This window comes from Naumannella huperziae (assembly GCF_054073625.1).
Window position 1 is genome coordinate 1,356,297 of record NZ_JBSXPH010000001.1, and the last position, 112,905, is coordinate 1,469,201.

The window sequence follows — 112,905 nt, forward strand, 5'->3', positions numbered from 1 at the left end:
GGTAGCAGCTGTAGCCGATCGTCTCGCCCGTCTGCACGAAGGCGTACGCCTGCTGCGCCGCGTCGTAGAACGCGAACCGCTCCAGCGAGCCGATGCGGACCGGCGCGCCGTGTGCCGCATCGGCGAGGTCCTGCAGGGCCGCGGTCGACTCGTTGATCTTCTCCGGGGCGTCGTCGATCTCCATCCGCCGGATCGGCTCGGTCACGAACGAGTCCAAGGGCAACACGCTGAACAGCGCACGCGCCGCCGCAGCGGTGTCGGCCCCGCGCAGGTCGATCACCGGTTTGCCGTAGCGGTGCGCCGGGAAATTGCGGTCCACGAGACCCAGTTGGTCACCGTGTCCCATCTCGTCGAGCAGATGCAGACACGCACCGCTCAGCAGCGGGTCGATCGACTTCAGCATGGGCGCCAGTCTGTCACCCGGGCCGCCGGGGCGACATCACTAGACTGCGCGCCATGCCCACCCCAGCCCCGTCGGCCGAGCACGACCTGGTCCTCGTCGTCGACTACGGCGCCCAGTACGCCCAACTCATCGCCCGCCGGGTTCGCGAGGCCCGGGTCTACTCCGAGATCGTGCCGCACACCATCACCGCCGAGGAGCTACGGGCCCGCAATCCGAAGGCCGTGATCCTCTCCGGCGGCCCGTCCTCGGTCTACGCCGAGGGTGCGCCGCAGGTCGATCCCGCGCTCTTCGGGACCGGTACGCCCGTGCTCGGCATCTGCTACGGCTTCCAGGCGATGGCGGCGGCGCTCGGCGGTGATGTCGCCAGGACCGGCCGGCGCGAGTACGGCCGCACGCCCGTGCGGGTCGCCGGCACCGGGGCGCTGCTGGCCGGCCTGCCCGAGGAGCTGTCGGTGTGGATGAGCCACGGCGACGCGGTCGCCGCGGCACCGGGCGGGTTCGGGGTCCTCGCCGGCACCGCCGACACGCCGGTCGCCGCGTTCGAGGATCCGGCGCGGGGCCTCGCGGGCGTGCAGTGGCACCCGGAGGTGCACCACTCCCAGCTCGGCCAGCGGGTGCTGGAGAACTTCTTGTTCGACATCGCGAAGATGCGCCCGGACTGGACGCCGGCGAACATTGTCGAGGACTCGGTCGCCGCGATCCGCGAGCAGGTCGGCGACGCGCGCGTGCTGTGCGCGCTGTCCGGCGGCGTGGACTCCGCGGTCGCGGCCGCGCTGGTGCAGCGGGCGATCGGTGATCAGCTGACCTGCGTCTTCGTCGATCACGGTCTGCTGCGGGCCGGCGAGGCCGAGCAGGTCGAGCGGGACTTCGTCGCCGCGACCGGCGTGGACCTCAAGATCAGCGATGCCACCGACCGATTCCTGGACGCGCTCGCCGGGGTCAGCGACCCGGAGACGAAGCGCAAGATCATCGGCCGCGAGTTCATCCGCACCTTCGAGGCCGCCGCGCGCGAGGTGGCCGCCGACGGCGGGGTCGACTTCCTCGTCCAGGGCACGCTCTATCCCGACGTCGTCGAGTCCGGCGGCGGCGAGGGCGCGGCCAACATCAAGTCCCACCACAACGTGGGCGGGCTGCCCGACGACCTCGAGTTCACCCTGATCGAACCGCTGCGCACCCTGTTCAAGGACGAGGTGCGTGCCGTCGGCGAGGAGTTGGGGCTGCCCCCGGCCATGGTCTGGCGCCAGCCCTTCCCGGGGCCAGGGCTGGCGATCCGGATCGTCGGCGAGGTCACCCGGGACCGGCTCGAGCTGCTGCGCGCGGCCGACGCGATCGCGCGCGAGGAACTCACCCGGGCCGGCCTGGACCGGGAGGTCTGGCAGTTCCCGGTGGTGCTGCTGGCCGACGTCCGCTCGGTCGGCGTGCAGGGCGACGGGCGCACCTATGGCCACCCGGTCGTGCTGCGCCCGGTCAGCTCCGAGGACGCGATGACGGCCGACTGGTCGCGACTGCCGCACGAACTGCTGGAGCGAATCAGCACCCGGATCACCAACGAGGTGCCCGAGGTCAATCGCGTCGTGCTCGACGTGACGAGCAAGCCCCCGGGCACCATCGAGTGGGAGTGACCAGGGTCGGGATCAGCGCAGGTCGTCGCCCCGGTGCGGCGCGTCAGCGCCCGGCGTACCCACGGTGCCGTTGCTCGCGGCCCGGTCGGAGCCGCCGCGCATCTGCTGGATCGCCCAGTCCAGGCCGGAGCGGCCCTGCTCGTCGGGCAGCAGGAACCAGGCCGCAAGGTAGGCGAACGGCCCGATCCCGGTGAACAGGATGAGCGCGACCGTGACCAGGCGGGTCAGGCCGGCGTCGACGCCCAGATAGCGGGCGATGCCGCCGCACACGCCGCCGAGGATCTTGTCGCTCGAGCTACGGGTCAGTTTCTTCTCCATGATGATCTTCCTTCCGGTGGTGGGGTCTAGGTCTTTCCGCGTGCCGACGCCATGCCGAGCACGCCCACGACGACGAGGGTCAGCGGGGTCGCGATGGCGACCAGGCCCCAGTTGATCGGCCGGTCGTAGGCGAGCAGGAGCGCGCCGCCGGCGGTCGCCAGGCAGGCGAGCCCGAGCAGCAGGGTCAGCACGTGGATCCGGCGCCTCATCGCGCGACCTCGATGCTCCCGGTGTCGACCTGCAGCACGATCACCGTGAGCGGCGCGTCCGGGTCGTTGGCGTAGTTCCAGGTGCCGGTGAGATCGAGGCCGTCCTGTTCGGCCTGCCCGGGCGCCGCCGCGCGACCGACGTCCACGGCATAGCGCACCTGGACGTTCCCCTCGCGCGGCAGCCGCACCCGCAGCGCCCCGACCGCGACCGAGTAGCGGTAGGTGACCGGTCGATCGGCGGCAGCGGCGGACAGGTCGACATCGAGCGTGCCGACGTCCAGGTTCCGCGTGGTGGGTGCCGGGTCGTTCGCCGTGTGCACGATCCGCTCCTGCGGTGCGGAGAGGTCGCCGACGGTGGCCGCCGCCGAGGTACCCAGGGTCGCGATCAACAACAAGGTGGCGACCACGGCGAGGCCGCGGGGCCGGCCGACGAAGGCGCCGACCACGAGCGCGAGCCCCAACGCGGCGGTGGGGACGGCGAGCCAGACGGGCAGCGGCAGGTGGGCCCCGCCGATCCGCGCGATCACCAGTGCGAGCAAGGACAGCGCCACCAGGATCAACCCGGCCCGGCGTACCCACCGCCCGGCGGGGGTGATCCGGCCCGCGGCCGAGCGGACGCGGGAGGCCGGCGGCAACGGGGGGTACGCCGTCGCCGCCGGCGACGCGACGGGGCGTACCGGATCGGAAACCGTCTGATCGAGCCGCCCGGGCCGATAGGTGGGCCACGACCCCGCCGCCGGCGCGCGCGGTGCGGGATCGGCGGGCGGCAGTGGCTCCGGAGCCCGGCCCTGCAGCCCGCGCTGGCGGGGGCGGCGGTAGCCGAAGTACCAGGCGGCGGCCAGCACCAGCGCGGGCATGATCCCGAACGGTGCGATCGGTCCGACGATCCCGCCGACGAACAGACACGCGCCCAGCGCGGTCACCACCCACACCCACAGCGGCCACCGGCTCGCGCCGGGCACGAACCGCTCGATCGGCGGTTGATCCTCGTCGGTGGTCGGCATCAGCAGCCCGGCGATCGCGTACAGCACCAGCCCGATCCCGCCGCTCAGCGCCAGCAGCACGGCGGCGACCCGGACCAGTGTGGGATCGACCTGCCAGCGCTCGGCCACGGCGGCGCAGACACCGGCCACGACCGATCGGTCGCGCCGGCGCCGCGGGACGGGCAACTGGCTCATGCACCCATCCTTGCCGAGGGCCCGGGCCCGGACCATCGGGGCAGACCCCCATCTTCGCGGTCCGGTCCGCGGCGGCGATTCAGGGACCGGTCGGGGCGGCCGGGTGTGGCACGGGCGCTGTTGCCGTGTGAAGCTTGGCAGGTCATGACGAGCGCGGACCTGCACCCCAGCGGCCGGGGCCTGCCGGGCGGACCGGCGGCGCCTGCGGACCGGGGCGCGCCGCCCGCCACCGCGCCGGCGGGTTCGCCCGAGCCCGAGGCGAGCGCGGCACAACGACCCCGCGCCGTGCGGCAGCCCGACGGGGCATGGCTCGCGGGCGTCTGTTCGGGCCTTGCCGAGCACCTCGGCTGGCCGGTGCTGGTGGTCCGGCTGGCCTTCGTCGGGCTGACGCTCGTGCAGTTTCTCGGGCCGATCCTCTACGCGGTCCTCTGGCTGCTGATGCCGCCGCGCGGCGCCCCCGAACAGGCGCCCGGGCTGGCCGCGGCCGACCGCGCCGGGCACCGCACCGTGGTGCGCCCGCGCCGCGGGCGGGACCTGGGCGCCGTCGTGGCCCTTGGGGTGTTCGCGGTGGGGCTGATGTGGCTGTTGCAGCTCGCCGGGTGGGGGTACATGCCCCAGTTCTTCTGGCCGCTCGCCATCGCCACCGCCGGCATCGCGCTGGTCTGGCGCAGCGCCGATCCGGCCGGCCGGTCCGATCGCGACGCGTCGCGCGCGCCGGCATGGCTGCGACCGTTCGTGGCCTCCGGCCGGGCGCTGTCGGTGATTCGCGTGATCCTCGGCGCCGGCCTGGTCGGCTGCGGGATCGTCTGGATCGCCCTCGCCGAACTCGGCCCGCAGGTCTTTCCGGCCGCGCTGGCCGTGACCGGCCTGGTACTGGCGGGGGTGGCGATCGTCGCGGCGCCGTGGGTGCACCGCTCACGGCGCGCGCTGGCCGCGGCCCACGAGGAGAAGGTACGCGCGGAGCTGCGCGCGGACATGGCCGCCCACCTGCACGACTCCGTGCTGCAGACCCTGGCGCTGATCCAGCGCCAGTCGGGCGATCCGCGGGCCGTGCACACGCTGGCGCGCCGTCAGGAGCGGGAGCTGCGGGCCTGGCTGTACGACGAGGAGGCGGGGGAGACCACCCTGCGGGCGGCGCTGCGTCAGGCCGGCTCCGAGGTCGAGCTGGAGCGCGGCGTACCCGTCGAGGTGGTCGTGGTCGGCGATGCGGAGCTCGACGAGGGCGGACAGGCGCTGGTCCGCGCGGCCCGCGAGGCGATGGTGAACGCCGCCAAACACGCGGGCGCGGACAAGATCGACGTCTACGCCGAGGCCCACGACGATGTGGTGGAGGTGTTCGTCCGCGATCGCGGGCGCGGCTTCGACCCTGAGCGCGTCGGCGAGGACCGGCTCGGGATCCGGCAGAGCATCGTGGGCAGGATGGAACGGCACGGTGGGACGGCCCGGATCCGGTCCGCGCCGGGCGAGGGTACCGAGGTGAGACTGGAGATGAGGCAATGACACAACCGGCAGCAACCAACCGGGCCGCCGGCCCCCTGCGCGTGGTCGTGGTCGATGATCACGCGATGTTCCGGTCCGGCGTGCGGAGCGAGATCTCGGCCGGGGTGGAGGTCGTCGCCGAGGCCGCCGACGTGCCGAGCGCGGTCCGGGTGATCACTGCCGAGGTGCCGGACGTGGTGCTCCTCGATGTGCACATGCCGGGCGGCGGCGGGGTCGAGGTGATCAAGCAGGTGCACGCGGTGAACGGGGACCAGCGATTCCTTGCCCTGTCGGTCTCCGATGCCGCCGAGGACGTGATCGGCGTGATCCGCGTCGGGGCTCGCGGCTACGTCACGAAGTCGATCAGCGGCCCCGAGTTGATCGATGCGATCCGCCGGGTGGCCGAGGGCGATGCGGTGTTCTCGCCGCGGTTGGCCGGCTTCGTGCTGGATGCGTTCTCCGGGGCGATCGATGTCGCGAGCGTGGACGAGGATCTGGACCGGTTGTCCCAGCGCGAGCGCGAGGTGATGCGGCTGATCGCCCGCGGCTATGCCTACAAGGAGGTCGCGAAGGAGCTGTTCATCTCGATCAAGACCGTCGAGACCCATGTCAGCAGCGTGCTACGCAAGCTCCAGTTGTCGAACCGGCACCAACTGACGCGCTGGGCCACCGACCGGCGCCTGGTCTGAGCTGCGGTCAAACACAGCAGCGAAGGCCCGGAGCGTTGCGCTCCGGGCCTTCGCTGTTGATCAGCCTGCGCGCTCGGTCAGGCTGCCGAGCGGTTCTTGGTGACGAGGCCGTAGATGAACAGCAGCAGCAGCGCCCCGATGATCGAGGTGATCAGGCCCTGGAAGCTGAAGACATCTGAGTAGTTGACGCCGAGGAGCATGCCGCCGAGGAAGCCCCCGAGCAGCGCGCCGGCGACGCCGAGCAGGATCGTTGCGACCCAACCTCCGCCCTGCCGGCCGGGGAGAATCGCCTTCGCGATCGCCCCACCGATCAAACCGATGACGATGTAGGCAATGATTGTTCCCATGGCAGACATGGTACGCCCAGTTGCCGAGAAATGTCGACACAACTCGGGGTAGCGTCAGGGTCGAGCGCAAACGGCGTGCCGACGCGGCCGTGCGGGTACGCTGCGGCTAGCGTGATGACCATGGAGTGGTTGATCCGCGTCCTGGAGCTGATCCAACTGCTTGGTTGGGCCTCGCTGTTCGGCGGCGCGCTGGTGCAGTTGCGGCTGGCCGAACCGGAGATCAACCGACCGATGTTCGGTGGCGTGCTGGTGCAGTTCGTGGCCGGTGTGGCGGTGGCCGTGATCAGCCTGCTGGGGCCGGGTCCGGTCAATCTCGCCAAGATCATCGTGGTGGGCGTGATCATGTTGGCGACGGTGGTGTTGGTGGTCCTGAACCGGCGGTTCGCGACTATTCCGCGCGGCCTGCTGGCGCTGATCATGGCGGTGACGGTGATCACCGCCGCGCTCGAAGTGCTCTGGGTCTGACCGCTTCCGCGGCGTTCAGAAGAAGGGGCGCAGCGGCGCGAGGATGATCTCGGTCAGCTTCGCCAGCGCCGAGCGCCGGTCCCACTCCTCAAGCGTGATCTCGACGCAGTTCTCCTGATCGGCGAGGAAGATGTCGGCCATCACCCGCGCGGAGTCCGGGCCCAGGATCTCGACATTGATCTCGTAGTTCCCGGCCAGCGACAGCCCGTCCAGGTTGGCCGTACCGATGGTGCACCAGACGTCGTCGATCGTCGCGGTCTTGGCATGCACCATCGCATTCTGGAACAGGAACAGGCGTACCCCGCCGTCCAGCAGCCGCCGGTAGAAGCCGCGGGACAACCAGTCGGCCACGACGTGGTTGGACTCCGCCGGCACGATGATCCGCACGTCGACCCCGCGCCGCGCGGCGGCGATCAGGGTCGCCGTCAGGCCCTCGTCGGGGATCAGATAGGCGTGCGTCATCCAGCAGTAGCGGGTGGCCCGGTCGATGGCCTCCAGGTACATCGCCCGGATCGGGAAGACGAACATCGACGGCACATTGCGGTGCACCCGCACGGGGCTCAGCCAGGTGCGCTCCTGCACGGCCGGCAGCACACGCCGGGTGTTGTCGTTCCAGAAGTCGATGAACGCGTTCTCCAGCTCCGGGACCGGCGAACCGGTGAACCGAACGTGGGTGTCGCGCCAGTCCGTTGCGTACAGGGCGCCGACGTTGTACCCGCCGACGAACGCGACCTGCGAGTCGACGATCAACAGCTTACGGTGATCGCGGGCCCAGTTCGTCGGCAGCCAGAACGCAGCGCCCCCGCGCAACAGCGGATGGGCGTGAACCCGGATCCGGTCGTCGAAGCGGAAGAAACTGCGCGGCACGACGAGATTGGCGAACTTGTCATAGATCACATACACCGAGATCCCGCGCTCGGCGGCCCGCGTCAGCGCCTCCTTGAACCGCTGGCCGGTCGCATCGGACTTCCAGATGAAGGTCTCGAAGAAGATCTCGTGCTCGGCGGCGTCGATGGCGGCGAGCATGTCGTCGTAGAGGTCCTGGCCGTAGGTGTAGATCCGCGCCTGACCGGAGTCGTCGGCGAGCGTCTGCGGCGAGCTGTGGGGGAAGCTTGCCGGTGCGCGGAAGCGTTTGCGGTAGGAATCGATCGCGACGAGCACAGCCATGATCAGTAGCTGTACGCCGAAGATCCCCAGCAGGATGCGGCGGACCCAGACCCCGATCTGCCGTACGCTCACGCCGCCATCATGACAGACGGGCGACGCCGAGCGGCGCCGTCGGTGGCAGCGGGCTGTGGCGCCTGGGCGGTGTCGGCCCGACGAACTAGGCTGGGCCGGCGATGAGCCCAGACCAGTCAGCAGCCGTCCCCGACGCCCCGGTGGAGCGCGCCCGGCGCAAGGAACCGCACGATCTGCTTGCGGGGCTGAACGATCCGCAGCGCCGCGCGGTCACCCACACCGGGGGCCCGGTGCTGGTGGTCGCGGGGGCGGGCTCGGGCAAGACCCGGGTGTTGACCCGCCGGATCGCCTGGCTGGTCGCCGAGCGGGATGTGCACCCGGGCTCGATCCTCGCGATCACCTTCACCAACAAGGCGGCCGCCGAGATGCGCCACCGGGTGGAGGAGCTCGTCGGACCGCGCGCCCGTTACATGTGGGTCTCGACCTTCCACTCCGCCTGCGTGCGGATCCTGCGCGCCGAGATCTCCCGGTTCGGCATGGGGTCATCGTTCTCGATCTACGACGACGGCGACGCCAAACGGCTGATGCAGTTGGTTGCCTCCGACCTCGGTCTCGATCCGAAGAAGTTCGGCGTCCGTTCGCTGCTGAACTGGGTGTCGAAGGCCAAGAACGACCTGGTCGACCACGAGGAGGCGACGCGACGGGCCGCGAGCACCGGCGGCGCGGAGCAGGTCCATGCGGAGGCCTATGCCGAGTACCAGCGGCGCCTGGTCGCCGCGAACGCGCTCGACTTCGACGATCTGATCATGCACACGGTGCACCTGCTGCAAGGGTTCGACGAGGTCAGACACAAGTACCGTCGGCGGTTCCGGCATGTGCTGGTCGATGAGTACCAGGACACCAATGCCGCCCAGTACGCCCTGGTCCGCGAGCTGTGCGGCCCGCCGGACGAGGCGGAGGCCGCGGCGGGGGAGACCGCCCCCGAGCTGATGGTCGTCGGCGACTCCGACCAGTCGATCTATGCCTTCCGGGGCGCGTCGATCCGCAACATCCTCGATTTCGAGAGCGACTTCGGCGGTGCGGAGACGATCTTGTTGGAGCAGAACTACCGCTCCACGCAGAACATCCTGAGCGCGGCGAATGCCGTGATCACCCGCAACGAGGGTCGCCCGGACAAGCGGCTGTGGTCGGAGGCGGGCGACGGCGAGCTGATCACCGGCTATGTCGCCGACACCGAGTACGAGGAGGCCGATTTCGTCGCGCGCGAGATCGGCGCGCTGCGCGATGCGGGCAAGACGACCTGGGGCGAGGTCGCGGTGTTCTTCCGCACCAATGCCCAGTCGCGGCCATTCGAGGAGGTGCTGATCCGGGCCGGCCTGCCCTATCGGGTGGTCGGCGGGGTGCGGTTCTACGAGCGGCGCGAGATCCGCGACGCCATCGCCTACCTGCGGGCCATCGTCAATCCCGCCGACGATGTGTCGGTACGCCGGATCCTGAACGTGCCCAAGCGCGGCATCGGCGAGCGGGCCGAGGCCGTGATCGAGGCGCTGGCAACCCGGGACGGCGTACCGTTCTCCGAAGCGCTCCGGCGCCATGCCGAGGCGCCCGGGCTGGCGACCAGATCGGCCAGGCAGATCGCGGGCTTCGTCGACTTCCTCGACGCCCAGCGCCAGCTCGTCGCCGACGGCGTGCCGGCCGACCAGGTACTGACCAGCGTGCTCGACGGCTCGGGCTACCTCGCCGAGTTGCAGAACAGCAACGACCCGCAGGACGCCGGGCGCGTGGAGAACCTGCTCGAGCTGGTCTCGGTCGCCGGCGAATTCGTGTCCAGCGCCGGGGTGGTCGACATCACCGATGCGGACCTGGCGAGCGCCGACGACGGGGTCGACGGGGAGGGCCCGGCGGCACTGGCCGAGGGTGCCCCCGAGCCGGACTCCTCCCTACCGGCCTTCCTGGAGCGGGTAGCCCTGGTTTCCGACACCGACCAGTTGCCCGATGCCGAGGGCGCCGAGGGCGTGATCACGCTGATGACGCTGCACACGGCCAAGGGCCTGGAGTTCGACACCGTCTTCCTGACGGGCATGGAGGACGGGATCTTCCCGCACCAGCGCGCCCTGGGAGAGCCGGCCGAGCTCGAGGAGGAGCGCCGGTTGGCCTATGTCGGCCTCACCCGGGCGCGGCAGCGGCTCACCCTGACCCGGGCCGAGCGTCGCACGATGTGGGGCGCGCCCCAGCACAACCCCGCCAGCCGCTTCCTCGGCGAGATCCCCGACCGGCTGCTGGACTGGCGGCGGCTGGGCGGTGCGCCGCTGACCTGGGCCGCAGCCGATGCGTCGCGGCGTTCGCGCTCCCTGCGCGAGACCCTGGGCTCGGCGGCCGCGGCCCGCCAGCAGCGGGTGGAGTCGGTCGAGCCGGGCGAGAAGGTGCTGCACTCGGTGTTCGGCCTCGGCACGGTCGTCGCCGTCTCCGGCACGGGGGAGGGCATCCGCGCCGATGTGGACTTCGGCTCCTCGGGCCTGAAGCGGCTCGCGCTGCGGCATGCGCCGCTGGAGAAGATCTGAGGGCACAACCACGACGCAAAGCGGCCCCCGGCATCGTGCCGGGGGCCGCTTCGTGGCTGGTCAGGTCAGAGCTGGACGCCCTTGGACAGCATCCACGCGTACGGGTCGGAGCTGCTGTAGACATCGCCGGGACGGACACCGGCCTTGTAGTACTCGAAGTGCAGGTGCGGGCCGAAGGTGCGGCCGGTCATGCCCACGGCGCCGATCTGCTGGCCGGCCTTGACGGTCTGGCCGGCGCTGACGCTGGTGGTGGACATGTGCGCATACAGCGTGGAGCTGCCGTCGGAGGCGCGGATGATCACGTGGTTGCCGGCCCAGCCGCCACCGGTGGCGGGCATCACCACGCCGTCCACCGCGGCCCGGATCGGCGTACCGATCGGCGCGGGCAGGTCCTGACCGGTGTGGTACCGCGACCACGAGCCGACCGCACCCCAGCGGGCGCCGAGCCGGTAGCTGCCCTTGGCGATCGGAGTGGTGCCGCCGCCACCGCTGACATCGCCGCTGACGGTCGTGTCGACGGGCGGGGCGGCCTGGTCAGCCGGCGGCAGGGTGCCGCCCTGGCGTGCGGCCTCCTCGGCCTTCTTCTTGGCCTCCTGGGCGCGCTTCTCCTCGCGGCGGGCGGCCTCGACCTCGGCCTCCATGGCGTCGTCGCGGGCGGAAGCGACGGCCTTGCGGGACTCGGAATTGGCCTCCTCGCTGGCGTCGGTCAGCGACGCGACGCGCTTGGCGGCGACCCGGTCCTCGACGGCCGCGTCCAGCTCGGCGCGGACGGTGTCGCGGCTCGCGCGGCCCTCACCGTCGCGGGAGAACGCCTCCAGGGTGCCGCCCTTGCGGTCGGCCTGTTCGGCACGCTCCGCGGCGCCCTTGGCGGCCTGGATGTCGGTATTGATCTGGTCGTTGCGGGGGGCGGGTTCGGCGCGGGTCGCATCCGGCTGGGCGGCCGCCGACACCGCGGACGTGCGGTTGGTCGCGCCATTGGCTTGAGCGGTAGCGGTCAGCGCGACCGAGCCGGCCACCGCGAGACCGAGCGCCGAGACCGCCAACGCGGCGATGCCCTGGGTGACGGTGGTGCGAACCGCCGAGGGGTCGCTCGAGGAACGGGTCCGGTCCTTGGTCCGGCCTGCCGCGCGCTTCGTCACTTAAACTCCCTCTTTGGCCGGCGACCTTCACCGGACCAACGTCGACTTTCGAGACCCCGCGTCGACGTCCAACCACGAACATAACGACCGGCCATCCCGAGATCAATCAGAACGTGGAAAAAACCTTAGCAATTCTCAGAATGGGCTGCCAAGTCCGGGGGGTGACGAACGGGGCGATGGGTGCGCCGGGCGCGCGGATGGCCGGCCGGCGAACCGCGGAAAACCCCGCCACGACGGGATCTCCGGCAGATCTTGGGAGCGGCCGAGGCGCGATGTGGTGTCGCTCACAGTTCTGTCAGGTACGCCGATCCGCGTGTCGTGCGACCGTCCGCCGGGTCCGGCGTACCGCCGGAACGACGCCTTCGCACGACCCCTCGCCTCAGCCCTCGTTCAGGAAGCGCCCGGGCCGCTCGTGGGGGCCGAGGGCCCGCGATTCGCCGCTGGGATCACGGGATAGGGTCACGGTGGCAGGGCGAGCGCCCGGGCTCACCGAGACGAAGGATTGGAGCGCTAGTGGATCTCTACGAATACCAGGCGCGCGACATGTTCGAGAAGCATGGCGTGCCGGTGCTCAGGGGGCAGACGGCGACCACCCCGCAGGAGGCGCGGGCGGCTGCGGAGCAGTTGGGCACCCCCGTGGTGGTCGTGAAGGCCCAGGTCAAGACGGGCGGTCGCGGCAAGGCAGGCGGCGTGAAGATCGCCAAGAGCCCCGAAGAGGCCGAGCAGCGCGCCGGCGAGATCCTCGGCATGGACATCAAGGGCCACGAGGTGCGCACGGTGATGATCGCCGAGGGCGCCGACATCGCCGAGGAGTACTACTTCTCGATCTTGCTCGACCGCGCCAACCGCGCCTACCTGGCGATGTGTTCCAAGGAGGGCGGCGTCGAGATCGAGCAGCTCGCCGAGGAGCGCCCCGAGGCGCTGGCCCGGATCGAGATCGACCCGCTGGTCGGGATCGATCAGGCCAAGGGCGCCGAGATCGCGCAGGCCGCGGGCTTCGATGCCGCGGACGTCGACAAGCTGGCCGATGTGTTCGCCAAGCTCTATGAGGTCTATGTCGCCGAGGACGCCAGCCTGGTCGAGGTGAACCCGCTGGTGAAGACCGGTGCGGGGGAGATCATCGCGCTGGACGGCAAGGTCACCCTGGACGACAACGCCGAGTTCCGCCACGAAGACCACAAGGAGCTCGCCGACATCGCCGCCACCGATCCGCTGGAGGTGAAGGCGTCCGAGCTGGGCCTGAACTACGTCAAGCTCGACGGCAGCGTCGGGATCATCGGCAACGGCGCGGGCCTGGTGATGAGCACCCTCGACGTCGTGGCGTATGCGGGTGAGGAGTTCGCGGGCCAGCCCAAGCCGGCCAACTTCCTCGACATCGGCGGCGGCGCCAATGCCCAGGTGATGGCGAACGGGCTCGACGTGATCCTCGGCGACCAGGCCGTGCGCAGCGTCTTCGTCAACGTGTTCGGCGGGATCACCGCCTGCGACGAGGTCGCCAAGGGCATCGTGCAGGCGTTCGGCCTGCTCACCGAGCGCGGTGCGGACATCAAGCCACTGGTGGTACGCCTGGACGGCAACGCCGCCGAGGAGGGCCGCCGCATCCTGACCGAGGCCAACCTGCCGCAGCTCGAGCAGGTCGACACCATGGACGGCGCGGCCAAGCGGGCCGCCGAGCTGGCCGCCAACTGAGGAGCTGGAGAGATGGCTGTATTCCTGAACACCGATTCCAAGATCATCGTCCAGGGCATGACCGGCTCGGAGGGGATGAAGCACACCCAGCGCATGCTGCGCTCGGGGAGCAACGTGGTCGGCGGGGTCAACCCGCGCAAGGCCGGCACCGAAGTCGAGTTCGAGGGCGGGGTGAAGGTGCCCGTCTTCGGCTCCGTCGCCGAGGCGATGCAGGCCACCGATGCGAACGTGTCGGTGATCTTCGTCCCGGCCGCGTTCACCAAGAGCGCGGTCGAGGAGGCGGTCGATGCGGGCATGCCGCTGATCGTCTGCATCACCGAAGGTGTGCCCGTGAAGGACTCCGCCGAGTTCTGGACCAAGGTCAAGAACTCGGACTCGCGCCTGATCGGACCGAACTGTCCCGGCCTGATCTCGCCCGAGCAGTCCAATGCCGGGATCATTCCCGCCGACATCGCGCCGAAGGCCGGCCGGATCGGACTGGTGTCGAAGTCGGGCACGCTGACTTACCAGATGATGTACGAGCTGCGGGACTTCGGCTTCTCCACCGCGGTCGGCATCGGCGGTGACCCGATCATCGGCACGACGCACATCGACTGCCTGCAGGCCTTCCAGGACGACCCCGAGACCGATGCGATCGTGATGATCGGCGAGATCGGCGGCGATGCGGAGGAGCGTGCGGCCGAGTACATCAAGGCCAACGTGACCAAGCCGGTCGTCGGTTATGTCGCAGGCTTCACCGCACCGGAGGGCAAGACGATGGGCCACGCGGGCGCCATCGTGTCCGGCTCGGCCGGCACGGCCGCGGCGAAGAAGGAGGCCCTCGAGGCCGCCGGCGTGAAGGTCGGCAAGACGCCGAGCGAGACCGCCGCCTTGATGCGCGAGATCATGGAGCAGGTGGGCGCGTAGGCCTGATCCGCAGGCGCGACGAGTCGGCGGGCCCCGGGAGACTTCCCGGGGCCCGCCTTCTGCGCTGTGCTGGCCGGGCCGTCAGGTGCTGTGTGCGCCGGGCTCATCACCCTCGGCGCCCGCACCGTTGCGGCTCTCGCGGCGCGGGCCGCTGGCCCGCACCGCGCAGGACGCGGATCGGCTGTCGGGCAACCCTGCGCGAGCGTCGGATCGGTGCGCCCCGCGGCGCGCGATCATCCCGCGCGCCTCCGTGCGGCGCTCAGGCCTGGACGGCGCGCTCCGCGGCGCGGGCGACCACCGCGCGCCACTGGTTGTCGGTGAAGTCGAACTTGGCGGTGGTGTTGGCCTGGACGAAGATCACCTGCTTGCCGACCGACAGCACGCCGAGGCGGAACCGGGACTCGGTGCTCGCGTTCTGCTTCTCCACGGCGGTGAACGCCGCACCCTGCGCGGTCTCCTTGCCCAGCTCCACCTTGATGTCGCCGCCGACCTTGTTGGCCTTCGCCGTCAGCTTGTCGTCGGCGCAGCCGGTGATCCCGTCGATCAACTGCTTGCGCAGGGCGTCGGCGGCCTTGTCGTCCTTCGTGGTGATCACGACCTGGTCCAGGCCGAAGTTCTCCGGCGCCGAACTGTCGTTCGTCAGCAGCATCGTCGACTGTTGGCGCTGGGCGTCGCGGCCCCCCGCGCTGGCCAGATCCTGGCTGACGCACGTGCTGGTGGCCAGGCTGACCCGATCGGCCACCGCCGCCTCGCCCCAGGCGCCGATGCCCTTGGAGATCCGCGGCACGTCCGAACCGAGCAGCAGGCCGGTCGGCTTCGCCGGCTTCGCCGGTGGGCCGTCGGTGACCTCGATCTTGCCCGAGGCGCACAGGCCGCCGGCGACCGAGCACTGGCGGTTCACGGCGGACGCAAGCGCCTGCACCGTCGGCTCCATCTCGACCTGGTTCTTGATCCGGGTGACGTCCAGCACCTGCACCACGCGGCCGGTGCGGGCGATCACCACATTGTGGGTCTCGTTCTCCTCACCCTGGTAGGTCGCCTTCACCGCGGCGGCCTCGTCGCCGACGCCCTTGATCGTCGAACCGCCGGTGATCACGAAGGTGCCACCGCGCGTACAGCCGGCGAGCGCGTCTGCGTAGTTCGCGTACACCTTCTCGGCCTGCGCCGCATCGGGATAGGCATCGGTCAGGTGCACCGCCGCGGTGCCGTCATCGCCGCTGGCCTGCAACTGGCGCCACCAGCTCAACTCCGGTACGGGAAGATTCGGGTCCGTTCCGACACAGACCGGAACCGGGGTGTCGCTCGGGCGGCCCTGCACGGTCCGGGTGGCCTGCCAGCTTCGCGCGTCGTCGATCTTGGAGGCCTCGGAGTCGTTGATCAGCGACTGCTCGCTGAGCACGGGGGCCGCGCTGGGCTCGGTCGGTCCGACCGGCTGTCCGGCCACGGTCTGCCGGTCCGGCCCGAAGGCCGCATAGGCGACCAGGGTCAGCGCGGTGAGCAGGGCGGCGGCCGCGGCCACGCCCAGGGCGAGCATTCGCCGGCGGGCCGAGGTCTCGGGGCTCGCCGGCGCCCAGCCGGCGCTGCGGGAGCGGCGAGGTGGCCGGGCCGCTCCGTCGTCGGAGCCGGAATCCGCGTTGGCCGGAGTGCTCTCGGAGCTGGCGGCCGCGGCGGCCGGGATGACCGTCGCGGCGGTGCCGGCAGCGGCAGCCGCCGCCGAACCCGGCCGGGCCCACGGGCTGCCCGCCGGCGGTGGCGCCGCCGCACCCTCGTCGGTGGCCTTGGGGGCCTCGGGGGTGTCCTCCGGGCGGGCCAGCGGCAGGTTGATCTTGGGCTGGATCCGGGTGTCCTCGTCCTCGCCCGTGCCGGGCGCATCGGCCCGGGTGGCTCCGGCCACGTCGGCGGGCACGCTGGGCAGCAGCACGGTGTCGGCGTCGCGGGAGGCCGCGGTCGCGGTGCTCGGCGTCGCCGCGGCGCGGTGCACCCGCACCGACCGCGCGGGCCGCTGCTCGCCCTGGACGAGCGGGGCCGGGGTCAGCCCGCGCCGGGCCTGGATCACCGGCTGGTCGGCCGCGGTCGCGTCGGTCGCGTTGTCGGCGAGCGCGCGGCGCCCGGGCGTCGCCTCCGGGTGAGGGGTCGCCGGCGTGGGGTCGGTCGCCGAGTCGTCGGCGGCCGCCCGGCGCGGTCGATTCTCGTGCCCTTCGGTCACGTGCGGGTCCTTCCATCTGGGCATGGGACCTACCAACTTTAGCTTGGTCAGCGAGTCCCCGCGATTTCCGACGGGCCGTGCGCGAGCATGGACCGCGTCATGACTTCCCCCATCTCGCGAACGCATTCCCGGGCGTTCAGGTTCCGGATCCGCAGCGATGACGCCCCCGAACCCGAATCCGGTCCGCAACTGCCGTGGTGGGCGGTCGCGGTCGGCGGGGCACTCGCCGCCGCCGCGATCGGCTGGCTGGTGGTGAGCGGAATCACAGTTCTCGGCTGGCTCAGCGCCGGCGCGGGAGACCTCGGCGACGCGATCGCGCTGGGCACCCAGTTCTGGCTGTCCGGCAACCTCGGGTACGCCGGGATCGGTGGCGAGACCTGGACGATGACGCCGCTGGCGATCACCATCGGGGCCGGCGTGCTGATCGCCCGGTTCGCCGCTGCGGCCGCGAACCGCCGGGCGATGACCGGCCGCCACTACCTGGCCGTCAGCCTGCTCACCGGAACGGCCTACGGCGTCGTGGTCGGCGGCGTCGCCCTCGCCGCGCGCGGGGGCGGGGTGGCGGCCGGCACGGCCTGGCTCGGGGCGTGGGCGCTCGGCGTGGTCGCGGCCGCCCTCGGCGCCCTGTCGGCCCTACCGGGCGCATCGCCCGGCCGCTGGCCCGGCTGGACCAGAGCACTGCCGCGCGCCGCCGCAGCCGCCGCGCTGGTGCCGGCGCTGGCCGGGGCGACGCTGCTGGTGATCGCCTTCGCGACCCGGCTGGACCGGGTGGCCGCGCTGGCCGAGGGCATCGGCGGTGGCCCGGGCGCGTCCGTGGTGCTGTTCGCCGCGCAGTTGGCGTACCTGCCGAATCTCGTGGTCTGGGCCGGTGCCTACGCGCTGGGAGCGGGCTTCGGGCTGGGCGAGGGCTCGATCGTCGCGCCGTCGGGGGTCCAACTCGGCCTGCTGCCCGGGCTTCCGGTGTTCGGCGCGGTGCCGGACGAAGGCGTCGGGCCCCTGCCCCCGGCGGCCTGGCTCGCGGTGGGTGTCGCCGCGGGTGCGATGGCCGCCGTCGTCGTGCTGCGCCACCGGCCGCTGGCTCCGGTCGGTGAGGCGGCCGGGGTATCGGCGATCGCCGCCGCAGCCGCCGGCCTGGGGTGGCTGGTGGCCGGGTGGCTGTCGGCCGGCGATCTCGGCACCGGCCGGCTGGTCGGGCTGGGGCCCCGGCCGATCGAGTTGCTGGCCTTCGGGCCGGGGGTGATGGTGCTTGCCGCGGCCCTCGGCGGCGCCGCGTGGGCGCTGCTCCGGCCGCGCCTGGCCGCTCGCCGGAACGGCTAGGCTGCGCGGGTGGCGTATCGCGTTGTCGTCCTGGTCTCGGGATCGGGGACCCTGCTGCAGAGCCTGATCGACGCCACCGGCACCGCCCACCCCGCGGTCGAGGAGACTCCCGCCGAGCTGCCCGGAGTGGAGATCGTCGGCGTGATCAGCGATCGTGCCGACGCCGCCGCGCTGACCCGCGCCGCCGACGCGGGCGTACCCACCGAGGTCGTCGCCCTCGCTTCCGCCGCCGACCGCGATGTCTGGAATCTCCGGCTGCGCGACGCGGTCGCGCGGCACGATCCGGACCTGGTGATCAGCGCGGGATTCATGCGCATCGTCGGGCCGCCCTTCCTGGAACGCTACGCCGGGTCCATGATCAATACGCACCCGTCGTTGCTGCCGGCCTTTCCCGGCCGGCACGCGGTACGCGATGCGCTGGCCCACGGCGTCCGGGTGAGCGGCGCCACCATCTTCATGGTCGACGAGGGCGTCGACACCGGGCGGATCATCGCCCAGCATCCGGTTTTCATACATCCGAGCGATGACTCCGAGACGCTGCACGAGCGGATCAAGGTCGTCGAGCGGCAACTCCTGATCGACACCGTTCGGCACTTCGCCGAGGAGGGACGCCATGTCCGCGACTGACCAGTCCGCCGAGCCCGACCAGCTTGATCAACAGCGCCAGCCGATCCGGCGGGCCCTGGTGTCGGTCTACGACAAGACCGGCCTCGCGGAGCTGGGCCGGGCGCTGGCCGATGCCGGGGTCGAGGTGGTCTCCACCGGCTCCACCGCCCGGGCGCTGGCCGATGCCGGGGTCGCGGTGACGCCGGTCGAGCAGGTGACCGGATTCCCCGAGGTGCTCGACGGCCGGGTGAAGACCCTGCATCCGGCGGTGCACGCGGGCATCCTCGCCGACCGACGCCTGGCCGCACATCGCGATCAGCTCGACGAGCTGGGTATCGCGCCATTCGACCTGGTGGTCAGCAATCTGTATCCCTTCGCCGACACCGTCGCCTCCGGCGCCGCACCCGAGGAGGTGATCGAGCAGATCGACATCGGCGGGCCGGCGATGGTCCGCGCCTCGGCCAAGAACCACGCCTCGGTCGCGATCGTCACCGCGCCCGCGCAGTACCCGGCACTGGTCGAGGCGATCGCCGCGGGCGGCTTCACCCTGGCGCAGCGACGCGAGCTGGCGGCCCGTGCGTACCGGCACACCGCGGCCTACGATGTCGCCGTCGCGAGCTGGCTGGGCGATCAGATCGCCCCCAGCGACACCGACGACACCGCAAGCTTCCCCGAATGGTTCGGCGCCACCTGGACGCGCGCCGAGGTGCTGCGCTACGGGGAGAACTCCCACCAGGGGGCCGCGCTCTACCGTGGCGCCGAGCCCGGGCTGGCATCGGCCGAACAGCTCGGCGGCAAGGCGATGTCCTACAACAACTGGGTCGACACCGATGCCGCGCGGCGCGCCGCCGACGACTTCGCCGAGCCGGCCGTCGCGATCATCAAGCACGCCAACCCGTGCGGCATCGCGGTCGCCGACGACATCGCCGCGGCCCACCGAGCCGCCAATGCGACCGACCCGATGTCGGCCTACGGCGGCGTGATCGCCGCCAACCGCCCGGTCACCGAGGAGATGGCCAGACAGGTTGCCGAGGTGTTCACCGAGGTGATCGTGGCGCCGGACTACGAGCCCGCCGCGTTGGAGGTACTGGCCGCCAGGAAGAACCTGCGGATCCTGCGCCGGGCCGCGGGCGAGCGCGAGGCGCCGACCGAACTGCGCCAGATCAGCGGCGGCCTGCTGCTGCAGACGGTCGATCGCTTCACCGCGCCCGGCGACGACCCCGCTAACTGGCGCCTCGTGGCCGGCCAGGCGGCCGATGCCGACACCCTGGCCGATCTGACGTTCGCCTGGCGTGCGGTCCGCGCGGTCAAGTCCAATGCCATCCTGCTGGCCCGCGACCGGGCCGCGGTCGGGGTCGGAATGGGCCAGGTGAACAGGGTCGATTCCTGCCGGTTGGCGGTACGCCGCGCCGGGGATCGGGCCCCGGGATCGGTGGCGGCCTCCGACGCCTACTTCCCGTTCGCCGACGGCGCCCAGTTGTTGATCGACGGCGGGGTGCGGGCAATCGTCCAGCCGGGCGGGTCGATCCGCGACGACGAGGTGATCGCGGCGGCGCAGGCGGCCGGGGTCACGATGTACCTCACCGGCGCCCGGCACTTCTTCCACTGACCGTCGTGGCGAGACCTCGCGGTTCCGACACCTGGGCGATCATGGTGGTGCTCGCCGGGATCGCTGCCGGGCTGGTGATCATCGCCGTCGGGCCGTGGCGGCTGGGGGTGGCCGTGGTCGGCGCGGCGACGATCCTCGCCGGCGTGCTGCGCCTGGTGCTTCCGGTGGCGTGGGCAGGGCCGCTGCGGGTGCGTTCCCGGGCGGCCGACACCACGGTGCTGCTCCTCGCCGGCGCGCTGATCATCGTCCTCTCGGTGATCATCCCGATGCCGGGCTGATCACCGAGAGTCCGATCCTCAGATCAGGCCGAGCTGCTTGACCGCCTCGGCCTCCTCGCGGAGCTCGGCGACACTGGCGTTGATCCGAGCCCGGGAGAACTCGTTGATCTCCAGGCCTTCCACGATGCTCGCCTCGCCGCCGGCCTCGGTGACGGGGAAGGAGGAGATCACGCCGGGCTCGATGCCGTACGCGCCGGTGGTCGGGATCGCCGCGGACGTCCAGTTCCCCGCCGGGGTGCCGAGCAGCCAGTCGCGGGCATGTTCCAGGGTGGCGTTGGCCGCAGATGCGGCCGAGGAGGCGCCGCGCGCCTCGATGATCGCCGCGCCGCGCTTCTGCACCGTGGGCAGGAAGTAGGACTCGACCCACTCCAGGTCCTTGCCGATCGCGTCGAACGCGGGCTCACCGTTCACCTTCGCGTTGAAGATGTCCGGGTACTGGGTGGCGGAGTGGTTGCCCCAGATGGTCATGTTCGTCACGGCGCTGACGGGTACGCCGGCCTTGTTCGCGACCTGCGCGATGGCCCGGTTGTGGTCCAGCCGGGTCAGCGCGTTGAACCGCTCGGCGGGGATGTCGGGCGCATTGCGCTGCGCGATCAGCGCGTTCGTGTTGGCCGGGTTGCCGGTGACCAGCACCCGGATGTCATCGGCGGCGTGGTCGTTCAGCGCCTTGCCCTGCGCGGTGAAGATGGCGCCGTTGGCCTCCAGCAGGTCGCCGCGCTCCATCCCCTTGGTCCGCGGGCGGGCGCCGACGAGGAGGGCGAGATTCGCGCCGTCGAAGATGGTATTGGGATCGTCGCCGATGTCGATCGACTCCACCAGATCGAAGGCGCAGTCGTCGAGCTCCATCACGACACCCTCCAGGGCCTGCAGGGCGGGGGTGATCTCCAGCAGCTTCAGCCGGACCGGCTGGTCGGCGCCGAGCATGTCGCCCGCGGCGATCCGGAACAACAGGCTGTAACAGATCGCGCCGGCAGCTCCGGTGACGGCGACGGTGACGGGCGGCTTGCTCACTGGCTCTCCTGGCTGGTGGGATGGGTCCTGGTGCCGGTCGATTCCGACGCCACGACGCTAGCACCCGCCCACGGAGCCGGTCAGGCCTGATCGCGCGGGCGGCGCTCCACGTAGGTCTCGGTGACCGACGAGCGGCGGCGCATCGCGGTCATGATCAGGCCGAGGATGATCGACAAGATGCCGGCGCCCAGCAGGATGTAGCCGAGCGTGTCGTCGTCCATCCCCGGGATGTTTCCGTCCCAGGCGAACGCGAGGATCAGTCCGGCGACGAGGAGTACGATGCCGATTCCGATGAGTCCCATGCCGCCATCCCTTCCGCTTGACGCTCGGCCGCCCTCGCGGCCGGTCGATTCGTCACCTTGTCAGGTGCCGGTCGCGCTGGCAAGGTCTCGCCCGCCGGCCCGCCGATGAGTCGCTCGGGCATCGACGCCGAGGCGGCCCTGGTTCGCCTGCGGCCGCGGTTGCGCGAGCTGGCGGACGGGCGTACCCGCCTGATCGGCATCGACGGTTTCGGCGCGACGGGCAAGACCACCTTCGCCGACCGACTCGCGGCGCAATTGCCCGGCGCGGTCGTGGTGCACATCGACGACTTCGCCCATCCGGACCTGCCGGCCTGGGACCGTGCGCGCTTCCTGGCCGAGGTGATCGAGCCGCTGCGGGCGGGCCGGACCGCGCGCTACCGCGTCGGTGCGTGGAACGTCGGAGATCTCACCGGGGCACCTCGGCGCACGATCCCGCCGGGCGTACCGGTCGTCGTGGAAGGTGTCTCCTCGACCGATCAGCGGCTGGGGATCGACTGGGACCTGCGGATCTGGCTGGACGCCGACCGGGAGGTACGCCTGGCGCGGGCCCGCGAGCGGGACGGCGAGGCGATGCTCGACACCTGGCTGGAGCGCTGGATGCCGTCGGAGGAGGCGTACGCGAAGGCCCAGCGCCCGCGGGACCGGGCGGACATGGTGGTACGCACCTGAGCGGGCCGTCCGTGTAGCGTGGCGTCGGCACAACGCGCAGAATCGGAAGGTCACTTCATGGAGAAGATCAAGGTCGCTGGCACCGTCGTCGAGCTCGACGGCGACGAGATGACCCGGATCATCTGGCAGTTCATCAAGGACAAGCTGATCCACCCCTATCTCGACATCAACCTCGACTACTACGACCTGGGCATCGAGAACCGCGATGCGACCGACGACCAGGTGACCGTCGATGCGGCGAACGCGATCAAGAAGCACGGGGTCGGCGTGAAGTGCGCCACCATCACCCCCGACGAGGCTCGGGTCGAGGAGTTCGGCCTGAAGCAGATGTGGAAGAGCCCGAACGGCACCATCCGCAACATCCTCGGTGGCGTGATCTTTCGCGAGCCGATCATCATCTCCAACGTCCCGCGGCTGGTGCCGGGCTGGACCAAGCCGATCATCATCGGTCGTCATGCCCACGGTGACCAGTACAAGGCGCAGAACTTCAAGGTGCCCGGCAAGGGCAAGGTGATGATCACCTGGCAGCCCGAGGACGGCTCCGGCGAGCCGGTGGAGCTCGAGGTCGTGGACATGCCCGAGGACGGCGGCGTCGCGATGGGCATGTTCAACACGAATGCCTCGATCGAGGACTTCGCGCGGGCTTCGCTCAACTACGGCCTGCAGCGCAACTACCCGGTCTATCTGTCCACCAAGAACACGATCCTGAAGGCCTACGACGGGCAGTTCAAGGACATCTTCCAGCGGATCTACGACGAGGAGTTCAAGGCCGAGTTCGAGGCGCGCGGGCTGACCTATGAGCACCGCCTGATCGACGACATGGTCGCCTCGGCGCTGAAGTGGGAGGGCGGCTACGTCTGGGCCTGCAAGAACTACGACGGTGATGTGCAGTCCGACACCGTCGCCCAGGGTTTCGGCTCGCTCGGCCTGATGACCTCGGTGCTGATGACCCCGGACGGTCAGACGGTCGAGGCCGAGGCCGCCCACGGCACGGTCACCCGGCACTTCCGCCAACACCAGCAGGGCAAGCCCACCTCGACCAATCCGATCGCCTCGATCTATGCCTGGACCCGCGGCCTGATGCATCGCGGCAAGCTGGACGACAATCCCGAGCTGATCGAGTTCGCCCAGACGCTGGAGGATGTCGTCGTCAAGACCGTCGAGAGCGGCAAGATGACCAAGGATCTCGCGCTGCTGGTCGGGCCGGATCAGGAGTACCAGACCACCGAGGAGTTCCTCGCCACCCTGGACGAGAATCTGTCCCAGCGACTGAACGCCTGAGGCGACCGGCCGGGCGTTCTCCCATTCGTTGGGGGGTACGCCCGGCCGTGGTCACTTCTTGATCTCGACCCGCCCGGCAACCTGGTCGGTCTCGTCCAGGAACTCCAGCGTGCCGTCGGCGCGGGGCGCATCGAAGACGACCTTCCCGGTCACGTCCTTGCCCTTCTCCAGGGTCCCGGTGCCGAGGATCGGGCCGTAGCCGTCGCGGCCACCGGTGAAGGTGAGGCTCTTGTCGCCCGCGCGAAAGCGGAGCGCTGCCGGGTTGTGGTAGCAGGTGCCGTCTGCGCAGTTGATCTTGACCTCGACCACCAGGTAGTTGTCCTTGGGCGGTACGGATCCCGATTTGGCGCCCTGGCGGTGCCAGGCGTACCCGACGATCTCGAGCGTTCCCTTGCCGGTCTGGGTGACGAACTCGGTGCTGCCGCCGCGGGTCGGCTCGATGGTCTCGGGGGTGAAGGCCGGGGTCGGGGTCGAGTCGGGCAGCGGCGGGGCGGATCCGGTGGGCGGGGCCAGGGTAGGGGAGGCGCTCTCGACGGTGGTGCCGCCGCAGGCGGTGAGACCGCACAGTCCGAGGATGATCATGGCGATGGCGGGTGCGCGCCGCACCCCGCGGCACGACAGGAACCCGGCGAGCTGCATGGGGCCGATGATGCCACGGTTGTCCGGCGTGACCGGTGATGCCGTTCGGGCGGTTCGGGCTCAGATCCAGCCGCGGGCGGCCGCCTTGGCGCCGGCCTCGAAACGGCTGTGCGCCTCCAGCCGCTCGGTCAGCTCGGCGACGATGCGCCGGATGGTGCGCACGGAGACCTGCAGCCGTCGCGCGGCCGACTCGTCGGTGTGTCCCTCGGCGAGAAGCCGCATCAACTGGGCCTCCTGGGGAGTCAGCCCGTGCACATCGCGGGGGGCGCTGTCGCCCAGTTGCACCGCCTGGGCCCATTGGGACTCGAAGAGCCGGACCAGGGCAAGGATCATCCCGGGGCTGCGGATCTCCAGAGCGCCGAGCCGGGCGTTCTCGGGATCGATCGGCAGCAGCGCGACCGACGCGTCGACGACGACCATCTGCAGCGGGACCACCGGGACCGTGCGCAGTTCGCCGCCGTTCTCGGTGAGCCAACGCGCGTACTCCAGCGTCTCGGGGTCGTTGCGCAGGCTGTCGGGATAGATGCAGCGCAGCACCACTCCCTTGCCGAGCGCGAGGGCGTTCAGAGGGCGGCTGGCATCCATCGTGTCGTGGGAGACGGTGCGCTGCGGGGTGAACGACAGGCAACTGTGGATCGCGCCCTCGCTGAGCTCGGTCAACCGCTCCCGGACGGCATCCAGGGAGGTGAGCTCCACGACCGCCTCGTGGGTACGCAGTTCCGAGTACTCGCGGCTCATCTCGACCAGGTGGGTACGCGCGCGGTCCATCGTGCTCCGGCGGGCGCGCAACTCCTCCTCGGCGCCCCCGATCAGTCGGGCGTAGCCGAGCTGCGGGGGAACGGCATGCAGGCCGTTCTCGTCGTCGGTGACCAGTCCGAGAGCCACCAGCCGGCCAACGGACCGGTCCACCGTGGAATCGGAAAGGCCACCGCGGGCACCGATGACCGCGGCTGCGGCACCGGGAGTCTTGAGCAACTCCCGGTACACCAGCCGGTCATCCTCGCTCAGGTCGATCAAGAGGTCCATCCTAGGCAGGTAGCTGTCATGCAGCATCTTGCCAGCCCTCGAAGGGTGACAGCGCGGTGATCAGAACGGCATCGTAGGGCGTAAGCGGCACCCGGGGCCCGGAAAGGCCCGGAAGCACGCAGTACTGTATCCGAGCGACAGGAGCCCCCCAATGTCCGGTGTCCCGGGCCGCGCCCCCCGTATTGTCATCGCCATTGCTTCGCTGGCCGCCGCCGCTGGCATTGGCCTCGGCACGATCGGCAGCCTCGGCGTCGACAGCGCCAAGGGTGGATTCCAGTGGTCGGTCCAGCCGACGCAGACCACGACCAATGCCGGCCCCGCTGCCGGTGGATTCCAGTGGTGAACTGAGCTTTCCTACTCCCATCGCGAGCAGCCCGACCCCGTCCGGGGTCGGGCTGCTCGTCTGTCCGGCCGAGTGTGCGCGGTCAGGGGACGGCCCACAGGGTCAGGTCGGCGGCCGGCCGCCCCGGCCGGGGACCGGCCTCGCGCAGCACTCCGACGCGCCGCCAACCCGCCCGCTCGGCGACCCGGTGACCGGCGGGGTCAGCGGTGTCCACCAGCAGATGGATCGATGTCGTCCACTCGGCGAGGGCGTAGGTCGTGAGGATGCGCAGCGCTTCGGTGGCGACCCCGCGACCGCGCGCGTCCGGATGCACGAAACCGTCGACCGAGAGGCGGCGCGCGGGCTGGTCGAGGTGGTGCAGCGCGACCCAACCGAGACAGGCGTCGGTGCGGGGATCGGCGAGGGCGAAGCGCGCTGCCGACCGGCGGGCCCGCTCCTCGCGCGCCCGCTCCAGCAGGGCGGCGCCGGCTGCGGGTGAGTCCCCGATCCGCCGGGCGTCGGTCTCGCGCGGCTCGCGCAGCACCACGCGCTCGCCGCGCAGGTCCGGCAGGCTGAGCCAGCGCGGCGCGGGCGTGGTCAGGTCGGCCGGGGTGATCGAGGCGATCCAGCCGTCGACATCGCCCGTGCGCAGATGGACGCGATGCCGGCCGATGCCCTCGTGGCGGAAGCCGGCCGCCTCCGCGGCTCGGCGCGAGCCCCAGTTGCCGACCGCGGCGTACCAGCGGATCACATGGAGCCCCTGGGTCGCGAAGGCCCACGGCACGAGCAGCCCGAGCGCCGCCCGCATGACCCCGCGACCGCGCATCGCCGGGTGGGTCACGAAGCCGACCTCGCCGCGGCCCGGTTCGGTGAACCGCAGGTCGAGCTGCCCGGCGTACCTCGGTCGCCCGTCGATCGGAACCTCGACCGCGAACCCGGCCTGGCTGCCGTCGCGCCAGCCCTTGGCCTGGATCTGCTCCAGGAATGCGCGCGCCTCGGCCATCCCGTAGGGCTGCGGGACCGTCGTCCAGCGCGCCGTGTCGGGGTCGTTGGACTGTTCGATCACCGCGGGCAGGTCGTCCTCGGTCAGCGCGCGCAGCCTGAGGCCGGTTGCGGTGTCGATCAGCTCGGGTACGTCCGCGGGGAACGCGACGCCCGGTCGTCGGCCATCCATGGGCGCATGGAAGCCGCTCGGGGGCTCGTCACGCAAGACCATTTTGCGCCCGACCAACCGGTTCGACGCCGATCGCGCGGCGATGGAAGGATGGCGGCCATGTCGGAGTCTCGTCCCCGTGTTCTGTCGCTGTTCCAGCCGACCGCCGATTCGTTCCATCTCGGCAATTTCCTCGGGGCGCTTCGGCAGTGGGTGCCGATGCAGGACGAGTTCGACGCCTATTTCGGCATGGCCGACCTGCACTCGCTGAACGAGCAGCCCGATCCCGAGGTGCTGCGCGAGCGCACCCTGCGCAGCGCCGCGCAGATGATCGCCGGCGGGATCGACCCGAGCCGGGCGACGCTGTTCCTGCAGTCCGAGGTGCCCGAGCATGCCCAGTTGATGTGGGTGTTGTCGTGTTACACCGGTTTCGGCCAGGCGTCGCGGATGACCCAGTTCAAGGACAAGTCGGCCCGGCGCGGATCGGACGCGACCAATGTCGGGCTGTTCACCTACCCGATCCTGATGGCGGCCGACATCCTGCTCTACCAGGCAGATCGCGTGCCGGTGGGGGAGGACCAGCGCCAACACCTCGAACTGACCCGTGATCTTGCGGTGCGGTTCAACGGCCGGTTCGGGCAGACCTTCGTGGTGCCCGAACCGCACATCGTGAAGGCGACGGGCAAGATCCTCGATCTGGCCGACCCGACGATCAAGATGAGCAAGTCCGCATCCTCGCCGACCGGGATCATCGAGCTGATGGACGAACCCCGGGTGAGCGTGAAGAAGGTCCGATCGGCCGTCACCGATTCCGGGCGCGAGATCGCCTTCGACCCCGAGGGCAAGCCCGGGGTGTCGAACCTGTTGACCATCTTGTCCGCGCTGGACGGTCGGGATGTCGACGCGCTGGTCGCCGACTTCGACGGGAGGGGCTACGGCGACCTGAAGGGCGCGGTGGCCGATGCCGTCGAGGCCCTCGTGACCCCGTTCCGGGCGCGCGCCCTGGAGCTGCTGGAGGACCGGGCAGAGTTGCAGCGGATCCTCGATGCCGGCGCCGAACGGGCGCGGGAGGTGGCCGCGCGTACCCTCGCGGACGTGTACGCCAAGGTGGGCCTGCGCGGCTGAGGATCGGCCTGTCGCCTCCGCACCGCCGATCCGACGGCGGTAGGCTGCTGCGGTGGCGCTAGTGCCGGGACTGACCGCGGGTCCGCGAGACGACGGGGCCGACCTGTTGACCTCGCCGCGCGTGGGAGAGTTGCTGGCGGTTGCCGTGGAGCACGCGGGCGGGCGGCTGATCGACTGGCGCATCGACCACGTCGACGCCCAGCCCGAGCACTCCACGACCGCGACCTTCTCCACGATCGTCGACTGGCCCGACGGCCGGCGCAACGAACTGCTCGGAGTGAGCGCGCGCGCCGGGGAGACGACCGATGCCGATGCTCGCGCGGAGATCTTCCACGACGGCGACCGCGAGGTGGCGGTGTGGATACACCCCGCCGATCCCGATCTGCCGGGGCTGGCGCGGTTGGCGTACCCCGCGGAGATGGCGGGCGTGCTCGCCCCGCTGGTGGGTCGGCCCATCGCGACGGACGAGGTCGAGGTCGACCTGCTCGGCTACCGGCCGCGACGGCGCGCGGTGGCGAGAGTGCGGGTACGCGGCGAGGGCACCTGCTATGTGAAGGCCGTCCGGGCCAAGGCGGTCGCGGGGCTGCGCCGGCGGCACCAGTTGTTGTCCGGGGTCGGCGTACCGGCGCCGGAGCTGTTGGCCATCACCGATGATCATCTGCTGCTGTTGCGCGAGCTGCCGGGGCGCCCGCTCGCGACCGCGCTGTTCGATGATCAACCGCCGTGTACCGGCGAGGACCTGATCGGCGTGCTGGACGCAATGCCGCCGGCGATCGGCGCGCTCGGCAGGCGGCCGAGCTGGGTCGCCTCCCTTGATCATTATGTGGAGATGGTGGCGCGGGCGACGCCCGATCAGGAGGGCCGGCTGCGCCGGCTGGCGGCGCTGATCGATGCCGGGCTGGCCGGGGCGACGTCGGACGAGGAACCCGCCCATGGCGATTTCCACGAGGGGCAGGTGCATGTGGACGGCGGCCGCGTCGTCGGGCTGCTGGATGTCGACACCGTCGGGCCCGGTCGGCGAGCCGACGATCTTGCCTGCCTGATCGCTCACCTGTCGACGGTGCAGCGGATGAACGCCGGGCAGGCCGAGCGGGTCGGGCGGTTGCTGGCGAGCTGGGTCCCGGTCTTCGACGAGCGGGTGGACCCGGTCGAGTTGCGGTTGCGGGCGTCCGCGATCGCCATCTCGTTGGCGACCGGCCCCTACCGGGTCCAGGAGGCGGACTGGTACGCCGAGACCGTGGGCATCATCGATGCGGCGGAGACCCTGGCCCATCGGGCGGGCTGAGGCCCCGGCAACCGTGCTCAGTCCGCCGCACCGGCCAGGTCGAGAATTGCGGCGGCCGCCAGGGACGGCGTCAGGGAACCCTCGGCGACGCGGGACTCGATGGCGGCGCGGCCGTCCCGCACCCCCGGGCTGCGCTCGACCCGTTGCCGGAGCCGATCGTGCACGAGCTGCCAGGTCCAGGCGACCAACTGCTCCCGCCGCCGATCGTCGAACCGGCCGGTCTCCCGCATCCGCTCGGCATGCTGAACCACGGCCTCCCAGAACTCCGCCACCCCGACATCTTCCAGCGCGCTCATCGTCAACACCGGCGGCCGCCAGTCCGACTCCGGCGGGTGCAACAGACGCAATGCCCCCGCCAGCTCCCGCGCGGCCCGTAGGGCGTCGTTGCGATGCGGGCCGTCGGCCTTGTTGATCACCACCACATCGGCAAGCTCCAGCACGCCGCGCTTGATCCCCTGGAGTTGATCACCGGTCCGGGCCAGCGACAACAGGGCGAAGGTGTCCACCATCTGCGCGACCGCCACCTCGGACTGGCCGACCCCGACGGTCTCGACCAGCACCACGTCATAGCCGGCCGCCTCGACCAGCACCATGGTCTCCCGGGTCCGCGTCGCGACGCCGCCGAGGGTGCCTGAGGTCGGCGACGGCCGGATGAACGCATCGCGGTGTTGCGACAGCCGTCCCATCCTGGTCTTGTCGCCGAGGATCGACCCGCCCGACCGGGTCGAGGACGGGTCGACCGCGAGCACCGCGACCCGGTGCCCGCGCTCGATCAGATGCATCCCGAGCGCCTCGATGGTCGTCGACTTGCCGACGCCCGGTACGCCCGTGATCCCTACCCGGGCGGCATTCCCGGCCGCCGGCTGCACGGCCAGCAACAGCTCCTGCGCGGCATCGCGATGATCATCACGGGTCGACTCGACGAGCGTGATCGCCCGCCCCAGGCCCGTCCGGTCGCCCGCGCGCACCGCCTCGGCCAGCCGGTCGACTTCCATCAGTTCCCCGGCGCGGGGTGCCCCAGCCGCCGGGCCAGCGCCGCCAACAGCTCGACCGCGGAGTCGGCGATCACCGTGCCGGGGCCGAACACCGCGCTGGCCCCCTCGGCCAGCAGCGTCGACACGTCCGCCGGCGGGATCACCCCGCCGACGACGATCATGATGTCGTCGCGGCCGACCCCGGCCAGCGCGTCGCGCAGGGCCGGCACCAGGGTCAGGTGTCCGGCGGCCAACGAGGACACCCCGATCACGTGCACGTCGTTGTCGGCGGCCGAGCGGGCGACCTCCTCCGGGGTGGCGAACAGCGGACCCACGTCGACATCGAAACCAAGATCGGCAAAGGCCGTGGCGATCACCTTCTGCCCGCGATCGTGGCCGTCCTGGCCCATCTTCGCGACCAGGATCCGCGGGCGTCGGCCCTCGGCGACCGCGAACGCCTCCGCCAGCTCGGCCGCCCGCGCGACATTGCCGCCCTCGCCGGCCTCGTCCCGATACACCCCGCTCAGCGTACGGATCTCAGCGGAGTGCCGGCCGAAGGCCCGCTCCAGCGCATCGGAGATCTCGCCGACCGTCGCATGTTTGCGGGCCGCGTCGATGGCGAGCTCCAACAGGTTCCCCGTGCCGAGCTGTTCCGCGGCGCCGGCGAGCTGCTCCAGGGCGTCCGCGCACGCGGCCTCGTCCCGCTCGGCACGGAGCCGTTCCAGCTTCGCGAGCTGCTCACTGCGTACCCGCGCGTTCTCCACCTTCAACACCTCGACCTCGTCGGGATGCTCGGGGCGGTAGGTGTTCACGCCGATCACCGGTTGCCGGCCCGAATCGATCCTGGCCTGCGTCCGCGCCGCCGCCTCCTCGATCCGCAGCTTCGGGATGCCCTCGTTGATCGCCGCCGCCATCCCGCCGGCGGATTCCACCTCGGCGATGTGTGCCCGCGCCCGCTCGGCCAGCCGTGCGGTCAGCCACTCCACGTAGTAGGACCCGCCCCACGGGTCCGCCGGTGCCGTGGTGCCGGACTCGGCCTGCAGCACGAGCTGGGTGTTCCGGGCGATCCGCGCGGAGAAGTCGGTCGGCAGCGCCAGCGCCTCGTCCAGCGCGTTGGTGTGCAGCGACTGCGTGTGCCCCTGGGTCGCCGCCATCGCCTCGATGCAGGTCCGCGCGACGTTGTTGAACACGTCCTGCGCGGTCAGCGACCAGCCCGAGGTCTGCGAATGGGTACGCAGCGACGACGAGCGCGGGTTGGCCGGCAAGAACTGCGCCATCAGCTCGCTCCACAGCAGCCGGCCGGCCCGCAGCTTCGCGATCTCGGTGAAGAAGTTCATCCCGATGCCCCAGAAGAAGCTCAGCCGGGGCGCGAAGGCGTCCACGTCCAGCCCGGCGGCCAGCCCGGCGCGGACGTACTCGACCCCGTCGGCCAGCGTGTACGCCAGCTCCAGGTCGGCCGTCGCCCCGGCCTCCTGGATGTGATAGCCCGAGATCGAGATCGAGTTGAACCGCGGCATGTGCGCGCTCGTGTAGGCGAAGATGTCGGAGATGATCCGCATCGACGCCTGTGGGGGATAGATGTAGGTGTTGCGGACCATGAACTCCTTGAGGATGTCGTTCTGGATGGTCCCGGCGAGTTGCTCCGGCGCGACGCCCTGCTCCTCGGCCGCGACCACATAGAGGGCCAGCACCGGCAGCACGGCGCCGTTCATGGTCATCGAGACCGAGACCGCACCAAGATCGATTCCGGCGAACAGCTCGCGCATGTCGAGGATCGAGTCGATCGCCACCCCGGCCATCCCGACGTCGCCCGCCACCCGCGGATGATCGGAGTCATAACCGCGGTGGGTGGCAAGATCGAAAGCGACCGACAGGCCCTTCTGTCCGGCGGCGAGATTCCTGCGGTAGAAGGCATTCGACTCCGCCGCGGTGGAGAACCCCGCGTACTGCCGGATCGTCCACGGGCTGGTCACGTACATGGTCGGGTAGGGACCGCGCAGGTACGGCGGCTGGCCGGGCAGCGAGTCCACACCGGAGTCGGGACCGTCCGGTCGATCGGTACGCCGAAATGCCGGCGGCACCTCGATCTCCTCGGGCATCTGCCACGGCTCGCCGGTCGGCATCGGCCCGTCGGCCGGCGCCGGCTCGGACCACGCCAGGGCGGCGAAGTCCGGCAGCTCGCCGGTGCCCGCCCGCTGTTGATCAATGCTCATCGCTGCGCCTCCTCGGCGGTCTCGAAGTCGCCGAGCAGATCGTCCAGCAGGGCGGCCGCGTCGATGTCGGCGCCCCAGTCGGCGACCTCGACCCGCGGCACGCCGGCCGCCTTTGCCGCATCCCGGTGCGCGTCGGCGCCGTCGGCAAGATCATCGGGGCGGCCGGTGATCACCGCGAGCGCGGGAGCGTGCTCGGTGACCACCGCGGCGATCCCGCCCGGCTCGACCGGTCCCGGGTTGATCGCCTCGATGCCGCCGCTGGCCAGCAGGTTCGCCGTCTCGGTGGCCGCGGAGTTGTGCCGGGCGAGCGGACCGATCGGCAGCAGCAGGGCGCGCGGGCGTACCCCCGTCGCGGCCAGCAGCGCGTCCGACCGGTCGCGCAGTCGCTCGAAGACCCGGCCCCAGCGGGCCAGCGCGGGCGATCCGGTCGGCAGGTCGGTCCGGTCGGCGATCGGCCCCGGATCGGTGGTGGGGGACGGCTCGGCCAGGTTGGGATAGTCATTCACCCCGGTCAGCCGGACCGCGCGCCGCGCCACCAGATCGTCGCGGGCGGCCGCCGCCTCCGCCAGCTCCGCGCGTACCTGCGCGGCCGCGTCCGGCAGGCCGCCCGCCGCCTCGATCCGCCGGAACGCGGCCCATCCGTCGGCGGCGAGCTGACGCGTGGCCTGCTCCAGCCACCAGCAACCGGCGCCCGGATCGAGCACCCGGCCGAGCTGGGACTCCTCCAGCAGCAGCGCCTGGGTGTTGCGCCCGATCCGGCGGGCCAGCCCGCGCGCCGCCCCCGGCTGCCCGCCGGGAATCGCCACATCGAAGGGATGCACGGTGACCAGCTCGGCGCCGCCCACCCCCGCGGCGAGGCCGGCGATGGTGCCGCGCAGCACGTTGACATAGGGGTCGCGTTGGCTGGCCATCGCCAGGGACGTGACCGCATGGATCCGCGCGCGGCCGGCCTCCGCCGCGCCCGACGCCTCGGCCACCCGCGCCCAGAGCAGCCGCGCCGCGCGCAGCTTGGCGATGGTGGCGAACTGGTCGTCGCTCGCCGCCAACCGGAAGTCGATCGCGGCGAATGCCTCGGGGAGGGTACGCCCGGAGGCCAGCAACGCCCGCAGGTAGCCGGCCCCGGCGGCGAGTGCGATCCCGAGCTCGAGCGCCTCGCCGGCGCCGGCATTGTGCGCGGCGTAGCCGTCGGCGGTGAAGATCGTGCCCGAGAGTCCGCGAGCAGCCTCGATCGCCCGCTCCGCGCTCACCGTCTCGGCGCCTGTGAGCGCGGCCGTGAGCGGCGCGGCGCCCAGCGAGACCACGTGGCCCGCGGTGGCGGCGAGGGCATCGACCGCCCCGTCGAGCAGCAGCGGCGCGATGCCCGGATGGACCCCGCGCAGCGCGCGTGTCAGCTCATCGGCACCGGGGCTGCCGCCCAGCCAGATCGCCGATGCCCCGTTGCCGAGCGCCTGCAGGATCGCGGTGTTCAACTCGGCCGGGTCGCCGCCCGTCTCGAACCGCTCGGCGACGTGCCAGCCGGTGCGTCCGTCGGGCCAGCCGGCGCCGGAGCCGCGGGTGAAGGGAAAGACGCCGGGCGGCGGATCCTCGGCGCGCTCGTCGGCGGCGGTGTAGAGGGGGCGCACGACGAGGCCTCCGGCGCGGGTGCTGGTCAGCGCCGCGGCGGGGTCGTCCCCGGCTGGCGTACCGGCCTTGGCCAGGACCTTCGCGGCGGCCTCCAGCCATGCGCGGACGGCCGGCCCCGGTGGGGCGGCGGGTGCTTCGTCGGACACCCCGACACGATATCGGTCACAGGTCGGTATCGCCGCCCCCATTGGTGCGCGCGGCCGCGGGCGACTCGGTAGTCTGCCGTCCTGCCCGCCGGGCCACAGACCATTCAGGAGATCGAGATGAAGCAGATGTTCGCCGTGTGCGCCGCAGCCGGCGCGCTCACCCTTGCCCTGGCCGGATGTGCGCAGCCCCCGGGCCAGAACACCGCCGAGCCGGGCGGCCAGGCCTCGCAGCCGTCCGCGGGTGCCGCCGACTTCAAGGCGTGCATGGTGTCGGACTCCGGCGGCTTCGACGACAAGTCGTTCAACCAGACCTCCTACAAGGGCCTGACGGATGCCGCGGCCAAGCTCGGCATCCAGACCGGCGAGGTGGAGTCGACCAATACCGCCGACTTCGCACAGAACATCCAGTCGATGATCGACGCCGACTGCAACATCGTGATCACCGTCGGCTTCCTGCTCTCCGACGACACCCTGGCGGCGGCGAAGGCCAACCCCGATGTCGATTTCGCGATCGTCGACGCCGCGCCGGAGGGCTTCGAGGAGCTGGACAACCTCAAGCCGCTCGAGTTCAACACGGCCGAGTCGAGCTTCCTCGCCGGCTACCTCGCGGCGGGGATGTCGAAGACGGGCAAGGTCGGCACCTTCGGTGGCACCAACATCCCGACGGTGACGATCTTCATGGACGGGTACGCCCAGGGCGTGCAGCACTTCAACACCGCGCGCGGCGCGAAGGTCGAGGTGCTGGGCTGGAACTCCGAGCGCCAGGACGGCCAGTTCGTGCCCGGCGACAACCCCTTCGAGAACGTCCAGGGTGGCCAGCAGACCGCGCAGAACCTGATCGCCCAGGGCGCCGACGTGATCATGCCCGTCGCCGGCCCGGCCGGCGAGGGCGCCCTGCAGGCCGTCCAGGGCAGCGGCGGCAATGCCAGTGCCATCTGGGTGGACACCGACGGGTGCGTGAGCGCGCCGAACTACTGCCCCGTGATCGTCTCCTCGGTCTACAAGGGCATGGATGTCGCGGTGGAGCAGGCGATCACCGACTCCCAGGCCGGCACGTTCAGCAACGAGCCCTACATCGGCACGCTGGAGAACGACGGCACCGGCCTCTCGCCGTTCAACGACTTCGAGAGCAAGGTCCCGGCCGAGCTGAAGACCGAGTTGGACACGCTGCGCGGGCAGATCATCTCCGGCGAGATCAAGATCACCTCGAAGGCACAGCCGAAGGGATGACCGCCCGGGTCGACGCACCTGACGCCGGGCTGAAGCTGCGCGGGATCACCAAGCGCTTCGGCCCGGTCGTCGCCAACTCCGACATCGACCTCGACATCGCACCGGGCGAGATCCACTGCCTCCTCGGTGAGAACGGTGCCGGCAAGTCGACCCTGATGAACGTCCTCTACGGGCTGCTGCAGCCGGACGAGGGCGAGATCTCGATCGACGGTGAACCGGTCAGGATCGCCAATCCGCGTGATGCGATGGCGCGCGGGATCGGCATGGTCCACCAGCACTTCATGCTGGTCGACCCGTTCACGGTCGCCGAGAACCTGATGCTGGGCCGCGAGGAGGGCCCGCTCGGGGTGTTGTCGACCGCCCGCGCGCGGCAGCGGGTCCGGGAGCTGTCCGACCGGTATCGGCTGGCCGTCGACCCCGACGCCGTGGTCGGCGAGCTGCCCGTCGGGGTGCAGCAGCGGGTGGAGATCATCAAGGCGCTGGCCAACGACGCGGACTATCTGATCTTCGACGAGCCGACCGCGGTGCTCACCCCGCAGGAGATCGACGAACTGATCGCGGTGATGAAGGACCTTCGAGGTGAGGGCAAGGCCATCGTCTTCATCACCCACAAGCTCCGCGAGGTACGCGAGGTCGCCGACCGGACCACCGTGATCCGGCGCGGCGCCGTGGTCGGGGAGGCCGAGCCGGGCGCGTCCGAGGCCGAGCTGGCCGAGATGATGGTCGGCCGCGCGATCAGCCTGACCGTCGACCGGGAGCCCGCGCAGCCGACCGGGGTACGCCTGGCCGTGGACAATCTGACCATCACCGCCCCGTCGGGCGTCGTGGTCGTCGACGATGTCAGCCTCGACGTCCAGGGCGGGGAGATCCTCGGCATCGCCGGCGTCCAGGGCAATGGTCAGTCCGAGCTCGCGGAGGCCCTGATCGGCCTGGTCCCGATCACGGCCGGCACGCTCACGCTGGACGACCGCGACATCACCCGGTTCGATCCCAAGCAGGCCATCCGCGCCGGCATCGGCTACGTCCCCGAGGACCGCAAGCACGACGGGTTCGTCGGGTCCTTCTCGGTCGCGGAGAACCTGATCCTGAACCAGTTCGACGAGCGGCCCTATGCGCGCGGGCCCGCGCTGGACGGGCGGGCCATCGCGGCGAACGCGGCCCAGCGGATCGAGGAGTTCGACATTCGCACCGGCTCTGCCGCGACTCCCGTGCAGACCCTGTCCGGCGGCAACCAGCAAAAGGTCGTGCTGGCCCGCGAACTGTCCCGGCCGCTGTCGTTGCTGATCGCCTCCCAGCCGACCCGCGGCGTCGATGTCGGCGCGATCGAGTTCTTGCACAAGCGGATCGTCGCCGAGCGCGACCGCGGCACCGCGGTGGTGATCATCTCCACCGAGCTGGACGAGGTGCTCGCCCTCTCGGACCGGATCGCGGTCATGTATCGCGGCCGGATCGTCGGCATCGTCCCGGGCGGTACGCCGCGCGACGTGCTCGGCCTGATGATGGCCGGCGTCCCCTACGAAGAGGCCACCGCGACCAGGAGTGACGATGCCTGAGGCCGCCACCACGTCCAGCGCCAGCACGCGCTCCCGCCTGTCCGGCACGCTGACCGAGGCGGCGACCACGCTGATCGCCATCGTGCTCGCCTTCGCCGTCGGCGCGGTGTTGATGATCGTCTCCGACCCGGCGGTGATCGGACAGTACGCCTACCTGTTCACCGCGCCGCAACTGCCGCTCGGCGCCTCCTGGGCCAAGGTCTCCGGCGCCTACGCCGCGCTGTTCGCGGGCTCGCTCGGCGGGCTCGGGCCGCTCACCGAGACGACGGCCCAGGCGGCGCCGCTGATCTGTGCAGGACTCGGCGTCGCCATCGCCTTCCGCGCCGGGTTGTTCAACATCGGCGCCCAGGGACAGGCGATCGTCGGCTCCATCGTCGCCGCCTGGGTCGGCTTCTCGATCACCGGGGTGTGGTATCTCTCGCTGCTGCTCGCCATCGTCGGCGGCATCCTCGCCGGTGCCGTCTGGGGCGGCCTGGCCGGCTGGCTGAAGGCCCGCTTCGGCGCGCACGAGGTGATCGTGACGATCATGCTGAACTACATCGCCGCCGGTCTGCTGGCCTGGCTGCTCACCACCACGGCCTTCCAGCGGCCGGGGCGTACCGATCCGATCGCGCCGGTGATCGACTGGTTCGCGACCATGCCGCGAATCGAGGGCACCCGCCTGCACCTGGGCTTCATCCTGGCCCTGATCGCCGCCGCCGCGTGCTGGTGGCTGCTGGACCGATCGACCCTCGGGTACGCCGTCCGAGCCGTCGGCGCCAACCCGAATGCCGCGGCGACCGGAGGAATCTCGGTGCCGCGGGTGATCATCGCCGCGATGGCCATCGCCGGCGGACTGGCCGGGCTGGCCGGGGCGCAGGCCGCGCTGGGCCCGGCCGCCGGCGGCACCGCCGTACCGCTCACCGCCGGCCTGGTCGGATCGATCGGGTTCGACGCCATCACCGTCGCGCTGCTCGGGCGATCGCGGCCGCTCGGGGTGGTGCTCGCCGGACTGCTGTTCGGCGCCCTGAAGGCGGGCGGGCTCGCGATGCAGTCGGTGGCCCAGACCCCGCTGACCCTGACCATCGTGTTGCAGGCGCTGATCGTGTTGTTCGTGGCCGCGCCCGCGCTGGTCCGCAAGATCGCGCCGTTCCTGCGCCGCCGCCCCGTGCGCGCCCCGGCCGGCCCCGCCCAGGGAGGTGCGCTGTCGTGAGCACGTCGTTCCAGTCCTCCGCCGCGGCGCCGGAGCCGTCGGCGCCCCGTCCGGGCGACCTGGCCGCAGAAGACGAGCCGGCCCGCCTGGAGTCGCGCGAGGCGCGCACCCAACGCCGCTCGGTCGGCGTCCTGGTCGGCGTCGTCGGTGCGCTGCTGTTGGTGCTCGCACTGGTCAACACCACCGGTGTCGCGCGATTCGCGCTGTCCAACGCCTTCGACGCGGTCCAGTTGCCGACCGTTGGCCTGCCCGGCCAGCCCGTGGTGATCACCTGCGCGCTGGCGCTGCTGGGAGCGGCCGCCGGCTATCTCGCCGGCGGGCGCATGCGCCGGTGGCTGCCGTTGCTCGGCACGATCGCCGGCATCGCCGTCGTGTTGGGCTTCCTGACCTGGGCCGCCGCCGGACGCGCCCTGCCGTTCCCGGTCAGCAACCAGCTCAACGGCACCCTCACCCTCGCCACCCCGCTCGTCCTCGGCGCCCTCTGTGGCGTGTTGTGCGAGCGCGCCGGGGTGGTCAACGTCTCGATCGAGGGCCAGTTCCTGACCGGCGCCTTCGCCGCCGCGCTGACCGGCTCGATCGCGCGCGGTGCGGGCATGCCCGCTGCCGTCGCGATCATCGTCGCCCTGGTCGCGGCAATCCTCGCCGGCATCGCGATGTCGGCGCTGCTCGCGGTCTTCGCCATCAACTTCAGGGTCGACCAGGTCGTCCTCGGCGTGGTGTTGAACCTGCTGGCGGCCGGCATCACCGGATTCGTCTTCGACCAGCTCGTGCAGGAGAACGCCCGCGCGTTCAACTCACCGCCGATCATGAGCCGCCTGTCCATCCCGCTGCTGTCCGACATCCCGTTCCTCGGGCCGGTCCTGTTCGAGCAGACGCCGCTGGTCTACATCGCCATCGCCGCGGTGATCTTCGTCTGGTTCGTGGTCTTCCGCACCAAGTGGGGGCTGCGGGTGCGGGCGGTCGGCGAGCACCCGCAGGCGGCCGACACGGTCGGGATCAGCGTACCCGCCGTGCGCTGGTCGTCGGTGCTGCTGGCCGGCGTCTTCGGCGGACTCGGCGGCGCCTTCTTCACGATCGGCTCGACCGGGACCTTCGTCAAGGACATGACCGTCGGCAACGGCTTCATCGCGCTCGCGGCGCTGATCATGGGCCGCTGGCACCCGATCTGGGCGGCCGTGATGGCGCTGTTCTTCGGTTTCGTGACCCAGCTCGCGGTGCAGGTGCAGACGCTGGGTACGCCGGTGCCGAGCCAGTTCTTGTTGCTGCTGCCCTATGTAGCGACGATCATCGCCGTCGCCGGCCTGGTCGGCCGGGTACGCGCGCCCGCCGCGGACGGCAAGCCCTACGAGAAGAGCGAGTGAGCGTGGACTTCTCGGCCCTGCGAGAGCGGGCGCGCGAGCTCGCCGGGCGGGCCTATGCGCCCTACTCGGGCTTTCCGGTCGGCGCCGCGGCACTGGTGGACGACGGCCGGGTGGTGGCCGGTTGCAATGTCGAGAACGCCGCCTACGGCGTGGTGCTGTGCGCCGAATGCGGGCTGGTCTCGGAGTTGATCGCCACCGGCGGCGGGCGGCTGGTCGCGTTCGCCTGCGTCAACGGCGACGGTGAGGTGCTGATGCCGTGCGGGCGCTGCCGTCAGTTGTTGTGGGAGCACGGGGGCCCGCAGTTGCTGGTCGACACCGTCGACGGGCCGGTGCCGATGACCGAGATCTTGCCGTACGCCTTCGGCGCGCACGACCTCGAGCGCTGATCCGGCTCAGGCCAGCGCGCGCTCGCTCAGCTCCCACAGCCGGGTCGCGGCATCGGGGTCGGCGGCCCACGACCGGACGCCGCGATAGGGCTGCTCGCCCGCCGGTTCGGCGACCTCGACGTCCTCGCAGTAGGCGCCCGGCCGCTCGCTGAGCCGGGGTTCGACGGCTGCCCAGACGCTCGTCGCGGCACCCTGCTCCGGCGTCTTGAACGACGGGTCGACCACCGCCCCGGACGCGTCGATCCAACCCCGCTCGATCATCTCGGCATCGCTCATGTGCCGCTGCAACGGGGTGCGGATGTTGCCCGGATGCACCGACCAGGCGCCGATCCCGTCCGCTGCGCCGCGCCGGGACAGCTCGAGCGCGAACAGCGCATTCGCCGTCTTGGACTGCCCGTAGGCGAGCCACGGATCGTAGGGTTCGCGTTCGAACGCCGGATCGTCCCAGCGGATCGGCGAGTTGTGGTGACCCGCCGAGGACACCGCGACCACCCGGGCGTCCCCGGCCGCCGCCAGCAGCGGCCAGAGCGCGCCGGTCAGCGCGAAGTGGCCGAGATGGTTCGTCGCGAACTGAGGATCCCAGCGCCCGATCCGGCGCAGGGGTGCGGCCATGATGCCCGCATTGCAGATCAGCAGGTCGACGGGCCGCCCGGCGGCGCGTAGCTCACCGGCCAGCGCCTCGACGGAGGATCGGTCGCCGAGATCCAGCGCCGCCGTCGACGCCCGCGGTACGCCCGCGAGGGCGTCGCGCGCCCGGTCCGGGCGTCGTGCCGGCACCAGCACGTCGGCCCCGGCGCCGGCCAGTGCGGACGTGGTGGCCAGCCCGATCCCGGAGTAGCCGCCGGTGATCACGGCGTACCGTCCGGCCAGGTCGATCCCGGCCAGGACCTCCGCGGCGCCGCTCCGCGCGCCGAATCCGGAACCCAGTGGACGTTGTCGTTCGATCCCTTCGATCATGGTCGCGACGCTACGACCTGGACCGCGGTCCAGGTCAAAGCCATGACCCTCGCGCTGCATAGGGTCCGTGACACCGGGCCGACGGAGGGGGAGATTGATGGCGGACGGGCGGGGGATCTGGTTCACCGACCGCTGGGGCATCGAGTTCGACGACGACACCACGATCGAGCGCTTCGGCGCGCTGCTGGACGAGTTGGCCGACGGCGACGACCCCGAGCATGCCTGCGTGGACATCACCGATGTCGGCGGCTGGAATCTCGAGTTCACCACCGATCGGGCCTGGTTCGAGAATGTCGAGGACGGCGGCGAGCAGGTCGGCCAGCTCCGGATCGACGATCGAGAAGACGCGCTCGCGATCGCGGCCGACTTCCTGAGCGGCGACTTCGCCGCCCTGCGTGCCCGCCCGTGGATCTCGGCCGTCGCCTGAGCCCGGCGGCTAGTCTGGCCGGCGATGAACGATGCGACCCGGGCGATCGGAGAGGTGGCCGAACAGCTCGGCCTGAGCGCCGATGCGCTGCGCTTCTACGAGCGCGAGGGCCTGCTGATCGGCCCGGTCGTCCGCGACGCGGCCGGCCGGCGTCGCTATGCCGAGCGTGACGTGTCGTGGCTGGGCGTGTGCACCCGGCTCCGGGACACGGGGATGCCGATCGAGAAGATCCGGCGCTACGCCGCGCTGGTCCGCGACGGCGGCGACAACCATGCCGAGCGGCTGGCGCTGCTGCGCGAACACGAGGCAGCCGTCAGCCACGACATCGACGAGCTGATCGCCGCCCGCGCCGTGATCCGGTCCAAGATCGACAGCTACGCCGAGCAGCTCGCGCACGGCGCCGCCGATCGGCTCTGGGACAACCCCCGCTGACGCCGGCGCACGGCCTTGCGGGCGGAGCGCCCGGTCAGGGCAGGAACAGCCGGGCGGCCGTGATCAGGGTCTGGGACACGCCGTAGCCGAGCAGGATGATCGCCAGGCCCCAGCCGATGACCAGCGACACGGTGCCGCCGCCAGTCCCCGCGGCGGCGGGTGCGCCCGCTGCCTGCGGCCCGGCCGACGCCCCGGCCGCCGCGCCCGCTGTCTGCGGCGCCGCCTCGGGCTCGTGGAATCGTTCGTTGACCGGGCGGACCAGCAGGTTGGCGATGAACCCGATCGCGAGCAGGCCGACCATCGTCAGCAGGGCCGGGCGGTACGCCGCGGCGGTCAGCTCGCCCGGCGTACCCTGCGCGTCGAGGAAGCCGTTGATGATCAGCGGCCCGACCACGCCGGCGGCGGACCAGGCGGTGAGCAGGCGGCCGTGGATCGCGCCGACCTGGAACACGCCGAACAGGTCACGCAGGTACGCCGGGATGGTCGCGAAACCGCCGCCGTAGAAGGAGATCGCGATGGCGGCGAGCAGCACGAACCAGGCGACGGCGAGATTGCCGGTCATGGCGAGCAGGGCGTACAGCACCATGCCCACGCCGAGATAGATCATGTAGATCGGCTTGCGGCCGATCTTGTCCGAGGCGGTCGACCAGCCGAACCGGCCCGCCATGTTGAACAGCGACAACAGGCCGACAAAGCCGGCGGCCGCGCCCGAGGCGACCAACGAGACACCGGTCGGCTGGCGGAAGAAGTCGGTGATCATCGGGCTGGCCTGCTCCAGGATGCCGATGCCTGCGGTGACATTGCAGAACAGCACGATCCACAGCAGCCAGAACTGCGGTGTCTTGATGGCATTGGTCGCCGACACGTTGCCCCGCGAGACCAGCGGCTTGGCGGCGACGGTCGACGGGTCGAAGCCCGCCGGTGCCCAGCCCGGCGCCGGGACGCGGATCGTCCGGACCCCGAACATCATGATCACGAAGTAGGCGATGCCGAGGGTGACGAAGAGCATCGTCAGGGCGTACCCGTTGGCGATCGAGCCGGACACCGTCGGGTCGTAGTTCGGGTCGTACAGGCTCATCAACTGCCGCTCGGCCGGGCTGGCGACCAGCGCGCCGCCGCCGAAGCCCATGATCGCCATGCCGGTGGCCAGGCCCGGGCGGTCGGGGAACCACTTGATCAGCGTGGACACCGGCGAGATGTAGCCGATACCCAGCCCGATGCCGCCGATCACGCCGTAGCCCAGGTAGAGCAGCCACAACTGCGAGGTCGCGATGCCGAGTGCGCCGACCAGGAAGCCCGCCGACCAACAACAGGCGGCCGCGAACATCGCCGCGCGCGGGCCGACCCGGTCGACCCAGGTGCCCAGCACGGCCGCGGACAGGCCGAGCATCACGATGGCAATCGAGAAGACGATGCCGACCGCGGTCTGGGTCGAGCCGAAGTGTTCGACCAGCGAGGTCTTGTAGACGCTGGTGGCGTACGCCTGGCCGATGCACAGGTGCACGGCGAGCGCCGCCGGGGGAATGAGCCAGCGGTTGTAGCCGGCCGGGGCGATGGTGTGTGCCCGGTCGAGAAAACCCATCATGTGCCTCCTTGCGCCAACTGATCCTCGCGCAGCATACGCACGCTGGGTAGGAATTGCTGGCAACTGGGCAATCTGCGACACCCCCGTGGTCGCCCGGTTGTCGGTTCACCCGCCAAGGCCGCCCCGAGCCGCGGCGCGGCGAGTAGGCTGCCGCTGTGATCGATTCCGTTCTGCGCGCCGCGCCCAAGGTTGCCCTACATGATCATCTCGACGGCGGCCTGCGGCCCGGGACGGTGATCGAGCTCGCGGCCGAGGTCGGTCACGAACTGCCGGTGGGCGGCGACGCGGAGGCGCTCGGCGACTGGTTCTTCGCAGCGGCCGACTCGGGATCGCTGGTGCGCTACCTGGAGACGTTCGAGCACACGGTTGCGGTGACCCAGACCGCGCAGGCCCTGCGGCGCGTCGCCCGGGAGTTCGTGGCCGACCAGGCCGCGGACGGTGTGGTGTATGCCGAGGCGCGCTGGGCGCCGGCCCAGCACACCCGCGGCGCGCTCAGCGAGGAGGACGCGGTGATCGCCGTCCGCGACGGCCTCGCCGAGGGGATGGCGGCCGCGGCCGCCGGGGGTAGCCCGATCATCGCGCGCCAGTTGATCACCGGACTGCGCCACCACGACGACGCGCTCTCCATCGCCGAGCTGGCGGTGGCCTACCGGGACGACTCGGTCGCCGGCTTCGATGTCGCCGGCCCGGAGGACGGTTTCCCGCCGAGTCGGCACAGCGCGGCGTACGAGCTGCTGAACCGGGCACATGCCCGCTACACGATCCACGCCGGCGAGGCCGCCGGGGTGGATTCGATCCGCGAGGCCGTCCGCGAGTGTGGCGCGCAGCGGATCGGCCACGGGGTGCGGATCATCGAGGACATCGAGGTCGACGGCGACGAGCTGCGGCTCGGCGAGGTCGCCAGCCACCTGCGCGACGAACAGATCCTGCTGGAGGTCTGCCCGTCGTCGAATCTGCAGACCGGCATCGCGGCGACCATCGCCGAGCACCCGGTGCGCACCCTCGACCGGGCCGGCCTCAAGATCACCATCAGTTGTGACAACCGACTGATGAGCCGGACCACCCTGAGCCGGGAGTTCGCGCTGTTGGCCGATGCCTTCGGCTACGGGCTCGACGATGTCGAACGGTTCACGATCAACGGCGCGGAGGAGGCCTTCCTGCCCGAGGCGGAGCGGCGTGCCCTGATCGACGACGTGATCATCCCGGGGTACGCCGCCCTGCGCTGACCGCCGCGGCGATCAGTCCAGCAGTCGGCGCAGCGCCGCAAGCTCGCCGGCGCTGACCCCGTTGGCCGTCAGGTACGCCCGCGCGCCGCCGAGCTCGTCGAGGCGGCGCAGCGTACCGATCATCACCGCGGCCGGACTGCCGGCGAGCAGGGCTCGCACCCGCGGCGTGTCGGGCACCCCGAGCGGCGCGAGCCGGCCGAGCGTCGTCTCGGCCCACTCGCCCACCAGACCCTCCTCCGAGCGTGCGTAGTCGGCGGCGATCGCCTCGGTATCGACCCCGAGCGCGGCCAGCACCGTGCCGATCACCAGGCCGGTGCGGTCCTTGCCGGCCGAGCAGTGCACGAGCACGGGGCCGGGCGCCGCGCCGGCGATCAGGCGTACCGCCTGCGCCAGCTCGGCACCGCGCCGTTCCAGCAGCGTGTGGTTGACGTCGAGCAGTTCGATTCCCTCGATGCCGTGCTGCTCCGCGGCCGCGGCCAGTTCGCCGCCGTCGAGGTCGATCGTCTCGGTCCGCGCGGCGAGGCCGTCGATGCTGGGGTCGACGGTGCGCTCCCAGTCGGCACGCAGGTCGATGATCAACTCGAGCCCGAGGCCGCGCACGGCGTCGCCGCCGGACTCGCTCAGGGCGTGCAGGGCATCGGAACGATAGAGCCGGCCCGCCGGCAGATCGCCGCCGTCGGCGTGCTGCGGTCCGACATCGCGAAGGTTGTGGACACCCTGGCCCGGCTCGATCGGAACGTTCATGGGCCCGTGTCTACCAGCCGGCCGGGGCGCGGGTTAGCGTGTTCGGCATGAGCGAGGCGATGCTGCAGGCCGTGGACGAGGACTGGCAACGGGCGCTGGCGGTCGTCGCCCACCCCGACGACATGGAGTACGGCTCGGCGTCGGCGGTGGCGCGCTGGACGGGGCAGGGCAAGGAGATCGCCTACTGCCTGGTGACCAGCGGCGAGGCGGGCATCGACGGGATGGACCCCGACGAGGCGAGGGGGGTCCGGGAGGCCGAGCAGCGCGCCTCCTGTGCGGCAGTCGGGGTGGACGACGTGACCTTCCTCGGGCTGCGGGACGGGGCCTTGGAGTACGGGCTCGCGCTGCGCGGCGCCATCGCCCGGGTGATCCGCGAGAAGCGGCCGGAGATCGTGATCACCAACAGCTTCCGCCTCACCTGGCCCGGCGGGATCACCAACCAGGCCGATCACATTGCCACCGGTCGCGCCGCCCTGGACGCCGGCCGCGATGCGGGCAACCGCTGGATCTTCACCGAGCAACTGACCGACGGCCTGGAGCGCTGGGACGGGGTACGCCAGGTCTGGGCCGCCGGGTCGCCCGAAGCCGGTCACGCGGTCGATGTCACCGAGTCGCTCGACGCGGGCGTGGCCTCGCTGCGGGAGCATCGCGCCTATCTCGACGGGCTCGGCTCGGCCGACTTCGATTCCGATGCCTTCCTGCGCGATCTGGCAGCGGCGGCGGGCGAACGGCTCGGCACCCGGTACGCGGCCACCTTCGAGGTGTTCTCGCTGAAGTGAGTGGGACCGGGAGTTTCGCCGCGGCCGAGGTCCCGCGCGACCTGGCCGGGCATCGCGAGCTGGGGGAGGGCTGGCCGGACTGGCTGGACCGGTTGCCCCGGCTTGCCGCCGACCTGCTGGCCGAGTGGGAGCTGACCCGCGACGGCGCCGAGGTCTGGCACGGCTTCGGCTCGCTGGTCCTTCCGGTGCGCGACCGCGACGGCGTACCCGGCGTGTTCAAGATCGCCTACGACGGCGACGACGAGGGGCTGCACGAGGCGCTCGGCCTGCAGCGTTGGGCCGGCAACGGGGCGGTACGCCTGTTGCGGGCCGACCCACGCCGCCGCGCGCTGCTGCTGGAGCGACTGCACCGACGCGATCTCGGCGAGCTGTGGGACGTCGAGGCGTGCGAGATCGTCGCGGGTCTCTATGCCAGACTGCACATCCCCGCCGGCGCCCCGCTGCAGTTGATCACCGATCACGTCGCCCGCTGGCTGGACGATCTTGCTCGGCTGCCGCGCGATGCGCCGATCCCGCGCCGCCACGTCGAGCAGGCGCTCGCGCTGGGCCGCGAGCTGGTCGCGGACCCGGCGAGCACCGGGGTGATCATCCACGGCGACCTGCACTACGCCAACGTGCTGGCGGCCGACCGGGCGCCCTGGCTGGCGATCGACCCGAAGCCGATGTCCGGCGATCCGCACTACGAGCCGGCGCCGATGCTGTGGAACCGGTTCGACGAGCTGGGCACCGGGGCGGCGCTGCGGTACGGGCTGCGTACCCGGCTGGAGACCTTGGTCGATGCCGCCGGGCTGGACCATGATCGTGCCCGCGACTGGGTGATCGTCAGGATGATCATCAACGCCCACTGGTCGATCCAGGATGCCGAGCGGGCGGGGCGGTCGCTGAACGCCGAGGAGCGGGAATGGATCACCCGGTGCATCACGATCGCCAAGTCGGTGCAGGATTGAGGGCACCTGCGGACCCAGGAGAAATCGTGAAGAAGCTGCTCAACAACCCCGACGACGTGGTGACCGAGGCGCTGGAGGGCACCGCGCTGACCCAACCGTGGCTGGCTTTGCTGGCCGGCCGGACGATCGCGGTCCGCCGCGACCGGCTGGTCACCGACGACAACCGCGCGGAGCTGCCCGTCGCCCTGATCTCCGGTGGCGGCGCGGGCCACGAGCCCGCCCATGCCGGCTATGTGGCGCCGGGCATGCTGACCGCCGCGGTCTCCGGGGCCGTCTTCGCCTCGCCGAGCGTCGACGCGATCTGTGACGGCATCCGGGCCGTCACCGGGGACGCCGGTGCCCTGCTGATCGTGAAGTCCTACACCGGGGACCGGCTGAACTTCGGGCTGGCGGCCGAGCTGGCCCGCGCCGACGGGCTGGCGGTCGAGATGGTGGTGGTCGCCGACGATGTCGCGCTCACCGATGACGACGGCAACGCGGGCCGCCGCGGGCTGGCCGGCACGATCCTGGTGCACAAGATCGCCGGCGCGCTGGCCGAGCGCGGGGCCGGTCTGGCCGAGGTTGCGGCCGCGGCCCGCCGAGTCGCCGAGACGGTCGGCACGATGGGCGTCGGGCTCGGCCCGGCGACGGTGCCCGGAGGGGCGGCGGGATTCGAGCTGGGCGGCGACGAGATCGAGCTCGGGCTGGGCATCCACGGCGAGCCGGGGGTGTCGCGGGAGAAGCTGCCCGCGGCGGACGAGCTGGCGGCGACCATGATCGACCGGATCGTTGCCGATCGCGGCCTGTCGGCCGGTGACCGTGTCGTGTTGCTGGCGGGCAATGCCGGCGCGACGCCGACGATGGAGCTGATGATCATGGTACGCGCGGCGGCACGGGCGCTGCGCGAGCGGGGGATCGAGGTCGCCCGGGTCTGGCAGGGGCCGGTGCTGACCAGCATCGACATGCCCGGTGCCTCGCTGAGCGTGCTGCCGGTCGACGACGAACAGCTCGGGGCGCTGGATGCCCCGACCGCGGCGCCCGCCTGGCCGGGCGGCGGCGGGAGCGAGCCGGCCGGAGCCGACGAGGTGTACGTGCCGGTGCCGCAGGCGGGCGAGTCAGCGGCCGAGCTGGGCGAGCCGGATGCCGGCGTACGCGCCGCCGTCGATCGGGCGACCGAGGCGCTGCTGGCCGCGGAGGCGGAGTTGACCCGGCTGGACGCCGAGGTCGGCGACGGCGACCTCGGCCAGGCGCTCGCCCGCGGCGCGCGGGCGTGGCAGGCGGAGCCGGTGGACGGTTCGGCCGCGGCGATCCTGCGTACCCTCTCCGCGATCGCCCGCCGCGAGATCGGCGGCACGTCGGGGCCGCTGTATGCCGCCGGGTTGTTGCGCGCCGGCGAGGCCCTGGCCGAGGGCGCCGGCTGGCCGGACGCGTTCTCCGCCGGGGTGGACGGCGTGATCGAGCTCGGCGGCGCGCAGGTCGGCGACCGGACCATGGTGGATGCCCTGGTCCCCGCCGCCGAGGCCTCGCGCCGCGGGCTGGACGCGGCGATCGAGGCCGCGCGGACCGGCGCCGCCGGCACCGCCGAGCAGACCGCGCGCCGCGGCCGGTCCAGCTACCTCGGCGAGCGGGTGCACGGGCACCCCGACCCCGGCGCCGTCGCCGTGGTCACCTGGCTGGAGGCCCTGCGGGGCTGAGCTGTGGGATGTGCGGTTTGTCGTCACTTCCGTCGGCCGGAAGACGACAAAGCGCACACAGGCGAACCGGTGTCGGGCTGCGGGCATGAACTTCCTGTGGACAACCTCCGTCCGCGGCCCGTTCGTGCCGCCCGCCGCGCGAGGATCGTTGGGTGGGACACGGCGAGCTGGCCGCGCTGAATCGGCCCTTCACGGTTGCCGAGGCGGCCGCGCATGGCGTCAGCCGGACGATGCTCGATTCCGCGCGGTACGCCGGTGTGCTCCCGGGCGTGCACGTGGCCGTCGGCACGACGGTCGAGGCAACCGGCCTGGCGACTGCGATCCGCGGCCTGCTCCGCCCGCCGGTGCTGTTCGACGGGCTGACCGCCCTGCAGTTGCGGGGACTCGACCTCGGCCGACCCCTGCCCGTCCGGCTCGCGGTGCCACCCGCTCGGGTCATCCGGCGTCGCGGGATCGTCGCGCGTCGCGTGGTCCGGCTGCCCGAGGCCGATGGTGACGTTGCGGTCGTCGCCGATGCGTTCGCCAGGGTCGGGGCCGACCACAGCGCAACGGACACGGTGATCATCGGCGATCGGTTGTTGCACCTCGGCCTCGCCACACCCGAGGAACTGGCCGGCGTGCCGCTGGTGAGCGCCGGTGCGGAATCGCCGCGGGAGACACTGCTCCGGCTCGCCCTGGTGTTGGCCGGGCTGCCGGAACCGCAGTGCAATGTCTGGATCCGCGACGGCGCCACCCGGGTCGCCCGGGTCGATCTGTACTACCCCCGGTGGCGGGTTGCGATCGAGTACGAGGGTGATCATCACCGCACCGAGCGCCGCCAGTGGAACCGCGACATCGAGCGCTACGCCGAGCTCGGCCGGCTCGGCGTACACACTGTTCGGGTCACGGCCAGCCATCTCAGCCGCGCGAACAACGTTGCCGTGGATGTCTATCGGGCCATCGCCGAACGCGGATACGACGGGCCGCCACCCCTGCTCGGCGACGCGTGGGCCGCGACCTTCGCGCGGCCGTCCGGCGCCGCGCTGGCCGAGGTGCCGGTGACAGAGCTGTGAGCGGCAGAATGTGCGGACTGTCGCCGTCTTCGTGGCCCGATCGACGACAAACCGCACATCCTGCCGGCCGTCGCAAGATCGGAGAAGCGCGACGTCGGCGCCCGGGCCTAGCGTGAAGGCATGCGAAACGACAAACCCTGGCCCGCGGGTACGCCCTGCTGGGCAGATTTGACCGCCAGCGACCTCGACCGGTCGATGAAGTTCTATTCCGAGCTGCTCGGCTGGACGTTCGACGCGCCGCAGCCCGAGTTCGGCAACTACACCAATGCCCGCCTCGACGGCCTCACGATGGCCGGGATGTCGCCGCCGATGAGCGACGACGACCAGCACCACTGGGTCCTCTACTTCGCCACCGACGACGCCGCGGCGACGGCCCAGGCCGTGCGCGACGCCGGCGGTCAGGTGATCGTCGAGCCGATGCAGGTCGCCGACTTCGGCACCATGGCGCTCGGCACCGACCCGACCGGCGCGTTCTTCGGCTGGTGGCAGTCCGGCACCCTTACCGGCTTCGGCGTGGTCGGTGAGCCCGGCGGCTTCGCCTGGGACGACGGGATGACCCGCGACCCGGCGGCCAGCCAGGACTTCTACGGCAAGGTGTTCGGCTGGACGTTCCAGCAGTTGCCGATGGGCGACTACGAGTACTACGTCTACACCACCCCCGACGGCACCGAGCCCGCCGGCGGCCTCGGCAAGCTCGGCCCCGAGACGCCGGCCGAGGTGCCCTCGCACTGGCACGTGTACTGGTCGGTCGCCGACACCGACGCCGCCTGCGCGAAGGCGGCCGAGCTGGGCGGCGAGGTGTTCCGCGAGCCGACCGACACCGAGTACGGCCGGATCGCGACCCTGACCGGCCCCGACGGCGAGCGGTTCACCGTCTCCGGCCCGATGGCCGGGGGCGCCTGAGCGGTGCCGATCGCGCGGCGGCTCGCGGCGGGCCGCCGCGCGATCGGTGAGTAGGGTGCGGGGCATGAGTTCTCCCGTGCTGACCGCCGTGGCGTGGCCGTACGCCAACGGCCCGCGCCACATCGGACACGTGTCCGGTTTCGGCGTACCCGCCGACGTCTTCGCCCGCTACCAGCGGATGATCGGCAACGACGTGCTGATGGTCTCCGGCACCGACGAGCACGGCACGCCGATCCAGGTGCAGGCCGAGTCGGAGGGGCTGAGCACGCGGGAGCTCGCGGACAAGTACAACCGGGTGATCGTCGAGGACCTGGCCGGCCTCGGCCTGTCCTATGACCTGTTCACCCGCACCACCACGGCCAACCACTACGCGGTGGTCCAGCAGATCTTCACCGCGCTGCATGACAACGGCTACGTGGTCGCGCGCAAGTCCCTCGGCGCGGTCAGCCCGAGCACCGGGCGTACCCTGCCGGATCGCTTCATCGAGGGCACCTGCCCGATCTGCGGGTACGCCGGCGCGCGCGGCGACCAGTGCGACAACTGCGGCAACCAGCTCGACCCGGCCGACCTGATCGACCCGCGCTCGCGGATCAACGGCGAGACGCCGGAGTTCGTCGAGACCGAGCACTTCTTCCTCGACCTGCCGGCGTTCGCGAATGCGCTGTCGCGGTGGCTGTCCACGCGCACCGACTGGCGCCCGAATGTGCTCAAGTTCTCGCAGAACTTCATCGACGATCTCAAGCCGCGCGCGATCACCCGCGACCTGGACTGGGGCGTACCGGTTCCGCTGGAAGGCTGGCGCGATCAGCCGATGAAGCGGCTCTACGTCTGGTTCGACGCTGTGATCGGCTACCTGTCGGCCTCGATCGAGTGGGCGCGGCGCACCGGCGATCCGGAGGCCTGGCGCAGGTGGTGGACCAATCCCGACGCGCGCGGCTTCTACTTCATGGGCAAGGACAACATCGTCTTCCACTCGGTGATCTGGCCGTCGCTGCTGCTCGGCCAGAATGGGCAGGGCGACCGCGGCGGGCAGCCCGGCCCGTTCGGCGTACTCGATCTTCCCGACGAGGTGGTCTCGAGTGAGTTCCTGACCATGAGCGGCGCGAAGTTCGCGACGTCGCGCGGCATCGTGATCTATGTCCGCGATTTCCTCGCCGAGTTCGGGCCGGATGCGCTGCGCTACTACATCGCCGCCGCCGGTCCGGAGAACGCCGATGCCGACTTCACCTGGGAGGAGTTCGTTCGCCGCAACAACTCCGAGCTGGCCAACGAGTGGGGCAATCTGGTCAACCGGTCGATCTCGATGGCGCACAAGAACAACGGCGCGATCCCGGAGGCCGGCGAGCTGACCGAGCTTGATCAACGACTGCTGGCCGCATCGCGCGACGCCTTCGACACCGTCGGTGACCTGTTGGGCCGGCGCCGGTTCAAGAACGCGCTGGGCGAGGCGATGCGGCTGGTCGGGCAGGCGAACGCGTACCTGTCCGAGACCGAGCCGTGGAAGCTCAAGGACGACCAAGATCACCCGGAGAACGCCGCACGCCGCGACACCGTGCTGCACGTCGCGCTGCAGGTGGTCAGCGACGCGAACGCGCTGCTCACGCCGTTCCTGCCGCACGCCGCGCAGAAGGTGCACGAGGCGCTGGGCGGCGACGGGGTGTGGGCGGCGCAGCCGCAGATCCGCACCGTCGGCGAGGACGGCGGCCCCGACTACCCGGTGCTGATGGGCGACTACGCCGACGAGCAGGCGGTCTGGGAGTCGCGGCCGATCAAGGCGGGTACGCCGTTGGCGAAGCCCGTGCCGCTGTTCGCCAAGCTGGACGCCGAACTCGGCCGCACCGGGCCGGTGTGGGCGCCGATCGCGGGTGCGGACGCATGAGCGTGCAGGTGCTGGTGGTGATGGGGGTCTCCGGCACCGGCAAGACCACCCTTGCGCAGAACCTGTCCCGCACGCTGGGCTGGCCGATGGCGGAGGGAGATGATCTTCACTCCGACGCCAACCGGGCGAAGATGGCCGCCGGAATCCCCTTGACCGACGCCGATCGCTGGCCGTGGCTGCGCCGGATCCGCGCGTGGATCGATTCCCGGCTCGAGTCCGGCGAGCCGGGCGTGATCACCTGTTCGGCGCTGAAGCGCAGCTACCGCGACGTGCTGCGCGCGCCCGGAGTGGTCTTCGTCCACCTCGACGGCGACCGCGCGGTGCTGGCCGACCGACTCGGCCGCCGCCGCGGCCACTACATGCCGCCGTCGCTGCTGGACTCCCAGCTCGCCACCCTGGAGCCGCTCGGCCCGGACGAGGACGGGATCGTCGTGCGGATCGGCGGCACCCCGGAAGAGGAGCTGGACCAAGCGCTCGACGCCCTGCGCGGCCGCCTGGGCTGACGGCCGCGCCGATCCTCCTCAGTGGGCGGCCGCCACGTCGAACAGGTTGCCCTCGGGGTCGCGCAGGGTCACCCAGTTGAAGCCGTGTTCGTCCACCCGGCGGACGAACTCCGCGCCCAGCCCGACGATCCGGTCCACCTCCGCCAGCCAGTCGCCCTCGGCGGAGAGATCGACGTGGATCGGGGTCTTGTCGGCGGTGTGCTCGTCGACCCGGGCGAAGAACCACGCAGGCCCGGCCGAACTGCGGCCCAGGGTGGCGAACCACTCGTTGGCCCCGTCGTCGATGTCGATCTTGGTCACGGCGGACCAGAAGGCGGAGGTGCGGGCCACATCCAGGCAGTCGAAGGTGACGGCGGCGAGTCTGCTGGTCATGATCATTTCCTTTCGTCGGTGCGGGGCCGGACGGGCCAGCACACCTCGGTGATCCATTGGGTGGGGTCGTGGGTCTTGTCCGGCCCGACGAGATAGATCTCGCGGACCGCGCCGGCCGCCGGCTCGACGCCGAGCGGGTGGGAGTCGTCGTGCAGGGCGCGGCCGAGCGCGGCGTACGTCCGGTCGAAGCTGTACGCGCCGCGGTGCACCGCCACGGCGTACCGTCCGCCGGGCAGCTCCTGGGTCGCGGCACGGCCCGCGCGCGTCGGCTCGGCGACCGGCAGCCACGCGGTCACCGCGCCCGCATTGTCGGCGAAGAACGGTTCGGCGTAGTCCGCGCCGGCCGGCCCGGACGGCCACGCGCCGGCGCGCGCGGCCCGCTCCGCCAGCTCCGGATAGGTCGCCGCGCACCAGGCGTCGATGTCGTCGCGCGCGACCCGCGCCCGTGCCGCCAGCACCCGCTGTGCGGGCGCCGCGCGTAACTCGACGGCGGGCGCGGGCGTACCGGCGAGCTCCTCGCGCAGCTCCGCGATCGCCGCCCCGTGATCGCGCACGGTCCGCTCCAGCTCGGCGAGGTGCCGCTCGATGGCCGCCGTCCGATCGCCGTCCAGCGTCTCGGCGACCATCGCCACCGGCATCTCGACCGCGCGCAGCATTCGGATCGTCCGCGCCCGCTCCACCTGGTCCAGCGCATAGCTGCGGTAGCCGGTGACCGGATCGACCGCGGCCGGCTGCAGCAGCCCGGCCTCGTGGTAGTTGCGCAGCTGCCGCACGCTCAGGTGCGTCATCTTGGAGAACTCGCCGATCGGGATCAACACGGTGCCGAGTCTGAACCCTCCCCGCGGGGGAGAGTCAATGCCCGCGCCGTGATCGACGCCTAGGCTGAGCAGGTGAAGAAGCCGGATCCCGCGATCGTCCTGGTCGCCGATACGTCGTCGGAGCCGCTGCGGCAGGCCCTGCAGCGGTACGCCGGGGAGTACCGCGTCGAATCGGCGGACAGTCTCGCCAGCTCGCTGCCGCTGGTGCAACGGCTGCTCGCGGGCGGGGTGCCGATCGCGATGCTGATCGTGGAGAGCACGCTGCCCGACGCCTCCGGGTTGATCACCATGGACTGCCTGCAGGCGCTCAGCCCGACCAGCAAGCGGGTCGTGTTCACCACCGTCGGGGACTATCTGGCCACGATCGGGCAGTTGCGGACGGCGATGTCGGAGGGGCGTCTCGACCTGGCGGGTGTCGCGCCGCGCGGGCCGCGCGATGAGGAGCTGCACGCCGCGTTGACCGATCTGTTGTCGGACTGGGGCTGGAGTTCCGGGCGCCCCGTGGTCGAGGCCCTGCGGGTGGTCGCCCCGGCCAACAACCCCGACGCAGCCCGGATCCACGACTTCCTCGACCGGCTCGGCATGCCGCACGGGATGTGGTCGCCGGAAAGCCCGCCGGGACGCGAGGTGCTGGACGAGCTGGGGGAGGATGGCGGCGGGCCCGATCAGGCGTACCCGGTGGTGCGGATGCATGATGCCCCGCCGATGGTTCGGCCGACGATGGCCGAGATCGGCGCGGCGATCTACAACCCCGAGACGCTCGGCGACCGGGTCTTCGATGTCGCCATTGTCGGCGGCGGTCCCGCCGGGCTCGGTGCGGCGGTCTACGGCGCATCGGAGGGGTTGGAGACGGTCGTGATCGACGCCGATGCGATCGGTGGTCAGGCCGGATCGAGTTCCATGATCAGGAACTATCTCGGCTTCCCGAACGGCATCTCGGGGATGCGGCTGACCCAGCGCGCGAGGTTCCAGGCGCTGCGGTTCGGCGCGAAGCTGCAGGCGGCGCGGCCGGTGCAGGAGCTGCGGCTCGGCGATCCCGCCGGCGACGGGCACGTGCTGCAGACCCCGGCCGGCGAGATCCGCGCGCGCAGCGTGATCATCGCCACCGGGGTGAAGTATCGCCGGCTCGGCGTACCGGCCCTGGAGGACCTGGTCGGCCTCGGCGTGCACTACGGCGCGGCGACCTCGGCGGCGCGCGACCTGGCGGGGCTCGATGTCCATGTCGTCGGTGGTGGCAATTCCGCCGGTCAGGCGGCGATGCACCTGTCGAGGTACGCCCGCTCGGTGACCATCGTGATCCGCCGCCCCGACCTGACGGCCACCATGTCGGACTACCTGATCCGCGAGATCGTGGCGAACGCGCGGATCACCGTGCGCGGCGAGTCCGAGGTGATCGACGGTGGCGGGAACGGCCGGCTGGAGTGGCTGACGATCCGCGACAACGCGGCCGATGCGGTGTCCAAGGTCGCCGCGGGCGGGCTGTTCCTGCTGCTCGGCGCCAACCCGCACTGCGGCTGGCTGCCTCCGGAGATCCTGCTGGACGAGCACGGCTTCGTGCTCACCGGGCGGGACGTGCCGAAGGGCCACTGGCGCGACGGCGTACCGCCCGCGTCGCTGGCCACCACCGCGGCCGGGGTTTTCGCCGTGGGCGACGTGCGCGCCGGCTCGATGAAGCGGGTGGCAGCCGCCAGCGGCGAGGGGTCATCGGTCGTCCCGCTGGTGCACGGTTTCCTCGCGGGCATCGACCGCGGCTGACCCCGGTCGAGCACGCGCGCTCGGGTACGCGGAGCCTCCCGCCGAAAGCGACCGCTCGTCCGGGTTTCGGCCGCCTCGGGGGCGAGATGGTGGCCAGAACCCTGGCGAGTGGTCGATAACGGCGGCACGGCGTGACGGCGCCCGCCGCGGTCAGCGCCGCGCGAGCCCGGCGACCAGGCGGCGCGCCGAGGCCATCCCCACCGGCCGAAAGCCGAGCGCCAGGGCCTCGCGCCGGCGGCGGCCCTCGTCTCGCCACAGCGCGATCCCGCGAAAGATCAACACGTGGGAGGGTTTGCGGCGCTCGGCCAGATCGCGCGCCAACCGGCGTACCCCGTTCAGCGTTCGCGACCGGTCCAGCCACAGGGGAACGACCCGCAGGCCCGCGGCGCGCAGGGGGCCGAGCGCCTGCGGGGCGAAGACCCCCTCCGCGACCACTGCCGAGGCGTCGCCGAGCTCGATCGCGCGCTCACCCACCGCGGCATTGGCGGCCAACCGGTAGACGGGCGCGCGCAGCCCGCCGGTCCTGATCAACTTCTCGATCGCGGCGACCGCCGCCGGGCAGTTCCAACTGCGCGGATCGTCCCAGTCGATCACCCGCTCGCCGCCGAGCTCGGTCACCGGCAGCGCCGGATGATCACCGTCGAGATAGAAGTCGTCCAGGCTGACGTGCGGTACGCCCGACAGGGCCGCGAGCCTGGACTTGCCGCTGCCGGAAGGGCCCGCGACCAGCACGACCGTCGCCGACGCGCTCACAGCCCGAGCGCCGCGGCCATCTCGTCGCGCAGCCGTCGCAGCCGACCGGCGGCGGCACCGGCATCGGCGCCGGGGGCATCCCAGACCTCCAGATAGCACTTCAGCTTCGGCTCGGTGCCGGACGGCCGGACGACCGCTCGCACGCCGTCGCCGGCCAGCAGCACGCCGTCGGTCGGCGGCAGCTCGGGCGTACCCTCCGCCAGATCGGTCACCCGCACCGGCCGGCCCGTCAGCTCCGCGGGCGGCGCGGATCGCAGCCGGGTCATCGCCTCGGCGATGATCGACTGGTCCTCGACGCGGACGGACAACTGGTCGGTCAGGTGCGGGCCGAAGACCCGGTCCAGCTCGGCCAGCCGGCCCGCCAGGGTTTCCCCACGCGACTTCAGCTCCGCGGCCATCGCGAGCACGGTGACGAGTGCGGTGATGCCGTCCTTGTCCGGCACGTGCGCGGGATCGCAGCAGTAGCCGATCGCCTCCTCGTAGCCGAACGCCAGCCCCGGCACCCGGCCGATCCACTTGAAGCCGGTCAGCGTCGGCACGAACGGTTGATCATGGGCCGCGGCCAGCTCGGCCAGCAGCACGCTGGACACCACCGAGCAGGCGTAGGCGCCCTGCACCCCGCGGCGCAGCGCATCGTCGGCGAGCAGCCAGCCCAGCTCGTTGCCGCTCAGCATCCGCCAGCCGCCGGCCGCCTCGGGCGCAGGGATCGCCACCGCGCACCGGTCGGCGTCCGGATCGTTGGCGATCACCAGGTCGACCGGCTCACCGCCACGACCCGCCTCGCGAGCAGCGGCCAGCGCAAGATCGATCGCGCCGGGCTCCTCGGGGTTCGGGAAGGCGACGGTCGGGAAGTCGGGATCCGGGGACGCCTGCTCGGCGACCTCGACCGGCGCCGGGATCCCGGCACGCTCGACGACCGCCCGGACGATCTCGGTGCCGACGCCGTGCAGCGCGGTGTGCACCCAGCGCAGGTCCGCGCCGCGGGCGCGCTCGCCCAGTTCGGCGGCGCGGGCGATGTAGCCGTCGCGCAGCCGCGGATCCCAGGTACCCCAGGAGTCGGCGCGGGGAAGATCGGCCAGCGGCAGGCGCGAGACCTCCTCGATCGCCGCGGCGATCTCGACATCGGCCGGCGGCACGATCTGCGAGCCGTCGCCGAGGTAGACCTTGTAGCCGTTGTCGGCAGGCGGGTTGTGCGAGGCCGTCACCACGACCGCGGCGACGGCGCCGAGCGCCCGGATCCCCCAGGCCGCCAGCGGTGTCGGCACGGGGCCGGGGGAGAGCAGCACCTCGAACCCGGCGCCGGCCATGATCTCTGCGGTGTCGCGGGCGAAGCGGTCCGAATTGTGTCGTGCGTCGTGACCGATGATCACCGGACCGCCGGTCAGGCCGTTGTCGCGCAGATACTTCGCCAGGCCCGCCGCGGCGCGCGTCACGACGACCCGGTTCATCCGGTTCGGCCCGGGGCCGAGGCGCCCGCGCAGGCCGGCCGTGCCGAACTCCAGCGGGCCCGCGAAGGCGTCGGCGAGCTCGGCCACCGCGCCGGCGTCCCCGGCCTGCGCGGCGGTGATCACCTTCGCCAGCTCGGCGGCCGTCGCCGGATCCGGGTCGGCGCGCTGCCAGGCATCGGCCGCGCTCAGCAGCTCGGCGCTCACAGCTTCTCCGCCAGCCCGCGGAGCAGGGCGCGCAGCTTCGGCGCCGCGGCATTGCCGGCCTCGATCACCTCGGCGTGGTCGAGCGGTTCCGGCGAGATGCCCGCCGCCAGATTCGTGACCAGGGAGATGCCGAGCACCTCCAGCCCGGCCTCGCGCGCCGCGATCGTCTCCAGCGCCGTCGACATGCCGACCAGATCGCCACCGATGGTCGCGGCCATCGCCACCTCGGCCGGCGTCTCGTACTGCGGGCCCCGGAACTGCACATAGACGCCGTCCGGCAGGCCCGGGTCGACCTCGCGGGCCAGCTCGCGCAGCCGTGGCGCATAGGCCGCGGTGAGATCGACGAAGGTCGCCCCGCGCAGCGGCGTCGCGCCCGTCAGGTTGATGTGGTCGCTGATCAGCACCGGCGTACCGGGTCCCCAGTCGGCATTGAGGCTGCCGCAACCGTTGGTCAGCACGAGCGTCCGGGCGCCCGCGGCGGCCGCGGTGCGTACCCCGTGCACCACCGGTTCGGCGCCCCGGCCCTCGTAGAAGTGGGTACGCCCGGTGAAGACCCCCGCCACCTTCCCGGCCGGCGTGCGGACGATACGCAACTGTCCGCCGTGGCCCGCGACCACCGGCTTGCTGAACCCGGGCAGCTCGCCGAGGTCGAAGCTGTGCAGTTGCTCGCCAAGATCATCGGCGGCGGCCGACCAGCCCGAGCCGAGCACCAGAGCGAGGTCCAGACCGTCGATGCCGGCCCCGGTCCGGACGGCGTCGGCCGCGGCGTTCGCGAGCGCGGAGGGATCGTCGAATGCGTCGTTCACCCCCGCACTATGGCACGCCCCGACCACCGAGGTTCGGCGTCCGGGGCACGTGCTGGAAGATTGCGCGTGCTGGAAGAATGCAGGCGTGACGCGCGTGGTGATCGTCGGTGGTGGACCGGGTGGGTACGAGGCTGCGCTGGTGGCCAGCCAGCTCGGCGGTGAGGTGACCCTGGTCGAGGAGGTCGCTCCGGGCGGATCCTCGGTGCTGACGGACGCGGTCCCGTCGAAGACGCTGATCGCCACCTCCGATGTGATGGACATGGTGCGCACCGCGGGCACGCTCGGCATCCGGGTCCGCGAGGACGCGGCCGCCGAGGGCGACTCCCCGCTGGAGGCCGTCGAGGTCGACCTGGACCGGGTGAACACCCGCGTCCGCGAGCTGGCCAGGGCCCAGTCCCGCGACATCGCGCGCTCGCTGGGCGCCGCGGGGGTGACGGTGATCGCGGGCCGCGGCCGGCTCGCCGACGCGCACACCGTTCAGGTACGGACCGAGGACGACGAGCTGGAGCTGCCCGCCGACGTGATCCTGATCGCGACGGGTACGCACCCGAGGATCCTGCCGACGGCCCAGCCGGACGGCGAGCGGATCCTGACCTGGACCCAGCTCTACCACCTCGACGAGCTGCCCGAGCGGCTGATCGTGGTGGGATCGGGGGTCACCGGGGCGGAGTTCGCGAGCGCCTACGACGCGCTCGGCAGCGACGTCGTGCTGGTCTCCTCCCGCGACACCGTGCTGCCCGGGGAGGACTCCGATGCCGCCAAGGTGCTGCAGGACGTTTTCGAGCGGCGCGGGATGGAGGTGATGTCGCGTTCGCGTGCCGAGTCGGTCACGCGCGACGGCGACGAGGTCGTGGTGACGCTCACCGACGGCCGCGAGGTCCGCGGCAGCCACTGCCTGATCGCGGTCGGCTCGATCCCGAACACCTCGGGCATCGGGCTCGTCGAGGCCGGTGTGGAGCTCGACGACAACGGCTTCGTCGTCGTGGACAAGGTCTCGCGCACCACCGCGCCCGGGGTGTACGCCGCGGGTGACTGCACCGGCGTGCTGATGCTCGCCTCGGTCGCGGCGATGCAGGGCCGCAAGGCGATGTGGCACGCGCTCGGCGATGCCGTCACCCCGCTCGATCTGGCCAAGGTCGCCTCGAACGTGTTCACCGCACCGGAGATCGCAACGGTCGGCTTCACCCAGAAGCAGTTCGACGAGGGGGCGCTGCCGGCCGAGCGGGTGATCTTGCCGCTGGCCGGGAACCCGCGCGCCAAGATGCAGGCCATCGACGATGGTCTGATCAAGCTCTTCGTGCTGCCGCTGACCGGGATCATCGTGGGCGGCGTCGTGGTCGCGCCGAAGGCCAGCGAGCTGATCCACCCGATCTCGCTCGCGGTGTCGGCGCGGATGACCGTCGACGACTTCATGAGCGCCTTCACCGTCTATCCCTCGCTCACCGGGTCGCTCGCCGAGGCCGCGCGGCAGTTGCACCGGCGGGGCCAGGTCGGTAGTTGATCATGGAGCCCGGTGGCGTCGCCGAGCTCGCGGAGCTGATCGCGGGCCGCCGCTGGGTCGCGCTCACCGGCGCCGGGATGTCCACCGATTCGGGTATTCCGGACTATCGCGGGCCGACGTCGCCGCCGGCCAACCCCATGTTGTACGCCGACTTCGTGCGATCGGCCGACAACCGGCGGCGCTACTGGGCGCGATCCTTCCGTGGCTGGCCGCGGATGCTGCGGGCGCGGCCGAATGCGGGCCACGTCGCGCTCGCCTCGCTCGCGGCGACGGGCCTGGCGGGCGTGCTCACCCAGAACGTCGACGGCCTGCACACCGCCGCCGGCAGCCCGGACGTGATCGATCTGCACGGGAGGCTGGCCGAGGTGATCTGCCTGGCCTGCGGCGAGGTCAGCGACCGCGCCGATCTTCAGGTACGCCTGGCGGCCGCCAATCCCGACGCGGCCGGATTCGACATCGCTCCCGGACAGGCGGAGCTGCGTCCCGACGGCGACCTCGAGGTCGATGATCACCGCTCGTTCGTGGTGCCGGACTGTGAAACCTGCGGTGGCGTACTGAAACCGCATGTGGTCTTCTTCGGCGAGTCCGTGCCGCGGGAGCGAGTGACGCGGGCCTATGCACTGGTCGACGGCGCGGAGGTACTGGTCGTGCTCGGGTCCTCGCTGGCCGTGATGTCCGGCCTGCGGTTTCCGCGGCATCTGGTCCGCACCGGGCGGTCGGTGGCGATCGTCAACCGCGGCGCCACCCGGGGCGACGAGCTGGCGACGGTACGCCTGGCCGCCGGGACCTCGGAGACCCTCGGTGCGCTCGCCGCCGACTTGTCCGCGCCGGCCTGATCTCGTCGAATCGCTTGACGCGCATCTGCGTCGCTGGTGGGCTCGTCCCGAAAGATCCAATCATTCGGACGAACTCGACGGAGAGCAGACATGGATGAGGACCTCGGGACCACGAGCAGGCGGATGGTGCTGGGCGGTGCGCTGGCGGTCGGTGCCGTCGCGGGGCTGGGCGCGCAACGGGCCCAGGCCGCGCCGGTCGAGCGCAGGCGACCGCGCCGCAAGGGACAGAAGTCGATGATCGGCGTCCCGTACGCGCAGCGCGACACCGTGCGGGTGGGCGTGATCGGGCTCGGCAACCGTGGCTCGGGCATGGCGCTGGGCTGGGCATCCATCCCCGGCGCCGAGGTGACCGCGGTCTGCGACATCCGGGCCGATCGCGCGAACCGCGTCGCTGATCGCTTGCAGGCGGCCGGTCACGATCGCCCCGCGACCATCGGCGGCAGCGAGAGCTCCTATCTGGAGCTGTTGCGCCGCGACGACGTCGACTACGTCTACATCGCCACGCCGTGGGAGTTCCACTTCAGCCAGGGCCGCGACGCGCTGCGCCACGACAAGGACGCGGCGGTCGAGCTGCCGATCGCGATGGAGCTGGACGAGCTGTGGGAGCTGGTCGATGCCAGCGAACAGTCCCGCCGCCACCTGATGCTGGCCGAGAACTGCAACTACGGCCGCAACGAACTGGCGATGCTGAAGATGGCCCGCGCCGGGCTGTTCGGCGAGATCACCGACGCCCACGGCGGCTATCTGCACGATCTGCGCGAGCTGTTGTTCAGCGACACCTACTACACCGATGCCTGGCGGCGGAAGTGGCACACCCGCTCCCGGGCCGCCTTCTACACCATGCACGGCCTGGGCCCGATGTCTGCCTGCCTGGACATCAACCGCGGCGAACGCTACGTGTCGCTGGTCGCCATCGACACCCCGGCCGAGGGCCTCGCCGACTACCGCGAGCGGTTCGTCCCGCGCGATCATCCGTCCTGGCAGGAGGAGTACGTGCACGGGGACGTGCAGACGGTGCTGCTGACGACCAATAGCGGCAAGATGTGCCGCGCCATGCACTCGGTGTCCTCGCCGCGCCCCTACAGCCGGATCAACTCGCTCCAGGGCAGTCGCGGGATCGTCGAGGACTATCCGGAGCGGATCTATGTCGAACCCGACCACAAGGGCCACGCCTGGGCCGACTTCGGCCCCTATCGCGACAAGCACGAGCACTGGCTGTGGCGCAAGCTGCGCGAAGACGCCGAGGGCGGCGGGCACGGCGGCATGGACTGGATCATGCAGTGGCGGATCGTGCAGCAGATACGTACCGGCCAGGTGCCCGACATCGATGTCTACGATTCCGCGGTCTGGTGCTCGTCGGTGCCGCTGTCGGCGGAGTCGCTGAAGAAGGAGAGGGCCGTGGCGGTGCCCGACTTCACCCGCTGCGACTGGGACGACTCGTCGCGCGGCGGGCTGGACTCGGCGGAGTCCGACATGCCCGGCTGAGACGCGACGAACGGGCGGCCCCGGGTTCGTCCGGGGCCGCCCGTTCGTCTGTCGCTCCGCCCGTCTGTCGGTACGCCCGGCTGTTCGGTACGCCCGTCTGTTCGTACGCGGCCTCAGTCGCCGAAGATGTCCCCGAACATGTCGCCGATCCCCTCGCCGATGTTGCCGAAGCCCTCGCCGATGCCCTCGAAGCCCTCGCCGATCCCTTCGCCGATGGCGCCGATCCCCTCGCCGATGCCGCCGAAGATGTTGCCGCCGCCACCGAACAGCAGGCTGCCGATCAGCATGCCGGACACCAGATCGGAGCCGCGCCAGGAGTTGTAATACCCCTGTGCCCACGGTGCGTAGGCCTTCCCGCCCTCCCAGTAGGGCACGCGGCGCGAACCGACCGGAACCGTGCGCACGTAGGGATCCGCGCCCGCCTCGACGCGCTCGGCGTCCGCTGCGCAGGCCGGGATGTCGCGGGCGGCGCCGCCGGGCGGGGCCCAGCTCACGTTCTTCACCGACGGACCGTGGGCGGGGTTGAAGAAGCATGGCGGTCGCTTCTGCGGCAGCGGCTCGCCCGCGATCCGGGCCTTCACGCAGGCGATGGCGTACCGCCCGTCCTCGAGGATCTCGGTGACATTGCGGATCTCGTTGGGCTGCTGGACGGCGGCGAGGGAGGTCTTGGCGTCTTCGTAGGCATCGAGCGCGCGCTGGTAGTCCTGCTGCATCGGCTCGTCCAGCGGGTGCCCGGCGACGTCGGTGTCGAGCGTCTGCAGCTCCTCGCCGAAGCGGGTCACGTCCTCGTCCGCGACGCGGCGAGAGGCGGTCAGTTGGGACTCGAGCTCGGCGCGCCGCGCACGGTCCTGTTCGAGGGCCCGTCGGCGCAGGATCACGGCGATCACCGCCGCGACCGCCGCGATCAGGATCACGGGCAAGAGGAATTCCACGTGGTCCATCATGTGCGACGCCGCCCGGCGACAACACACCGGGCAGGCATTTTCAGCACATTCTTTGTGTTCTCGGCCGGATGCTTGTGTGAGACTGAGTGGTTGACGTCACTCGGGGTCGACGATTTCGCACACGACGGCGCCGCTGCTCACGGTCTGGCCGACCTCGGCCGCCAGCTTGCGGATCACGCCATCGCGATGCGCGGCCAGGGGTTGCTCCATCTTCATCGCCTCGAGCACGACCACTGGATCGCCCTGGCTCACCGTGTCGCCGTCGGCGACGTTCACCTTGACGATCGTGCCCTGCATCGGGCTGGCCAGCGCCTCGCTGGAGGACGAGGCGGCCGCCGCCCCGCCACCGCGCCGGCGGGTGGGTCGGCGGGCGGCGGCCCCGCCGCCACCGGCCGGGCCGACGGACAGACCGGCCGGCAGGCGTACCTCGATCCGCTTGCCGTTGACCTCGACCAGCACGGCCGTCTTCTCCTCGGCCTCGGGGGCCTCGCCGCTCGGCCCGGCGTAGGCATCGAGCTGGTTGTCCCACTCCGTCTCGATCCAGCGGGTGTGCACGGCGAAGTCGCCGTCGGCGGCGGTGAACGCCGGGTCGTCGAGGACGGCGCGGTGGAAGGGCACCACCGTGGGCATGCCGGCAACCACAATCTCGTCCAGCGCCCGGCGGGAACGGGCCAGCGCCTGCTCGCGATCGGCGCCCGTGACGATCAGCTTGGCGACCAGCGAGTCGAAGGCGCCGGGCACCGTCATTCCCGCGACATAGCCCTCGTCGACCCGGACCCCGGGCCCGCCGGGGGCGCGCCAGTCGGTCAGGGTGCCGGGCGCGGGCATGAAGTTGTTGGCGGGTTCCTCTGCGTTGATCCGGAACTCGATCGAGTGGCCGGTCGATGCCGGGTCGTCGTAGCCGAGCTCCTCGCCGTCGGCGATCCGGAACATCTCGCGGACCAGATCGAGCCCGGTCACCTGCTCGGAGACGGGATGCTCGACCTGCAGGCGCGTGTTCACCTCCAGGAAGGAGATGGTGCCGTCGGTGCCGACCAGGAACTCGCAGGTGCCGGCGCCGACATAACCGGCCTCGCGCAGGATCGCCTTCGACGAGTCGTAGAGCGTGGCAAGTTGATCATCGCTGAGGAACGGCGCGGGTGCTTCCTCGACCAGCTTCTGGTAGCGGCGTTGCAGCGAGCAGTCGCGGGTGGAGACGACGACCACATTGCCGTGCGAATCGGCCAAACACTGGGTCTCCACGTGCCGGGGCCGGTCGAGATAGCGCTCGACGAAGCACTCGCCGCGCCCGAACGCCGCGGTGGCCTCGCGGGTCGCGGACTCGAACAGCTCGCGGATCTCCCCGGGCCGGCGGGCCACCTTCATGCCGCGGCCGCCACCGCCGTAGGCGGCCTTGATCGCGATCGGCAGACCGTGCTGCTCGGCGAAGGCGACGACCTCGTCGGCATCGGCGACCGGGTCCGGCGTGCCGGGAACCAGGGGCGCGCCGACCTTCTCGGCGATGTGGCGGGCCTTGACCTTGTCGCCGAGGGAGTCGATGGCGGCCGGCGGCGGGCCGATCCAGGTCAGCCCCGCATCGATCACCGCCTGGGCGAAGTCGGCATTCTCGGCGAGGAATCCGTAGCCGGGGTGCACGGCATCGGCGCCGGACTTCTGCGCGGCGTCGAGGATCTTGGCGATGTCGAGGTAGGAGTCGCCGGGGGTCGCACCCCCGAGGGCGTACGCCTCGTCGGCGAGCTGGACGAACAGGCCGTCGGCATCGGGCTCGGCATAGACGGCGACACTGGCCAGTCCGGCATCGCGGGCCGCCCGGATCACCCGGACGGCGATCTCACCCCGGTTGGCGACGAGGACCTTGCTGATGGCCATGTGCACTCCTCCTGTGATCGGGCGTCCGTGCCCAGTGGGGGAGTCTATGGCCGGTCATGGCCCGGGTCACGTCCGGCCGGGCGGGCCCGGCCGGACGCTGCGCATCGGTCAGCGCTGCTCCGCGAACTCCGTCAGCGCGTCAGCGCTGCTCCGCGAACTCCGTCAGCGCGTCAGCGCTGCTCCGCGAACTCCACGTGCCGGCCGGCGACCGGGTCGAACTTGCGGATCCGCAGCCGGTCGGGGTCGTTGCGCCGGTTCTTGCGCGTCACGTAGGTGTAGCCGGTGCCGGCGGTCGAGCGCAGCTTGATCACCGGGCGTAGTTCGTTTCGCTTGGCCATGGTTCCTCCTCGCGGTTCTGAGTTGATCAACGCCGGGCGGGGCGCGGCTATTCCGGTGCGGGTACGCCCGGCGCGCGCAGGCCGACCGCGACGACCGCCGCACCGAGCAGCCACGCGACGATCGCCACGGTGGCGAAGCGGTGCGCGCCCGCGGCGATCGCCCCGGGGGTGTCGGCGGAGGCGACCAGCACGCCCGCGAGCGCCACCCCGAACGAGGTGCCGAGCTGGCGGCAGGTGTTGCCGATGCCGCCGGCCAGGCCGGGGCGCCCAGGCAGCGCGGCGAGCCCGGCGGCGACGATCGCCGGCGTCAGTGCCGCCAGCGCCACGCCCACCCCGAGCAGGGGAGGCATCAGCGCGGGCCAGTCCGCGCCCGGGGTGGCGGCGTACAGGCTGGCCAGCATCGCCGCTCCGGTCACGAATCCGACCATGATCATCACCCGCGGCCCGAACCGGGCGAGCGCCCGGCCGCCGAGCGGGGAGAGCGCCGCGAACGGCACGGTCGCGACGAGCAGCAGCGCGCCGCCGGCCGCGACCGGCAGCCGGTACGCGCGCTGGGCGAGCCAGGTGATCGTCAGCAAGGTGCCGTTGCCGACGGTGTTCATGGCGAACGCGGCAACGCTGGCCGCCGCGAGCCGGCCGGGCAGCACGCGCCGGCCGGCCGGCTCCTCGCCCCCGCGCGGATCGCGGACCAGGACGACCGCACCGACCAGCGCGAGCGCGAGCGGCGCCAGGTTGATCAAGAAGATCATCCGCCAGCCGGCCAGGCCCGTGAGCAGCCCGCCCAGGCCCGGGCCGAGGGCGGTGCCGGCGGCCGAGACGCCCGACCAGATGCCGAGCGCCCGCGCCCGGGCGGGCCCGGCCCAGTCGTGCTGCAGCACCGCGAGCCCGGCGGGCAGCATCGCGGCCGCGCCGAGCCCCTGACCGACGCGCCCCGCCAGCAGCACCGCGGCGCCGGGAGCCAGCGCGCACGCCAGCGACGCCGCGCCGAAGACCGCTAGCCCGGCGACCAGCGGCCGGCGCGGACCCAGCCGGTCGCTGGCCCAGCCGGCCGGCAGCAGGGCCGCGGCGAGCGGCAGGGTGTAGGCGTCGATGGCCAGCGCCGGCTGGGCGAGCGCGAGGTCGGCGCCCAGCTCCGGCAGCGCGACATTGACGATCGTCACGTCGAGCAGCACGAGGAACATCGGTACGCAGATCGTGGCCAGCGTGAGGCCGCGTCGGGCGCCCGGCGGCGCGGTGGTGGGGGACGGCATGTGGCCCAGTTCATCGGGCGGAGTCTTCGCCGGGCGCCGAAGCGTCGGCGCAGCACAATGGCGGGGTGAGTGCACCAGCCCCGGACCCGTTGAGCCCCGACATTGCGCCGATCGCCGCGCTGTTCGCCGACCGCTCCCGGGCCAGGTTGTTGTCGGCGCTGCTCGACGGGCGGCGATTGCCGGCCTCGCGACTGGCCGCCGAGGCCGGGGTGTCGGCCTCCACGGTGAGCGGACATCTGGCCAGGCTGACCGCCGCGGGCGTGGTCGAGGTCGAGGCCTCGGGCCGCTTCCGGTTCTATCGGCTCGCCGGGCCCGAGGTGGCCCGGGTCATCGAGTCGCTCTCGGTGCTCGCCGGCCTGCCGCCCGTGGCCTCGTTGCGCGGTCACACCCGGGCGGCCCGGCTGCGCGCCGCGCGTACCTGCTATGACCATCTCGCGGGACGGCTCGGCACGGCGGTGCTCGCCGCGCTGGTCCGTGACGGCGCCCTGGTTCGCACCGACGGGACCGACGGACTGGAGCGGGCGCCGGGCGAGCGGTTGTCCGCGGTGGTGGCGAAGGCGCCGTGGGCGCTCGGCCCCCGCGCGGAGCAAGGCTTCCGGCGCTGGGGCGTCGATCTTCCCGTGGTCTGCGCGGCCAGGCGGGAGCCGATCCGGAGTTGCCTGGACTGGACCGAACAGCGCCACCACCTCGGCGGCGGCCTCGGTGCCGCGCTGCTGGACGCCGTCCGTGGCCGGGGCTGGATCGCCTCCGGCCCCCGACCCCGGGAGGTCGTGATCACCGAGTCCGGCGAGGGGGCCCTGACCGAGCTGCTGGGCGAACTCTCCTGACCTCGGCGCCGGAGCGACCCAGCTCGGCGAGATCGGCGCGGCAGCGCGCCTCCACCTCGGCCAACTCGGCCAGCGTGGTGTCGATGTCGGCGCGCCGGGACTCCAGCTCGGCGCGCCGCTCGGCGATCTCGGCCAGCAGGTAGCGCAACTGGCCCGCCTCGCCCGGCGCGGAGTCGTACATGTCGACGATCCGGGCGATCTCGTCGAGGGCGAAGCCCAGCCGCTTGCCGCGCAGGACCAGGCGCAGGCGTACCCGCTCCCGCTCGCCGTAGATCCGCCGCTGCCCCTCGCGGCGCGGGGCGAGCAGGCCCTTGTCCTCGTAGAACCGGATGGTCCGCAGCGTCGTGTCGAACTCCTCGGCGAGCTCGGAGATGCTCCAGGTGCGCGCGGCCATGGGCTTACGTTAACGTAAGCGTCACCGAGCAACCGCCGAGCCGGCCCACGAGGAGTGACGATGTCGTCCGACCTGCTGCAATCTGCCGAGCACCGCGAGTTCCGCGCCGCGGTCGCCGCCTTCGCCGACGCCGAGATCGCCCCCCATGCCGAACGCTGGGACCGCGAGCACCACTTCCCGCTGGAGGCCGTGCGCAAGATGGGCGCCATGGGCCTGTTCGGGCTGAACGCGCCCGAGGCCTACGGCGGCTCGGGCGACTTCACCAGCCTGTGCATCGCCATCGAGGAGCTGGGCCGCGCCGACCAATCGGTCGGGATCACCCTGGAGGCGGGCGTCGGCCTGGGCATCAATCCGATCGCGGCCTTCGGCACCGACGAGCAGAAGGCGCGCTGGCTGCCCGACCTGATCGCCGGCCGCGCGCTCGCCGGCTTCGGGCTGACCGAGGCCGAGGCCGGCTCCGATGCCGGCGCCACGCGTACCCGGGCCGAGCTGGTCGACGGCGAATGGGTGATCAACGGCGGCAAACAGTTCATCACCAATTCGGGTACGCCGATCACGTCGGTGGTGACGGTGACCGCGCGTACCGGCACCCGTGAGGACGGCCGGGCGGAGCTGTCGACGATCATGGTCCCGTCGGGTACGCCCGGCTTCACCGTCGAGCCGGCGTACCGCAAGCTGGGGTGGTATGCCTCGGACACCCATCCGCTGACCTTCACCGACGCCCGGGTCAGCGAAGATCATCTGCTCGGCACCCGGGGACGCGGCTTCGCGCAGTTCCTGGCGACGCTCGACGACGGCCGGGTGGCGATCAGCGCGCTGGCGCTCGGCTGCATCCGGGCGTGTCGCGATCTTGCCGTGGCCCATGCGGGGCAGCGCACGACCTTCGGTGTACCGATCGGGGCGAAGCAGGGGGTGGCCTTCCAGCTCGCCGATCTTGACGCGATGGCCCACACCGCGCACACGCTGGTCTATTCCGCGGCCCGGATGAAGGACGCCGGGGCCGACGCCGCGGCATTCAAGCGGGCCGCCGCGATCACCAAGCTGCAGACCACGGAGATGGCCGTCACGGCGACCCGGATCGCGACCCAGGTCTTCGGCGGCTACGGGTTCATGGAGGAGTATCCGGTCGCCCGGTTCTACCGCGATGCCAAGATCCTGGAGATCGGCGAGGGCACGTCGGAGGTGCAGCGGCTGCTGATCGCCCGCGGCCTCGGGCTGCCCGTCGAGTGATGCCGGGTGGAAGGATGAGCGCATGAGTGAGGACAGTCAGTCCCCGGTGATCAGCGACGACGCGATGATCCGGTCGGCGCGGGAGGCCACCCTTGCCCCGTCGGAGAAGGCCGCCGCCAAGCTCGCCGACCAGAACAAGCTCTTCGTCCGCGACCGGCTCGCGCTGTTGTTCGACGACGGAACCTTCGTCGAGGACGGCCAGCTCGCGAACGCGGCGGCGGGCAACCTGCCGGCCGACGGCGTCGTCACCGGCCGCGGCCTGGTCGCCGGACGCCCCGCGCTCGTGGTGGCCAACGACCCGTCGGTGAAGGCGGGCTCGTGGGGTGCCCGGACGGTGGAGAAGATCATCCGGGTGACCGAGACCGCGCTGCGCGACGAACTCCCGGTGTTCTGGTTCATCGATTCCGCGGGTGCCCGGATCACCGATCAGGTGGAGCTGTTCCCGGGCCGCCGCGGTGCGGGCCGGATCTTCCACAACCAGGTCGCCCTGTCCGGCAAGGTGCCACAGATCTGCTGCCTGTTCGGCCCGTCGGCGGCCGGCGGTGCCTACATCCCATCGTTCTGCGATCTGGTGATCATGGTCGAGGGCAATGCGTCGATGTATCTCGGCTCGCCCCGGATGGCCGAGATGGTGGTCGGAGAGAAGGTGACGCTGGAGGAGATGGGCGGCGCGCGGATGCACGCCTCGGTGTCCGGCTGCGGCGACCAGCTCGCCACCGACGACGCCGATGCGATCGAGCAGGCGAAGGCGTACTTCTCCTATCTGCCGGAGAACTGGCGCGCCGAGCCGCCGGTCTATGCGCCCGAGCCGCCGGCGCGGGAGTTCGCCGCCGATCTGGTGCCGGCCGAGGAGTCGGCCGGCTATGACGTGCACACCGTGATCGAGGCGATCGTCGATGCCGACAGCTTCTTCGAGGTGAAGCCGCTGTTCGCGCCCGAGCTGGTGGTCGGATTCGGGCTGCTGGAGGGTCGCGTGATCGGCATCGTCGCCAACCAGCCCGCGGTGAAGGGTGGCGTGCTGTTCGTCGACTCCGCCGACAAGGCCGCGCGGTTCATTCTCGAGTGCGATGCCTTCAACGTCCCGTTGCTCTATCTCGCCGATGTGCCCGGTTTCATGATCGGCTCGGCCGTCGAGCGCCAGGGCATCATCCGGCACGGCGCAAAGATGATCACCGCCGTCTCCGAGGCAACGGTGCCGACCGTCTCGCTGATCGTCCGCAAGGCCTACGGGGCCGGGCTGTACGCCATGAGCGGACCCGGTTTCGGCCCGGATGCCACGCTGGCGCTGCCGACCGCGAAGATCGCCGTGATGGGCCCGGAGGCGGCGATCAATGCCGTTTATGCCAACAAGATCAACGCGATCGCCGACGATGCCGAGCGCGAGGCCTATGTCGAACGGCTGCGCACCGAGTATGAGGCCGATATCGACATCCTCCGGCTGGCCAGCGACCTGGTGATCGACGCGATCATCGAGCCGGCGGAGGTACGCGCCGAGCTGGTTGCGCGGTTCGCCGCCGCGGCCGGCAAGGACCGGCACTTCTCCCAGCGCCGGCACGGCGTACCCCCCGTCTGATCCGGGCGGCCGACCCGGCTCAGCCGGTGTATACAGGGCGGATCGAGACCGACTCGATCATCGCGTCGGGAGAGGCATCGACCGCGGCGCGGACGGCGGCCGCGACGGACTCCGGGCGCAGGTACTCATCGCCCCGGTAGCCGGTATTTCCTCGCTGGTGCTGGATCTCTCGTTGCATGTCGGTGTCGACCCGCCCCGGATGGATGCTCGCCACCCGCACCTCGCCGCGGACCTGTTCGCGCAGCGAGTCGGTCAGTGCCGTCAGCGCGAACTTCGAGGCCGAGTACATCGCCCCGCCGCGGCCGGCCATCAGCCCGGACCCCGAGTTGATCATGATCACCTGGCCGCCCGCGGCCCGCAGGGCCGGCAGCAGGTCGCGGGTCAGGTCGGCGACCGCGATCACGTTCAACTCCATGATCGTTCGCCAGTCCTCGCGGCTGGCGTCCTCGACGATCGCCAGGTTCGAGATTCCGGCCGAGTGCACCAGCACGTCGAGCCGGTCGATCGCGGCAGCAGCTTGCCGCGTGGACTCTTCGTCGGCCAGGTCGGCGACGAAGACGCCGGCATCGGGCAGCTCGGCGGCGACCCGTGCCGCCGCCTCGGGGTCGCGCCCGCCGATCAGCACGTGGTGATCGCGGCCCAGATCGCGGGCAATGGCCAGCCCGATGCCGCGGGTGCCCCCGGTGACGAGCGCGGTGGGTCGAGACGTGTCGCGTGCCGTCGCAGTCATGGTTCCAACCTAACCGGCTGGGTCGTCGGCGCCGTCACGGCCCGCGGGGCGCCAACTGGTGCGATGCCGCTCGGGATCGTGGGTGGGCGCGGTCTCGCCGTCCCCGGCGGGCTCGTCGACGGGCGTTTCCACCAGCTCGAAGCCGGCCCGGGACAGGTCCTCGGCCAGGTCGTCGACGTCCAGCAGATCGTCGCGGAACTGATGCGTGCGGTACGCGGTCCGCCCGACCATGTGCGCCGCCACCGGCGCGGTCGCCAGTTGCAGCAGCATCGCCAGCACCATCACGCCGATCACCCGCGGTTCGCGCAAGGTCAGGCCGAGCCCGGCGAGCACGCACAGTAGGCCGAGAGTCTGGGGCTTGGTGGCCGCGTGCATCCGGGTCAGCACGTCCGGTAGCCGGACCAGCCCGATGGCCGCGGTCAGGCAGAGGAAGGAACCGGCGAGCAACAGCAGGGCGCCGGCGATGTCGAGGACGGCGTTCATCGCTGGTCCTCCCAGCCGCGGCCCTCGTTGCCACCGTCGGGATCGCGCCAGGAGATCGCCTGGTCGCGGTCGGCGGCGAACCGGGCGACGCTCAGCGAGCCGGCGAAGCCGAGCAGCGCGAGCACGAGGATGACGGGCAGCGTGGTGACGTGCCGATTCAGCGCCGCTTCCAGCGCGAGGCCGCAGATCAGGATCGCGATCACCACATCGCCGGCGACCACCCGGTCGAGGGTGCCCGGTCCCCGGGCCAGCCGGAACAGGGTGAGCACGGCGGCGGCGCTCAGCATCGCGGCGGCCACCGCGATGATCACCGTGACGATCATGGGGCCTCCTCCTCGTCGCCGGGCGATTGCCGGATAGCGGCCTGCTCCTCGCGGCTGCCGAATGCCGCCAGCACCGCATCCTCGGCGCGCCGCACCTGGAGCCGCGCCTGTGCCAGGTCGTCTGCCGACGTGGCCTCGAGGACGTGCAGATAGAGGGTGCGGTTCGACCGCCGGGCCTCGATCACCAACGACCCGGGGACCAACGAGGCCAGCTCGCTGACCAGCGCCTCGTACAGGTCGTCATCGACGCGCAGCGGCACCCGGATGATGCCGCTGTGCAACGGGGGTCCGGGTCGCAGGATCGCGCGGATCACGTCGATGCTGGCCACGGTCAGCGATCCGAGCAGCCGCACCAGCAGCCACGCCACCCGCAACGGCCGGAAGCGGCCGGCGAAGCGTACCGGTGGCATCGGGAATGCCAGCGTGATGATCAGGCCGACCAGCAGGCCCATCAGCGCGGCGAAGATCGACAGGTCGCCCCACAGCACCATCCAGACGATCGCCAGCGCCAGAATCGTGCGCCACTGCAATCCGCTGCGCCGCGGCGGCAGCGCCGGGTTCGCCGGGTCGGTGTTCGGCTCCCGTTCGCTCATCAGCGCACCCCCGGGGGGAGGACGGACTCCAGGTACGGCGTGACCGCGAGCAGGTCCTGTGCGGCGCGCTCGGAGTAGCCGTAGAGGGGTCCCGCGATGAAGGTGATCCCGAGGCCGACCAGCACCAGGAAGCCCGCGGTCACCACCATCCCGAGCGGCAGGCGTACCCCGCGGCGCCGGATCGTCAGCGACGCCCCGCCGGTGCGGACCTCCTCGGGCACCTCGCGCCAGAACGCGCGATTCCAGACCTTGGCCATCGCGTACAGGGTGAGCAGGCTGGTCAGGACGCCTCCGGCGACGAGCAGGTACGCCAACGGCGTGCCGTTGGCCACTCCGGCGCCGAGCAGGCCCACCTTGCCGACGAAGCCCGACAGCGGCGGGATGCCGGCGAGGTTCATCGCCGGCACGAAGAACAACACCCCGAGCACCGGCGACAGGGCGGCGAGGCCGCCGAGCCGGTTCAGCGAGGTGCTGCCGCCGCGCCGCTCGATCAGCCCGGTGACCAGGAACAGGGTGGTCTGGATGGTGATGTGATGGGCGGTGTAGAAGATCGCGCCGGCGTACCCGGCCACGGAGGCGAGCGCGACCCCGAAGATCATGTAGCCGATGTGGCTGACCAGGGTGAAGGACAGCATTCGTTTGATCTCGGACTGGGCGACCGCCCCGAGGATGCCGACGATCATCGTCAGCAGCGCAGCCCACATCAGCGGCACGGTCAGCGGCGAGTCGGGGAACAGCGTGGTCTGGGTACGGATGATGGCGTACACGCCGACCTTGGTCAGCAATCCCGCGAAGACGGCGGTGACCGGCGCGGGCGCGGTCGGGTAGGAGTCCGGCAGCCACGCCGAGAGCGGGAAGACCGCGGCCTTGATCGAGAACACCACCAGCAACAGCAACTGCAGGATCAGTTGCAGCGGTCCCGGCAGCTCGGCGAAGCGCAGCGACAACTGCGCGAAGTTGACCGTGCCGGTCGCGGCATAGACGACCGCGATCGCGATCAGGAAGAGCAACGAGGACATCAGGTTGACCACGACATAGGTGCTGCCGGCGCGGACCCGCTCGCCGGTGCCGCCGAGGGTGAGCAGCACATAGGAGGCGAACAGCAAGATCTCGAACCCGACGAACAGGTTGAACAGGTCGCCGGAACTGAACGCGGCCGAGACGCCCGCCGCGAGCACCAGGAAGGTCGGGTGGTAAATCGAGACCGGCGTCTCGCGCTTGCGGGCCTCGAGGTCGGTGCCGATCGAGAACACCAGCACGGTGAACGCGACCAGCGAGGAGACGAACAACATCAGCGCCGAGAAGCGGTCGATCACCAGGGCCAGGCCGAGCGGCTCGGGCCAGGCGCCGATCCACAGCGACATCGGTCCGGTCCGGTCGGTGATCCCGATCAGGAATCCCTCGATGATCAGCACGGCCAGCAGGACCACCACGGAGACGGCGCGCTGGGCCCGCGGCCAGCGGCTCAGCGCCAGCGCCAGGCCGGCGCCCAGCAGCGGCAGCAGGACCGGCAGCGGAAGCAGATTGTTCACCGCTCGTCCTCCTTCGCCGGGTCCTCGTCGTTCTCGGGCTCGTCGTTCTCGGGCTCATCGTCCTCGGGGGGCGGCTCCTCGGAGACGATCACCCGCTCGTCCTCCGAGGGCAGCGAGGAGTCGGGCTCGTCGAAGGACTGGGAAGCAAGATCGGCCCGGGCCAGGCGCCGGATCTGGGCATCCTCGACATCGTCGGGCACCTCGTCATTGCCGTCGAGCTGGAAGCTGCGGTAGGCCAGGGTGAGCACGAACGCGGCCGTACCGAGGGTGATCACGATCGCGGTCAGCACCATCGCCTGCGGCAGCGGATCGCTCATCTCCTCCGCCGGGGTACGCCCGATCAGCGGCGCGCCGCCGCCTCGCCCGGAGGCCACCAGGAACAACAGATTGATCCCGTTGCCGGCAATCAACAGGCCGATCAGGATCCGGGTCAGCGACCGCTCCAGCATCAGATAGGCGCCGGCCGCGAACAGCGCGGCGCCACAGATGACCAGGGTCAGGTTGGGCGCCATGTCGGGATTGATCATCGATCACCCTCCAGGCTGGCCGCATAGGCCCGCGGCCCGGTGGTGCGCGGGCCGGGGGTGTTGTCCTCGGCCTCGTGCTGGTCGATCCCCGAGCCGAGGCTGCGGATCAGATCCAGCATCACGCCGACCACCACCAGGTAGACGCCGATGTCGAAGATCATCGACGTGACCAGATAGGGCTCGCCGAGGATCGGCAACTGCCCGAACGGGGTGGCCACCGAGATCAGCGGCTCGATGGTCAGGTCGATCTTGTAGGACTGGCCGATCCGGCCGCCCCACAGCGCCGGCGCCAACACGCTCGCCCCGGCGAGCAGCAGGCCGCTCCCGAGGACCGTGCCCGCGTTCACCGGCGCGGCCTCGTCCAGCTCGTCGCGGCCGCCCGCCAGGTAGCGGATCGCCAGGGCCAGGCCGGCGACCAGGCCGCCCGCGAACCCGCCGCCGGGGTCGTTGTGGCCCGCGATCAGGAAGTAGATCGAGACGACCATCATCACCCCGAACAGCAGCCGGGTGACGACCTCGAAGACGACCGATCGGTTGGCCGGCGACAAGGCGACGCCGCCGCGCAGCCAGACCGTCGGCCCCTGTGCGGCGCGCCGACGCCGCTCGCGCCGAGTCGCCCGGGTCCGGTCCGGTGTGGTCAGCCGCGCATTGCGGGTACGCAGGAAGATCAGGCTGGCCACGCCCGTGGCGGCCACCGCGAGCACGGCGATCTCGCCGAGGGTGTCCCAGGAGCGGATGTCGACCAGGGTGATGTTGACGATGTTGTCGCCGTAGCCGAACTCGTAGGCATAGGTCGGGTAGGTCTCCGAGACGGGCGCCGCGGTCCTGGAACCGGCGGCATAGAAGGCGATTCCGCCGACCACCACGCCCGCCGTGCCGGCCACCGCGATTCGCCACCAGCGGGCCGAGCTGCGCGGGCGATGGGTGAAGGAGCGGGGCAACTTGCGCATCACCAGGACCAGCACGACGAGCGTCACGGTCTCCACCAGGACCTGGGTCAGCGCCAGATCCGGGGCGCCGTGCAGCAGGAACAGCAACGCCGCCCCGTAGCCGACCACGCCGACCGCGACCACCGCCTTCATCCGGCCGCGCGCATTCGCGGCGATCACCGCGGCCGCGATCGTCAGCACGCCGACCACGACCTGGGCGGCCGAGGTGGCGATCACGAACCGGTCGGGAAAGACCTGGGTGGTGGCCAGCACCAGGCCTGGTCCGGCGATGACCACCACGAGGATCGTGCCGAGGTAGTTGGGCAGCGAGCCGCGCTGGGTGAGCGCGGTCGTCTCGACCGCGATCCGGTCCACGCCGCGCATGATCAGCCGGTAGACGTCGGCGGCCTCCGGCACCCGGGGCAGCGAGCCGTGCATCTGCTCGACGCGTCCCCGGGTCCAGAACAACAGGCCGCCGACCACCAGCACGGCGGCCGACATCGCCAGCGGCGCGCCGAATCCGTGCCAGAGCGCGATCCCGTGGCCCGGCTCGCCGACCCGGCCCAGCGCGACATACGGTTCGAGTGCCGCGGTCAGTTGGGGTCCGAGAAAGCCGCCGACGAGCGACAGGACGGCCAGCAGCAACGGTGCCGCCACGAACCCGCCGGGGCGGGGTGCGCAGGCGGTGGTGCGGCCGTCGGCGGGGGAGTCGTCCTCGCCCGCGCTCTTGGTGGCGAAGGTGCCCCAGAGGAACCGCAGCGTGTACGCCACCGTGAGCGCCGAGCCGAACAGCAGGGCGCCCGTCAGCGCCAGCGCGGGCAGCGGCGGCACCCGCGTACCGTCCGAGCCCGCGACCAGATAGCTCAGCGACTCGAATGCGCTCTCCTTGGTGGTGAAGCCGATCAGCGGCGGTACACCGGCCATCGACGCTCCGGCGAGCACCGACGCCACCAGCACCACGGGCATCGCCCGCCCGACGCCGGACAGCTCGCGGATGTCGCGGCTGCCGGCGCTGCGGTCGACGACCCCGACGATCAGGAACAGCGCCGACTTGAACAAGGCGTGGGAGATGATCATGCCCACGCCGGCCAGCATGGCCGAGCGGGTGCCGAGGCCATTCATGAACATCAGGAAGCCGAGCTGACTGACGGTGCCGTAGGCGAGCAGCACCTTGATGTCGTGTTGCCGCAGGGCGCGCAACGCGCCGAGGACCATGGTCACGGCGCCGAGCGTGAGCAGGATCTCCCGCCAGCCGGGCAGACCCGCGAAGAACGGCGACAACAGCGCCACCAGATAGACGCCGGCCTTGACCATCGCGGCCGCGTGCAGGTACGCGCTGACGGGCGTCGGGGCCGCCATCGCGCCCGGCAGCCAGAAGTGGAAGGGCACCTGCGCGGACTTGGTCAGCGCGCCGAGCAGGAGCAACAACACCGCGATGATCACGATCGGCGAGGCCGTGGCCGGGTCGTCGATGGCCGCGCGGACGACGGGGGATGCGAGCACCCCGGACAGCCGGAACGTGCCGGCGGTGACGCCGAGCATGACGATCCCGACCAGCATCGCCAGCCCACCGAAGGTGGTCACGATCAGCGCGGTCAGGGCGGCCAGCCGGTTCGCGCTGCGGCCGGGATTGTGACCGCCGACCAGCAGGTACGAGAAGACCGTCGTCAACTCCCAGAAGATGTAGAACACGATCAGGTCGTCGGCCAGAACCAGACCCAGCATGGCGCCGGCGAACGCGGTGAGCACGGCACCGGTGCGTGCCGCGGGATCCGCGGTGGTGAAGTACCACCGGCAGTACGCCAGGATCAGCGCGCCGACGCCGGAGACCAGCAGGGCAAGCACCCATTGCAGCGTTCCCATCCGGAACGACAGCTCGATCCCGAGCGCCGGGATCCACGGCAGCGACTCGACGACCGAGCCCCCGGCCAGCACGGTGGGCGCCTGGGCGACCAGCCAGACGAATGCGACGAGCGGGCCGAGCGCGAGCAGCAGGTACGCGCGCCGCCCCAGGACTCGGACGAGGGCGGGGGCGAGCGCGGCCAGCGCCAACTGCACGGCGATGAGCGCTGCCACGGATGCCCTCTCGTCGACGGGTTCTCGGACGCCCCCGGGGATCGCGTGACGACCGGCCTCGGGAGCGCACAGGCTACCGAAGAACGTCCCGCGACCGCGCGGTCGCCGTGCGCTCGACCGCGGGCCTCGTCAGGCGGGCGGCGGATTCGTCAGCGGCGGCGGAAGGTGAGCAGGATGAAGGTGTAGTCGAGGCCGACCCGGGTCCAGTGCACCGGGCGCTCGGGGTGGGTCAGCGAGTCCGGGCTCGACAGGTCGCCCACCAGCTCCAGACCCGCCGCATCGGCCAGCAGGACCAGGTCTGCGATGTCGTCCGGTCCGAAGATCCGGACCTCTGCGCCGTACGCGGTCCGCCCGGTGGTGTCCGGGGGCACCTCGTCGTAGTCGGTGGACACGACGAGGATGCCGCCGGGGCGCAGAACCCGCGCGGACTCGTGGAGGAACGCCTCGAGCGGTACGCCGTGCTCGATCACGGACATGCAGGTGATGGCGTCGAGCGATGCGTCGGGCAGCTCCGTGGCGGTGACGTCACCGTGTCGGAAGGTCACCCCGTCGTGGCGTACCTCGGGGCCGAACTCGAGATTGATCCCGAGCAGCGAGTCCCGCTGGGTCCCGAGTCCGTACAGTCGCAACCAGGGCAGCACCGGCGAGTATCGCGCGCTGCCCGCGTCCATCACCCGCGCCGTGCGCGTGCCGTCGTCGGCGAGCCGGAGCACCGCCGCGACGGCGCCGAGGGCGTCCCAGTTCTTGGGCAGATCGCGGTGCAGCGGCAGCCGGAGCCGCTTGGCCTCCTCGACCGCCCGCTGCCACTCGGCGTCGCTGGGCAGCACACCCGTCGGGCCAACGCTGCGCGGGACCGGTCGGCGCACCGCGGTGCCCTGTCGCGCCTCGGCCCGCCGCTGCAGGGCGACGCGGGCCCAGAGCGCATGCTCCGCAACGCGTTTCGCGATGGCGAGCAGGCGCCCGCCGGGCGGGGCGGCTACCTGAACCGGAGGCTCCTCATCGTCTGCGCTGGCCATTCGGCAAAGGTAACCATCCCGCCCGCGAGCACCAAGGGCGCTGGGCCTTGACCGGTGCCGATCAGTCGCGGCGCCGGCGGATGAGCGCGGTGCCGGTCGCGAGCAGCGCCGTCGCGGCGACGAGCGCGCCCAGGCCGGTGGCAGCGCCGGTGTCGGCGAGCGGGCTGCCGCCCGCGCCGGATCCGGTGCCGTCGCCGCGGGGACCGCCCGGGGACACGCTCGACGTTGGTGCCGACGAGGTGCTCGACGGGCGCGCCGGTCCGGGCGTACCGGACGGCTCGGTGGACGGGCCGGTCGGCTCGGTGGACGGGCCGGTCGGCCCGGGGTTTGCCGCCGTGATCGTGATCGGTGCCCAGCCGATCAGGCTCTCGTCCTCGGCGTACACGGCGATCCGGTGCTCGCCGGTGGTGTTCGCCGGCAGCGTGACCGCGATCGTCGAGTCCGGGCCCACGGTCGCGGTGCCGAGGTAGCTCGGCTGGCTGAACAGCCAGACGCCGACCCGGTCGCCGGGGGTCCCGTTCGTGATGGTGATGGTGATGGTGCTGCCGGCAACCGCGCTGTCCGGAGCGGTGATCCCGCCCTCGGTGTCGTCGGTCAGCTCGTCCGCGCTGGGCGGCGTCGCCGGGATCGTGTCCCCCGGGGTCGTCGTCGGGCTGGGCGTCACTGCCGGGCTGGGCGTCGGTGACGGGGTCGGGCTGGGCGTGGGCGTAGCGGTCGGGCTCGGGGTCGCGGTCGGCGTGGGCGACGGGGTCGGGCTCGCGGTCGGGCTCGGCGTCGGTGTGGGCGACGGGGTCGGTGTGGGCGACGGGGTCGGTGTGGGTGTCGGTGTGGGTGTCGGTGTGGGCGACGGGGTCGGTGTGGGTGTCGGTGTGGGTGTCGGTGTGGGGGTCGGAGTCGGCGTCGGTGTGGGCGTCGGCGTCGGCGTCGGTGTGGGGGTCGGAGTCGGCGTCGGTGTCGGGCTCGGAGTCGGCGTCGGGGTCGGGCTCGGAGTCGGCGTCGGGGTCGGGCTCGGCGTGGGTGTGGGCGTCGGGCTCGGCGTGGGTGTGGGCGTCGGGCTCGGCGTGGGGCTGGGCGTCGGGGTCGGCGTGGGCTGCGCGCTCACCTGTGCGGTCCAGGTGAAGCGGTAACCCTGGCAGCCCAGTTCCGGCATGCTGGCGTACCCTTCGCCGCTGGCGGAACCGTCCGCGTTCAGCAGGAAGTCCATCTCGTAGCGGACGATGGCGCCCGGGTCGCCGAGCTCCCAGATCACCTTCTGCCGCACGCCGGCCTCCATCGTCGTGGGCGGAATCCCCGCCCACTGCATGGCCGTCGGGTACAGGCCGCACTGGATGTAGCTCTCGGTGAAGAAGTCCGTCAGCACGCCCGCGGAGTCGACCTTGAACTCCACCACTGCGCCGTTGTACGCCGAGCTCGGGCCCGTGTAGGTGCCGGCCGGCGGCGCCGCCTTCGCGAATGCCACCGGTTGTGCCAGGACCGTCAGTCCGAGCAGCGCGGTGATGGCTCCGAGGAACAGCAGCCAACTCTTGCGCTGGCGACGCCGATGGGCGCTGGATGACATGGGCGAGGGTCCTTCGCTCGTGCTCGACAGGTGGCGCCGACGGGCGCCCGGCCAACCTATGAGCCAGATGTGTGCCCGGGGTACCCGTGGTACTACGGGTCTTGGCCCGGCGCGAGGTCTCGCCCCGGCTTCGGCCATGATGGGCGCGTTACGGGCGCGCGCCCGTGCCGGACGGAAGCGAGCAGGAAAACGATGGCCAGGCGGCAGGCACAGGCGTCACGGCTGCGGGCCGCGCTGGATGCGACCGGGCGCACGCCCGGGTCGTCACGGGTGTTGCTCGTCGAGGGCGGCATGGGCATCGGCAAGACCTCACTGTTGACCACGGCCGCCGCGGCGGGCTTCGACGTGGTGCTCGCCCGGGCGGATCGACTGACCGGGGGGTCGCCCCTGTCGGTCGCGCGGTCCGTGCTCGAACATCTGGACCCCGACGTGGCGGTCGGGGCCGAGGAATCGGTCCGGGATCTTGCTCGGCGGGCCGCGCGGGTGCTCGACGCGCGACCGGTGCCGATCGTCGTCGATGACGCCCAGTGGCTGGATCCCGCATCGGCGGAGTTTCTGCAGGGCCTGTTGCTCGGCCGGGTCACGACCTGGCGCACCCTGGTTCTGGCCCATCGCACCGGCCGGCCGCCGCTGTCGATCATCGACATCGCCCACCGGGTCGGCGCGGACGTGGAACATCTGCAGCTCGAGCCGTTGCCCGACGAGGACATCGCGGCGATCGCGGCCGATCTGCCGGCGTGGCAGGGCGCCGAGGTGGTCGCGGGCGCGCGCGGCAATCCGCTGTTCGCGAGCGTCCTCAGCGCGCTGTTTCGCCGCCGACCCGAGCTGGCGACCACGGCCGAGGCGCTGCGCGCCGAGCCGGCCGATGCCGGCGCGGCGCTGTACCGGGCGGTGGCGGCCGATCTGGCCCAACTCGACGCCGACGAGACGGCCGCCCTCGAGGCCGTGGCCGTGCTGGACTCGCTGGACGTGGCCGCGCTGGCGGTGATCGCCGATCGCGAGGAGGAGCGGGTGAGCGCCCAGCTCGGCCGGCTGCGTTCGCTCCAGTTGTTGTCCCAGAACCCGGGCGAGGCGATCCATCCGGTGATCAGGTCCAGCGTCTATCACGCCATCCCGCCCGACCGTGCGGTACGCGCACACCGCCGCGCCGCGGCGCTGCCCGGCCTCGCCCCCTACCAGCGGGCAGAACACCTCGCGATGTTGCGCGAACACGCCTCCGCCGCGGAGATCGACCGCCTGGTCGAGCTTGCCGAGCCCGCCATCGGCACCGACCCGGGCGCCGTGCGACGCTGGCTCGAACCCACCCGGCATCACCGGGTCAGCCCGCGACGCGATCTGCTGCTGGCCCGGGCGCTCGTGCTCGACGGGCGCCCCGACGACGCGGCCGGCCTGCTCGAGCCGCTGCTGACCGACAGCGCGGCCGACGCTGCCGAGGCGCGCAGCCTGCTCGCCCAGGCCTGGCGCGCCTCCGGGCGGACCGCCGAGGCACACCGGCTGCTCGCCGAGGCCCCGCTCACCGAACCGGCCACCCTGATCGACGCTGCCGCGCTGGCGGCGCTGGCGGGCGAGATCGACACCGTGCGGGACACCGTCGACCGGCTGGCCGGCTCCCCGCCGCAGTTTCAGCTCGCCGGCCGGGCACTGCGCGCGGTCGCGCTGCTCGGATCCGGCGACATCGCGGCCGCGCGGCGGGCGCTGGCCGGTGTGCCCGACGCGTTGCGTGCGCTGGGCGACGACCGGTTGCGCGACATCCTGGACGCCTGTGCTGCCGCGGTGTGGAGCGCGTACCTGCTGGATGACTTCCCTGCCGCGATCGCTCTCGGTGAACGCGCGCTGTGGGTCGCCCAACGACACGGGCGCGGCCACGTGCTGGCCAATCTCGGCGCCGCGACGGCCCATGCCCTGGCCGGCGTCGGTCGGCTGTCCGAGACCGACGAGCTCGGCGAGCAGGCCGTCGCGGATGCCGAGCGCTACCAGACCCCCGATCCGATCCCGATGGCCCGGCACGCCCAGGTGCTTGCGGCATTCTGGGCCGACGACCCGGCGCTGCTGCGCCGGCGGTTCGATCAGCTCCGGGCGGCACCGTCGCCGGGCGTGGAGTGGTGGCGGCGCGCAACCCGGTCGACCCGCGCGCGCATCGCTGCCGTGCTCGGCGAGCCGGAGCCGTACGCCGTGCTGCTGCCCCCGCCCGATGTGGCCGCCGGACTGCGGCATGCCGACGCCGCCACGGTCGCTGCGCTCGGCGGTGACCAGGCCACCGCCCAACACCTGCTGGCCGCCGGTCTCGACCACGCCGAGCGGCACCGGCTACGCAGCCAGGGTGCGCTGCTGCGCCTGCTGACGGCCATGCTGGTCGCCCGGCCCGCCCGGGACTGGCCACGGGCAGCGGAGCTGGCCGAGCAGGCCGTTGACGAATTCTCGGCTCTCGGCATGTCCTGTCACCTGCGACTTGCCCGGCAGACGGCGGCAGAGATCACGCGCGATGCCGCGGCCTCGCCCGCGGGCACGCTGACCCGCCGCGAGCTGGAGATCGCCCGCCTGGTCGCCGACGGGCTGTCCAATCAGCAGATCGCGGACCGGCTGGTGATCAGTCGACGCACCGTCGAGGAGCACGTCTCGAAGGTGCTGCGCAAGCTCGACGTCTCCTCCCGCGCGGCCGTGCGGCCGGTGCTGCACAGCTAGCTCCGGTCAGTGCGCCGCCAGGTGCAGCAGCACCAGTTGGTCGGGGTGCAGCACCGGTGCCGCGATGCCGACGGCCGTCAGTGCTGCACCGGCGAGCGTGACGCCGTCGCCCGGCCAGCCGGCCGGGTAGCCGGCGAGGTCGGGACCCGGCGGCGGTGTGATGTCGCGGACCAGGTAGCGGCGATCCGGATCCAGGCCGCGCAACCGGATCCGGCCGGCGGGCTCGGTGGCGCGCGATCCGGTGCTGACCACCGCGAACAGCGCCTCCGATCGATCGGGCGCGACAACGCCGTGCACGTCGAGGTTGTCGGTGTGCGGGTCCAGGCGGACGACGCGTCCGCGGTGCAGGAGCGCGCGGTGCTCCTTGTGCAGGGCGACCCACGCGCTCAGTTCGGCCAACTCGCCGTCGGTCGCCCCGGTCAGGTCCCATTCGATGCCGAGGTGCCCCCAGAACGCGGTGCCCGCCCGGAAGTGCAACGTGTGCCGACGCCTCGTGGTGTGCGAGTGCCCCGAGGCGATGTGGGCGCCCATCAGCTCCGGGGTGATCAACTGGGTGGTCCAGCGGTGGATCTGTTGGCGTTCCAGCGGGTCGATGCAGTCGCTGGCCCAGACCCGGTCGGTATGGGCCAGTACGCCCAGATCGACCCGGGCTCCGCCGGAGGAGCAGGACTCGATCTCGAGGCCGGGGAAGCGGTCCTTCAGCTCGGCCATCAACCGGTACGCGGCGAGCGTCTGCTCGTGCACTCCCGGGCGGCCGCTCGGCGCCGTGCCGGCGTCGATCAGGTCGCGATTGTGATCCCACTTCAGATAGGCGATGGGGTACGCCTTGAGCACCGCGACGAGCTGGTCGCGGACGTGGGCGTAGGCCTGGTCGATGCCGAGATTGATCACCTGCTGGTGACGCGACTCCACCGGCAGCCGGTCACCGGTCGCCATGATCCACTCCGGGTGGGCGCGCGCCACGTCGGAATCGGCATTGATCATCTCCGGCTCGACCCAGAGACCGAACTCCATCCCCAGCCCGCGCACATGATCGACCAGCGGTCCGAGCCCGTCGGGCCAGACGTCGGGGGAGACCACCCAGTCGCCCAGCCCGGCGCGATCGTCGCGGCGCGCACCGAACCAGCCGTCGTCCAGCACATAGCGCTCGGCGCCGGCGGCAGCCGCGGCATCGGCGAGCGCGCGCAGCTTCGTCAGGTCATGATCGAAATAGACGGCCTCCCAGACGTTGATCGTCACCGGCCGCGGGCGCCGGGGATGCTCGGCGCGCTCGCGGAGGAAGGCGTGCAGGCGCGCGGCCTGGTCATCGAGCCCGTCGCCGTAGCTGGCGTACAGCCACGGCGTCGCGTAGCTCTCGCCCGGCCCCAGCACCATCTCGCCCGGCAACAGCAGTTCCGCCGCCCCGATCGTGCGGTGCCCGTTGAACAGCCGCTCCGCCCAGTGCCGATGGTTGCCCGACCAGCCGAGGTGAACGCCCCACACCTGCCCGGTGGCGAATCCGAAGCCCGGTTCGCCGGCGCTCAGCAGGTACGCCGCATCGGGGCCGGTCCGGCCCTTGCGGCCCTCCCGCAGATGCACGCCCACCCCCAGCGGCGCGCGCTGGGGCACGCGCTCGTTGCCCCAGTGGCCGGCGAAGTCCAGGACCTCGGCGGCCCGGTCGGGGACCGGCAGGGTGAGGCCGAGCTCGTCGAGGAAGTAGTCGTCGGTGCCGGTATTGGTGAGCCGGGCCGCGGTCCGGAGCAACCCGGACGGGGCAAGTGCGACGGTGAGCGCGAGGGCCAGGCCGGCGCTCTCGTCGCGGGCGTCGACCTCCAGGGTGGTCTTGTCCGGATCCAGCCGGGCGCCGATGATCGCGAATCTGGGCGACCAGTCGCGCCCGCCCGTGCGGTGGCCGACCAGGCCCGGGCGCCCCGTCCAGCCGGTCCAGTGCCCGGGGACCAGCGACGGCGTGACGGGAAGATCGACATTGTTCTGTGCGACCGGCGGCTCGGTGGTCCGGACCAGCTCCGCGGCCTCCGCGGGAGCAAGATCGCCCGGCAGCTCGGCGCCCCAGTGGGTGATCCGGGGCAGGTCGGCGGTCAGGTCCACCAGCACCGAGACGCCGCCCGAGCGCAGGTGGGCGAGATCGGGGTATGAGGCGTTCATCGCAACCGAGCATAGGGCGGATAACCGGTTGCCGCGCGATCGCGCGATGCCGTTGACTCGCGGCATGATTCCGCCCGACTGGATCGCCCATCACCGCGCCGACGACGACGAGCTGCTGGGCTACCTGCGCCCGGAGGATGACGGGTTCGTGCCGGTCACCGTGTTCGGGCATCCGCTGGGCGAGCGGGGCGACCGCGACGGCGCGGCCGAGGCGCTGGATTCGCGCGGCCTGTCCTATCTGGCCGAGCCGTGGTTGCTGCGCGCGGCCGACGGATCCGAGCGCAGGGTCGCGATCATCGAGGCCAGCCCGGAGCGGGTGGTCGTCAGCGGCGCCGACTACGCCTTCGCCCTGGCGGTCGGCGCGAACGTCGGCGAGCCGATCGAGCTGGCGGTGCCGACCGATCGGCTGCGCCCCGCCTGAGTGCCGGCGAGGCTCAGGCGGGTGACTCGATCACCTGGCGCCAGCGCCCGTCCCGGAGCGTGGCGTCCACCCGCCGCGCGACGGACGAGCCGGGCGTGCGGTGTCGTTCGAGGAACAGCACGCGCAGCGAGGCCTCGGCGTCGTCCAGCACCTCGACCTCGGAGATCTCGATCATCAGCTCCGGCGCGACGCCGCCCGCGCGGTCCAGCTCGGCGGCGAGCCCGGCCAGCTCGAGCTCGCGCCCGTCGAGGGTCTGCAGCCGGAAGTCGGGGCTGTGCGCCGCGAGGAACGCCTCCAATGAGGTCCGGTCGGCTCGGGTCAGCCAGGCCTGGAGCAGGCGGTGGTGCTCGATCAACAGGTCTCGCGCCCGCTGGTCGGGTTGCGGCGTCTGCTGGGCATCGGACATGTTCGGCAGCCTAGCGACCACTGCTCGCCGAGCAGGTGCCGTGCGTTTCGCCGGCGCGGCCGGTCAGTCCAGCCGGGCGAGGCCGGTGGCCAGCACGATCGCGGCGCCGGCGGCATCGCTGGCGGCGAGATCGAGGGTCGCGGTGATCGCCCAGTCGTGATCGCCGGCGGGATCGGCCAGTACCTGGCGCAGGTCCCAGCGACCCGGCTGCCGGTCGATCTGCAACATCCCGGGGGCCCGGGCCGCGGCGTCGATGCCGATCTCGTCGTGATCGTCGTAGTAGTCGTCCAGCGCATCGGCCCACGCGTCGGCGTCCATGATCACCGTGCCCGGCGGGTCGGTCAGCGCGGCCACGCGCTCCTCGACCGCGCCGAGCGCGTCCGGGTCGTCGCGCCGGGCGAGCTCGACGCGGTGGAACATGGCATTGCGCACCGCCACGGTGAGGGCGCGCTGGTTCGCCGTGAAGGGGCGCTCGGGCCGCGGCTCGGCGGCATCCGGGCGTACCGGATCGGGATTCGTCAGGGCCTCCCACTCGTCCAGCAGGCTGGAATCGGTCTGCCGGATCACCTCGCCCAACCACTCGACGAGATCGTCGAACTCGTCGTTGCGGGCCTGCTCGGGCACCGTGTGCCGCAGGGTGCGATAGGCATCGGTCAGGTAGCGCAGCAGTACGCCCTCGCTGCGCGCGAGCCCGTAGACGGAGACGTACTCGGCGAAGGTCATCGCGGTCTCATACATCTCGCGGACGATCGATTTCGGCGACAACGCCTCGGGCGCGATCCACGGATGGGTTTCCCGGTACGCCTCGAGCGCCGTCTCCAGCAGGTCGGCAAGCGGCTGCGGCCAGGTGATCTCCTCGGCCAGCTCCATCCGCTCTGTGTAGTCGAGTCCCTCGGCCTTCATGGCGCCGATGGCCTCGCCGCGCGCCCGCCGCTGCTGGGCGAACAACACGGGCTTCGGGTCCTCCAGGATGGATTCGATCACCGAGACCACATCGCGGGCATGATCGGGCGAATCGGCATCGAGGGTGTCGAGGGCCGCCAGCGCGAACGGGGCGAGCGGTTGGTTCACGGCGAAATCGCGTTGCAGGTCCACGGTCAGGGCATAGCGGCGCCCGTCCTCGCGCGCTGTGGGCAGGCGTTCGACCACACCGGAGTTGATCAACTCGCGGGCCAGCACCAGCGCGTGTCTGCGCAGCCGCCGTCGGCCGGCGTCGTCATGATGGTTGTCGGTGATCAGCCGGTACGCCGCGGCCACCGGATTGCCCTGCCGGGCGAGCAGGTTGACCAGCATCGCGTGCGACATCCGCAGGCGCGGCTGCAGCGGCTCTGGCGGCGCCGCGATCAGCCGGGTGAAGGTCTCCTCGGTCCAACTGATCTGTCCCTCGGCGGGCTGCTTGCGCTTGATCTTCTTCTGCTTGGCGCGGTCGTCGCCCGCCTTGGCCAGCGCGCGCTTGTTCTCGATCACGTGCTCCGGTGCCTGGGCCACCACCCAGCCGCGGACATCGAAACCGGCCCGGCCCGCCCGGCCGGCGATCTGGTGGAACTCGCGGGCCCGCAGCAGGCGCATCTTCGTGCCGTCGAACTTGGTCAGCCCGGTCAGCAGCACGGTGCGGATCGGCACGTTGATCCCGACCCCGAGCGTGTCGGTGCCGCAGATGATCTTGAGCAGCCCGGCCTGGGCGAGTTGTTCGACCAGGCGACGGTACTTGGGCAGCATGCCGGCGTGATGCACCCCGATGCCGGCGCGGACGAGGCGGCTCAGGGTCCGGCCGAAGCCGGCGGCGAAGCGGAAGTTGCCGATCTTGTCCGCGATGGCGTCGCGGTCGGCGCGCGAGACCAGGTTCAGGCCGACCAGGGACTGCGCGCCCTCCAGCGCGGCGGCCTGGGAGAAATGGACGACGTAGACGGGTGCGCGGTCGGCGTCCAGCAGCGCGGTGAGCTGCTCGCCGATCGGTTCCTCGGACCATTCGTAGTCCAGCGGCACGGGCCGTTCGGTGCCGGTGATCACCGTGGTCCCGCGGCCGGTACGCCGGTCCAGGTCGGCCGCGAAGCCGTCGACCTCGCCCAGCGTCGCCGACATCAGCACGAACTGAGCCTGGGGAAGCTCCAGCAGCGGGACCTGCCAGGCCCAGCCGCGGTCCGGCTCGGCGTAGAAGTGGAACTCGTCGGCGATCACACAGCCGGCATCGGCCAGCGCGCCCTCGCGCAGCGCGATGTTGGCGAGGATCTCGGCGGTGCAGCAGATGATCGGCGCGTCGGCGTTGACCGAGCCGTCGCCGGTGACCATCCCGACATTGTCGGCGCCGAAGGCGGCCACCAGGTCGAAGAACTTCTCGCTGACCAGCGCTTTGATCGGGGCGGTGTAGAAGCTGACCTCGTCACGGGCCAGGGCGGCGAAGTGCGCGGCGAGGGCGACCATCGACTTCCCCGAGCCGGTGGGCGTGGAGATGATCACGTTCTCGCCCGACACCAGCGCCAGCAGCGCCTCCTCCTGGTGCGGGTAGAGCGGCGTACCCCGCTGCGCCGCCCAGTCCGCGAACGCGTCGTAGAGCGCCTCGGGTGAGGGGTTGTCGGGGATCAGGTCGGTCAGCGTGGCGGCCATGGCGCTGGCCAGCCTCTCACAGGGGTCTCGCGTGGGCGACCGGCCCGCCCGCGCCGCCGTTACCGACCACTCGCCGGGATTCCGGCGGCGGTTCGGTGAGTTCCCGCGCCGTTGGCGACCGCTCGCGCGGGTTTGGTCAGCGCAGCGGGACGGCGCGCGGCGCCTCCAGGTAATCCGGCTCGCGGTCGAGGCCGTCGATCTTGGGCGGCAGGCCGGAACGGCGCGCGGAGATGGTGTCGTCCAGGCCCGCCCAGGAGCGGACCAGCGCCACCGCCCGGTCGCGCTCGGCCGCGGGCAGTTGCTCGATGTTCGAGCCGTGCGTACCGCCGTCGACGAAGAACCGGAAGCACTCGCGGCTCGCGCCGGACGTCCCGCAGGTGAACGGCTCGGCGCTCCACGGGTCGTTGCCGCCGTAGACGTAGAGCATCCGTTCCGAGGAGGTACGCACCCAGCGGTCGATGTCGCGCATCGCCGGCCAGTCGAAGCGGTTCGGGCGTACCGAGCGCGGCACGAAGTTCCGGGCGATGTTGGTGCCGGGGTATTGCAGGAGATCGCCGATCCGGTCCTCGTACGGTTTCGGCGAGCCGAGCTGGTAGGCGGCCTGGAAGTAGTAGGGCACATAGCGCTCGAGGTTCTGGTCGGCGTACCCGGTCAGCGGTGATGTCGCCTCGTAGAAGTCCCACACCTGATCATCGGTGGCGGTGTCCGGATCGGGCACCGAACCGCATTCCGACTGCGGGGTGTACTGCCAGAACGCGAAGTAGAGGTCGATCACGCCCGACTCGATCGCCTGCCAGCGGTTGCCGACGATCCGATAGGTCAGGCCGGCCTGCGCCGACGCGTCGGCCACGCGCGCGTCCCAGGTGTCGCGATCGGACAGGACGCGGCGCTGCAGCCCGACCAGCCGGTCGCGGCAGGCGGGATCGGTGCCGACGCCGGCGAGGAAGCTGTCGTAGGCCTCGTCGCGGCTGTCGAGCACGTCGTTCGGGGCGACATAGGGCACCGAGCCGTCGACATCGTCGGGGAAGAAGCGCCGATGATAGGTGGCCGTCATGCCGCCCTTGGAGCCGCCGGTGGTCAGCCAGTTCTGGTCGTAGAGCTGCTTGAAGGACTCGATGATCACGTGCTGGTCGGTCGCGGCCTGCTTGATGGTCAGCTCGTCCTCCCAGTCCGGGTTGCTCGGGCGGGACGGGGTGAAGAAGCGGTACTCCATGCTGAGCTGGTTGCCGTCCACGATCCGGGCCGGCTCGCTGCGGCCGGGATTGGTGGAGACGTTGTAACCGCTGGTGTACATGATCATCGGGCGGTCCTCCGACCGATGCAGGAGTGTCAGCCGCTGGGTGAACGTGCCCTTGCCCGGGTCGTCATGATCGACGCGCTGGGTGAAGCCGATCACGAAGAACCGGAAGCCCTCGGCCACCGGGCGCTCCTCGACGGAGGCGACCCCCGGCAGCGCGGCGATCCGGTCGGCGAGATCGGTCGGCGCCGAACGCGCGGCCGGGACCAGCGCCAACCAGGTCGTCAGCGCGATGGCGAGCGCGGCGATGCCGCTGAGCAGGCGACGAGGCATGATGGGGGGCCCTTTCGGTCAGACGTCGTCGTCGTGGTCTGCGGACCACTGCCGTTCAACCTAGGCCAATTCGACGGCCGGTACGCCGAATTCGGCTCAACCGGCATCGGCCCGGAAGCCGAGCTCCGGATCCTGGGACTCCTCCACCTCGCGTGGCCGCGGCGTGAACGTGCCGCGGATCATCGAGAATGGTCGCACCATCTGATTGCCGATCCGGTAGCTCCAGGACTCTCGGAGCGCCTCGACCTCGACGGCCAGACGATGGCCGTCGGCGATCAGGTCGGTCTCGCGGGCACGGGCCGAGGACAACTCTGCCTCGAGCCGGGCCGACCGATCGCGCTGCGTCGCCAGCTCCTGGCTGAGCACATGGATCTCGGCGCGGGCCTGATCGCGTTCACCCCAGAACTGGTAGAAGCGTGCGGCAAAACGCTGTGCGCTGCGGGTGGCGAGACCGAACGCGGGCGGCCAGGCGAGTGCCGGGCGATCGGTCCCGGCCTCGCGCAGTACCTGATCAAGTACCGGGCCCAGCGCGTACGCGGAGCGGAACGCGGGTCGGTTCGCCGACTGGAAGTCGCGTGCGGCCGCGTACCCGGTGAGCACGCGCTCGGCGATCGTTCGCGCCGCCAGCCGTTCGCCGCCGCGCCCGGAGAAGTTGCGGTCGGCCGCGGCGGCCAGGTTTGCCTGGTCCAGATAGCCGAATCCGCCGAAATGATCGTAGACGAACACCGGAACGCCGGCGACCAGCGCATACTGCACTGTCTTGCCGATCGTGATCACCACATCGAACTCGGTGATCAACTCGGCAGTGAGCAGGCGGTAGTTGGTCTGGCCCTGGCCGAACACCTCCACCTCGTGGCCGCGCTCGGTGAGTAGCGTCGCCGCGGTCAGAACCTCTGCCGGCGGGTGATTCGAGACGACCAGGATTCGCTCGGGTGAGTCCCGGTCGCGGGGTATCGCTGCGGAGAAACCGTCCGGCACGGGATTGGGGAAGAGCGCGGTTGGGGTCTCCGGATCCAGGAAGGGGGTCAACGTCCGCCGCGCTTCCGCCGAGACGAACAACGAGATGCCGGCCAACCGGTCCTCCAGGCCCGCCATGTAGGGATGCTCGTCGGCGGCAAAGTCCAGCGCGGACATGTGCAGGAAGACGAAGATCGGCAGGTTCGCCCGGTGCCGGGCGTCCTGGCTGTTGAGATCATCGATCAGCGAGGCCGGGAGCACCTGGCTGTGCACCCAGATCACATCGAAATCGTCCAGCGACAACGACTTTGCCGAGACTTCGTCGAGCACCGGGAGACCCCGCGCGGCGAACTCGTCGGCCATGGGTGCTGCGACATGACTGGCATAGACCGTGACGTCCGCGCCGGAGGCGAGAAGATGCTCGGCAAGCTCCAGCGCGACGACGGTGGAACCCATGATGTCTCGGATGATCGAATGGGTGATGAGGAAGCGGCGGCCCCGGATCCGGTCCATGACGCGATCCTGCCAGTCGATCATGGACCGATCCGGTATTGCGCCCGGCGTGGCACTCTGCTTGCTGACCCGCCGATGATCACCTGCTCAACCGGCGCCGCGCTCGGCATCGGAGGCGAGGGCGAAGGTGCCCTGGGCCCGGCGTACCCCCTGGACCCGGTGCCGGGGCAGCAGGTCGGCCAGGAAGGCATAGTCGTCGCGGGTCCGGGCGGCGGCCGGATCCCCGGCGTCGGCGTGCTCGCGGGTCTGTGACCACCAGTCGGAGATGTCGCCCCAGCCGGGCGCCGCCAGCGATCCGCCGAACTGTTGCACCGCGAGTGCGGAGCACAGCGAGGCGAAGCGCAACCGGTCCAGCAGCGGCCAGCCGGCCAGCGCGCCGAGCAGCGACGCGGCGGCGAACACGTCGCCGGCACCGGTCGGGTCGATGGCCTCCACCCGCAGCGCCGGACAGTGGGCCTGTTCCCCGGTGCTGGAGTCGATCGCGTACGCCCCCGCCGCACCGTCGGTGACGATGGCGAGCGGAACCAGTTCGGCGAGCGCCCGCACCGCGTGCTCGGCGGAGTCGGTACGCGTGTAGCCCATCGCCTCGGTCGCATTCGGCACGAAGGCGTAGCAGTGTGCGAGCGGGGCCAGGGTTGCCGGATCCCAACGCCCGGACGGATCGAAGCCGATGTCGGCGAAGATCTTCGTCCCTCGTGCGGCGAGATCGCGCCACCACGCCACCTCACCGGCGAGGTCGACCAACGCGGCCCTGGCCGCCGGTGCGGCCGCGATCTGCGGCCCGAGCGGCTCGGGCAGCGGGTGCCCGTGGGTGATCATCGAGCGGTCGCCGCCGTGCGCGATGGACACCGTCACCGAGGAGTGGAAGTCGGCGAAGCGACGCGAGGCCGACAGATCGATCCGCTCCTGCCCGGACAGGGTGTCCCACATCCAGTCGGCATACGCGTCGTCGCCGAAACCCGCCACCAGCCCGGTGCGCAGGCCGAGCCGGGAGGCCGCCACCGCCAGGTTCGCGATGCCGCCCGGCCCCGACCCCAGACCACTGGTCCACAGCTCCTCGCCGGGCTGGGGCATCCGGGACAGCCCGGTGAAGATCAGGTCGAAGAACACGGTCCCGGACAACAGCACGTCCAGCGGCGGGTCGCTCGGCCGCCGGCCGGCGGCGAGCGGATCCCAGGCCCAGCAGGTCGGGCAGAACTCCTCGGCGTGATCATGCTGCTCGTGGTCGTGAGCGTCGACATCGTCGGGCTGGGGCGTGTTCATTCCTTGCTCGCTCCTTCCAGCATCCCGCGGATGAAGTGGCGCTGGAGAACCAGGAAGACGATCACGATCGGGGCGGCGACGATGATCGCGGCCGCGGCGAGCAGCGCATTCTCGGCCGTGTACTGGCCCTTGAAGATTGCCAGGCTGAGCGGCGCGGTACGCAACTCGCCCGCCGGCGCCATCAGCAGCGGGATCAAGAACTCGTTCCACGTCCACATGAACACCAGCACGGCGAGCGTGGCCAGCGCCGGCAGGGAGGCAGGTAGCAACACCCGCCACAGGGTGCGCAACGGGCCCGCCCCGTCGATCGCCGCCGCCTCGGTGAGCGAACGCGGAAGGGCGCGGAACTGGGTACGCATCCAGAACACGCCGAAGGCCACCGACTGGGCGATCTGCGGCAAGGCGATCGCGGCCAGCGTGTCGGTCAGCCCCAGTGTGCGCAGGTCGAAGAACAGGGGGATGACGATCGCCTCGGTCGGCACCATCAGCCCGAACAGGAACAGGTAGTAGATGACTGTCGCGCCCTTGAACCGCATCGTGCCGAAGGCGTACCCGGCAAGTACCGAGGCGATCAGCGCACACACCACCACGATGACCGCAACCAGCGCCGAGGTCTGCAGATAGCGGGCGAACTCGCCGATCCGCCATGCCTCGACGAAGTTCTCCGGGTGCGGGCCCGGGACCTGACCGGTGCGCGGGGACAGCGCGGTGATCACGATGGAGGCGATCGGTGCGAACGCGAGCACCGCGAAGCCCAGCAGGATCAGATGATTGGCGAGCCGCTCGCCGGCAGAGATCCTCATCGCTCGGCCTCCCCGATCCGGGTGACCAGCAGATTGATGGCGAAGATCAGCAACGCGAGGACCACCGCGACCGCGCACGCCGAGCCCACGTCCTTCAGCTCGATGGCGCGACGGTAGACCTCGAAGCTCGGCACGGTGGTGGCGGTGCCCGGGCCGCCGCTGGTGATCACATAGACCAGATCGAAGGTCTTCAGCGCCGCGATGATCGTCAGCACCAGCGAAACCACGATCTCTCCGCGGACGGCGGGCAGCGTGATCGCGAAGAACTCCTGCACCGGACCCGCGCCGTCCAGGCGGGCGGATTCGTAGAGCTCGTCGGGGATGCGGTTCATCCCGGCGAGCAGCAACAGCATCACCAGACCGGTCTGCAGCCAGGTGCCGATCACCCCGATGGCAACCAGCGCCCAGACGGGCTCGCCGAGCCAGCCCCGCGCCAGCGCGTCCAGCCCGACGGCCCGGAGCAGCGTGTTCAGCGCACCGTCCGGCGCGAAGATCTGGCGCCAGGCCACCGCGACCACCACCAGCGCCACGACCTGGGGCAGGAACAGCAGCGTGCGGAACACCGGTTGGCCGAGGATCGAGCCACGGCGCTGGATCGCAGCCAACAGCAGGCCCAGGACAAGGGGAATGAGCGCATAGAAGATGATCAGCACGAAGGCATGCAGCATCGCCTCGCGGAACCGTTTGTCGCCGGCCAGGTCCACGTAGTTGGCGAGCCCCACGAAGGTCGACGGACCGATCCCGCTCCAGGAGTAGAGCGAGTACTGCGCGGCGCGGAACAGCGGGAACAGGGTGAAGCCCGCGAATACCAGCAGCGCGGGCGCGACCAGGAGATAGGGCACCAGCGGCGAGCGGACCACGGCCGACGGCGCCGAGCGCGGGCGCCGGTCGCCGGGTCCTCGCCGATGCTCGGTCGGGACCCGGTCGGCGACGGCTTGGCGAGCGATCATCGACGACTCAGCCGCCGACGAAGGCGCCGTAGTCGTCGGAGAAGGCGGCCAGCACCTGCTGCGGATCCTCGCGCCCGGCGATCAGCTCCTGCAGGTTGTTGCCCGCGGTGTCGGCGAACGTCGGGGTCGCATAGTCGAGATAGGGCAGCAGGGAGCCCTTGGTCGAGACCTCGTCGAATGCCCGGAAGATCTCCGCGCTCGCACCGGAGGCGGGCGCCAGTTGGGCGGCGTTGCGTACCGGCAGGCCGTCGTTCTCCGCGATCAGGGACATGGCCTCGTCGCTGGTGATGAAATCGATGTACGCCGCCGCGACATCGCGCTGGGCCGCCCGGGCGGGCACGGTGAACGGCAGGCCGGTGCCGCCCGTGCTGACCGGCGCCCCGCCGGCCTCGCGCGGCGGCGGGACCATGAAGTGCAGGTCATCGCCGAGCACCTTGATCATGTCGGCCGCCAGCCAGGAGCCGCCGGGCAGGAAGGCCCCCTTCCCCTTGGTGAAGTCGGTCCAGGCGGCGTCGTAGTCCAGGCCGTTCGGCGAATCGCCGAAGTACTTCTTGGTCGACCAGTCGGCGAATGCCTGCATCGCCTGGGCATTCTCCGGGCTGTTCCAGTCGGCGCCGGCATTGCCCATCCCGAGCGCGATGATCTGATCGGCCGGCACATAGGCGCCCTGCAGGGGACCGAAGACGTGCAGCGCGGGCCACTTCTCGATGTTGCCCAGAATCATCGGCTGGGTGCCCTTGGCCGAGGCGGCATCCAGTGCCGCCAGGTACTCGTCCCAGGTCTGCGGCACCGCGATCCCGAGCTCAGCGAGTCGCTTGGCCGAGTAGAAGATGCCAACGACCTCGCCGGTCTGTGGCAGGCCGTACAGATTCCCGGAGCCGAAGGTCACCGCGTCGGCGCTGTAGCTGGACTTGGCCAAGACATCGGCGGGGTAGCGCTCGGCCCAGCCGTACGCCGCGGCGTACGGCGTGAGGTCGGTCAACTGTCCGGCCTTGACGAACTCGCCCATGTCGGCGCGCGCGTTGTTGACCTGGACCACGTCGGGCACGTCGTTGCCGGACAGGGCGAGCGCGACGGTCTTCTTCAGGTCGTCGAAGGACTCCGACTTCCGTTCGATCGTCACATTGGGGTACTTCGCCATGAACCGGGAGTTGAGTTCGTCGAGCGCGGCCTTGGAGCCGCCGCGGACCTCCTGGTCCCAGACCCGGATCGTCACGGTGCCCGCGGCCGCGGGGTCGGTGACGACGGCGTCCGGTGCCGGACCGGCGGGTGCGGGAGCCTGCCCCGAGCCCGGTGCGCAGGCGGTGAATCCCGCGAGCGCCCCGGCGGCCAGCGATCCCGTCAGGAAGGTTCGACGATCGATCACGTCATCTCCTCAAGCGTCATTGCCGCGGGATCCGCGTGAACCCCGCCCGGAGTCGCAGTCTGACATGTTCTGAAGGAAAGTGATAGCCCATGAACGAAGGTGACGGAATCTGATCCCTTGGTGCTAACGTGACGCCGTGCTGACCGATGAGCGACGCCGCCGGATCGTGGTCGGCGTGCGCCGGCACGGATCGTGCTCCATCGCGGATCTGTGCCGGGAGCTGGGGGTCTCCGAGGCCACCGTGCGGCGCGATCTTGATCAACTTGCCGCCGACGGAGCGATCCGGCGGGTACGCGGGGGCGCGAGCGACCCGCGGGTCTCCATCCGGCCGGAGGCGGATTCGCAGCCCTTCGCCGAGGTCGCGGCACGCGGCGAGCCGGCCCGGCGTGCCATCGCCGAAAGGGCCGCGGGGCTGGTCGACGACGGCGACGTGTTGATCATGGACATCGGGACGTCGGTGGCGGCGATGTGTCCGTTCCTCCGGGACCGCGACGTCACGGTGATCACCTCGTCGCTGGCCGTCGTGAATGCGCTGGCCGACGCACCGGCCGTCGATCTGCTCGTCCTGGGCGGCATGTTGCGTCCGAACTACGCGTCGTTGGTGGGCGCGATGACGGAGGCCAATCTGCGCCAGGTGCGGGCCGGGCTCGCGTTCCTCGGTGCGTCGGGGATCCGGCCCGACGGGGCGGTGCTCGACACCACCCCAAGCGAGGTTCCCGTCAAGCGCGCGGCGCTGGAGGTGGCCGCGCAGGCGTACCTGCTCGCCGATGCGGAGAAGTTGCCCGGCAGCGGCTTCCTGGAGGTGGCGCGGCTCGATGCCTTCGCCGGGTTGATCACGGACGCGAAACCGGCCCGGACGGTGCTTGACCCAGAACTCGACGTGGAGGTGATCGTGGCATGAGGCTGGTGATCCTGGGCGGGGGCGGATTCCGCGTACCGCTCGTCTACGAGGCGGCGGCGGCGCGCGCCGGCGGCGTCGCGGTCGACGAGATCGTCCTGCATGATTCCGACCCGGGCCGGCTGGCGGCGATCGGAGCCGTCGTGGGCGAGCTGGCCGACGGCTACGGGCGCAGTGCCCCGGCGTACCGGACCACGACCGACCTGGCCGACGCCCTGCGCGGCGCGGACTTCGTGTTCAGCGCGATCCGGGTCGGTGGCGCACACGCGCGCACGGTGGACGAGCGGGTCGCGCTCGACCTCGGCCTGCTGGGGCAGGAGACGATCGGCCCGGGCGGGCTGGCGTACGCGCTGCGCACCATCGGTCCCGCCCGACGGATCGCCGAGGCGGTCGCCGAGATCGCGCCGGGTGCCTGGGTGATCAACTTCACCAATCCGGCAGGCATCGTCACCGAGGTGATGCGCGGGGTGCTGGGCGAGCGAGCCGTCGGGATCTGCGACACCCCGATCGGCCTGGTACGCCGGCTCGCCCGCGTGCTCGATCTTGATCTCGACGCCGATGCGGGACGGATCGGTTATGACTATCTCGGGCTCAACCACCTCGGCTGGCTGCGCTCGTTCACCGTCGACGGCACCGATCGACTGCCGGGCGTGCTCACCGATGATCACGCGCTGGAGCGGATCGAGGAGGCTCGGCTGTTCGGCTTCGACTGGGTGCGCGCGCTCGGGTCGATCCCGAACGAGTACCTCTTCTACTACTTCTTCACCGACGAGGCGCGACGCCGGATCGAACAGGCGGGGGAGACCCGCGGCGAATTCCTGGTCCGGCAACAGGACGCGTTCTATGCCGGCGCCGGCAGCGATCGGCTGGCCGACTGGCGGCGGGTCCTGCGCGAGCGTGAGGAGAGCTACATGGCCGAGACGCGCGACGAGGAGCGCGAGGCCGCCGATATCGCCGGCGGGGGATATCAGGAGGTCGCTATGCGGTTGATGGCGGCGCTGGCCGGCGGGCCCGAGCAGCGGATGATCCTGGATGTCGGCAACCGTTCCGGTGATCAACGGCTGGTCGCGGCGCTGCCCGATGATCTTGTGGTCGAGGTACCGTGCGTCGTCGACTCGGCCGGTGTGCATCCGCAGCCGGTGGCGGCGCCGGATCTGGTGCAGCTCGGGATGATGGCCCGGCTCCGCGGCTCGGAGCGGCTGATCGCCGAGGCGGCCCTGACCGGCAGCCGGGAGCGGGCGTGGGAGGGCTTCTCGCTGCATCCGCTGGTCGACTCCCCGGTGCTCGGACGCCGACTGCTCGACGGCTATCTGGCGGCCGAACCGTTGCTGGCCGAGGTGCTGCCGGCCGTCGCCTCGCCGGCATAGACCGCGCCCGCCTCGCGGGCGATCCTGATCATCATCGCGCGCAGGGCGGGCGGGGCGAGCGCCTCGACCCCGTCGCCGAGGCCCAGCAGCACGGCGACCGCTCCGCGCAGCCCGTGCACCCGCATGATCAACACGGTCCGCCCGCCGCGGGTGGTCTCCTCGATCGGCGCGGTCAGGTTCATCGCCATCAACCGGCGGATCAGCGCGACCCGGTCCGGGCGGGTGGCCACCTCGATCCGGATCCCCGGCCGGTCACGGTAGCTCTCGCGCAGCCGCCGCCACAGCGCCCGCAGGTCGATGCCGTCGGGTCGGGCGGCACGCTGGGGGAGCAGGGTGGCCCGGTTGATCCGCTCGACCCGGAACGACTTCACCTGCCCGCGGTGCGCGGCGAGCAGATACCAGGTGTTGCCGGCGAGCACCAGGCCGTAGGGGTCGACGGTACGCCGGCCGCGGCGCGACGGGTCCATCGGCGTGTAGTCGAGGACGATACGCCGGCGCTCCAGGACGGCGAGCTGGACGGTGGGCAGCTCGGCCAACCGCGGCGGCGCGCCGGCGAAGCCCTCGGCGTCGACGATGATCAACTCCTGCAGCCGGCCGAGCTCGCGGTCGGTCTCCTCCGGCAGCCGGGCGGCGAGCTTGCGCAGCGCCGAGGTCATCTCGGCCTCAACGCCGAGCGCCGACGCCGCCCCCTCGCCGCCGGCCAGGAAGAGCGCGCGGGCCTCGTCGGGGGTGAGATCCTCGACGCCGGGGCCGATAGCCGGGCAGCAGGGCGTACCCGCCGTGCCGTCCGCGTTCGGCATAGACCGGTACGCCCGAGGCCGACAGTGCCTCGATGTCACGGAGCACGGTGCGTTCGGTGACCTCGAGGCGATCCGCGAGCTGCGCGGCGGTCAACTTGCCGTGCCGGCGCAGCAGGCCGACCAGCCTGAGCAGACGGTCCGCGCGCATGGCCCAAGTTCAACACAGGAATTACGACACAGGATGTCGGGTATCCCCGGAATGCTCGTGGACATGAACGAGACACAGCAACTGGTGGACAACCGCGACAACCTGAACCGGGCCAGGGCCTGGGTGACCGAACTGCTCGGCAACGTCGAGCCCGGCCAGCTCAGCGACCCGACGCCGTGTTCGGACTACGACGTGCGGGCGCTGATCGAGCATCTGTACGCGGTGGTGGGCAAGACCATCGGGATGGCGCAGGGCCACGCCGCCGTCGACCTCCCCTCGTCCGTGTCGGCCGATGCCGACGACCTGGCCGGCGGCCACGCCCGGCTGGTCGAGCAGGCGAGCGCCGCCTGGGCCGACGGCGCCTCGCTCGCCACGATCGTGGAAGCCCCGTTCGGGCGGGTGCCGGCGGCGGTGATGATCAGCGCCTTCGTGGGCGAGACGCTGACGCACGGCTGGGATCTCGCGGTCGCGACCGGGCAGGACGCCGAGGCCGATGCCGACCTGGCCGAGGGTGCCCTCGCGGGCGCGCAGCGGGTGCTGCCCGGCGGGCGTGAGGACTTGCCGTTCGACGAGCCGGTCCCGCCCGCGGCCGATGCCGGTCCGACCGAGCGGTTGGCGAACTTCATGGGGCGCCGGTCGCGCTGAGCGGGTTGCCGGTCCGGCGGTGGCCTAGCCTGTGCGCCGTGGCCGCCACGAATCCGCCGGATGCACCGCCGCGCAACGGGCTCGCCCCGCTGTATGCGGCCGGGTTCACGACCGCATTCGGCGCGCACGGCGTGGCCGCGGCGCTCGGGGTGGAGTCGGGCGAGCTCGGGGTCGGCTTGTTGGGCTTCGGGCTGATGCTCGCCGTGTACGACCTCGCCGAGGTGGTGCTGAAGCCGGTCTTCGGCGCGCTCAGCGATCGGGTCGGCGTCCGGCCCGTGATCATTGGCGGTCTGCTGGCCTTCGCGGCCGCGTCGGCGGTCGGGGTGTTCGCCGCCGGGGCGGTCGGGCTGACGCTGGCGCGCTTCGGGCAGGGGATGGCCGCCGCGGCATTCTCGCCGGCGGCCTCGGCGGGGGTGGCGCGGATCGGCGGCGGCGCGACCACGGGTCGGCGCTTCGGCCGGTACGGCTCCTGGAAGGGTCTGGGGTACGCCTTCGGCCCGATCCTGGGGGCGGCGCTGGTCTGGGCCGGCGGCCTGCCGGCGCTGTACGCCGCGCTCGCGGTGCTCGCCCTCGCCGTCGCCGGATGGGTGGTGGCGGCGGTGCCCCCGCTGCGTGTGCTGCCGCGCTCGCGCGCGACGGTTCTCGATCTTGCCCGCGAGGTCGCCCAGCGATCGTTCCTGGCTCCGGTCGCGGCGATGGCGGTGGCGACCGGGGCGCTCGGCGTCGGGGTGGGCTTCCTGCCGCTGCTCGGCACGCGGCTGGGCCTGGGGGAGTTCGGCGCGGTGGCCGCGGTGACGGTGCTCGCGCTGACGCTGACCGCCGTGCAGCCGTGGGCCGGCGCGCGCCGCGATGCGGGCCGGCTGGCGACGGGCACCGGGATGATCATCGGGCTGGCGTTGGTGGCGGCCGGGCTGGTGGTGGTGGCGGTGCCGCTGCCGACCGTCGCGGCCGCGATCGCGCTGTACCTCGCCGCGGTGCTGCTCGGCATCGGCATCGGCGTGGTCACCCCGCTGGGATTCGCGGCGATCGCCGCCGCGACCCCGGAGGATCGGATGGGCCGGACGATGGGCAGCGCCGAGCTGGGCCGCGAGCTGGGCGATGCCGGCGGCCCGCTGCTGGTCGGCGGGCTCGCGGCGGTCAGCACCGTCGGGGTCGGGCTGGCCGCGCTGGCCGGTCTGGCGCTCGCCGTCGGGGCCGGGGCAAAGGTCGCGCTGCGCGGCTGAGCGGGATCCTTCCGCATCCTTTCCGCAGGTGATGCCGCCAACCCGCGTGGAGAGCGGCCGGATCTGCGGAAGCGATCGGGTGGAGGCCGATCATCCGCGCGGGAGGAGCCCCTCGAACACGCAGTCCCAGTCGGTGTCGCCGGGGAGGGGGTCGGCGGCGCGGGCGGACGCGGCCCGGACGAGGGCCGGCAGCGCTGGGTCGATGCCGCGGTCGGTGCTGGCGACGACGATCTTGTCGAGGAAGGCGAGGCACATGTCGAGCCGGGCGTGGCCGGCGTCGTAGCGGCGATCGGACGCCGCCCGCGCCAGTCCGGGCAGCGTCTGCCGCAGGGTGCCGACGATTCCCTCGGATAGGGCAGGTGGTTCGGCCGGAACATCGACCGCGGGCCGGGACCTCCGACACCGGCTCACGCAGGGAGATCCGGGAACTCTCACGGGTCGTCCGATTCGGACGCACGCCTACGACCCAAGGCACGTGGACGGAACCGGGGGTGCCGGAGCGGTCGGCGCGCGGCGTCGACGCGAGTCGGCGGCAGTAGTTCCGGTAAACCGTCGGTGCCGATCCGCACGACCCACTGCTCGCCCGGCGGGGCCTGCGGGCGTGGCTCGATCAGGCCGTGGTGGTGTCGGCACAGCAGCACCAGATTGGCCAGGCTGGTGGGCCCGCCGGCCTGCCAGGGAACGATGTGGTGGGCCTCGCAGCGCTCCGGCGGCCGGTCGCAGCCGGGCATCACGCAGCCGCGGTCGCGCACCGTGAGGGCCGCGCGGACAGGTCCGGTGACGAGCCGGTGCTCGCGGCCGACATCAAGAGGCTGACCCGCGCCGCCGAGCACCACCGGCAGCAGATCGCAGTCGCACGCGAGCCGGCGTAGCGCGGCCGCCGAGATCCGGGCCCCGGTGCGCAGCGACTCCGCCCGCGTGCCGCCGATCCTGTGATCATCGACCCCGTGCGCATCGACCCCGTGCGCATCGACCCCGTGTGCATCGACCTCGTGCCGGACCTGCGCCAGCAGCTCGTCGTGGGCGATGGTCACGACCAGGCGCGGCCGATCGCCGCCGGCACCCGGCGCGGCGGCGCAGCCCTGGATGTGCTGGACCATCGCGGCCAGCCCGTCCGCTCGCCGTTGCTCGGGTGAGCTGAGCTCGGCCGCGAGCGGATCGCGCGCCGCGACGGAGGCGTCGCGCGTGGCGTACGCGTCGACCACGGCGACCAGCGCCTCGCCGTCGAGTTGCGGCAACCGTCCGCGGAACCTGATCGAGCCGTGCCCGTCGTCGGCGAACGTGAGCGAGCGTGCCTGCTGGGCCCGCCGCTCCGCGCGCTCCAACGCGGCGCTGTCGTGCGCGTCGGCGACGTCGGGGGCGATGATCTCCACCAGATGGTTGCCGAGCCGGCACAACATGGCCGGGTCGAAACGCTGGGTCGCCGCGTGGTCGATCATGGTCGCCTCGCCGGCGGCCAGCTCGGCCGGCGACAGCCCGGCGGGCAGCCGGTCCAGGGTGTCGGTGATGGCGCCCGCCTGCGCCGGGCCGACCCGGGCCTCCGCGAGCGCCTCGGCGACCCCGGCGAATCGACCGAGGCGGTGGGCGTCCTTGATCAACCCCGCAGCCTGCCCCGCGGTCATCCGCCCGGTCTGCGCCAGCCAGGTCCGCGTCGAGACGCCGTGGGCGAGCATCGTGTCGCCCGCCTCGTCGACCGCCCGGACGCCGGCGGCGATCACCGCCTCGAGTCGGGCCTGCAGCGCGAGCCAACCCTCCAGTTGCGCCAGCCGCTCGGTCGGCTCGTCGGCGCTCACCGCGCCGCCGGCGAGCGCGTCGGCGAGCACCTGTTGCGCCCGTTCGACGACCTCGCGGGGATCCGGCTTCATGGGACTCAGCCTAGGGATGGCCACCGACATTCCCCTCCGCGCAGATCGCCCGCAATGCCCTTTTCCACAAGGGATCCCCAATGTCGTCACCTGTGGACAACTGTCCCGGGAATCGACGCCGCGCGCGGCGTCACGGGCGCCCGGATCACCGCTCGGCGTCGCCACCCACCACACTCTCCCGCACCCGGGCCAACAGATCCCCGCGCACCGGCCACGGATTCCACGTCGAGGATCTGGCCGGATTCGCGAAGCTGATCAAGGAACTTCCTTGATCAACAGATCATGATTAGAACGGCAGCTTGCGGAAGATCGGCCTCGGCACCAGCTTGAGCACCAACATCACCAACTGGAACAGCTTCGGCGACCAGATCTGTTCCTTGCCGGCCCGCACCCCGTCGACCACCTGCTCGGCCACCGCCTCCGGGGTGGTCGCGAGCGGCGCCTCCTTCAGGCCCGCGGTCATCTTGGACTTCACGAAGCCCGGCCGCACGACGAGCACCTTGATCCCGTGCTCGGCCAGCGCATAGGTCAGCCCGGTGTAGAAGGCGTCGAACCCGGCCTTGGACGAGCCGTAGACGAAGTTCGACCTGCGGGCGCGCTCGCCCGCGACGGACGACAGCGCCACGATCGTGCCGTGCCCCTGGGCCTTCATGGCGTTCGACAACAACACGCCCACCTCGACGGCCGAGCCGTAGTTCACGTCGGCCAGCTCCCGCGCGGAGCCCGGGTCGGTCCAGTCGCGCTCGTTCTCGCCGAGCAGCCCGTACGCCACCACCGCGACGTCGACATCGCCCAGCGCGAACGCCTCCGCGATCGCCTTCGCCGGCGAGCCGGGGTCGCCGGCGTTGAAGTCGATCTCGGTGACCTCCAGGCCAACCCCGCGCAGATCCGCGGCGGCCGCCTCACGCCGCTCGCCCGGCCGGGCGGCCATGATCACGCGCGGCCGCGACGTCTGGGCGTACCGGCGCGCGATCGCCAGCGCGATGTCGGACGTGCCGCCGACCAGCAACAGGTTCCTCGGGTTACCGACTGCGTCGATCATGGTTCTCCTCGCGGTTGGTGGTCATGATCAGATACCGAGGCGCCGGGCCTGGTCGGAGACGAAGATCCCGTGCGGGTCGAGCCGGAAGCGGACCTCGCGGAACTCGTCCAGTCGCGGATACATCTGCGCGAACGTCGCGGCGTCGACCCGGGAGTCCTTGGCCAGGTAGAGCCGGCCGCCCGCCCCCAGCACGACCTGGTCGAGCGCGTGCACCAGCCGGTCCAGGCCGCGCCTGATCGGCAGGTCGACGGTGAACGTCCAGCCGGGCCGGGGGAAGGACAGCAGCCCGCGGTTGCCCTCCCCGAATCGCTTCAGCACGTTCAGCCCGGAGATGTGCCCCGACGACGTGATCATCTCGACGGTACGCCGGAACGCGGCCTCGGCCTCGAACGGGATCTGGAACTGGTACTGCAGGAACCCCGCCGGGCCGTAGCCGCGGTTCCAGTGATCGAAGATATCCAGCGGCTGGAAGAACTGGGTGATGTTCTGCACCTCGCCGACGCGATGCTTCGGCGCCTTGCGGTACCAGAACTCGCTGAACGCCGCTCCGGTGATCTTGTTCAGCATCCCGTTGGGGAAGACATCGGGGACCGTGCCGAGCTTCGGCCCGACGAACCGCAGCGGCTCACCGCGCAGCTTGTCCGGCAGCTCGCACCGGGTGGCCTTCTCGCCGCGGGTGTAGACCGCGCGGCCCATCGACCGCCCGCTGGTCACCGCGTCCATCCAGGACACCGTGTAGGTGTAGTTGTCGTCGTCGCGGGTCATCAGGTCGATGGTCTCGTCGAGATCGGCCGTCCGGTCGGTGTCGACGGTGAAGTAGCCGGTCTCGCAGCGCTGCATCGCGATGGTGGCGCGCAGCACGATCCCGGTCAGGCCCATCCCGCCGACCGTCGCCCAGAACTCGGCCGAGCCCTCGCCGTCCGGGGTCAGCGTGCGGATCTCGCCGTCGGCGGTGAGCAGGTCCAGGCTGCGCACGTGATTGCCGAAGGAGCCCTGCTTGTGGTGGTTCTTGCCGTGCACGTCGGCGGCGATCGCGCCGCCGATGGTCACCTGCCGGGTCCCGGGCAGGACCGGCACCCACAGCCCGAGCGGGAGTGCCGCCCGCATCAACTGGTCCAGCGAGACGCCGGCCTCGACCACGGCGAGCGGCGGCTCGGCCTCGGCGTCGAGTGAGAGGATCTGGTTGAGCTGGGTCAGATCCAGCGTCAGCCCGCCCGAGTTCTGCGCCGGGTCGCCGTAGGACGAGCCCAACCCGCGCGCGATCAGCCCCCGCGCGCCCGGTTCGCCGGCCCGCGCGGAGGCCTCGCGTACCGCCTCGACGGCGTCATCGACGGTCCGCACCGGGCGGACCAGCCCGCGGGTGCGCATCGCCCGGCCGAAGCCGTGCAGCTCCTGCACGCTCACGCGAACACCCCGACGGCGACCAGGATCAGCCACACCGCGCCGGTCACCTGCAGCGAGCGGTGCCGCAACACCACGTCCTCCGGCTCGCCGGCATCGCCGGAGTCGACCTCGCGGGCGTACTGCAACAGGCCGAGCGTCAGCGGGATCACCGACAGCACCGCCCAAGGGATGTCCCACAACTGCGGATTCGCCCGCGTCTGCTCGAAGGCCCACAGGGCGTACGCCATCACGGTCACGCTGGCCGCGAGCATCCACGCGAACCGCAAGTACGACGACGAGTAGCGCTCCAGCGAGCGCCGCGTACCCGCCTCCGCGCCGAGCGCGACCATCTCCGAGTAGCGCTTTCCGGCGACCATGAACAGCGAGCCGAACGCCGCGACCAGCAAGAACCACTGGCTGAGCGGGATGTCGGTCGCGACGCCGCCGGCGATCGCGCGCAGCAGGAAGCCCGATGCGACCATCGCCAGGTCGATCACCGGCTCGTGCTTGAAGAACAGCGAGTACAGGATCTGCAGCACCGCGTAGACCACCAGCACGATGCCGAGCTGGATCGAGGTGGCGAAGCCGATCACGAGCGCGAGCACGCCGGTGATCGCGGCGAGCACCCAGGCGGCGCCGACCCGCAGCTCGCCGGCGGCGATCGGCCGGAACCGCTTGCGCGGGTGCAGGCGGTCCTCCTCGACATCGCGGATGTCGTTGATCAGATAGATGCAGGCGCTGATCAGACAGAACGCGACGAAAGCCAGCGCCGCTCGGCCCAGCACCGCCGGCTGGAACAGGCTGCCGTCGGCCAGCGGCGCGGTGAAGACCAGGACGTTCTTGGTCCACTGCTTGGGCCGCATCGCCCGCAGGGCGGCCGGGACCCGGGAGCGTCGCGGGCTGGCGTCCTCGACGTCCTGGCCGGTCTGCCCGACGAGACGCTCGCCCGGCGCGGGTGGCTGCTCGTCGAACCCCGAGGGGTCGCTGTCGCCGGGGGCGTCGCCGGGGCGCGGGGCAGTCGGATCGGTGCTCATCTCGGCATCGAGCGTAGCGTGACTATTCTGGCCCGCGTGAAATCGACGCCGGGCCGCCGACTCCCCGCGGCGACCGTGGGCGTGGTGCTCGCCCTCGGTGCACTGGCGGGTTGCTCGGCGGCGGCGCCCCCGTCCCGACCCGCTCCCAGCAGCGCGCAGCCGGCACCGAGCTTCGGGCCGGATGTGGTGACCCTGGCCGAGCTCGGATTCCGCAACGGACCGGTCGATCGGGTGCCGCTGCCCGCGGGGGTACGCCTTGCCGAGCGCATCGACCAGCCCAATGTCGTCACCATCGTGATCACCGCCCCGCCCGGGGAGGAGTTCATCGCGTTCCTCGCCGACCGGTTGCCCGAGGCCGGATTCGAGGTGCGCGCGGCCTCGGCCAGCGGGATCGTGTTCTCCGGATTCGGCTGGGACGGGGGCGCGACCGCCGGCGAGGCCACCGCGCTCACGCTGCGCCTGCGTGACGGCTGACCCGGACGGACGAAATACTCGCGCCATGTCCTCCGAGCCCAGCGGCATCGTCGGCCCCGACGGCAACCTGCCGCCCCAGCCCGCCGCGGCGCAGCCCGGGGTGCCCCCCGCGTACCCGGCACCGAACGTGCCGGACCGCGGCCTCGGCACCGGCGCCCTGATCCGCCTGCACCTGCAACCGGGGCCGCACAACTACCGGCCCGCCTGGACCGTGGACGGCGTCACCCAGCTCTCGGAGTGGGGCACCCAACTGATCCCGGTCAGCCCCGGCCGCCACGTCGTCGCCGCCGGGTACGCCGTCGCCAGCAACGGCCCCGCGCAGTTGCCGGTCCAGCTCGCCCCCGGGCAGGCCGTGGACGTCTATTACCGGCCGGGGCTGTGGGGGACCAGCCGGATCGGGTTCGCCCCGCACCGCGGCACGGGGGGCCTGACCTGCCTGATCGCCGTGCTGGTGCCACTCCTCGTGCTCGCCGTCCTGTTCTTCGGCCTGGCGATGGTCGCCATGATCAACTGAAGGCGGGCCAGGCCACACCGAGCGCGGCCAGCTCGGTGCGCAGCAGCGGCAGGCCGATGCCCACGACGGCGTGCGGGTCGCCCTCGATGCCGCTGATCAGCGGGCCGCCGAGCCCGTCGAGCGTGAAGGCGCCGGCGACCGCCTCGGGCTCGCCGGTTGCCGCGTAGGCGGCGATCTCGGCGTCGTCGGCGTCGGCGAAGTGCACGATCGTCGAGGCGACGGCGTCGCGGCGGCGTACCCCGGGCGGACCGAACCGACCGCCCGGGTCGTCCAGGGTCAGCGCGTGACCGGTGTGCAGCGTCCCGGAGTTGCCGCGCAGCCGCCGCCAGCGCTCGATCACGGCTGCCGGATCGCCCGGCTTGCCGTGCGACTCGCCGTCGAACTCCAGCAGCGAGTCACACCCGATGATCAACAGCGGTTCGTCGTCGCCGGGGCCGCGCTGCGCGGCGAGGCGCTCGTGCACGGCGTCGGCCTTCAGCCTGGCCAGCGCGCCGACCAGCCCGGGCACCGTGGGTGCGTCGATCCCCGTCTCGTCCACGCCGGAGACGATCACCTCCGGCTCGATGCCCGCGCGGCGCAGGGTCGCCAGCCGCGCGGGCGAGGCCGAGGCGAGGACCAGCCTCAACTGCGCCGGCCCCCGCCGAGCAGGTCGTTCAGCAGGCCGCCGAGGATGCCGCCCGGGATCGGGCCGGACTGCTGGGCCGGCTCGGGTGCGGTCTGTTCCGGCGCGGTCTGCTCCGGCGCGGGCTGACCGGGCGCGGGCTGGCCGGCCGGCGGCTGCGGGTCCTTGCCGCCGAGGACCTGGCCGAGGATGTCCTGCAGGGGGCCGACCGCCGTGCCGCCCGCGGCGCCGGCGAGGATCGGGCCGAGCAGGTCGCCGTACTTGGTGCCCTGCACCTTCTTGGCGAGGTACGCCAGAACGATCGGCGCCAGGATCGGCAACAACTTGTTGATCAGGTCCTGCTGGCCGCCGGAGCCGCCCAGGCGCTGCACGACCGCCTCGGTGTTGTCGCCGAAGACGTTGGAGACGATCTTCTCGCCGTCGGCGGTGTCGACCGCCTGCAGCTTGAACGTCCCGCCGTCACCGGCGACCACCGGGGAGTTCTCGTGCTGCTGCACCGCGGTGGCGAGGGAGCGTGCGCCGCCCTCGTCGTCGGCATTGGCGCTCATCCCGCCGAGCAGGGCGGAGACCGCCTGCCGGGCTGCCTGCTCGGTCTGGGCCGGATCGCTGCCGACCTCGGAGGCGAGTTGATCGATCGGGACGGCGTTCAGGATTTCATCGACGGCGCTCACGGCGGCTCCCTCGGGTGGTTGGTGTCGGGTCCTTGGGGTGACCCGGTCGGATCTGGCGACAGCCTGCCATGAGCCGGGGCTCGCCGACAGGGCGACGGGTCAGCGCGGTGTACCGGCGGCCGCGCGCGGGCGGTCGGGCGGGATCGCGGCGAGCAGCGCGCGGGTGTAGGGGTCCCGCGGCCGGTGGAAGACATCGTCGGCGCTGCCGTGTTCGACCGCGCGACCATTGCGGAGCACCAGCACCTCGTGGCTCATCTGTGCGACCACGGCCAGGTCGTGGGCGATGAACAGGTAGGTCAGGCCCAGCTCGGCCTGCAGTTCGCGCAGCAGGTCCAGTACGCGCGCCTGGATCGACACGTCGAGCGACGCGGTCGACTCGTCAAGGATGATCACGTCCGGCTCCAACGCGAGCGCCCGGGCGATCGACACCCGCTGGCGCTGGCCGCCGGACAACTCGTGCGGGAACCGCGAGGCGAAGTCGCCGGGCAGCCCGACCAGATCGAGCAGTTCGGCGACCCGCGCCGCCGGGCGCCCGCCGAGGCGATGGACGCGCAGCGGTTCGGCGATCGAGTCGGCGATCGACGCGCGCGGGTCCAACGAACTGAACGGATCCTGGAACACCATCGCCAGCCGGCGCCGCAGTGCCCGCCCGGCCGAGCCCCGCGCGCCCAGCACCGATGCGCCCGCCAGGGTCACGGTGCCCGCGCGCGGCCGGACCAGCCCGGTGAGCGCGTTGGCGATCGTCGACTTGCCCGAGCCGGACTCGCCCACGATGCCGAGCGTGTGACCGCCACGCACGCAGAAGCTGACGTCGTCCACGGCATGCACCCGCAGCGGGCCCGTGGGCGTGCGTACCGAGAACTCCACGTCCAGACCGGCGACGTCCAGCAGCGGGGCGGCCGCCGGGTCGGCTCGCGGCAGCTCGACGTCGTCCAGCCGCGGGCGGGCCGCCAGCAGCTCGCGGGTGTAGGCGGCCTGCGGACGGTCGACCAGGTCCAGGATCGGCGCCTGCTCGACGACCCCGCCGGTACGCAGCACGACCACGTCGTCGGCGAGTTCGCCGATCACCCCGAGGTCGTGGCTGATCCACACCACGGCCGTGCCACGCTCTGCCTGCAACGCCCGGACCAGGTCGATGATCTGCGCCTGGGTCGTGACATCCAGCGCCGTCGTCGGCTCGTCGGCGATCAGCAACGCCGGATCGCAGGCCAGCGCAATCGCGATCATCACCCGCTGCCGCTGTCCCCCCGACAGCTGGTGCGGGTAGCTCGCGATGCGCCGGCCCGGATCCGGCAACCCGACCGCCTCCAGCAGCTCGCCGGCGCGGGCCAGTGCCGCCTTGCGCTCCACCCCCCGATGTGCCTGGAGCGGTTCGGCGATCTGTTGGCCCACGGTCAGGATCGGGTTGAGTGAGGTGGCCGGATCCTGGAAGACGAATCCGATCCGGTCGCCGTGGACCGCGCGCAGGGTCGCCGGCCGCGCGCCGACGAGCTCGACCCCCGCGGACCCCGTCGTGCCGAGCACGCTCGATCCGCGCGTGCCGAGCACGCTCGATCCGCGCGTGCAGAGGACGCTCGATCCGCCGACCCGCGCGCCGGGGGCGTCGAGCAGGCCGGTCGCGGCCAGCACGGTGACCGACTTGCCCGAGCCGGACTCGCCGACGATCCCGAGGGTCTGGCCGGCGCCGACCTCCGCGCTCACGCCGTCGACGATCGTGCGGCGGCCGATGCTCACCCGCAGGTCGCGCACGGACAGCACGGGCTCGCTCATCGCTGCCTCCTCGTCTCCATCAGCGTGCGCTGTTTGGGATCCAGGACGTCGCGGAGCCCGTCGCCGACAAGATTGAACGCGAGCGCGGTCACCAGCACCGCGGCGCCGGGAAACACGCCCATCCACCACGCCTGGCCGAGGAAGTTCTGGGCGTCGGCCAGCATCCCGCCCCAGGACGGGTTCGGGGGCTGGATGCCCAGCCCGAGGAACGACAGCGCCGCCTCGGACAAGATCGCGAACGCGAGGGACAGCGAGACCTGGACGATGATCGGACCGGTCACGTTCGGCAGGACGCGACGCAGCAGGATTCGCCACCACGGGCTGCCCATCGTCCGCGACACCTGCACGAACGTCTCCTGCCGGACCGACAACACGCTGGCCCTGGTGATGCGGGCGAAGATCGGAATGTAGACGATGCCGATCGCGATCATCGTCGTCGCCTTGCTGGGCGCGAGGATCGCCACGATTGCCAGCGCCAGCAGCATCACCGGGAAGGCGAACATCACATCGACGAGGCGCATCAAGATCACGTCGAGCACGCCGCCGACATAGCCGGAGACCAGCCCGATCAGTACGCCCGCGATCGTGGCGATCGCCACCGATACGATCGCGACCTCCAGCGAGGCGCGCCCGGCGATGATCACCCGGGTCGCGATGTCGCGGCCCAGCTCGTCGGTGCCGAACCAGTGCGCCGCCGACGGCGGCCGCAGCGCGTTCGGGACGTCCACGTCGTTCAGCCCGTACGGCAGCACGAACGGGCCGATCACCGTCAGGCCGACGATGAGCACCAGCACCACTACGCTGGCCGCTGTGACCGGATTTCCGGCCAGCAGCCGCCAGGCGCGGGTCCGGGTCGGCGCCTCCTGCGCGACGGCCGCGGTTGCGGTGCCCCGGTCGCGGTCGGTCATGACAGCCGGATCCTCGGGTCGGCCACCGCGTACAGCACATCGACCAGGAGATTGATCAGCAGGAACATCGCGGCCACCAGCAGCACCGCGCCCTGGATCACCGGGTAGTCGCGCGACGCGACCGCGTCGTAGACGAGCCGGCCCAGCCCGGGCCAGGCGAACACGACCTCGACCACCATCACCCCGCCGAGGACGGTTGCGAGCTGGATCCCGGCGATGGTCAGGATCGGTACCAGCGCGTTGCGCAGGATGTGCCGTCCGATCACGATCCGGTCGGGGAGCCCCTTGGAACGGGCCGTGCGCACGAAGCCCGCGGAGGCGACCTCGAGCACGGCCGAGCGGACATAGCGGGTCATGATCGCTCCGGCGACGATCCCGACCGTGGCCGCGGGCAGGGCAACCTGCCGTAACCATCCGACGGGGTCCTCGGTGATCGGCACGTAGCCCGACGACGGCAGCCAGCCCAGGGTGGCGGAGAAGGCGGTGATCAACAACAGGCCGACCCAGAAGTCGGGGATCGACACGCCCACCTGGCTGAAGATCCGGATGATCGCATCGGCCACGCCGCCGTGGGAGAGCGCGGAGAAGATCCCGGCCGGGATCGCGATGAGCAACGCGATCGCCAGGCCGGTGACCGCGAGCGAGATGGTTGCGGGCAGCCTGCTCAACAAGATCACGGTGACCGGATCGCCGTTGCGAAAGCTCACCCCGAGATCGCCGGTGACGGCGTGGCCGAGATAGCTGACGAACTGCTCCCACAGCGGGCGGTCCAGGCCGCTCGCGGTGCGCAGCGCATCATAGGCCTCCTGGGTGTACCGGGTACCGAGCGCGAGCCGGACCGGGTCGCCGGGGACCAGATGCACCAGCGAGAACGCGACCACCATGACGCCGAA

At 71.6% G+C, this 112,905-nt stretch carries 104 protein-coding genes and 1 pseudogene (2 of these 105 running past the window's edge); 46 read left to right on the plus strand and 59 right to left on the minus strand.

Annotation, left to right across the window (positions count from 1 at the left end; genetic code table 11):
* Positions 1-403 carry the 5' portion of an RbsD/FucU family protein gene (locus ACXDC7_RS06475; protein WP_459221580.1) on the minus strand. Its footprint begins 23 nt before the window's first position, so 403 of the gene's 426 nt are visible here — the first part of the coding sequence; it begins with the start codon at positions 401-403; the stop codon falls past the left edge of the window.
* A gap of 53 nt (positions 404-456) precedes the next feature.
* On the opposite strand from ACXDC7_RS06475, the gene guaA reads away from it, so the two are divergent.
* Positions 457-2,025, plus strand: coding sequence for a glutamine-hydrolyzing GMP synthase (gene guaA / locus ACXDC7_RS06480; RefSeq protein ID WP_459221581.1), 1,569 nt, complete (start codon positions 457-459; stop codon positions 2,023-2,025).
* A 12-nt stretch (positions 2,026-2,037) separates the two neighbouring features.
* Here the strand turns inward: guaA and ACXDC7_RS06485 are convergent, their stop codons facing one another.
* From ACXDC7_RS06485 to ACXDC7_RS06495, 3 genes are read right to left on the minus strand one after another with little or no spacing between them, the layout of a single operon-like run.
* Positions 2,038-2,343, minus strand: a complete 306-nt coding sequence (locus tag ACXDC7_RS06485) for a PspC domain-containing protein (protein WP_179444291.1) — start codon at positions 2,341-2,343, stop codon at positions 2,038-2,040.
* A 26-nt stretch (positions 2,344-2,369) separates the two neighbouring features.
* Positions 2,370-2,552, minus strand: a complete 183-nt coding sequence (locus ACXDC7_RS06490; protein ID WP_179444290.1) for a hypothetical protein — start codon at positions 2,550-2,552, stop codon at positions 2,370-2,372.
* The gene (locus ACXDC7_RS06495) at positions 2,549-3,730 is read right to left on the minus strand and encodes a PspC domain-containing protein (protein ID WP_459221582.1); all 1,182 of its coding nucleotides are present in this window, start codon (positions 3,728-3,730) and stop codon (positions 2,549-2,551) included. The genes ACXDC7_RS06490 and ACXDC7_RS06495 overlap by 4 nt, the downstream gene beginning before the upstream one ends.
* Before the next feature lie 144 nt (positions 3,731-3,874).
* Here ACXDC7_RS06495 and ACXDC7_RS06500 point away from each other — a divergent pair, with 144 nt between their 5' ends.
* Positions 3,875-5,230, plus strand: a complete 1,356-nt coding sequence (locus tag ACXDC7_RS06500; RefSeq protein WP_459221583.1) for an ATP-binding protein — start codon at positions 3,875-3,877, stop codon at positions 5,228-5,230.
* Positions 5,227-5,898: a response regulator gene (locus tag ACXDC7_RS06505; protein ID WP_179444287.1), complete on the plus strand. Its 672-nt coding sequence runs from the start codon at positions 5,227-5,229 to the stop codon at positions 5,896-5,898. Before ACXDC7_RS06500 ends, ACXDC7_RS06505 begins: the two co-directional genes overlap by 4 nt.
* A 77-nt stretch (positions 5,899-5,975) precedes the next feature.
* On the opposite strand, the gene ACXDC7_RS06510 is transcribed toward ACXDC7_RS06505, so the two are convergent.
* On the minus strand, positions 5,976-6,245 hold the full coding sequence (locus ACXDC7_RS06510) for a GlsB/YeaQ/YmgE family stress response membrane protein (protein ID WP_179444286.1): 270 nt from the start codon (positions 6,243-6,245) through the stop codon (positions 5,976-5,978).
* A gap of 120 nt (positions 6,246-6,365) precedes the next feature.
* Here ACXDC7_RS06510 and ACXDC7_RS06515 point away from each other — a divergent pair, with 120 nt between their 5' ends.
* Positions 6,366-6,710, plus strand: a complete 345-nt coding sequence (locus tag ACXDC7_RS06515; RefSeq protein ID WP_179444285.1) for a hypothetical protein — start codon at positions 6,366-6,368, stop codon at positions 6,708-6,710.
* A gap of 15 nt (positions 6,711-6,725) precedes the next feature.
* Here ACXDC7_RS06515 and ACXDC7_RS06520 read toward each other — a convergent pair whose 3' ends face one another.
* Positions 6,726-7,901: a phospholipase D-like domain-containing protein gene (locus ACXDC7_RS06520; RefSeq protein ID WP_459222806.1), complete on the minus strand. Its 1,176-nt coding sequence runs from the start codon at positions 7,899-7,901 to the stop codon at positions 6,726-6,728.
* 149 nt (positions 7,902-8,050) lie between these two features.
* Between ACXDC7_RS06520 and pcrA the strand changes: the two genes are divergently transcribed.
* The gene (gene pcrA, locus ACXDC7_RS06525) at positions 8,051-10,450 is read left to right on the plus strand and encodes a DNA helicase PcrA (RefSeq protein ID WP_459221584.1); all 2,400 of its coding nucleotides are present in this window, start codon (positions 8,051-8,053) and stop codon (positions 10,448-10,450) included.
* 65 nt (positions 10,451-10,515) lie between these two features.
* Here pcrA and ACXDC7_RS06530 read toward each other — a convergent pair whose 3' ends face one another.
* Positions 10,516-11,589, minus strand: coding sequence for a peptidoglycan DD-metalloendopeptidase family protein (locus ACXDC7_RS06530; RefSeq protein ID WP_179444283.1), 1,074 nt, complete (start codon positions 11,587-11,589; stop codon positions 10,516-10,518).
* A gap of 513 nt (positions 11,590-12,102) precedes the next feature.
* Here ACXDC7_RS06530 and sucC point away from each other — a divergent pair.
* Positions 12,103-13,278 carry an ADP-forming succinate--CoA ligase subunit beta gene (sucC, locus tag ACXDC7_RS06535; protein WP_459221585.1) on the plus strand — a complete coding sequence of 392 codons (1,176 nt, stop codon included), beginning with the start codon at positions 12,103-12,105 and terminating at the stop codon, positions 13,276-13,278.
* Between the two features lie 12 nt (positions 13,279-13,290).
* Positions 13,291-14,184, plus strand: a complete 894-nt coding sequence (gene sucD, locus ACXDC7_RS06540) for a succinate--CoA ligase subunit alpha (protein ID WP_459221586.1) — start codon at positions 13,291-13,293, stop codon at positions 14,182-14,184.
* Between the two features lie 259 nt (positions 14,185-14,443).
* Here the strand turns inward: sucD and ACXDC7_RS06545 are convergent, their stop codons facing one another.
* Positions 14,444-16,390 (minus strand): hypothetical protein, encoded by a 1,947-nt coding sequence (locus ACXDC7_RS06545; RefSeq protein ID WP_459221587.1) that lies wholly within the window; start codon positions 16,388-16,390, stop codon positions 14,444-14,446.
* Positions 16,391-16,489: 99 nt separating this feature from the next.
* Here ACXDC7_RS06545 and ACXDC7_RS06550 point away from each other — a divergent pair, with 99 nt between their 5' ends.
* Genes ACXDC7_RS06550 through ACXDC7_RS06565 form a run of 4 tightly spaced genes read left to right on the plus strand, consistent with a single transcriptional unit; the run spans position 16,490 to position 20,200 of the window.
* The gene (locus ACXDC7_RS06550) at positions 16,490-17,707 is read left to right on the plus strand and encodes a cell division protein PerM (RefSeq protein ID WP_459221588.1); all 1,218 of its coding nucleotides are present in this window, start codon (positions 16,490-16,492) and stop codon (positions 17,705-17,707) included.
* Between the two features lie 9 nt (positions 17,708-17,716).
* Positions 17,717-18,334, plus strand: a complete 618-nt coding sequence (purN, locus tag ACXDC7_RS06555) for a phosphoribosylglycinamide formyltransferase (RefSeq protein ID WP_459221589.1) — start codon at positions 17,717-17,719, stop codon at positions 18,332-18,334.
* Positions 18,321-19,922 (plus strand): bifunctional phosphoribosylaminoimidazolecarboxamide formyltransferase/IMP cyclohydrolase, encoded by a 1,602-nt coding sequence (gene purH, locus ACXDC7_RS06560; protein ID WP_459221590.1) that lies wholly within the window; start codon positions 18,321-18,323, stop codon positions 19,920-19,922. Before purN ends, purH begins: the two co-directional genes overlap by 14 nt.
* Before the next feature lie 5 nt (positions 19,923-19,927).
* On the plus strand, positions 19,928-20,200 hold the full coding sequence (locus tag ACXDC7_RS06565) for a DUF3017 domain-containing protein (protein ID WP_179444276.1): 273 nt from the start codon (positions 19,928-19,930) through the stop codon (positions 20,198-20,200).
* 18 nt (positions 20,201-20,218) lie between these two features.
* Here ACXDC7_RS06565 and ACXDC7_RS06570 read toward each other — a convergent pair whose 3' ends face one another.
* Together ACXDC7_RS06570 and ACXDC7_RS06575 are read right to left on the minus strand one after the other, a co-directional pair.
* Complete coding sequence (locus ACXDC7_RS06570; protein WP_459221591.1) at positions 20,219-21,211, minus strand: malate dehydrogenase; 993 nt, start codon at positions 21,209-21,211, stop codon at positions 20,219-20,221.
* An 80-nt stretch (positions 21,212-21,291) separates the two neighbouring features.
* Positions 21,292-21,513, minus strand: a complete 222-nt coding sequence (locus ACXDC7_RS06575; RefSeq protein ID WP_179444274.1) for a DUF6458 family protein — start codon at positions 21,511-21,513, stop codon at positions 21,292-21,294.
* Between the two features lie 105 nt (positions 21,514-21,618).
* Between ACXDC7_RS06575 and ACXDC7_RS06580 the strand changes: the two genes are divergently transcribed.
* The gene (locus tag ACXDC7_RS06580) at positions 21,619-22,182 is read left to right on the plus strand and encodes a uridine kinase family protein (protein WP_459221592.1); all 564 of its coding nucleotides are present in this window, start codon (positions 21,619-21,621) and stop codon (positions 22,180-22,182) included.
* 57 nt (positions 22,183-22,239) lie between these two features.
* On the plus strand, positions 22,240-23,463 hold the full coding sequence (locus ACXDC7_RS06585; protein WP_179444272.1) for an NADP-dependent isocitrate dehydrogenase: 1,224 nt from the start codon (positions 22,240-22,242) through the stop codon (positions 23,461-23,463).
* A 51-nt stretch (positions 23,464-23,514) separates the two neighbouring features.
* Here ACXDC7_RS06585 and ACXDC7_RS06590 read toward each other — a convergent pair whose 3' ends face one another.
* Together ACXDC7_RS06590 and ACXDC7_RS06595 are read right to left on the minus strand one after the other, a co-directional pair.
* Positions 23,515-24,102 (minus strand): DUF4352 domain-containing protein, encoded by a 588-nt coding sequence (locus ACXDC7_RS06590; protein ID WP_179444271.1) that lies wholly within the window; start codon positions 24,100-24,102, stop codon positions 23,515-23,517.
* A gap of 60 nt (positions 24,103-24,162) precedes the next feature.
* Entirely contained in the window at positions 24,163-25,119 is a 957-nt protein-coding gene (locus ACXDC7_RS06595) for a helix-turn-helix domain-containing protein (protein WP_179444270.1), read from the minus strand.
* Positions 25,120-25,279: 160 nt separating this feature from the next.
* Between ACXDC7_RS06595 and ACXDC7_RS06600 the strand changes: the two genes are divergently transcribed.
* On the plus strand, positions 25,280-25,471 hold the full coding sequence (locus ACXDC7_RS06600) for a hypothetical protein (RefSeq protein ID WP_179444269.1): 192 nt from the start codon (positions 25,280-25,282) through the stop codon (positions 25,469-25,471).
* 82 nt (positions 25,472-25,553) lie between these two features.
* Here the strand turns inward: ACXDC7_RS06600 and ACXDC7_RS06605 are convergent, their stop codons facing one another.
* Positions 25,554-26,624: a GNAT family N-acetyltransferase gene (locus ACXDC7_RS06605; RefSeq protein ID WP_459221593.1), complete on the minus strand. Its 1,071-nt coding sequence runs from the start codon at positions 26,622-26,624 to the stop codon at positions 25,554-25,556.
* Positions 26,625-26,723: 99 nt separating this feature from the next.
* Between ACXDC7_RS06605 and trpS the strand changes: the two genes are divergently transcribed.
* Positions 26,724-27,728 carry a tryptophan--tRNA ligase gene (gene trpS, locus ACXDC7_RS06610; RefSeq protein WP_459221594.1) on the plus strand — a complete coding sequence of 335 codons (1,005 nt, stop codon included), beginning with the start codon at positions 26,724-26,726 and terminating at the stop codon, positions 27,726-27,728.
* A gap of 52 nt (positions 27,729-27,780) precedes the next feature.
* Positions 27,781-29,013, plus strand: a complete 1,233-nt coding sequence (locus ACXDC7_RS06615) for an aminoglycoside phosphotransferase family protein (RefSeq protein ID WP_459221595.1) — start codon at positions 27,781-27,783, stop codon at positions 29,011-29,013.
* Positions 29,014-29,030: 17 nt separating this feature from the next.
* Here the strand turns inward: ACXDC7_RS06615 and meaB are convergent, their stop codons facing one another.
* Genes meaB through ACXDC7_RS06630 form a run of 3 tightly spaced genes read right to left on the minus strand, consistent with a single transcriptional unit; the run spans position 29,031 to position 33,969 of the window.
* Complete coding sequence (gene meaB, locus ACXDC7_RS06620; protein ID WP_179444265.1) at positions 29,031-30,008, minus strand: methylmalonyl Co-A mutase-associated GTPase MeaB; 978 nt, start codon at positions 30,006-30,008, stop codon at positions 29,031-29,033.
* Entirely contained in the window at positions 30,008-32,200 is a 2,193-nt protein-coding gene (gene scpA, locus ACXDC7_RS06625; protein WP_459221596.1) for a methylmalonyl-CoA mutase, read from the minus strand. The genes meaB and scpA overlap by 1 nt, the downstream gene beginning before the upstream one ends.
* On the minus strand, positions 32,197-33,969 hold the full coding sequence (locus tag ACXDC7_RS06630; protein WP_459221597.1) for a methylmalonyl-CoA mutase family protein: 1,773 nt from the start codon (positions 33,967-33,969) through the stop codon (positions 32,197-32,199). Before ACXDC7_RS06630 ends, scpA begins: the two co-directional genes overlap by 4 nt.
* Before the next feature lie 117 nt (positions 33,970-34,086).
* Between ACXDC7_RS06630 and ACXDC7_RS06635 the strand changes: the two genes are divergently transcribed.
* From ACXDC7_RS06635 to ACXDC7_RS06655, 5 genes are read left to right on the plus strand one after another with little or no spacing between them, the layout of a single operon-like run.
* Positions 34,087-35,199 (plus strand): BMP family lipoprotein, encoded by a 1,113-nt coding sequence (locus ACXDC7_RS06635; RefSeq protein ID WP_179444262.1) that lies wholly within the window; start codon positions 34,087-34,089, stop codon positions 35,197-35,199.
* A complete protein-coding gene (locus tag ACXDC7_RS06640) occupies positions 35,196-36,752 on the plus strand; it encodes an ABC transporter ATP-binding protein (protein WP_179444261.1) in 1,557 nt (518 codons plus the stop codon). Before ACXDC7_RS06635 ends, ACXDC7_RS06640 begins: the two co-directional genes overlap by 4 nt.
* The gene (locus tag ACXDC7_RS06645) at positions 36,745-37,944 is read left to right on the plus strand and encodes an ABC transporter permease (protein WP_459221598.1); all 1,200 of its coding nucleotides are present in this window, start codon (positions 36,745-36,747) and stop codon (positions 37,942-37,944) included. Before ACXDC7_RS06640 ends, ACXDC7_RS06645 begins: the two co-directional genes overlap by 8 nt.
* Entirely contained in the window at positions 37,941-39,305 is a 1,365-nt protein-coding gene (locus ACXDC7_RS06650) for an ABC transporter permease (protein ID WP_459221599.1), read from the plus strand. The genes ACXDC7_RS06645 and ACXDC7_RS06650 overlap by 4 nt, the downstream gene beginning before the upstream one ends.
* On the plus strand, positions 39,302-39,691 hold the full coding sequence (locus tag ACXDC7_RS06655; RefSeq protein WP_179444258.1) for a cytidine deaminase: 390 nt from the start codon (positions 39,302-39,304) through the stop codon (positions 39,689-39,691). The genes ACXDC7_RS06650 and ACXDC7_RS06655 overlap by 4 nt, the downstream gene beginning before the upstream one ends.
* A gap of 6 nt (positions 39,692-39,697) precedes the next feature.
* Here the strand turns inward: ACXDC7_RS06655 and ACXDC7_RS06660 are convergent, their stop codons facing one another.
* Entirely contained in the window at positions 39,698-40,648 is a 951-nt protein-coding gene (locus ACXDC7_RS06660; protein WP_459221600.1) for an oxidoreductase, read from the minus strand.
* Between the two features lie 97 nt (positions 40,649-40,745).
* Between ACXDC7_RS06660 and ACXDC7_RS06665 the strand changes: the two genes are divergently transcribed.
* Both ACXDC7_RS06665 and ACXDC7_RS06670 read left to right on the plus strand, forming a co-directional pair.
* Complete coding sequence (locus tag ACXDC7_RS06665; protein ID WP_179444256.1) at positions 40,746-41,075, plus strand: hypothetical protein; 330 nt, start codon at positions 40,746-40,748, stop codon at positions 41,073-41,075.
* Positions 41,076-41,099: 24 nt separating this feature from the next.
* A complete protein-coding gene (locus tag ACXDC7_RS06670) occupies positions 41,100-41,507 on the plus strand; it encodes a MerR family transcriptional regulator (protein ID WP_179444255.1) in 408 nt (135 codons plus the stop codon).
* 34 nt (positions 41,508-41,541) lie between these two features.
* Here ACXDC7_RS06670 and ACXDC7_RS06675 read toward each other — a convergent pair whose 3' ends face one another.
* Positions 41,542-43,092 (minus strand): OFA family MFS transporter, encoded by a 1,551-nt coding sequence (locus ACXDC7_RS06675; protein WP_459221601.1) that lies wholly within the window; start codon positions 43,090-43,092, stop codon positions 41,542-41,544.
* A 155-nt stretch (positions 43,093-43,247) separates the two neighbouring features.
* Here ACXDC7_RS06675 and ACXDC7_RS06680 point away from each other — a divergent pair, with 155 nt between their 5' ends.
* Positions 43,248-44,318: an adenosine deaminase gene (locus ACXDC7_RS06680; RefSeq protein ID WP_179444253.1), complete on the plus strand. Its 1,071-nt coding sequence runs from the start codon at positions 43,248-43,250 to the stop codon at positions 44,316-44,318.
* A gap of 12 nt (positions 44,319-44,330) precedes the next feature.
* On the opposite strand, the gene ACXDC7_RS06685 is transcribed toward ACXDC7_RS06680, so the two are convergent.
* Positions 44,331-45,062, minus strand: a complete 732-nt coding sequence (locus tag ACXDC7_RS06685; protein WP_459221602.1) for a tyrosine-protein phosphatase — start codon at positions 45,060-45,062, stop codon at positions 44,331-44,333.
* A gap of 47 nt (positions 45,063-45,109) precedes the next feature.
* Here ACXDC7_RS06685 and ACXDC7_RS06690 point away from each other — a divergent pair, with 47 nt between their 5' ends.
* The 7 genes from ACXDC7_RS06690 to ACXDC7_RS06720 all read left to right on the plus strand — a co-directional run bounded on the left by ACXDC7_RS06690 (position 45,110) and on the right by ACXDC7_RS06720 (position 52,798).
* Complete coding sequence (locus ACXDC7_RS06690) at positions 45,110-45,841, plus strand: PIG-L deacetylase family protein (protein WP_459221603.1); 732 nt, start codon at positions 45,110-45,112, stop codon at positions 45,839-45,841.
* Positions 45,838-46,788 (plus strand): aminoglycoside phosphotransferase family protein, encoded by a 951-nt coding sequence (locus ACXDC7_RS06695; RefSeq protein ID WP_459221604.1) that lies wholly within the window; start codon positions 45,838-45,840, stop codon positions 46,786-46,788. Before ACXDC7_RS06690 ends, ACXDC7_RS06695 begins: the two co-directional genes overlap by 4 nt.
* A gap of 26 nt (positions 46,789-46,814) precedes the next feature.
* A complete protein-coding gene (locus ACXDC7_RS06700) occupies positions 46,815-48,461 on the plus strand; it encodes a dihydroxyacetone kinase family protein (protein WP_459221605.1) in 1,647 nt (548 codons plus the stop codon).
* A gap of 152 nt (positions 48,462-48,613) precedes the next feature.
* Positions 48,614-49,513, plus strand: coding sequence for an endonuclease domain-containing protein (locus ACXDC7_RS06705; protein WP_459221606.1), 900 nt, complete (start codon positions 48,614-48,616; stop codon positions 49,511-49,513).
* A gap of 120 nt (positions 49,514-49,633) precedes the next feature.
* Entirely contained in the window at positions 49,634-50,416 is a 783-nt protein-coding gene (locus tag ACXDC7_RS06710; RefSeq protein WP_459221607.1) for a VOC family protein, read from the plus strand.
* 64 nt (positions 50,417-50,480) lie between these two features.
* Complete coding sequence (gene metG, locus ACXDC7_RS06715) at positions 50,481-52,295, plus strand: methionine--tRNA ligase (protein ID WP_459221608.1); 1,815 nt, start codon at positions 50,481-50,483, stop codon at positions 52,293-52,295.
* Positions 52,292-52,798 carry a gluconokinase gene (locus tag ACXDC7_RS06720; protein ID WP_179444245.1) on the plus strand — a complete coding sequence of 169 codons (507 nt, stop codon included), beginning with the start codon at positions 52,292-52,294 and terminating at the stop codon, positions 52,796-52,798. The genes metG and ACXDC7_RS06720 overlap by 4 nt, the downstream gene beginning before the upstream one ends.
* Before the next feature lie 18 nt (positions 52,799-52,816).
* Here ACXDC7_RS06720 and ACXDC7_RS06725 read toward each other — a convergent pair whose 3' ends face one another.
* Together ACXDC7_RS06725 and ACXDC7_RS06730 are read right to left on the minus strand one after the other, a co-directional pair.
* Positions 52,817-53,170 (minus strand): VOC family protein, encoded by a 354-nt coding sequence (locus tag ACXDC7_RS06725; protein ID WP_459221609.1) that lies wholly within the window; start codon positions 53,168-53,170, stop codon positions 52,817-52,819.
* A 2-nt stretch (positions 53,171-53,172) separates the two neighbouring features.
* Positions 53,173-53,988 carry a MerR family transcriptional regulator gene (locus ACXDC7_RS06730; RefSeq protein ID WP_459221610.1) on the minus strand — a complete coding sequence of 272 codons (816 nt, stop codon included), beginning with the start codon at positions 53,986-53,988 and terminating at the stop codon, positions 53,173-53,175.
* Between the two features lie 72 nt (positions 53,989-54,060).
* Here ACXDC7_RS06730 and ACXDC7_RS06735 point away from each other — a divergent pair, with 72 nt between their 5' ends.
* On the plus strand, positions 54,061-55,743 hold the full coding sequence (locus tag ACXDC7_RS06735) for an FAD-dependent oxidoreductase (RefSeq protein ID WP_459221611.1): 1,683 nt from the start codon (positions 54,061-54,063) through the stop codon (positions 55,741-55,743).
* 150 nt (positions 55,744-55,893) lie between these two features.
* Here ACXDC7_RS06735 and ACXDC7_RS06740 read toward each other — a convergent pair whose 3' ends face one another.
* From ACXDC7_RS06740 to ACXDC7_RS06750, 3 genes are read right to left on the minus strand one after another with little or no spacing between them, the layout of a single operon-like run.
* Positions 55,894-56,496 (minus strand): uridine kinase family protein, encoded by a 603-nt coding sequence (locus ACXDC7_RS06740; protein ID WP_459221612.1) that lies wholly within the window; start codon positions 56,494-56,496, stop codon positions 55,894-55,896.
* Positions 56,493-58,148 (minus strand): phospho-sugar mutase, encoded by a 1,656-nt coding sequence (locus ACXDC7_RS06745; protein ID WP_459221613.1) that lies wholly within the window; start codon positions 58,146-58,148, stop codon positions 56,493-56,495. Before ACXDC7_RS06745 ends, ACXDC7_RS06740 begins: the two co-directional genes overlap by 4 nt.
* On the minus strand, positions 58,145-58,954 hold the full coding sequence (locus tag ACXDC7_RS06750; protein ID WP_179444240.1) for a purine-nucleoside phosphorylase: 810 nt from the start codon (positions 58,952-58,954) through the stop codon (positions 58,145-58,147). Before ACXDC7_RS06750 ends, ACXDC7_RS06745 begins: the two co-directional genes overlap by 4 nt.
* Before the next feature lie 85 nt (positions 58,955-59,039).
* Here ACXDC7_RS06750 and ACXDC7_RS06755 point away from each other — a divergent pair, with 85 nt between their 5' ends.
* The 3 genes from ACXDC7_RS06755 to ACXDC7_RS06765 all read left to right on the plus strand — a co-directional run bounded on the left by ACXDC7_RS06755 (position 59,040) and on the right by ACXDC7_RS06765 (position 62,776).
* Complete coding sequence (locus ACXDC7_RS06755) at positions 59,040-60,455, plus strand: NAD(P)H-quinone dehydrogenase (protein WP_459221614.1); 1,416 nt, start codon at positions 59,040-59,042, stop codon at positions 60,453-60,455.
* A gap of 2 nt (positions 60,456-60,457) precedes the next feature.
* Positions 60,458-61,291 carry a Sir2 family NAD-dependent protein deacetylase gene (locus tag ACXDC7_RS06760; protein WP_459221615.1) on the plus strand — a complete coding sequence of 278 codons (834 nt, stop codon included), beginning with the start codon at positions 60,458-60,460 and terminating at the stop codon, positions 61,289-61,291.
* 90 nt (positions 61,292-61,381) lie between these two features.
* Positions 61,382-62,776, plus strand: a complete 1,395-nt coding sequence (locus ACXDC7_RS06765; RefSeq protein WP_459221616.1) for a Gfo/Idh/MocA family protein — start codon at positions 61,382-61,384, stop codon at positions 62,774-62,776.
* Between the two features lie 113 nt (positions 62,777-62,889).
* Here ACXDC7_RS06765 and ACXDC7_RS06770 read toward each other — a convergent pair whose 3' ends face one another.
* The 4 genes from ACXDC7_RS06770 to ACXDC7_RS06785 all read right to left on the minus strand — a co-directional run bounded on the left by ACXDC7_RS06770 (position 62,890) and on the right by ACXDC7_RS06785 (position 67,177).
* Positions 62,890-63,708, minus strand: coding sequence for a hypothetical protein (locus ACXDC7_RS06770; RefSeq protein WP_343045847.1), 819 nt, complete (start codon positions 63,706-63,708; stop codon positions 62,890-62,892).
* Positions 63,709-63,816: 108 nt separating this feature from the next.
* Positions 63,817-65,595, minus strand: coding sequence for an acetyl/propionyl/methylcrotonyl-CoA carboxylase subunit alpha (locus tag ACXDC7_RS06775; protein WP_459221617.1), 1,779 nt, complete (start codon positions 65,593-65,595; stop codon positions 63,817-63,819).
* A gap of 164 nt (positions 65,596-65,759) precedes the next feature.
* Positions 65,760-65,927 (minus strand): 50S ribosomal protein L33, encoded by a 168-nt coding sequence (rpmG, locus tag ACXDC7_RS06780; protein ID WP_179444236.1) that lies wholly within the window; start codon positions 65,925-65,927, stop codon positions 65,760-65,762.
* Between the two features lie 47 nt (positions 65,928-65,974).
* Complete coding sequence (locus tag ACXDC7_RS06785; RefSeq protein ID WP_459221618.1) at positions 65,975-67,177, minus strand: MFS transporter; 1,203 nt, start codon at positions 67,175-67,177, stop codon at positions 65,975-65,977.
* 65 nt (positions 67,178-67,242) lie between these two features.
* Between ACXDC7_RS06785 and ACXDC7_RS06790 the strand changes: the two genes are divergently transcribed.
* A complete protein-coding gene (locus tag ACXDC7_RS06790) occupies positions 67,243-68,004 on the plus strand; it encodes an ArsR/SmtB family transcription factor (protein ID WP_459221619.1) in 762 nt (253 codons plus the stop codon).
* Here ACXDC7_RS06790 and ACXDC7_RS06795 read toward each other — a convergent pair.
* Complete coding sequence (locus tag ACXDC7_RS06795) at positions 67,952-68,398, minus strand: MerR family transcriptional regulator (protein ID WP_179444234.1); 447 nt, start codon at positions 68,396-68,398, stop codon at positions 67,952-67,954. The two genes, ACXDC7_RS06790 and ACXDC7_RS06795, sit on opposite strands and share 53 nt — an antisense overlap.
* A gap of 60 nt (positions 68,399-68,458) precedes the next feature.
* Here ACXDC7_RS06795 and ACXDC7_RS06800 point away from each other — a divergent pair, with 60 nt between their 5' ends.
* Together ACXDC7_RS06800 and ACXDC7_RS06805 are read left to right on the plus strand one after the other, a co-directional pair.
* Positions 68,459-69,628 (plus strand): acyl-CoA dehydrogenase family protein, encoded by a 1,170-nt coding sequence (locus ACXDC7_RS06800; protein WP_179444233.1) that lies wholly within the window; start codon positions 68,459-68,461, stop codon positions 69,626-69,628.
* Positions 69,629-69,650: 22 nt separating this feature from the next.
* Complete coding sequence (locus tag ACXDC7_RS06805; protein ID WP_179444232.1) at positions 69,651-71,201, plus strand: acyl-CoA carboxylase subunit beta; 1,551 nt, start codon at positions 69,651-69,653, stop codon at positions 71,199-71,201.
* A gap of 19 nt (positions 71,202-71,220) precedes the next feature.
* Here the strand turns inward: ACXDC7_RS06805 and ACXDC7_RS06810 are convergent, their stop codons facing one another.
* From ACXDC7_RS06810 to ACXDC7_RS06850, 9 genes are all read right to left on the minus strand, one after another.
* Positions 71,221-71,931, minus strand: a complete 711-nt coding sequence (locus ACXDC7_RS06810; protein WP_459221620.1) for an SDR family oxidoreductase — start codon at positions 71,929-71,931, stop codon at positions 71,221-71,223.
* A 9-nt stretch (positions 71,932-71,940) separates the two neighbouring features.
* Positions 71,941-72,414, minus strand: coding sequence for a monovalent cation/H(+) antiporter subunit G (gene mnhG / locus ACXDC7_RS06815; protein WP_459221621.1), 474 nt, complete (start codon positions 72,412-72,414; stop codon positions 71,941-71,943).
* On the minus strand, positions 72,411-72,737 hold the full coding sequence (locus ACXDC7_RS06820; RefSeq protein WP_459221622.1) for a monovalent cation/H+ antiporter complex subunit F: 327 nt from the start codon (positions 72,735-72,737) through the stop codon (positions 72,411-72,413). Before ACXDC7_RS06820 ends, mnhG begins: the two co-directional genes overlap by 4 nt.
* Positions 72,734-73,330, minus strand: coding sequence for a Na+/H+ antiporter subunit E (locus ACXDC7_RS06825; protein WP_459221623.1), 597 nt, complete (start codon positions 73,328-73,330; stop codon positions 72,734-72,736). The genes ACXDC7_RS06820 and ACXDC7_RS06825 overlap by 4 nt, the downstream gene beginning before the upstream one ends.
* Complete coding sequence (locus tag ACXDC7_RS06830; protein ID WP_179444227.1) at positions 73,330-74,862, minus strand: Na+/H+ antiporter subunit D; 1,533 nt, start codon at positions 74,860-74,862, stop codon at positions 73,330-73,332. Before ACXDC7_RS06830 ends, ACXDC7_RS06825 begins: the two co-directional genes overlap by 1 nt.
* Positions 74,859-75,389: a Na(+)/H(+) antiporter subunit C gene (locus ACXDC7_RS06835; protein ID WP_459221624.1), complete on the minus strand. Its 531-nt coding sequence runs from the start codon at positions 75,387-75,389 to the stop codon at positions 74,859-74,861. Before ACXDC7_RS06835 ends, ACXDC7_RS06830 begins: the two co-directional genes overlap by 4 nt.
* Positions 75,386-78,394: a Na+/H+ antiporter subunit A gene (locus tag ACXDC7_RS06840; protein WP_459221625.1), complete on the minus strand. Its 3,009-nt coding sequence runs from the start codon at positions 78,392-78,394 to the stop codon at positions 75,386-75,388. Before ACXDC7_RS06840 ends, ACXDC7_RS06835 begins: the two co-directional genes overlap by 4 nt.
* A gap of 149 nt (positions 78,395-78,543) precedes the next feature.
* Positions 78,544-79,410, minus strand: coding sequence for a class I SAM-dependent methyltransferase (locus tag ACXDC7_RS06845; RefSeq protein ID WP_459221626.1), 867 nt, complete (start codon positions 79,408-79,410; stop codon positions 78,544-78,546).
* A 61-nt stretch (positions 79,411-79,471) separates the two neighbouring features.
* A complete protein-coding gene (locus ACXDC7_RS06850; RefSeq protein WP_459221627.1) occupies positions 79,472-80,968 on the minus strand; it encodes a hypothetical protein in 1,497 nt (498 codons plus the stop codon).
* A gap of 192 nt (positions 80,969-81,160) precedes the next feature.
* On the opposite strand from ACXDC7_RS06850, the gene ACXDC7_RS06855 reads away from it, so the two are divergent.
* On the plus strand, positions 81,161-83,650 hold the full coding sequence (locus ACXDC7_RS06855) for a LuxR C-terminal-related transcriptional regulator (protein ID WP_459221628.1): 2,490 nt from the start codon (positions 81,161-81,163) through the stop codon (positions 83,648-83,650).
* Between the two features lie 6 nt (positions 83,651-83,656).
* On the opposite strand, the gene ACXDC7_RS06860 is transcribed toward ACXDC7_RS06855, so the two are convergent.
* Positions 83,657-85,795 (minus strand): alpha-galactosidase, encoded by a 2,139-nt coding sequence (locus tag ACXDC7_RS06860; RefSeq protein ID WP_459221629.1) that lies wholly within the window; start codon positions 85,793-85,795, stop codon positions 83,657-83,659.
* Between the two features lie 64 nt (positions 85,796-85,859).
* On the opposite strand from ACXDC7_RS06860, the gene ACXDC7_RS06865 reads away from it, so the two are divergent.
* Positions 85,860-86,216: a hypothetical protein gene (locus ACXDC7_RS06865; RefSeq protein WP_459221630.1), complete on the plus strand. Its 357-nt coding sequence runs from the start codon at positions 85,860-85,862 to the stop codon at positions 86,214-86,216.
* Between the two features lie 13 nt (positions 86,217-86,229).
* On the opposite strand, the gene ACXDC7_RS06870 is transcribed toward ACXDC7_RS06865, so the two are convergent.
* From ACXDC7_RS06870 to ACXDC7_RS06905, 8 genes are all read right to left on the minus strand, one after another.
* Positions 86,230-86,622: a nuclear transport factor 2 family protein gene (locus ACXDC7_RS06870; protein ID WP_179444220.1), complete on the minus strand. Its 393-nt coding sequence runs from the start codon at positions 86,620-86,622 to the stop codon at positions 86,230-86,232.
* A 63-nt stretch (positions 86,623-86,685) separates the two neighbouring features.
* Positions 86,686-89,226: a DEAD/DEAH box helicase gene (locus ACXDC7_RS06875; RefSeq protein WP_459221631.1), complete on the minus strand. Its 2,541-nt coding sequence runs from the start codon at positions 89,224-89,226 to the stop codon at positions 86,686-86,688.
* 136 nt (positions 89,227-89,362) lie between these two features.
* Entirely contained in the window at positions 89,363-90,796 is a 1,434-nt protein-coding gene (locus tag ACXDC7_RS06880; RefSeq protein ID WP_459221632.1) for a S28 family serine protease, read from the minus strand.
* A 96-nt stretch (positions 90,797-90,892) separates the two neighbouring features.
* On the minus strand, positions 90,893-92,290 hold the full coding sequence (locus ACXDC7_RS06885; protein ID WP_179444217.1) for a glycosyltransferase family protein: 1,398 nt from the start codon (positions 92,288-92,290) through the stop codon (positions 90,893-90,895).
* Positions 92,291-92,353: 63 nt separating this feature from the next.
* Positions 92,354-93,529, minus strand: coding sequence for a carbohydrate kinase family protein (locus ACXDC7_RS06890; RefSeq protein ID WP_179444216.1), 1,176 nt, complete (start codon positions 93,527-93,529; stop codon positions 92,354-92,356).
* A complete protein-coding gene (locus ACXDC7_RS06895; protein ID WP_179444215.1) occupies positions 93,526-94,332 on the minus strand; it encodes a carbohydrate ABC transporter permease in 807 nt (268 codons plus the stop codon). Before ACXDC7_RS06895 ends, ACXDC7_RS06890 begins: the two co-directional genes overlap by 4 nt.
* Positions 94,329-95,282 (minus strand): carbohydrate ABC transporter permease, encoded by a 954-nt coding sequence (locus tag ACXDC7_RS06900; protein WP_179444214.1) that lies wholly within the window; start codon positions 95,280-95,282, stop codon positions 94,329-94,331. The genes ACXDC7_RS06895 and ACXDC7_RS06900 overlap by 4 nt, the downstream gene beginning before the upstream one ends.
* A gap of 7 nt (positions 95,283-95,289) precedes the next feature.
* Complete coding sequence (locus ACXDC7_RS06905) at positions 95,290-96,648, minus strand: substrate-binding domain-containing protein (protein ID WP_343045845.1); 1,359 nt, start codon at positions 96,646-96,648, stop codon at positions 95,290-95,292.
* A 136-nt stretch (positions 96,649-96,784) separates the two neighbouring features.
* Between ACXDC7_RS06905 and ACXDC7_RS06910 the strand changes: the two genes are divergently transcribed.
* Positions 96,785-97,549 (plus strand): DeoR family transcriptional regulator, encoded by a 765-nt coding sequence (locus tag ACXDC7_RS06910; protein ID WP_179444213.1) that lies wholly within the window; start codon positions 96,785-96,787, stop codon positions 97,547-97,549.
* The gene (locus ACXDC7_RS06915; protein ID WP_459221633.1) at positions 97,546-98,913 is read left to right on the plus strand and encodes a family 4 glycosyl hydrolase; all 1,368 of its coding nucleotides are present in this window, start codon (positions 97,546-97,548) and stop codon (positions 98,911-98,913) included. Before ACXDC7_RS06910 ends, ACXDC7_RS06915 begins: the two co-directional genes overlap by 4 nt.
* Here ACXDC7_RS06915 and ACXDC7_RS06920 read toward each other — a convergent pair.
* Positions 98,853-99,713, minus strand: a complete 861-nt coding sequence (locus tag ACXDC7_RS06920) for a helix-turn-helix transcriptional regulator (protein WP_459221634.1) — start codon at positions 99,711-99,713, stop codon at positions 98,853-98,855. The two genes, ACXDC7_RS06915 and ACXDC7_RS06920, sit on opposite strands and share 61 nt — an antisense overlap.
* Positions 99,714-99,741: 28 nt before the next feature.
* Positions 99,742-99,861: pseudogene (locus ACXDC7_RS06925) on the minus strand (HTH domain-containing protein); the annotation flags it as partial.
* Positions 99,862-99,924: 63 nt separating this feature from the next.
* Between ACXDC7_RS06925 and ACXDC7_RS06930 the strand changes: the two are divergent.
* Positions 99,925-100,506: a TIGR03086 family metal-binding protein gene (locus ACXDC7_RS06930; protein ID WP_459221635.1), complete on the plus strand. Its 582-nt coding sequence runs from the start codon at positions 99,925-99,927 to the stop codon at positions 100,504-100,506.
* A gap of 38 nt (positions 100,507-100,544) precedes the next feature.
* Complete coding sequence (locus tag ACXDC7_RS06935; protein WP_459221636.1) at positions 100,545-101,729, plus strand: MFS transporter; 1,185 nt, start codon at positions 100,545-100,547, stop codon at positions 101,727-101,729.
* A 90-nt stretch (positions 101,730-101,819) separates the two neighbouring features.
* Here ACXDC7_RS06935 and ACXDC7_RS06940 read toward each other — a convergent pair whose 3' ends face one another.
* From ACXDC7_RS06940 to ACXDC7_RS06960, 5 genes are all read right to left on the minus strand, one after another.
* Positions 101,820-102,140, minus strand: a complete 321-nt coding sequence (locus ACXDC7_RS06940) for an imine reductase family protein (protein ID WP_459221637.1) — start codon at positions 102,138-102,140, stop codon at positions 101,820-101,822.
* A gap of 20 nt (positions 102,141-102,160) precedes the next feature.
* Complete coding sequence (locus ACXDC7_RS06945) at positions 102,161-103,594, minus strand: DUF222 domain-containing protein (protein WP_459221638.1); 1,434 nt, start codon at positions 103,592-103,594, stop codon at positions 102,161-102,163.
* Positions 103,595-103,880: 286 nt separating this feature from the next.
* A complete protein-coding gene (locus ACXDC7_RS06950) occupies positions 103,881-104,636 on the minus strand; it encodes a decaprenylphospho-beta-D-erythro-pentofuranosid-2-ulose 2-reductase (protein WP_179444207.1) in 756 nt (251 codons plus the stop codon).
* Positions 104,637-104,663: 27 nt separating this feature from the next.
* Positions 104,664-106,040 (minus strand): FAD-binding protein, encoded by a 1,377-nt coding sequence (locus ACXDC7_RS06955; protein ID WP_459221639.1) that lies wholly within the window; start codon positions 106,038-106,040, stop codon positions 104,664-104,666.
* Entirely contained in the window at positions 106,037-107,053 is a 1,017-nt protein-coding gene (locus ACXDC7_RS06960; protein WP_459221640.1) for a decaprenyl-phosphate phosphoribosyltransferase, read from the minus strand. The genes ACXDC7_RS06955 and ACXDC7_RS06960 overlap by 4 nt, the downstream gene beginning before the upstream one ends.
* Before the next feature lie 36 nt (positions 107,054-107,089).
* Between ACXDC7_RS06960 and ACXDC7_RS06965 the strand changes: the two genes are divergently transcribed.
* Together ACXDC7_RS06965 and ACXDC7_RS06970 are read left to right on the plus strand one after the other, a co-directional pair.
* A complete protein-coding gene (locus ACXDC7_RS06965) occupies positions 107,090-107,527 on the plus strand; it encodes a hypothetical protein (RefSeq protein ID WP_459221641.1) in 438 nt (145 codons plus the stop codon).
* Between the two features lie 25 nt (positions 107,528-107,552).
* A complete protein-coding gene (locus tag ACXDC7_RS06970; RefSeq protein ID WP_179444204.1) occupies positions 107,553-108,041 on the plus strand; it encodes a hypothetical protein in 489 nt (162 codons plus the stop codon).
* Here the strand turns inward: ACXDC7_RS06970 and ACXDC7_RS06975 are convergent.
* The 5 genes from ACXDC7_RS06975 to ACXDC7_RS06995 form a co-directional block, all read right to left on the minus strand.
* Positions 108,034-108,666, minus strand: a complete 633-nt coding sequence (locus ACXDC7_RS06975; protein ID WP_459221642.1) for a Maf family protein — start codon at positions 108,664-108,666, stop codon at positions 108,034-108,036. The genes ACXDC7_RS06970 and ACXDC7_RS06975 overlap by 8 nt on opposite strands.
* A complete protein-coding gene (locus tag ACXDC7_RS06980; RefSeq protein ID WP_459221643.1) occupies positions 108,663-109,334 on the minus strand; it encodes a DUF937 domain-containing protein in 672 nt (223 codons plus the stop codon). Before ACXDC7_RS06980 ends, ACXDC7_RS06975 begins: the two co-directional genes overlap by 4 nt.
* Positions 109,335-109,433: 99 nt before the next feature.
* Positions 109,434-111,104, minus strand: a complete 1,671-nt coding sequence (locus ACXDC7_RS06985) for an ABC transporter ATP-binding protein (RefSeq protein ID WP_459221644.1) — start codon at positions 111,102-111,104, stop codon at positions 109,434-109,436.
* Positions 111,101-112,012, minus strand: coding sequence for an ABC transporter permease (locus ACXDC7_RS06990; RefSeq protein ID WP_459221645.1), 912 nt, complete (start codon positions 112,010-112,012; stop codon positions 111,101-111,103). Before ACXDC7_RS06990 ends, ACXDC7_RS06985 begins: the two co-directional genes overlap by 4 nt.
* Positions 112,009-112,905 carry the 3' portion of an ABC transporter permease gene (locus tag ACXDC7_RS06995; RefSeq protein ID WP_179444199.1) on the minus strand. It continues 102 nt past the right edge of the window, so 897 of the gene's 999 nt are visible here — the last part of the coding sequence; its start codon lies off the right edge, out of view; the stop codon is at positions 112,009-112,011. Before ACXDC7_RS06995 ends, ACXDC7_RS06990 begins: the two co-directional genes overlap by 4 nt.

Coding starts and splice junctions, on each gene's coding strand:
- guaA (WP_459221581.1), top strand. CDS start 457: ATGCCCACCCCAGCCCCGTCGGCCGAGCACGACCTGGTCCTCGTCGTC.
- ACXDC7_RS06485 (WP_179444291.1), bottom strand. CDS start 2,343: ATGGAGAAGAAACTGACCCGTAGCTCGAGCGACAAGATCCTCGGCGGC.
- ACXDC7_RS06490 (WP_179444290.1), bottom strand. CDS start 2,552: ATGAGGCGCCGGATCCACGTGCTGACCCTGCTGCTCGGGCTCGCCTGC.
- ACXDC7_RS06495 (WP_459221582.1), bottom strand. CDS start 3,730: ATGAGCCAGTTGCCCGTCCCGCGGCGCCGGCGCGACCGATCGGTCGTG.
- ACXDC7_RS06500 (WP_459221583.1), top strand. CDS start 3,875: ATGACGAGCGCGGACCTGCACCCCAGCGGCCGGGGCCTGCCGGGCGGA.
- ACXDC7_RS06505 (WP_179444287.1), top strand. CDS start 5,227: ATGACACAACCGGCAGCAACCAACCGGGCCGCCGGCCCCCTGCGCGTG.
- ACXDC7_RS06510 (WP_179444286.1), bottom strand. CDS start 6,245: ATGGGAACAATCATTGCCTACATCGTCATCGGTTTGATCGGTGGGGCG.
- ACXDC7_RS06515 (WP_179444285.1), top strand. CDS start 6,366: ATGGAGTGGTTGATCCGCGTCCTGGAGCTGATCCAACTGCTTGGTTGG.
- pcrA (WP_459221584.1), top strand. CDS start 8,051: ATGAGCCCAGACCAGTCAGCAGCCGTCCCCGACGCCCCGGTGGAGCGC.
- sucD (WP_459221586.1), top strand. CDS start 13,291: ATGGCTGTATTCCTGAACACCGATTCCAAGATCATCGTCCAGGGCATG.
- ACXDC7_RS06550 (WP_459221588.1), top strand. CDS start 16,490: ATGACTTCCCCCATCTCGCGAACGCATTCCCGGGCGTTCAGGTTCCGG.
- purH (WP_459221590.1), top strand. CDS start 18,321: ATGTCCGCGACTGACCAGTCCGCCGAGCCCGACCAGCTTGATCAACAG.
- ACXDC7_RS06575 (WP_179444274.1), bottom strand. CDS start 21,513: ATGGGACTCATCGGAATCGGCATCGTACTCCTCGTCGCCGGACTGATC.
- ACXDC7_RS06580 (WP_459221592.1), top strand. CDS start 21,619: ATGAGTCGCTCGGGCATCGACGCCGAGGCGGCCCTGGTTCGCCTGCGG.
- ACXDC7_RS06585 (WP_179444272.1), top strand. CDS start 22,240: ATGGAGAAGATCAAGGTCGCTGGCACCGTCGTCGAGCTCGACGGCGAC.
- ACXDC7_RS06590 (WP_179444271.1), bottom strand. CDS start 24,102: ATGCAGCTCGCCGGGTTCCTGTCGTGCCGCGGGGTGCGGCGCGCACCC.
- ACXDC7_RS06600 (WP_179444269.1), top strand. CDS start 25,280: ATGTCCGGTGTCCCGGGCCGCGCCCCCCGTATTGTCATCGCCATTGCT.
- ACXDC7_RS06605 (WP_459221593.1), bottom strand. CDS start 26,624: ATGGATGGCCGACGACCGGGCGTCGCGTTCCCCGCGGACGTACCCGAG.
- trpS (WP_459221594.1), top strand. CDS start 26,724: ATGTCGGAGTCTCGTCCCCGTGTTCTGTCGCTGTTCCAGCCGACCGCC.
- meaB (WP_179444265.1), bottom strand. CDS start 30,008: ATGGAAGTCGACCGGCTGGCCGAGGCGGTGCGCGCGGGCGACCGGACG.
- scpA (WP_459221596.1), bottom strand. CDS start 32,200: ATGAGCATTGATCAACAGCGGGCGGGCACCGGCGAGCTGCCGGACTTC.
- ACXDC7_RS06635 (WP_179444262.1), top strand. CDS start 34,087: ATGAAGCAGATGTTCGCCGTGTGCGCCGCAGCCGGCGCGCTCACCCTT.
- ACXDC7_RS06640 (WP_179444261.1), top strand. CDS start 35,196: ATGACCGCCCGGGTCGACGCACCTGACGCCGGGCTGAAGCTGCGCGGG.
- ACXDC7_RS06645 (WP_459221598.1), top strand. CDS start 36,745: ATGCCTGAGGCCGCCACCACGTCCAGCGCCAGCACGCGCTCCCGCCTG.
- ACXDC7_RS06660 (WP_459221600.1), bottom strand. CDS start 40,648: ATGATCGAAGGGATCGAACGACAACGTCCACTGGGTTCCGGATTCGGC.
- ACXDC7_RS06665 (WP_179444256.1), top strand. CDS start 40,746: ATGGCGGACGGGCGGGGGATCTGGTTCACCGACCGCTGGGGCATCGAG.
- ACXDC7_RS06670 (WP_179444255.1), top strand. CDS start 41,100: ATGAACGATGCGACCCGGGCGATCGGAGAGGTGGCCGAACAGCTCGGC.
- ACXDC7_RS06675 (WP_459221601.1), bottom strand. CDS start 43,092: ATGATGGGTTTTCTCGACCGGGCACACACCATCGCCCCGGCCGGCTAC.
- ACXDC7_RS06685 (WP_459221602.1), bottom strand. CDS start 45,062: ATGAACGTTCCGATCGAGCCGGGCCAGGGTGTCCACAACCTTCGCGAT.
- ACXDC7_RS06690 (WP_459221603.1), top strand. CDS start 45,110: ATGAGCGAGGCGATGCTGCAGGCCGTGGACGAGGACTGGCAACGGGCG.
- ACXDC7_RS06710 (WP_459221607.1), top strand. CDS start 49,634: ATGCGAAACGACAAACCCTGGCCCGCGGGTACGCCCTGCTGGGCAGAT.
- metG (WP_459221608.1), top strand. CDS start 50,481: ATGAGTTCTCCCGTGCTGACCGCCGTGGCGTGGCCGTACGCCAACGGC.
- ACXDC7_RS06720 (WP_179444245.1), top strand. CDS start 52,292: ATGAGCGTGCAGGTGCTGGTGGTGATGGGGGTCTCCGGCACCGGCAAG.
- ACXDC7_RS06725 (WP_459221609.1), bottom strand. CDS start 53,170: ATGACCAGCAGACTCGCCGCCGTCACCTTCGACTGCCTGGATGTGGCC.
- ACXDC7_RS06760 (WP_459221615.1), top strand. CDS start 60,458: ATGGAGCCCGGTGGCGTCGCCGAGCTCGCGGAGCTGATCGCGGGCCGC.
- ACXDC7_RS06765 (WP_459221616.1), top strand. CDS start 61,382: ATGGATGAGGACCTCGGGACCACGAGCAGGCGGATGGTGCTGGGCGGT.
- rpmG (WP_179444236.1), bottom strand. CDS start 65,927: ATGGCCAAGCGAAACGAACTACGCCCGGTGATCAAGCTGCGCTCGACC.
- ACXDC7_RS06785 (WP_459221618.1), bottom strand. CDS start 67,177: ATGCCGTCCCCCACCACCGCGCCGCCGGGCGCCCGACGCGGCCTCACG.
- ACXDC7_RS06795 (WP_179444234.1), bottom strand. CDS start 68,398: ATGGCCGCGCGCACCTGGAGCATCTCCGAGCTCGCCGAGGAGTTCGAC.
- ACXDC7_RS06800 (WP_179444233.1), top strand. CDS start 68,459: ATGTCGTCCGACCTGCTGCAATCTGCCGAGCACCGCGAGTTCCGCGCC.
- ACXDC7_RS06805 (WP_179444232.1), top strand. CDS start 69,651: ATGAGTGAGGACAGTCAGTCCCCGGTGATCAGCGACGACGCGATGATC.
- ACXDC7_RS06810 (WP_459221620.1), bottom strand. CDS start 71,931: ATGACTGCGACGGCACGCGACACGTCTCGACCCACCGCGCTCGTCACC.
- mnhG (WP_459221621.1), bottom strand. CDS start 72,414: ATGAACGCCGTCCTCGACATCGCCGGCGCCCTGCTGTTGCTCGCCGGT.
- ACXDC7_RS06820 (WP_459221622.1), bottom strand. CDS start 72,737: ATGATCGTCACGGTGATCATCGCGGTGGCCGCCGCGATGCTGAGCGCC.
- ACXDC7_RS06825 (WP_459221623.1), bottom strand. CDS start 73,330: ATGAGCGAACGGGAGCCGAACACCGACCCGGCGAACCCGGCGCTGCCG.
- ACXDC7_RS06835 (WP_459221624.1), bottom strand. CDS start 75,389: ATGATCAATCCCGACATGGCGCCCAACCTGACCCTGGTCATCTGTGGC.
- ACXDC7_RS06845 (WP_459221626.1), bottom strand. CDS start 79,410: ATGGCCAGCGCAGACGATGAGGAGCCTCCGGTTCAGGTAGCCGCCCCG.
- ACXDC7_RS06850 (WP_459221627.1), bottom strand. CDS start 80,968: ATGTCATCCAGCGCCCATCGGCGTCGCCAGCGCAAGAGTTGGCTGCTG.
- ACXDC7_RS06855 (WP_459221628.1), top strand. CDS start 81,161: ATGGCCAGGCGGCAGGCACAGGCGTCACGGCTGCGGGCCGCGCTGGAT.
- ACXDC7_RS06860 (WP_459221629.1), bottom strand. CDS start 85,795: ATGAACGCCTCATACCCCGATCTCGCCCACCTGCGCTCGGGCGGCGTC.
- ACXDC7_RS06865 (WP_459221630.1), top strand. CDS start 85,860: ATGATTCCGCCCGACTGGATCGCCCATCACCGCGCCGACGACGACGAG.
- ACXDC7_RS06870 (WP_179444220.1), bottom strand. CDS start 86,622: ATGTCCGATGCCCAGCAGACGCCGCAACCCGACCAGCGGGCGCGAGAC.
- ACXDC7_RS06875 (WP_459221631.1), bottom strand. CDS start 89,226: ATGGCCGCCACGCTGACCGACCTGATCCCCGACAACCCCTCACCCGAG.
- ACXDC7_RS06880 (WP_459221632.1), bottom strand. CDS start 90,796: ATGCCTCGTCGCCTGCTCAGCGGCATCGCCGCGCTCGCCATCGCGCTG.
- ACXDC7_RS06885 (WP_179444217.1), bottom strand. CDS start 92,290: ATGATCGACTGGCAGGATCGCGTCATGGACCGGATCCGGGGCCGCCGC.
- ACXDC7_RS06890 (WP_179444216.1), bottom strand. CDS start 93,529: ATGAACACGCCCCAGCCCGACGATGTCGACGCTCACGACCACGAGCAG.
- ACXDC7_RS06895 (WP_179444215.1), bottom strand. CDS start 94,332: ATGAGGATCTCTGCCGGCGAGCGGCTCGCCAATCATCTGATCCTGCTG.
- ACXDC7_RS06900 (WP_179444214.1), bottom strand. CDS start 95,282: ATGATCGCTCGCCAAGCCGTCGCCGACCGGGTCCCGACCGAGCATCGG.
- ACXDC7_RS06915 (WP_459221633.1), top strand. CDS start 97,546: ATGAGGCTGGTGATCCTGGGCGGGGGCGGATTCCGCGTACCGCTCGTC.
- ACXDC7_RS06920 (WP_459221634.1), bottom strand. CDS start 99,713: ATGCCGAACGCGGACGGCACGGCGGGTACGCCCTGCTGCCCGGCTATC.
- ACXDC7_RS06930 (WP_459221635.1), top strand. CDS start 99,925: ATGAACGAGACACAGCAACTGGTGGACAACCGCGACAACCTGAACCGG.
- ACXDC7_RS06945 (WP_459221638.1), bottom strand. CDS start 103,594: ATGAAGCCGGATCCCCGCGAGGTCGTCGAACGGGCGCAACAGGTGCTC.
- ACXDC7_RS06950 (WP_179444207.1), bottom strand. CDS start 104,636: ATGATCGACGCAGTCGGTAACCCGAGGAACCTGTTGCTGGTCGGCGGC.
- ACXDC7_RS06960 (WP_459221640.1), bottom strand. CDS start 107,053: ATGAGCACCGATCCGACTGCCCCGCGCCCCGGCGACGCCCCCGGCGAC.
- ACXDC7_RS06970 (WP_179444204.1), top strand. CDS start 107,553: ATGTCCTCCGAGCCCAGCGGCATCGTCGGCCCCGACGGCAACCTGCCG.
- ACXDC7_RS06985 (WP_459221644.1), bottom strand. CDS start 111,104: ATGAGCGAGCCCGTGCTGTCCGTGCGCGACCTGCGGGTGAGCATCGGC.
- ACXDC7_RS06990 (WP_459221645.1), bottom strand. CDS start 112,012: ATGACCGACCGCGACCGGGGCACCGCAACCGCGGCCGTCGCGCAGGAG.